Genomic DNA, 115,343 nt, shown 5'->3' with positions numbered 1-115,343 from the left:
GGCGGCGATCATTGCCGCTTCGACGAGGAACGTACCGACACCGCACATCGGGTCAGCCAGCGCGCCGCCATCGGCCGCAATGCGGGGCCAGCCGGAACGGATCAGAATGGCGGCTGCGAGGTTTTCCTTCAACGGTGCCGCGCCCTGCTGCAAGCGATAACCGCGCTGGTGCAGGCTGTGGCCGGAGAGGTCGAGGGACAGAATGGCTTCGCCACGGTCCAGACGCAGGTGAATGCGCAGGTCCGGGTTGAGTTTGTCGATGGACGGACGGTCGCCTTGCGGGGTGCGCAGTTTGTCGACGATGGCGTCTTTGACTTTCAGGGCGCCGAAGTGGGTGTTGTCGATGCCCGAGCCGTGGCCGCTGAACTCGACGGCCAGGGTGCCGTCGTTGAGCATGTGGTCTTGCCACTCAATGTCGAGCACGCCGTGGTACAGGTCTTCGGCGTCCTTCATCGGGAAGCGCTTGAGCACCAGCAACACCCGGTTCGCCAGACGCGACCACAGGCACAGGCGATAAGCGGTTTCCATGGTGGCCATGCCGCGCACAGCCGAGGTGTGCTCACGCGCTTCTTCAAGGCCAAGCCCGACGGCTTCCTCGATGAGCAGGCCTTCAAGGCCTTTTGGGCAAGTGAGGAAGATTTCGAATTGATCGGACATTGGAATTTCAGAGCCTTTCTAAGTGAACCGGCAACGCATTGCCGGCCCGGTTTTCAATCAGGCGCTTTTCTAAAAGAGCGCCCGCGTGGCACGAAGGTGTGCCGTCCCACCCGTGCTGCTCAGATTAGAAGAGCTTAGATGCACAGGCAGATAAAAAAGTTGATGCAACAAAATGTCATAAGCCGACCCTTCGTCGAATAGTGCTCCTGTTCAACAGGAGCCATTCTCACTAAAGGATTAACCCCGTCATCCTGCGGGGGGCCGATCATACAGGGCTTTGGCCAATAAACACGGGACAAACATCGAGTTACTTATGGCCTTAGCATCTTTCTGGTTACGTTCTTATGACAAAACGATCATTCCCTCGATGTGACGCATTGGTTAGAACTCAACACAGGTTGACGTCGCAACGGCGTCAACACCTTGGCTCGCGACGCCGGCAGCGAGCCCCAACGGCAGGAGTTTTTCTGCCAGACCTCAGTTGAGGTCGACGCGATAAATACAGTCAACAAGTGAGGGCAACACCCTATGAGAAGACTTAAGCGTGATCCGTTGGAAAGAGCATTTTTGCGCGGATATCAATATGGCGTTGGTGGCAAATCCCGTGAGCTTTGCCCATTTACTCTACCGTCGGTACGTCAAGCCTGGATTAACGGCTGGCGAGAAGGACGCGGCGACAACTGGGACGGTATGACCGGCACTGCGGGAATCCATAGACTCAACGAACTTCACGCCGTCGGCTAACACAGGGCACACACTCCGACACGACAATCTGATTACGTAACGACTTACCACGCACGCCCCATCCGGGCGGCGGGCTCCGGCCCAAGGGCACCTTCGAGGTGCCCTTTTTTATGCCTGCATTTTGCCGAAACACAATTTCCTTGTAGCAGCTGCCGAGCATCGCGAGGCTGCATTCGGCGGCGAAGCAGTCGTAAAATCAAGCACCGCGGTCTTGCTCATACACCGTGCATGCAGGGTTTACGACTGCTTCGCAGCCGATCGCAGCCTCGCGGTGCTCGGCAGCTGCTACAAGTCAGCGTAGGGCTGCGATAGCGTCGACGGACTCGCGAATCAGCGCCGGGCCTTTGTAGATAAAGCCGGAGTAGAGCTGCACCAGGCTCGCACCCGCAGCGATTTTCTCGGCCGCGTGTTTGCCTTCGGTGATGCCGCCCACGGCGATGATCGGCAAGCGGCCGGCCAGTTCGGCGGCCAGTACCTTCACGGTGTGGGTGCTCTTGTCGCGAACCGGTGCGCCGGACAGACCGCCCGCCTCGTCACCGTGCTCCATGCCTTCGACGCCCACGCGGCTCAGGGTGGTGTTGGTGGCAATCACCGCGTCCATCCCGGTTTCGATCAACGCTTGCGCGACCTGCGCGGTTTCTTCGTCAGTCATGTCCGGCGCGATCTTGATCGCCAGCGGGACATGTTTGCCGTGGCGCAACGCCAATTCTGCGCGACGGGTCGCCAGGTCGGCGAGCAATTGCTTGAGCGAATCGCCGAATTGCAGGCTGCGCAGGCCCGGGGTGTTCGGCGAACTGACGTTGACCGTCACGTAGCTGGCGTGGGCGTAGACCTTGTCCAGGCAGATCAGGTAATCGTCGACCGCGCGTTCAACCGGCGTATCGAAGTTCTTGCCGATGTTGATGCCCAGCACGCCCTTGTACTTGGCCGCCGCCACGCGGGCCAGCAGGTGATCGACCCCGAGGTTGTTGAAACCCATGCGGTTGATGATCGCCTCGGCATCCGGCAGACGGAAAATCCGTGGCTTCGGGTTACCCGGCTGTGGACGCGGGGTGATGGTGCCGATTTCGACAAAACCAAAACCCAGCTGGGCAAAACCGTCGATGGCCGCGCCGTTCTTGTCCAGACCGGCCGCCAAACCCACCGGGTTCGGAAATTCCAGCCCCATGACGTTCACCGGCATTTTCGCCGGCGCCTTGCACAGCAAACCGTTGAGGCCCAAACGTCCGCCCGCGCCGATCAGGTCCAGGGACAGATCGTGGGAGGTTTCCGGGGAAAGTTTGAACAACAGCTGACGGGCCAGGGTGTACATGGGCGGTTTTGACTCGAATGGCGGCGAAATGAGGCGGCGATTATAGCCGGGCATCGCGGTCGCAAGCGAGGCGCGCAACAAAATCAGCGGGCGATGGCATATGCCTTGCACCAGCATAGGCATCAGCACTCATGCCAACGGCGGGATGAGTCGAAAGACAAAGGCGTCGTCACTTGGCCTTGCCCTGGCAAGCAGCCCGGAACGGCGCTTTTTTTTGGAAGGTGTTTAGCCATGAATGAAACCACAGCGGGCCCGTTGGCCTGGGTCAATGGCAGCGATGCCCCGGAAAAGACTGAAATCAACCTCGGCTTCATGGCCCTGAGCGACTGCGCCTCGGTGGTGGTCGCTGCCACGCAGGGTTTCGCGCAGCCTTACGGCCTGACCCTGAACCTCAAGCGCCAGTCGTCCTGGGCCAACCTGCGGGACAAACTGGTCAGCGGCGAACTCGACGCCGCCCACAGCCTGTACGGTCTGATTTACGCCGTGCACCTGGGCATCGGCGGCGTCGCGTCCACCGACATGGCGGTGCTCATGGGCCTGAACCAGAACGGCCAGAGCATCAACCTTTCTCACGACTTGCAAGCGTTGGGGGTGACCAGTCCTGAAGCACTGGACCTGCACGTGCACCAAAGTCGCCCAAAACTGACCTTCGCCCAGACATTTCCCACCGGCACCCACGCCATGTGGCTGTATTACTGGCTCGCAAGCCAGGGCATTCATCCGTTGCAGGACGTTGACAGTGTGGTGGTGCCGCCGCCGCAAATGGTCGCGCACCTGCAAGCCGGGCGTATCGATGGCTTCTGCGTCGGCGAGCCGTGGTCCGCCAGCGCGGTGAAGCAGAATCTGGGTTTCACCATGGCGACGAGCCAGACCATCTGGCCCGATCACCCGGAAAAAGTCCTCGGCTGCACCCGCGCCTTTGTCGAGCAATACCCCAACACCGCCCGGGCGCTGGTGATGGCGATCCTCGAAGCCAGTCGCTTCATCGAAGACAGCAGCGAAAACCGCCGCAGCACCGCGAAGCTCTTGAGTGCGCCCGAATACCTCGATGCACCGCTCGATTGCATCGAACCGCGCTTGCTCGGCGACTACGCCGACGGCCTCGGTAATCGTTGGCAAGACCCGCATGCGCTGCGCTTCCATGGGGGCGGTGAGGTCAACCTGCCGTACTTGTCCGACGGCATGTGGTTCATGACCCAATTCCGCCGCTGGGGCTTGTTGCGCGACGACCCGGATTACCTCGGGGTAGCCCGTCAGGTCCAGCAACTAGACTTGTACCGTGAGGCCGCCAGCGCAGTCGGCGTTGTCGCCCAGGGCCAGGACATGCGCAGCAGCCAGTTGATCGACGGCAAAATCTGGGACGGCTCCGACCCGGCCGGTTATGCCCGCAATTTCAAGCTGCACGCCATGAGCGAAAGCTCGCCCCTTATCGCCAGCCGCTGACAGGAGACTGCGAATATGTTGCGTATCCTGCTGATCAACGACACCGCGAAGAAAGTCGGTCGCCTGAAAGCGGCATTGACCGAAGCCGGGTTCGAGGTAATCGACGAATCCGGCCTGACCATCGACCTGCCCGCGCGCGTCGAAACGGTGCGTCCGGATGTCATTTTGATCGATACCGAGTCACCGAGCCGCGATGTGATGGAGCAAGTGGTGCTCGTTAGCCGCGACCAACCGCGGCCGATTGTGATGTTTACCGACGAACACGACCCCGATGTGATGCGTCAGGCGATCAAGTCCGGGGTCAGTGCCTACATTGTCGAAGGCATTCACGCACAACGCTTGCAGCCGATTCTCGACGTGGCCATGGCACGCTTTGAAAGCGACCAGGCCCTGCGTGCCCAACTCAACGCTCGCGACCAGCAACTGGCCGAGCGCAAGCGCATCGAGCTGGCCAAGGGGCTGCTGATGAAAATGAAGGACTGCAACGAGGAAGAGGCCTACACCCTGATGCGCCGCCAGGCCATGAGCCGGCAGCAGAAGCTGATTCAGGTGGCGGAGCAGATTATTGCGATGAGCGAGTTGCTCGGCTGAAGCCTTGCGGAGCCTGTGAAGGAGCCTTCGCGGGCAAGTCGGATCGCCGCACCGCTCGCTCCTACAGGTTTTGTGGTGGGTTCAGATGGTGTGGGCGACACAAATCCTGTAGGAGCGAGGCTTGCCCGCGAATGGCCACAACTCGGTATCAAGGTGTTGGCACAGATCTGGCTATGTAATCCACACAGGTAACCAACGGCGGTTGCCCCACCTACGACAAAGACGTCGCTCACCTCATTTGCCCATGGCGAATCGGGTGGCGGCGTTTTTTCGTTTTGGCCCCAGAGATCGGGGCCGGTGGTGCGGCCGAGGCGGCGCCCCACCTGCAAGCTACTGACTCCTTCTCGAGACTCCCTACAGCTGAGGTGCGCGATGAATTCAAGCTTCTGGAAATCCGGTCACAAGCCGACGTTGTTCGCAGCGTTCCTCTATTTCGACCTGAGTTTCATGGTCTGGTACCTGCTCGGCCCCCTGGCGGTGCAGATCGCCGCCGACCTGCACCTGACCACCCAACAGCGCGGGCTGGTGGTGGCCACGCCGATTCTGGCCGGCGCCGTACTGCGCTTTGTCATGGGCTTGCTGGCTGATCGCCTGTCGCCGAAAACCGCCGGATTGATCGGCCAGGTGATCGTTATCTGTGCGCTGTTCGGTGCCTGGAAACTCGGCATCCACAGCTACGAGCAAGCGCTGGTGCTGGGCCTGTTCCTCGGCATGGCCGGTGCGTCGTTCGCCGTCGCGCTGCCGCTGGCCTCGCAATGGTATCCGCCGCAGCATCAAGGCAAAGCCCTGGGCATCGCCGGTGCCGGTAACTCGGGCACGGTGCTCGCCGCATTGATCGCCCCGGTGCTGGCGGCCGCAGTTGGCTGGAGCAACGTGTTCGGTTTCGCCCTGATCCCGCTGATCCTGACCATTATCGTTTTCGCCTGGCTGGCCAAAAACGCCCCTGAGCGGCCGAAAGCCAAGTCCATGTCCGACTACTTGAAGGCATTGGGCGACCGCGACAGCTGGTGGTTCATGTTTTTCTACAGCGTGACCTTCGGCGGCTTCATCGGTCTGGCCAGCGCCCTGCCCGGCTACTTCAACGACCAATACGGCCTGAGCCCGGTGACCGCCGGCTACTACACCGCGGCTTGCGTGTTCGGTGGCAGCCTGATGCGTCCATTGGGCGGCGCGCTGGCGGACCGTTTCGGCGGGATTCGCACGTTGCTGGGGATGTACACGGTCGCAGCGGTCTGCATCGCGGCGGTGGGTTTCAATCTGCCGAGTTCCTATGCGGCACTGGCGCTTTTCGTCTGCACCATGCTCGGTTTGGGTGCGGGTAACGGCGCAGTTTTCCAACTGGTCCCGCAGCGTTTTCGTCGGGAGATCGGCGTGATGACCGGTTTGATCGGCATGGCCGGCGGCATCGGCGGCTTCGCACTCGCAGCCGGCATGGGCGCGATCAAGCAAAGCACCGGCAGCTATCAACTGGCGTTGTGGTTGTTCGCCAGCCTCGGCGTGCTCGCCTGGTTCGGCCTGCACGGGGTGAAACGTCGCTGGAGAACCACCTGGGGTTCGGCCGCTGTGACTGCGGCCCGGGTCTGAGGCCTTAATGAGCCTGCAACTGAGTTTTGCCGAAGCGAGCGCCATCGGCCCTCGCGAGGAAAACCAGGACGCCCTGCGCCTGGTCACTCCGGCCCCGGCGCTGGCGGCGAGCAAGGGTTACCTGTTCGCCATCGCCGACGGGGTCAGCCAGTGCGCCGACGGCGGTCTTGCCGCCCGTTCGACCTTGCAGGCCCTGGCGCTGGACTATTACGCAACCCCGGAAACCTGGGGTGTCGCTCAAGCACTGGATCGCCTGCTGTTGGCGCAAAATCGCTGGCTGCAGGCCAATGGCGGGGGGCAACCGCTGCTCACCACGGTCAGCGCCTTGGTCATGCGCGGTAGGCGTTTCACTCTTGCTCATGTGGGCGATTGCCGGGTTTATCGCTGGCACGCCGACACCTTGCAACGGGTCAGTGAGGATCACGTCTGGGATCAACCGGGCATGCAGCATGTGCTCAAACGGGCGCTCGGGCTCGATCAGCATTTGGTCCTGGATTTTCTCGATGGCGAGTTGCGATTAAACGAAAGCTTCGTGCTGCTCAGCGACGGTATCTGGGCTGTGTTGGGTGACACCGCCATTGCGGCGATTCTGCGCGATCAACCGGACCTGCACAGCGCTGCGCAAACCCTGGTCAGCGCAGCGCATCTGGCCGGCAGCCAGGACAACGCCAGCGCTCTGCTGGTGCGGGTCGATGCCCTCGGTGAAACGAACATCGGCGATGCGCTGATTCATTTGCAGCAATGGCCCCTTCCACCCGCACTGAAACCGGGTCAGGTGTTCGAGGGTTGGCAGGTCGAAGGGATTCTTGGCCAGAGCCAGCAGTCGCTGCTCTATCGGGTTCGCGACAGCCAGCAACAACCCTGGCTGCTGAAAACCTTGCCCGGCGCGCTGCGCGACGACCACCTGGCCGGGCAGGCATTGCTGTCGGAGGAATGGTTTCTCAAACGTGTGGCTGGCCGGCATTTCCCTGAAGTCCATGCCGCCAGTCAGCGTCAGCATTTGTACTACGTGATGCGCGAATATTCCGGATCAACCCTGGCAGCGCTGCACGAACAGGTCGCAGCGATGCCGCTGGCGCAATGGCAGGATTTGGCCGAGCGCCTGTTAAAGGCCGTCGGCATGCTGCATCGCCGGCAGATTCTTCATCGTGACATCAAACCGGAAAACCTGTTGCTGGGCGACGACGGCGAGTTGCGCCTGCTGGATTTCGGCCTCGCCTATTGCCCCGGTCTGTCCGAAGATCAGCCCACGACCCTGCCCGGAACACCGAGCTATATCGCGCCGGAAGCCTTTCGCGGTGACGCACCGACGCCGCAGCAGGATTTGTATGCCGTTGGCGTGACCCTGTATTTCCTGCTGACCGGGCACTACCCCTACGGCGAAATCGAAGCCTTCCAGCGTCCACGGTTTGGTGTACCCGTCAGCGCCAGTCGTTATCGCCCCGACCTGCCGGACTGGATCGCCCAAAGCCTGGAGCGCGCGGTCGCGGCGGATCCGGGTCAGCGCTTTGAAACGGCGGAAGAATGGTTGCTGCTGTTGGAACAGGGGGAGCGGCGCAGTTTGAGCGTGCGGCCAAGGCCGTTGCTGGAGCGCGAGCCGTTGAAGGTATGGCGGACGTTGGCGCTGGTTTCGTTGGTGGTGAATCTGGTGCTATTGGTCTTGGTATTTCATGGCTGACCTTGAACCCCTGTAGCAGCTGACGAGCTGCGCGAGGCTGCGTTCGGCGACGCAGTCGTCGTAAACCCTGCGAATGCGGTTTTCCTGACGCACCGCAGGGGCTGATTCACGACGACTGCGTCGCCGAACGCAGCCTCGCGCAGCTCGGCAGCTGCTACAGAACCGCGCCAATTGCGGGCAACGTGCATTGAATCGGTGCAAAAGCGTTTCCATCAAATGCCGAGACCACGATAAAACCCTACAAATCCGGGAACCTGAAGCACTTGGCACAACCACTGCATTACCTCTCCCAACAGACATAAAGCCCAGCCTTCAACGACGAAGGATGCGCTTCCCGAGAGAACGGGACCAGGACAAAGGCGTCCTCGCTAGGCAACTAGCGGGACGCCTTTTTTTGTTTGCGCAAAATTTGTCGAGCACGACCTGAAAGCCCTGATGAGGCGGGTCCGAGCTCCCCGGAGAACCTGATGAAAAAACTAAAACTGGTGATGATCGGCAACGGCATGGCCGGGGTTCGTACCCTGGAAGAACTGCTCAAGCTGAGCAATGAGCTGTACGACATCACCGTCTTCGGTGCCGAACCCCATACCAACTACAACCGCATCCTGCTGTCGCCGGTCCTGGCCGGTGAGCAAACTTTCGAAGAGATCGTGCTCAACGAACTCGACTGGTACCTGGACAACAACATCAAGCTGCTGCTCAACCGCAAAGTGGTGGAGATCGACCGGATCAAACGCCGCGTGATCGCCGAAGACGGCACCGAGGCCGAATACGATCGCCTGCTGATTGCTACCGGCTCGACCCCGTTTATCCTGCCGATTCCTGGCAACACCTTGCAGGGCGTAATCGGCTATCGCGACATCGCCGACACCCAGGCCATGATCAATACCGCGAAAACCCACAAGCACGCCGTGGTGATCGGTGGCGGCCTGCTCGGACTAGAGGCGGCCAATGGTCTGATGCTGCGCGGCATGCACGTCACCGTGGTGCACATCGGTGAGTGGTTACTGGAGCGGCAACTGGATAAAATCAGCGGTCAACTGCTGCAAACCGCTCTGGAAGCCCGCGGCCTGCACTTTCGCCTGCGCGAACAGACTCAGGCCCTGCACGATGCCGGCAATGGCCGGGTCGGCTCGGTTGAATTCAAGAATGGCGACATCATCCCCGCCGACCTAGTGGTGATGGCCGCCGGTATTCGCCCTAGCACTGAACTGGCAGAAAAATCCGGCATTCCCTGCAATCGCGGGATTCTGGTCAATGACACGCTGCAAACCTACGACCCTCGGGTCTATGCCATCGGCGAATGCGCCAGCCACCGCGGAACCGCCTATGGCCTGGTCGCGCCGCTGTTCGAACAGGCCAAGGTCTGCGCCAACCACCTCGCTCAATTGGGCTTCGCTACTTACAAGGGCTCGGTGACGTCGACCAAACTGAAAGTCACCGGCATCGACCTGTTTTCCGCCGGCGACTTCATGGGCGGCGAAGGCACCGAGACGATCACCCTCTCCGACCCGATCGGCGGGGTCTACAAAAAACTGGTGATCAAGGATGACGTGCTGGTCGGTGCCTGTCTGTACGGCGATACGGCGGATGGCGGTTGGTATTTGCGGCAAATTCGTGAGAATCACGCCATCGGCGAAATCCGCGATCACCTGATGTTTGGCAGCTCTTCGTTTACGGAGCAGGCCTTCCGCGACGCAGGGCACCAAGGTCGGGAAGCAAGCTGATGAACCGCCAGATCACCGCTTCCACCTGCTGCTACTGCGGCGTCGGCTGCGGCGTGCTGATCGAGCATGACGGCGAGCGCATCCTCGGCGTCAGCGGCGATCCGAGCCACCCGGCCAACTTCGGCAAGTTGTGCAGCAAGGGCTCGACCCTGCACTTGACGGGCGACTTGACCGCGCGAGCGTTGTACCCCGAGTTGCGCCTTGGCAAAGGCCTGGCCCGCAACCGCACCGACTGGGACACCGCCCTTGACCATGCGACCCATGTCTTCGCCCAAACCATCGCCGAACACGGCCCGGACAGCGTGGCGTTCTACATTTCCGGGCAGTTGCTGACCGAGGACTATTACGCCTTCAACAAACTGGCGCGCGCGCTGGTAGGCACCAACAACATCGACAGCAATTCGCGGCTGTGCATGTCGTCTGCGGTGGTCGGCTACAAGCGCAGCCTGGGGGCGGATGCACCACCGTGCAGCTACGAAGACCTGGAGTTGAGCGACTGCGTGATGATCGTCGGCAGTAACATGGCCTACGCCCACCCGGTGCTGTTTCGTCGCCTGGAAGAAGCCAGATCCCGCCGCCCGCAGATGAAAGTCATCGTCATTGACCCGCGTCGTACCGACACGTGCGATTTAGCTGACCTGCACCTGGCGATTCTTCCCGGGACCGATGTCGCGCTGTTTCATGGAATTTTGCACCTGCTGCTGTGGGAAGACTGGATTGACCGCGATTTCATCCAGGCTCACACCGAAGGCTTGGCCGAGCTGAAAAACCTGGTGCGCGATTACACGCCGCCCATGGTGTCGCAGCTTTGCGGGATCAGCATCGAGCAATTGCAGGAGTGCGCTGAATGGGTCGGCACCTCCAAGAGTTTTCTGTCGCTGTGGTGCATGGGGCTGAACCAGTCCACTGCCGGCAGCGCTAAAAACAGCGCGCTGATCAATCTGCACCTGGCCACCGGGCAAATCGGCCGTCCCGGTGCAGGACCTTTCTCCCTGACGGGTCAGCCAAATGCCATGGGCGGACGGGAAACCGGCAGTCTGTCGAACCTGCTGCCGGGTCATCGCGAAGCGGCCAATGCCGAACATCGCGCGGAAGTGGCGACCTATTGGGGGGTTGATCAGCTGCCCGAACACACCGGGCTCACTGCTATCGAGCTGTTTGAGCAGGTTCGTAGCGGAAAAATCAAAGCCCTGTGGATCGCCTGCACCAACCCCGCGCAATCGCTACCGGACCAGACCGCGGTCCGCGCCGCGCTGGAAGCCTGCCCGTTCGTGGTGTTGCAGGAAGCCTTTCGCACCACCGAAACCGCCGCGTTTGCCGACCTGCTGTTGCCCGCCACCAGTTGGGGCGAAAAGGACGGCACGGTGACCAACTCCGAACGGCGCATTTCCCACGTTCGCCGGGCCATCGTCGCACCGGGTGAAGCGCGCGCCGACTGGGCAATCACGGTGGATTTCGCACAACGCCTGGAAAAACATCTGCGCCCTGGGCAAAACAGCCTGTTTGCCTTTGAAACGCCAGCGCAGGTCTTCGACGAATATAAACACCTGACCCGCGGACGTGATCTGGACCTGTCCGGTATCAGTCATGAGCTGATCGACCGCCTCGGCCCACAGCAATGGCCCTTCCCCATTGGCGCCAGCAAAGGCACCGCCCGCCTGTATCTGGACGGTATTTTCCCGACCGCCAGCGGACGCGCTCAGTTTGTGGCTGATCCGTATCGCGCGGCCAAGGAACAACGCGACGCACGCTTTCCTCTGACCTTGATCACCGGGCGTCTACGCGATCAATGGCACGGCATGAGCCGCACCGGCACCGCCGCGCAACTGTTCGGTCACGTCAGCGAAGCCGTGTTGAGCCTGCACCCGGACGAACTGCGTCGGCATCGTCTGCAACCCGGTGATTTGGTCAGCCTGAAAAGTCGTCGTGGCGCGGTGATCGTGCCGGTCGCCAGTGACGACAGCGTGCGGCCCGGCCAGGCCTTTCTGCCGATGCATTTTGGCGACCGCTTTCTCAAGGGCGGCGTGAATACCCTCACCCTGCCCGCCTTCGATCCGCTGTCGAAACAACCGGAACTCAAACACAGCGGCGTACGACTGGAGCCTGTGCAACTGCCTTGGCAGCTATTCGCCCTGATCGAGGGCAATGTTCAACAGCATTTTGAGACGCTACGACCGCTTTGTGAGGCGTTTTCCTACGCCAGCCTCAGCCTGATCGGCCGCGAGCGCCCTGCGCTGCTGATACGCGCCGCCAGCACCGTCGCGCCTGACACGCAACTGCTGCGTGACATCGATCAATGCCTGGGGCTCATCGACGGCCCGGTACTGGCCTACGACGACCCACGGCGTTCCATCGGCAAACGCGTGCGAATAGAGAACGGTCACATCACCGCGATTCGCCTGGCCGGCGAAACCCTCGCCCAACACTGGCTGCAAAACCTTTGGCTTGAGGGCCGCACCGACGAACAACTGCGGCGCTGGCTGCTGGCACCGCTAAGCGCGCCACCGGGCAACGCTGGAGCAGCGGCAGCGGGCACAAAAACCCTGTGCAACTGCAAGAACGTCAGCCAAAGCGCGGTCTGCGCCGGCATTAGCCGTGGGCTGGACTTGCAGGGCCTGAAACAAGAATTGGGCTGCGGCACGCAATGCGGCTCCTGCGTACCGGAAATCAAACGTCTGCTGGCGGCCACTGAGCAGCCGATCGCCGTCATCTCGTGAGGAAAACACTATGAGCGCAAAAGTCTGGCTGGTGGGTGCGGGTCCCGGCGACCCTGAATTACTGACCCTCAAGGCGGTCCGGGCGTTGAGAGAAGCGGATGTGGTGTTGATCGACGATCTGGTCAATGACGCGGTGCTCGAGCATTGCCCCGGCACGCGGATTATTCCCGTGGGCAAACGCGGCGGCTGTCGCTCCACGCCTCAAGCCTTCATTCATCGCCTGATGCTGCGTTATGTCCGCCACGGCAAATGCGTGGTGCGGCTCAAGGGTGGCGATCCGTGCATCTTTGGTCGTGGTGGTGAAGAAGCACAGTGGCTGCGCGAGCGCGGTGTTGAAGTTGAACTGGTCAACGGCATCACTGCCGGGCTGGCGGGTGCGACCCAATGCGATATTCCATTGACCCTTAGAGGCGTTGCCCGCGGCGTGACGCTGGTCACCGCCCACACTCAGGATGGCAGCAGCCTGAACTGGCAGGCCCTGGCACAAGGTGGCACGACGCTGGTGGTTTACATGGGCGTGGCGAAGCTGAGCAAGATTCGCGAGCAACTGCTGGCTGGGGGGATGGCGGCGGATACGCCGGTGGCAATGATTGAAAACGCTTCCTTGCCGCACCAACGGGAATGTCGGAGCGATCTGTCGGCCATGGAAGAAGCTGCCCACAGCTTTGAGTTGAAAAGCCCGGCGATCCTGGTGATTGGAACCGTAGCAGCCCGTGCAACACCGATCCTGTGGGAGCGCGACTTGCCCGCGATGGCGGCCGATCAATCAGCCTGAATCTGCCTGATTTCACCCTTCCTCACCAAATCGCAGACAAAGAAAAGCCCGGCCTAAGCCGGGCTTTTCTCAGAGCTGCGACTAATTACTTAGCGTTAGCTTCAACCTGCGCTTCTACGCGACGGTTTACAGCGCGACCAGCGTCAGTTTTGTTGTCAGCAACTGGGCGGGATTCGCCGTAGCCAACAGACTGAACGCGGGACGATTCAACACCGTACTGGTTGGTCAGAACTTGCTTAACGGCGTTTGCACGACGCTCGGACAGTTTCTGGTTGTAAGCGTCAGGACCGACGGAGTCAGTGTGACCTTCAACAGTGGTGCTGGTGGATGGGTACTGTTTCATGAAATCAGCGAGGTTTTTGATGTCGCCGTAGCTGTTAGGCTTGACTACCGACTTGTCGAAGTCGAATTTCACGTCCAGTTCAACACGAACAACTTCAGCAACTGCTGGGCAGCCATCAGCGTCAACAGTTACGTTGGCTGGGGTGTCCGGGCACTTGTCAACGTTGTCGCACACGCCGTCGTTGTCGCTGTCGGAGCAGACTTCAGCTGGTGCTGGAACTGGAGCAGCAGCAGGCTTGGAGCCGCCACCGAAGTTCACACCGATACCGACGCTTGGAGCCCACTCGGTGTCGCCTTGGTCGATGTTGTATTGAGCTTCAACACCAGCACGGGCGTAGAAGTTCTCGGTGAAGTACAACTTGGCACCGCCGCCAACGTTGGCGAAGGTGGAACGGTCACGACCGCCGGAGCCATTCTGACCGATGCTTTGATCGGAGAAGCCAGCCGATACGTACGGACGCAGCATGTCGCCCGGGTTGTTGAAGTGGTACAGAGCGTCCAGAGCGGTGTTAGCACCCTTGATGTTACGACCGTCGTCGGAACGCACGTTGTGCACTTCGTCGTAGGCCAGACGCAGTTCAACGTCGTCGGTCAGGAAGTAACCAACCGAACCACCGAACAGGTTGCCGTTGTTCTTGAAGTTACGAGCGCTGTCGAATTGTTCTTTCTTGGCGAAGCCTTCGATTTCAACTGCGCCTTGGCCTTGTGCCAGAGCGCCGAACGAAGTGGCGGCAATCAAAGAACCAATGGCCAAGCCCAAGGTGTTTTTCAGTTTCATCCGTTAAATCCCCATCTGGTGATTGTGAAGCAGTCCCGCAAACCGGGGGACAACTCGGCGGCAAGTCTATCAGAACTTGCCTACACGTAAGAGATATTTGCGCCGAACTAAGTTTCAGCAATGCCTGCAAATTTCTCACGCAATTTATCTAGAGCACGTTTGTACCGCATTTTTGTCGCACTCAAACCCATGTGCATGATGTCTGCGATCTCCTGAAATTCCAGCTCTGCGACAAATCGTAGCACCAGAATTTCACGGTCAATCGGGTTCACATACACCAGCCAGCGATCGAGTCCACCCTTGTCCTCGGGTTTCGGCATCTTTTCTTCAGATGCTTCCTCGAGGGGGTCCAGACTCAAAGCATCCATCAAGCGACGCTTTCGCCGTTCCTTCCGATACTGCGTGATGCATTCGTTGTACGTGATGCTGTAGAGCCACGTTTTGAACTTCGATTTACCCTCGAAGTTCTTCAGGCCATACAGCACCTTCAACATCACTTCCTGACAGACATCGTCTGCGTCGCGATCGTTCCCCAGATATCGTGCACAAACGTTAAATAATGTTCGTTGGTAACGCCGCATCAGTTCTTCATAGGCGCGTGTTACGTGAAACAGCTCGGTATGCGAGCGCGCGACCAACTCCTCATCAGAGAGCTCGCGGGGGTCGTAGCGCGTGGAGAGCGATTGAGCTTTATTCAAAACAAGTCGGGCCGACAGTCAGGTCAATGTCCGCCGCAGCCCTTACAGGGCACTTTGCGGCGGCATACATTAGCAGGGTTCGCCGGATTAGCGGCTACTCACATGCTGCTCCAGGAGGATCCGATTGGAGAGAGAGACTAGCTCACCCTCATCGGTCAGCAATGTGGTTTTAACCGTGCCGATCTCTTCGATCTGACCTTCGACCTCGCCAACACGCACTTGTTGCCCAACCTGATACAACTCACGCACATAGATTCCCGCAAGAATCTGACCGGCAATTTCCCGGCTTCCCAATCCCATTGCCAGCGCAACCGCCAGACCAACGGTAATCAATACGATCACAATCACGTGGTTGAGCAGGTCAGTCTTGACCTCCAACTGGCTGATTGCGACCGAAATACTGATGATAATCACCAGTCCCTGGGCAATTCGCCCCAGGCCCGCAGCGTAATCCAGCCCTACACCCTCTGCGGCACCACGCACCAGCCCATTGGCCAGTTGCGCCAGCAAAACACCCACCAGCAGCACCAGCGCGGCGCCAAATACTTTCGGCAAATACAGCGCAAGCATGTCCAGCGTAGCCGAAACTCGCTCAAGTCCAAGGGATTCTGCGGCAGAAACCAGAAAAATCAGCAGAACGAACCAGTAGACAATCTTGCCAATCAGGGTCGAGATCGGTACCTGCAGGCCAGCCCGGGACAGCAATTTAGTCAGACCGGTGCCACCCATCAGGCGATCAAGGCCCAGCTTGGCGAGCAACTTGGACAGCAAAGTATCCAAAAGTTTCGCAACGACGAAACCCAACAGCAGCACGACCAGTGCGCCGAACAGGTTCGGAATGAAATTTGCCACCTTTGTCCATAACGCAGTCATTGCAGTGACGAGGCTCTGAGTCCAGAGATCAAGTTCCATATTCAATCAGCCTTATCAGCAGTGCGAACGGTAGGTTTACGGTGGCGGGATACCGGCGAGACGTGGGCCGAGCCGTTATTGAGGGCGATCATCAGCGCGGGCAACCAGCGGCCCAGCAGGCTGAACAGATCGCCAGCGCCGACCTGACGGTTGGCGGTTTTCAGGACACGCCCAAGGCACGCATCGTCGTCACGGGTGGACGGCGAAGCGTTCAGCATGTCGCGCAAAGACTGTTCAAACGGATCGTGCATACGCACCTCTCGTGATGTCTGTGAAAGACGCGGTCAAATTTGCCCGGGTCACATGAGTCATCTTCACACCCAGCGCAAACGTCGAAATAACCACCACTGCCCGAGCGCCACGCAGACCATCATCAGGCAGGCAATCAGGAAGCCATAAGGGCTTTCCGAGAACGGAATGCCACCAACATTTATCCCCAGCAGACCGGCCAGAAAACTCATCGGCAAGAAGATCCCGGTGATGATCCCGAAGCGGTACATCGTGCGGTTCATGCGCACGCTCAAACGTCTGTCCTCGGCCTCGAGGACCAGCCCCACCCGCTCCCGGGTCAATTCCAGCTCTTCGAGATAACGGGTCAGGCTGTTGTTCAATTCGTTCCAGTAATCGCCGTCGTCATCGACGAACCAGGGCAATTTGATCCGCGTGAGTTGTCCGAAAATATCCCGCTGCGGAGCAAGGAAACGTTTCAGCGCGGCGGCCCTTCGACGGATCTGCAAAATGGCCCCGTGCTCGGGTGTATACCGTTCGTCGGCATCCAGCTTTTCTTCTTCCTCATCCACCACTTCCGAGAGGCAACTGACCAGATCCTGCACCTTATTGGTGAGGTACTGAGCCATATAAAGGATGAGTTCGGACGCGCTTTTCGGCCCTTTGCCATCGGCCAGTTGCACCAGCAACTCATCGGTGGCGCGCAATGGACGCAAACGCAGGGAAATCACCCGCTGGGCAGAGGCGAAGATCCGCACCGAGACCATGTCTTCCGGCTCCGCGCCCGGGTTCAGGTTGACCCCACGCAGAAACAGCAGCAGTTCGCAGTCCGGCAGCGGCAAAAGACGCGGTCGGGTGTTCTCTTCGAGCAGCAGGTCACAGCTGAATTCACTCAAACCGCTGGATGTGCGCAGCCAGGTCTGGGTTTGCGGGTGACTGCGATCCCAGTGCAGCCACAGGCTTTCATGGGCCTGCAGCTGCAAGTCATCGAGTTCAGTCCGGGCTATCGAACGCGCACCGCCTTTACCATCCAGCACCAGGGCATGCACCAGCCCCCACTGCGCGTTTTCTTCCTCGAACATCCTCACCCCTTGATTGGTACGGCGGCTTTATTCAGGCATCTTCAGCGGGCTTGGCGAGATGATCACGCCGTTGTTGTCCGCGTAAATGTAGTGGCCTGGATGGAAAGTCACGCCAGCAAAGGTCACAGGGACGTTGAGATCGCCGAGCCCGCGCCTGTCGGATTTTCTCGGGTGACTGGCGAGGGCCTGAACGCCCAGGTCGGTCTGCGCGATGATATCGACGTCACGGATGCAACCGTAGATCACCAGCCCTTCCCAACCGTTATTTGCGGCTTTCTCGGCCAGCATGTCACCCAGCAATGCATGACGCAGAGAACCGCCACCGTCGACCACCAGCACCTTGCCATTACCTTTGAGTTCGACCTGCTCTTTGACACGCGAGTTGTCTTCAAAGCACTTGATCGTCACGATTTCGCCGCCGAATGAGTCACGGCCACCGAAATTGTTGAACATCGGTTCCAGCACCTGCACCAGCTCCGGGTAGGTGTCGCACAGGTCAGGCGTAAGGTAATGGTTCATCGAGAAACTCCTGTAAAGAGGAAGACAATCGAGGATGTCGCAAAGTGACCGGAACAGCTCAATGCGTCATATCTTAGCCGCAAGCCGAACAGAGCGAAATGCCCTTGTCAGAGCATCAGGCTCAGACTGCCGCAGACAAATCCGGCTTTTGTCCCAGCAAAGGCGTTTGCTGATCGGCCAGCCAGCGCGCCACCAACGGCCAGACTTCGGCTTGAGCGGCTTTGCTGACGAGCATTTCCACGTGACCGAAATTATCGCCAAAGCCCTGCTCGCGGCCAAGGTTGATGAATTGCTTGTGCTCGGAACCCACTTGATCGAACAGCTTGCGGCACGCCCACGCCGGATCCTGGTGATCGCCGGCGGCGCTCACCGCCAGCACAGGCAATTGAACCTCGGCCAATCCCGCCCACCAGTCCTTGTCCGCATCGCCGAAGCGCCCGAACAGGCCGTACCAGCGCATGCTTTCCAGGGCCAGGCCAATCGGCTCGTCCTCCGGGCCGCGCTTGAGTCGTGAACCGGACAGCTGGGCGAAACGCTTGAGAATGAAGCGCCCGCCCCACTCCACCGGTGGAATCTTCAACGGCCAGTACGTGCGACTGACCTGCGTGCCGAAGAATGCCGCAGACGCGACGACAGGCTCGCCGATGTATTCGCCACCCAGCGCCGCCGCCAGCGTGATGCCGCCCAGCGAATGACCGATCCAGTGCGGGACCTGGCCGCTCTGCTCGCGCACAAAGGCGCCAATGGCCGGCAGATCGTAACGGGCGTAGTCGCTGACGCGGTTCTTGCGGTAATTCTGGTTGCGCTGGGACAGGCCGTGACCACGCATTTCAGGAATCCATACATCGAATCCCAGACGCGTCAGGTAGGCGCCCAGCCCAAGCCCTTTCGGCGAGAACCAGAACCGGCGATTGGAAAAACTGCCGTGCAACAGAATTACCGGCACGCCACCGTGCGCGGGCACGTCCGCCATGCCCAAACGGGTCACAGCCAACTCCACAGTGCCATCAGGACTGTTGCCGGGTTTCAAACGATAGACATCTTCGCTCAGATCGCCGCGCCGCTCGGCGCTGATCAGGGCGACAGGAAATAGGTTGCTGCTGCTTTGCATAATGCTCTTGCACAAAAAAGGGCGGCATCCAGAGGAGCCCGCCCTACTTGAATCTTAAAGCCCCAGCCACTAAGCCGGCCGGGGCTTCACTCACACCATCAAGCCGGCGCTTGACCTTCAGCCAGGAAGAACCAGGTTTCCAGTACGGAATCGGGGTTCAGCGAAACGCTTTCGATGCCCTGCTCCATCAGCCATTTGGCCAGATCAGGGTGGTCCGAAGGGCCCTGACCGCAAATGCCGATGTACTTGCCGGCCTTGTTACACGCGGCAATGGCGTTCGCCAGCAGCTTCTTGACCGCCGGATTACGCTCGTCGAACAGGTGAGCGATGATCCCGGAGTCACGGTCCAAACCCAGCGTCAGCTGAGTCAGGTCGTTGGAGCCGATGGAGAAACCGTCGAAGAATTCGAGGAATTCTTCAGCCAGGATCGCGTTGGACGGCAGTTCGCACATCATGATGATGCGCAGACCGTTCTCGCCGCGGGCCAGGCCATTTTCGGCCAACAGATCGATCACCTGGCTCGCTTCGCCCAAGGTACGGACGAACGGCACCATGATTTCGACGTTGGTCAGGCCCATCTCATTGCGCACGCGCTTGATGGCACGGCACTCGAGCTCGAAGCAGTCACGGAACGCTTCGCTGATGTAACGCGAGGCGCCACGGAAGCCCAGCATCGGGTTTTCTTCTTCCGGCTCGTAGAGTTTGCCGCCGATCAGGTTCGCGTATTCGTTGGACTTGAAGTCCGACAGACGCACGATGACCTTTTTCGGGGTGAACGCAGCGGCCAGGGTGCTGATGCCTTCGACCAGTTTTTCGACATAGAAGCCAACCGGATCGTCGTAGCCGGCGATGCGCTTGTCGACGCTGTCCTTGATTTCCTGCGGCAGACCGTCGTAGTTCAACAGCGCTTTGGGGTGAACACCGATCATGCGGTTGATGATGAATTCCAGACGGGCCAGGCCCACACCGGCGTTCGGCAGTTGCGCGAAGTCGAAGGCGCGGTCCGGGTTGCCGACGTTCATCATGATCTTGAACGGCAGATCAGGCATGGCGTCCACGGAGTTTTTCTTGATGTCGAAGCCCAGTTCGCCTTCGAAGATGTAACCGGTGTCGCCTTCAGCGCAGGACACAGTCACGCCCTGGCCGTCTTTCAACAGCTGGGTGGCGTTGCCGCAACCGACCACGGCCGGGATGCCCAGCTCGCGAGCGATGATCGCGGCGTGGCAGGTACGACCGCCACGGTTGGTGACGATGGCGCTGGCGCGCTTCATGACCGGCTCCCAGTCCGGGTCGGTCATGTCGGAGACCAGAACGTCGCCTGGCTGGACCTTGTCCATCTCGGACACGTCCTTGATGATGCGGACCTTGCCGGCGCCGATGCGCTGGCCGATGGCGCGACCTTCAACCAGCACGGTGCCGGTTTCTTTCAACAGGTAGCGTTCCATGACGTTGGCCGAGGTACGGCTCTTCACGGTTTCAGGACGAGCCTGAACGATGTAGAGCTTGCCGTCGTCGCCGTCTTTGGCCCATTCGATGTCCATCGGGCACTTGTAGTGCTTCTCGATGATCATCGCTTGCTTGGCCAGTTCGCTGACTTCGGCGTCGCTCAGGCAGAACCGTGCGCGATCAGCCTTGTCCACGTCGATGGTCTTGACCGATTTACCGGCCGTGGCCACTTCGCCGTAGATCATCTTGATGGCTTTGCTGCCCAGGTTGCGGCGCAGGATGGCCGGACGACCGGCTGCCAGCGTGCCCTTGTGGACGTAGAACTCATCCGGGTTCACCGCGCCTTGTACGACGGTTTCACCCAGGCCGTAGGCGCCGGTGATGAACACCACGTCACGGAAACCCGATTCGGTATCGAGGGTGAACATCACGCCGGCAGTGCCGGTTTCGGAGCGGACCATGCGCTGCACGCCAGCCGACAGAGCCACCAGCTTGTGGTCGAAGCCCTGGTGGACGCGGTAGGAAATCGCGCGGTCGTTGAAAAGGGAGGCGAACACCTCTTTGGCGGCGCGAATGACGTTTTCGACACCACGGATGTTCAGGAAAGTTTCCTGCTGACCGGCGAAGGAAGCGTCCGGCAGGTCTTCGGCGGTAGCGGAAGAGCGCACGGCCACGGCCATGTCAGGGTTGCCGGCCGACAGCGTGGCGAACGCGGTGCGGATCTCGGCGTTGAGCTTCTCGGGGAATTCGGCTTCCATGATCCATTGACGGATCTGGGCGCCGGTCTTGGCCAGGGCATTGACATCGTCGACGTCCAGGGCGTCGAGGGCGGCATGGATCTGATCGTTCAGGCCGCTCAGTTCCAGAAAATCACGATAAGCCTGAGCTGTCGTGGCGAAGCCACCGGGCACCGATACACCGGCACCTGCAAGGTTACTGATCATCTCGCCCAGGGATGCGTTCTTGCCCCCTACGTGCTCTACATCATGGACGCCGAGCTTATCGAGGGAAACTACGTACTCTACCAAGGTGATCTCTCCACTAACTGTGTTGGAAAAGCTCAGAAGCCGGCGGCTCGGGGGAGCGTTGGCCGGCTGTATGGCCTGGACCTGGAAAATAAGTGAGAATGCGGGCCACTGGCGGCCGGCAAATCGCGCCTATCATATCCAAGATTCGTCACTAGCTTAAGGCCCAAGGTGCAAATGAAACGATCTGCTTTCTTTATTTCCGACGGCACCGGCATTACAGCCGAAACCCTCGGCCAAAGCCTCCTGGCGCAGTTCGAAAACATTACCTTCAGCAAATTCACGCGTCCGTACATCGACAACGTGGATAAAGCGCGGGCCATGGTACAACAAATCAACAAAGCCGCCGAAACCGACGGCTTCCGGCCGATTATCTTTGACACCATCGTCAATCAGGACATCCGTGAGATCCTCGCAACGTCCAATGGTTTCATGATCGACATTTTCTCGACCTTCCTGGCGCCGCTTGAACAGGAACTGACCGAGCATTCTTCCTACACCGTCGGCAAGTCCCACTCCATTGGCACCAACTCCAATTACATGGAGCGTATCGAGGCGGTGAACTTCGCCCTCGACAACGATGACGGTGCACGCACGCATTATTACGACAAGGCCGACCTGATCCTGGTGGGCGTGTCGCGTTGCGGCAAGACACCGACGTGCCTGTACATGGCCATGCAATTCGGCATCCGCGCGGCCAACTACCCGTTGACCGAAGACGACATGGAACGCCTGCAACTGCCTGCCGCCCTGCGTGCCCACCAGCACAAACTGTTCGGCCTGACCATCGACCCGGACCGCCTCACCGCCATCCGCAACGAACGCAAGCCCAACAGCCGCTATTCGAGCTACGCCCAGTGTGAATTCGAAGTGCGCGAGGTGGAGAACCTGTTCCGCCGCGAGAACATCCCGAACATCAATTCCACGCATTTTTCCGTGGAAGAGATTTCGGCGAAGATTCTGGTGGAGAAAGGGGTTGAGCGGCGGTTCAAATAGATTTGTATCGCCTGCGAGGACGCCTTCGCGGGCAAGCCTCGCTCCTACAGGTTTCGCGCTGTCTTGTAGGAGCGAGGCTTGCCCGCGAAGAACGATTACACGGTCTCCCTCAACGCCCCCGCCAATGCTTCAAACCCTTGAAGCAACAACCGATCATCCCCCGCCGAATTGCACACACTCGCCCGAACAAACTGCGGCACCGCTGCATGCCCGACTGCAAACGCCTCAGCGGTCGCCACCAGATAATTGTTCTGCTTGAGCTCCGCCGCAATCTGCGAAGCCCGCCACGGCTCGGGCACTTCGATCCAGAAGTGTGGGCTATGGGGATGAGTCTTGTAACTGACGTCTTCTAACACTGCACTGACCAACCGCTTGCGGCGGCTGATTTCGACAATCTGCTGCTCCAGCAACCGCTCGGCTATCCCGTTTTCGATCCATGCAGTCGCCAGCTCCATCGACAGCGGACTGGCCATCCAGCACGTCCCGCGCAGCGCCGCACTCAGTCGCCCGATCAACGGCAGCGGCGCGTGCAAGTAGCCAACCCGCAAACCGGCCGAAACCGCCTTGCTCAAACTGCCGATCAGCACCGAGCGCTCCGGGGCAAAGTGACTCAAGGGCAATGGGCGCTGCTGCGCCAGCACGGCGTGGGCTTCGTCCTCGATGATCAGCAGATTGTGCTGGCGACAGACTTCGGCAATCGCCTCGCGCCGTGGGACCGACATCACCGCCGCCGTAGGGTTCTGGATTGTCGGCGTGCAGTAAACCGCGGATACCCGATGATTCTGGCAAATGTCCGACAGCGCATCCGGCCGCAATCCTTCGTCATCCATCCCGACACCGATCAGCTTTATGCCGAGCATGCGTGCGGCGCTGATCAACCCTGGGTAGGTCAAATGCTCGGTCACCACGGTATCGCCGGGCTTGAGCAGCGCCATCAATACGCACAACAAACCGTGCTGGCCACCGTTGACGCAAATGACCTGCTCGGCGCTCGGCACAAATGCCTGATGCCGCAGCCAGTGGGCACCTGCCGCTCGGTGACGGGGTAGTCCGCCATCGGCGGTATAACCGCTGATCATCTGCAAGGTACGCGGATCGCTGGCCAAGGCCTGCAGACTCTGACTCAGAAAGACAGCTTCCTGCCCCGGAATCGGCTGATTCCGACTCATATCGAAGTAAGGCTGTGGCTCGTCGCTGACATTGCGAAACCCAGAATCCCGCGGCCGCTCCATCCCGCGCTGACGCACATAAGTGCCATCTCCTACACGAGCCACGACCAACCCTACCCGCTCCAGCTCGCCATATGCCCGACTGATGGTGCCGATGGTCACGCCCAGGCTGTCCGCCAGCAAACGATGGGGCGGCAGTTTGCTGCCGGGCTCGATCAAGCCTTCACCGATGCTTTTTTCGAGGGCCTCGGCCAGGCGCTTGTACTTCACACCGCGCCCTTGAGCCAAGCCCTCGCGCAGGATTGACACCGTGGCAATACTTACTTTGACAGTCATTTCCATCCCGAATAGCGTGCTTAAAACAGGTTCAATCAGGGATAGACCTATTTGGTAACCGGGTCAATTCCGACGACGAAGGAGCACGCTCATGTCCATGGCCCTCAGCGCCACTTCAAGTACTCGAAAACCCTGGTTGGCCGGATTGGTCACCAGCGCGCTGTTCCTGATCGTTTGCCTGAGTTGGGGCACCACGTGGCTGGGCATCAAGATTGCCGTCGAAAGCGTACCGCCGCTGACCGCCGCCGGCCTGCGCTTTCTGATCGCCTTTCCGCTGTTTTTGAGCTTCGCCCTGCTGCGTCGCGAGCCGCTGCTGTTTCCACGGCAAAGTCGCTGGTTTTTCGTGTTCGTCACGCTGTCGTATTTCAGCCTGCCGTATTACTTGCTCAACTACGGCGAGATGCACGTGTCCTCCGGACTGACCGCGCTGCTGTTCAGCTGCATGCCGGTGTTCATCCTGATCTTTTCGGCGGTGTTGCTGCGGGAGAAGTTCTATCCCTCGCAAGTGATCGGCATCGCCATCGGGTTCGGCAGTCTGTTCATGATTATCCGCAGTCAGGGCCTGCACCTGGACCACGCCGAGTTCTTCGGGGTGCTGGCGATTCTGACCGCGGCGGTGATGCATGCGCTGTGTTACGTGGTCACCAAGCAGCAAGGCAGTGCGATCAGCGTGATTACGTACAACACGCTGCCCATCGGCCTGGCTGGCTTGATGCTGTTTGTGGCGGGATTGCGCTTTGAAGCTCCGGTGTTCGATGACATCACGGCGCGATCGTGGGGCGCCCTGCTCTATCTGGGCCTGGTGGCGTCGGTGGGCGGGTTTATCGTTTACTTTTTGCTACTGAAACGACTGAGCCCGATCATTTTGTCGTTCGTTTTTATTATTTTTCCGGTGTTTGCGGTGGTTATTGGTGCTTGGTACGAGGGGCAAGCCTTGTCCCGAGAAGTGATGATGTACTCGGCGATTTTGCTGACGGGTTTTGCCATCACCAAATTACCAGTCGAGAAATGGCTCAAGACCTGAACACATCCCCTGTAGGAGACAGCGGTGCGGCGATCCGACTTGCCGGCGAAGGCGCCCTCAAGTACGCCTTCGCCGGCAAGCCTGGCTCCTACTCGGATCGGCTTCAGATCACGAACAGGTCGACGAAGCGGTTGACTGGCGTCGCCTCAAGCGCAGCCTGATCCTTGCATAACGCAAAAATCTCGGCGCAGCGCTGACCGGTAAATCGCGTGGCCAGGTTGGCCTTGAATTTGTCCTCCAGCAGCGGAATACCGTCGGCACGGCGTCGACGATGGCCGATTGGATATTCCACCAACACATTCTCCGTGCTGGAGCCGTCTTTGAAAAACACCTGAATCGCGTTGGCAATGGAACGCTTATCGGCTTCCAGATATTCGCGAGTGAAGCGTGGGTCTTCAACGATGACCATTTTCTCGCGCAGCACGTCGATGATCGGATGCGCGGCATGGAAGTCATCTTCGTATTGCTCGGCGACCAGATTGCCGAAGGCCAGCGGCACGGCGGTCATGTACTGAATGCAGTGATCGCGGTCGGCAGCATTGGCCAACGGGCCGACCTTGGAAATGATGCGGATTGCCGATTCGTGGGTGGTGATGACGATTTTGTCGATTTCATGCAGACGATTTCTAACGTGTGGGTGCAGGGTCACTGCCGCTTCGCAAGCGGTTTGAGCGTGGAATTCAGCGGGAAAACTGATCTTGAACAACACGTTTTCCATCACGTAGGTCCCGTACTCGCGGGAGAAGCTGAACGCGCGTTTGCCTTCAGGCTTGAGCGCCAGATCGTTGTTGGTGTGGCTGAACAACACGTCGTAGAAACCCCATTGCCTGGCGGTCAGCACACCGGGAATGCCCATCTCGCCGCGCATCGCAATGTCTGCCAGCCGTACGCCCCGGCTGGACGCATCGCCCGCCGCCCAGGACTTGCGCGACCCGGCATTCGGCGCATGCCGATACGTGCGCAGCGCCTGGCCGTCGGCAAAAGCGTGGGATAACGCCGACAGCAGTTGCTCGCGATTGGCGCCCATGAGTTTGGCGGTGACGGCGGTCGAGGCGACTTTCACCAGGATGACGTGATCGAGCCCTACACGGTTGAAGGAGTTTTCCAGTGCGATCACGCCTTGAATCTCGTGGGCCATGATCATGGCTTCGAGCACCGCACGAATAGTCAGCGGAGCATCGCCATTGGCCAGGCGTTTTTGCGAAAGGTGGTCGGCCACCGCGAGAATGCCGCCGAGGTTATCGGACGGATGGCCCCATTCAGCGGCGAGCCAGGTGTCGTTGTAATCGAGCCATCGCACGATGCAGCCGATGTCCCACGCCGCTTTGACGGGGTCGAGCCGCAAACGGGTGCCGGGGACCCGGGCGCCAAACGGGACGACGGTGCCTTCGACGATCGGGCCGAGGTGTTTGGTGCATTCGGGAAAGCGCAGGGCCAGCAGACCGCAACCGAGGGTGTCGATCAGGCAGTTGCGAGCGGTGTTCAGCGCTTCTTGGGATTCGATTTTGAAGTGGAGGACGTAATCGGCGATGTCCTGCAGGACGGTGTCGTAGTCGGGGCGGTTGTTCTGGTCGACGTTGGTGCTCATGTTCGATTCACTCTTGAAGTGGTTCGTTGATGGGACCTCGGTTCAGGGGGCAATCTCAGCGGGTTACAGCTTTCTTATTTTGGAATGCAATCAACTGTAGGAGCGAGCCTGCTCGCGATGAGGCCATAACATTCAATATCTATGTTGGCTGGGACACCGCTTCGCGAGCAGGCTCACTCCTACAGGGGTTTTGCGTTTATGTCAGGATTCGGGTCAGAAGGAATCACCCGGCACGCGTACGAAGCCTTCCATCAACACCCGCGCGCTGCGGCTCATGATGGCTTTCTTGACGGTCCACTCGCCGTTCACCTGGCTCGCTTCGGCACCCACGCGCAACGTGCCGGACGGATGCCCAAAGCGCACAGCATTGCGCTCAATACCACCCGCCGCAAGATTCACCAGCGTGCCGGAAATCGCCGCCGCCGTACCAATCGCCACGGCCGCCGTGCCCATCATCGCGTGGTGCAATTTACCCATGGACAGCGCCCGCACCAACAGATCGATATCACCCCCCGCAATCGCTTTGCCACTCGAAGCAACGTAGTCCGCAGGCTTGGCCACGAAGGCAACCTTTGGCGTGTGCTGACGCTTGGCCGCTTCGTCCAGGTCCTTGATCAAGCCCATGCGCAACGCGCCATAAGCACGAATGGTCTCGAACATCAGCAACGCTTTCGGGTCGCCATTGATCGCGCCCTGCAACTCGGTGCCGGTGTAGCCGATGTCTTCAGCATTGACGAAAATCGTCGGGATGCCGGCATTGATCATGGTCGCCTTGAAGGTGCCGACACCGGGCACTTCGAGGTCATCCACCAGATTGCCGGTGGGGAACATCGAACCGCCGCCGCCCTCTTCTTCCGCTGCCGGATCCATGAATTCGACCTGCACTTCGGCGGCGGGAAAGGTCACGCCGTCGAGTTCGAAATCACCGGTTTCCTGCACGTCACCGTTGGTGATCGGCACGTGGGCGATGATGGTCTTGCCGATGTTGGCCTGCCACACGCGCACCACGGCCACGCCGTTGTGTGGAATGCGGCTGGCATCGACCAGACCGTTGCTGATGGCAAACGAACCGACGGCGGCCGACAGGTTGCCGCAGTTGCCGCTCCAGTCGACGAAAGGCTTGTCGATGGAGACCTGACCGAACAGGTAATCGACGTCGTGATCCGCCTTGATGCTTTTCGACAGGATCACGGTTTTGCTGGTGCTGGAGGTCGCGCCGCCCATGCCGTCGATTTGCTTGTCGTACGGGTCGGGGCTGCCGATCACGCGCAGCAATAATGCATCGCGAGCCGGACCAGGAATCTGCGCCGCTTCGGGCAGGTCTTTCAGGCTGAAAAACACGCCTTTGCTGGTGCCGCCGCGCATATAGGTGGCGGGGATTTTGATCTGAGGTACGTGAGCCATTGGTGCTCCTTCAAAGCGGGCAAGGGACATGGAATCCCCTGCCCGCACATCGTGTTTTAGACAGCGACTGCCGACTCTTCAAGGAAGTCCTGAGCGAAGCGCTGCAACACGCCACCGGCCTCGTAGATCGACACTTCTTCGGCGGTGTCGAGGCGGCAGGTCACCGGCACTTCGACGCGTTCGCCATTCTTGCGATTGATCACCAGCGTCAGTTCGGCGCGCGGCGTACGCTCACCGATCACGTCGTAGGTTTCGCTGCCGTCGATGGCCAGGGTGTGACGGTCGGTGCCCGGTTTGAACTCCAGCGGCAACACGCCCATGCCCACCAGGTTGGTGCGGTGAATGCGCTCGAAACCTTCGGCCGCAATCGCTTCCACACCCGCCAGACGCACGCCCTTGGCCGCCCAGTCGCGGGACGAACCCTGACCGTAGTCGGCGCCGGCGATGATGATCAGCGGCTGCTTGCGTTCCATGTAGGTTTCGATGGCTTCCCACATGCGCATGACCTGGCCTTCCGGCTCGACACGAGCCAGCGAGCCCTGCTTGACCTTGCCGTTTTCCTGAACCATTTCGTTGAACAGTTTCGGATTGGCGAAAGTCGCGCGCTGCGCGGTCAGGTGGTCACCGCGGTGGGTGGCGTAAGAGTTGAAGTCCTCTTCCGGCAAGCCCATTTTCGCCAGGTACTCGCCAGCGGCGCTGTCGAGCATGATCGCGTTCGACGGCGACAGGTGATCGGTGGTGATGTTGTCCGGCAGCACCGCCAGCGGGCGCATGCCCTTGAGCGGACGAGCGCCAGCCAACGCGCCTTCCCAGTACGGCGGACGGCGGATGTAGGTGCTCATCTCGCGCCAGTCGTACAGCGGCGTCACTTGCGGGCCGGTGTCTTCGTGGATGGCGAACATCGGGATGTAGACCTGACGGAACTGCTCAGGTTTGACCGATGCCTTGACCACTGCGTCGATTTCTTCGTCGCTCGGCCAGATGTCTTTCAGGCGGATTTCCTTGCCATCAACCACGCCCAGCACATCTTTTTCGATGTCGAAACGGATGGTCCCGGCGATGGCGTAGGCGACTACCAGCGGCGGCGAAGCCAGGAACGCATTCTTGGCGTACGGGTGAATCCGGCCGTCGAAGTTGCGGTTACCGGAGAGCACGGCGGTCGCGTACAAATCGCGGTCGATGATCTCTTGCTGGATCACCGGGTCCAGCGCGCCGGACATGCCGTTGCAGGTGGTGCAAGCGAAAGCGACGATGCCGAAACCGAGTTGCTCCAGCTCGCTGGTCAGGCCGGCTTCGTCGAGGTACAGCGCGACAGTTTTCGAACCCGGCGCCAGGGAAGATTTCACCCACGGTTTGCGGGTCAGCCCGAGCTTGTTGGCATTGCGCGCCAGCAGGCCGGCGGCGATGACGTTGCGCGGGTTGCTGGTGTTGGTGCAACTGGTGATGGCGGCGATGATCACCGCGCCGTCCGGCATCTGGCCGGGCACTTCGGTCCACTGACCGGAGATACCTTGGGCGGCGAGGTCCGAGGTGGCGACACGGGCGTGCGGGTTACTCGGACCGGCCATGTTGCGCACCACCGAGGACAGGTTGAAGCTCAACCCACGCTCGTATTGCGCGTTCTTCAAGCTGTCAGCCCACAGACCTGTGGTCTTGGCGTAGTTCTCGACCAACTGCACTTGCTCGTCCTCGCGGCCAGTGAGTTTAAGGTAGTCGATGGTTTGCTGATCGATGTAGAACATCGCTGCCGTGGCGCCGTATTCCGGAGCCATGTTGGAGATGGTTGCGCGGTCGCCGAGGGTCAGCGCCGAGGCGCCTTCGCCGAAGAATTCCAGCCACGCGCCGACGACTTTTTGCTTGCGCAGGAACTCGGTCAGCGCCAGCACCATGTCGGTGGCGGTGATGCCCGGTTGCAGCTTGCCGGTCAGTTCAACGCCGACGCTTTCCGGCAGACGCATCCAAGACGCGCGGCCGAGCATCACGCTTTCAGCTTCCAGGCCGCCGACACCGATGGCGATCACGCCCAGTGCATCGACATGAGGAGTGTGGCTGTCGGTGCCGACGCAAGTGTCGGGGAACGCCACGCCATCGCGCACCTGAATCACCGGAGACATTTTCTCCAGGTTGATCTGGTGCATGATCCCGTTGCCAGGCGGGATCACATCAACGTTCTTGAAGGCCTTTTTGGTCCAGTTGATGAAGTGGAAACGGTCTTCGTTGCGACGGTCTTCGATGGCGCGGTTCTTCTCGAACGCCTCCGGATCGAAGCCACCGCGCTCGACGGCCAGGGAGTGGTCGACGATCAATTGCGTCGGCACCACCGGGTTCACTTGCGCCGGATCGCCACCTTGCAGGGCGATGGCGTCACGCAGGCCGGCGAGGTCGACCAGAGCGGTCTGGCCGAGGATGTCGTGGCACACCACACGAGCCGGGAACCATGGGAAGTCGAGGTCGCGTTTGCGCTCGATGAATTGCTTCAGGGATTCGGTAAGCGTGGCCGGGTCGCAGCGACGCACCAGGTTTTCCGCCAGCACGCGGGAGGTGTACGGCAGAGTGTCGTAGGCGCCAGGCTGGATGGCTTCGACAGCCGCGCGGACGTCGAAGTAATCCAGATGGCTGCCGGGCAGCGGTTTGCGGAATTCAGTGTTCATCGTCAGGACTCGGTCACGGTGGTTACAAAAGGTGGGGCCTGGCACAGAACTGAATCCGATCCTGTAGGAGCGAAGCTTGCTCGCGAAAGCGGTCTACCCGTCGACATTGATGTTGAATGTCAGTCCGTCTTCGCGAGCAAGCTTCGCTCCTACAGGGTTCGCGGTTTCAGTGCCGGTCCTCACCATTCAGCGTTGTTCGATTGGCACGAACTTGCGCTGTTCGACGCCGGTGTACTCGGCGCTCGGGCGGATGATGCGGTTGTTGGCACGTTGTTCGAACACGTGGGCCGCCCAGCCGGTCAGGCGCGAGCAGACGAAGATCGGTGTGAACAACTTGGTCGGAATGCCCATGAAGTGGTACGTCGACGCATGGTAGAAGTCGGCGTTCGGAAACAGTTTTTTCTGCTCCCACATGGTCTTGTCGATGGCTTCGGAGACCGGGAACAACACGGTGTCGCCCACTTCTTCAGCGAGTTTTTTCGACCAGCCCTTGATCACTTCGTTGCGCGGATCGTTGTCCTTATAGATCGCGTGGCCGAAGCCCATGATCTTGTCCTTGCGCTCGAGCATGCCGAGGGTGCCTTTGATCGCCTCTTCCGGCGAGCTGAAGCGCTCGATCATTTCCATCGCCGCTTCGTTGGCGCCGCCGTGCAGCGGACCGCGCAGCGAGCCGATGGCCGCCGTGACGCAGGAATACATGTCCGACAGGGTCGAGGCGCATACCCGTGCGGTGAAGGTCGAGGCGTTGAACTCGTGTTCCGCGTAGAGGATCAGCGAAACGTTCATCACTTTGACGTGCAACTCGCTCGGCTTCTTGTCGTGCAGCAGGTGCAGGAAGTGGCCGCCGATGGATTGCTCGTCACTCACGCAGCTGATGCGTTTGCCGTCGTGGCTGAAGCGATACCAGTAGCACATGATCGCCGGGAACGCGGCCAGCAGGCGGTCGGTTACGTCGTGTTGTTCGGAGAAGTCTTTCTCCGGTTCGATGTTGCCCAGGAACGAGCAACCGGTGCGCATCACGTCCATCGGGTGGGCGTCGGCGGGGATGCGTTCCAGCACTTCTTTCAGCGCTTGCGGCAGGTCGCGCAGCTTGCTCAGTTTGCTCACGTAAGCGGCGAGTTGCGACTTGGTCGGCAGTTCGCCGTAAAGCAGCAAGTAAGCCACTTCTTCGAATTGCGCGTCAGCTGCCAGTTCGCGAACGTCGTAGCCGCGATAGGTCAGACCGGCGCCCGACTGGCCCACGGTGGACAGAGCGGTTTGCCCGGCAACCTGGCCACGGAGCCCGGCGCCACTGAGTACTTTTGCTTCGGCCATTGCTGTCTCCAGTTTTCTTGAATTTGTTAGGGAATCTGCAATTTCTTTAAAATTTGCATCGCACTCTGTAGCAGATGTCGAGCACCGTGAGGCAGCGTCCGGCTGCGCAGCAGTCGTAAAACCTGACGACGCGTTACACCTGGAAAATCGCGTCGCCTGACTGGCGAGTCCTTCGGCCTCGAACGCAGCCTCGCGGGCTCGGCAGCTGCTACAAAAACGTGTTCATTTGCAAAGTTGCTTGTCGTTACTTCTTCGCCGCAAACAACGCATCGAGCTTCTGCTCGAAGGTGTGGTAGTCGATGCGATCGTAAAGCTCCATGCGGGTTTGCATGGTGTCGATCACGTTCTGTTGCGTACCGTCGCGGCGGATCGCGGTGTAGACGTTTTCCGCCGCCTTGTTCATCGCGCGGAACGCGGACAATGGGTATAGCACCAGCGACACGTCGGCAGCGGCGAGTTGCTCGGTGGTGTACAGCGGCGTCGCGCCGAATTCGGTGATATTGGCCAGGATCGGCGCTTTCACGCGGTTGGCGAACAGCTTGTACATGTCCAGTTCGGTGATGGCTTCCGGGAAGATCATGTCGGCGCCCGCCTCGATGCACGCCGCGGCGCGATCCAGGGCGGATTCCAGGCCTTCCACCGCTAGGGCGTCGGTACGAGCCATGATCACGAAGCTGTCATCGGTGCGTGCATCGACGGCAGCCTTGATCCGGTCGACCATTTCCTGCAGCGACACGATCTCTTTATTAGGACGGTGACCGCAGCGCTTGGCGCCAACCTGGTCTTCGATATGAATCGCCGCCGCGCCGAACTTGATCATCGACTTGACGGTGCGCGCGACGTTGAACGCCGAGGAGCCGAAACCGGTGTCCACGTCCACCAGCAGCGGCAGGTCGCACACGTCGGTAATGCGACGAACGTCGGTCAGCACGTCATCCAGGCCGGTGATGCCCAGGTCCGGCACGCCGAGGGAGCCGGCAGCCACCCCGCCACCCGACAGGTAAATAGCCTTGAAACCGGCGCGCTTGGCCAGCAGCGCGTGGTTGGCGTTGATCGCGCCGACCACTTGCAGCGGATGTTCGCTGGCGACCGCATCGCGGAAACGCTGGCCTGGAGTGCTCTTGTTGGAACTCATGACTCACCTCGTTCAGTGGCTGTCTGGTTAGCGCCGTCCTGGTAATGACGGGCGATATTGCGTTTGGAGGCGCCGATGTGGCGGCGCATCAACAACTCGGCTAGCTCACCGTCACGGTCGGCGATGGCGTCGAGAATTCGGTGGTGCTCGGCAAAGGCCTGGTGCGGGCGATTGGGCGTGGTGGAAAACTGGATGCGGTACATGCGCACCAGCTGATACAGCTCGCCGCACAGCATTTGCGTCAGGGTGCGGTTGCCGCTGCCCTGGATGATCCGGTAGTGGAAGTCGAAATCGCCTTCCTGCTGGTAATAGCCTTTGCCTGCCTGAAACGCCTCATCGCGCTCGTGGGTTTCGAGAACCCGGCGCAGTTCATCGATTTCTTCGAGGGTCATGCGCTCGGCCGCCAGACGGCAGGCCATGCCTTCGAGGGATTCGCGAATCTCGTAGAGCTCCAGCAGCTCGGCATGGCTGAGCGAAACCACCCGCGCCCCGACGTGCGGTACACGAACCAGCAGGCGCTGGCCTTCCAGACGATGGATCGCCTCGCGCAGCGGTCCGCGGCTGATGCCATAGGTGCGGGCCAGTTCCGGCTCGGAGATCTTGCTGCCTGGGGCGATCTCGCCTTTGACGATGGCCGCCTGAATGCGGCGGAAGACGTTTTCGGACAGCGTCTCCGAATCGTCTTGCGCAACCACCGGGGGATCAAGTTGATCCAGCATATTGTCGACACCTTGAAAGCCAATGCGGCAAAAACTAGCGAAAACAGGCGCAACAGTCAAAGAATAAATAGAGAGTGTCGACAATCGTCTAATAACCGACTGCACCACAACGAAGCGGTCCCTCTGTTTATAGCCCCCTGCCAGCGCTGGCGCCATAAACCCACCGTGCTAGAATGCCGGCCGCATTTGTTTGTGACATCTGCACTGCTTGTCATAAATAGTTGATAGGCATACGAGGGAGCTTGCGCAGCGATGCCAGGGCCTAGAATCGAAGTACGGACCGCTGCGCACCAGGATTTATGAGACTCAAGCCCTTCCCCACATTCCTTTGCCTTCTTTGCCTGCCCGGTTTTGCCGCGGCGGGGGAAAAGACCGTGTATGGCCTCAACGAGTACGCTTCCCTGGACGGCATCGACCTGGAAGTCGCCGCCAAACTCGACACCGGGGCGAAAACAGCGTCCTTGAGTGCCCGCGATATCAAGCGCTTCAAACGCAATGGCGAGTCCTGGGTGCGCTTCTATCTGGCCATCGACACCGCGCATTCGCACCCCATCGAACGGCCACTGGCCCGCGTCAGCAAGATCAAGCGTCGTGCTGGCGACTACGACCCGGATGAAGGCAAAAAATACACCGCCCGTCCGGTGATTGAGCTGGATATCTGCATGGGTTCGGCTTTACGCAGCATCGAAGTGAACTTGACTGACCGAAGTGCTTTCCAATATCCGCTCTTGATCGGCTCCGAAGCGCTGAAACGCTTCGACGCGCTGGTCGACCCCAGTCTTAAATACGCTGCTGGCAAACCCGCCTGCGCCACCGACGCACATACCGCAGAGTAATTCCAATGCGCGCTCTTACCCTCCATCTGAAAATGCTGATCGCCATCCTGGTGGTCCTGGGCATTTCAGTTACGGCCTATCAGATTTTCGTGCTCGGCATTCCCGTGACCGAAGACGCCACCGACGACCTGTGGAACATCGACGCCAAGGTCGAGTTCGTCGCCAGTGCCAAAGACCCGGTCAAGATCCAGATGTTCGTGCCGCCGCTGAGCCGCGATTACGTGAGCCTCAACGAGAGTTTCATTTCCAATAACTACGGCGTGGCCGTGAACCGTGTCGACGGCAATCGCAAAGTCACCTGGTCGGCGCGCCGGGCCAAGGGCAATCAGACCCTTTATTACCGCCTGGTGCTGACCAAGCGCTACACCGGCGAAAAATCCAAGGTCAAGGGCCCGACCTTCCGCGACAGCATCGCCGTCGAAGGCGCAGAAAAAGTCGCCGCCGAAGCCCTGCTCGCGCCAATCCGCCAACACTCGGCCGACGTCGAAACCTTCATCGGCGAAGCCATCAAGCGTGTCAACAATCTCAACGACGACAACGTGAAGCTGTTGCTGGGCGGCGATCCGTCCCCCGGACACAAAGCGAAAATCGTCGAGCTGGTACTGTCCATCGCCCACGTACCGGTGGAAAAGGTCCACACCATCCGCTTGGTGGCCGACCAGCCGCAAACCCCGGAACTCTGGTTGCGCAGTTTCAACGGCACCGACTGGCTGTACTTCAACCCGGAAACCGGTGAGCAAGGCCTGCCGACCGACCGCCTGCTGTGGTGGACCGGCGACGAAAACCTGATCACCGTCGATGGCGGCAAGAAAGCCAACGTGACGTTCAGCCTGAACAACAGCGAAATGAACGCCATTCGCCTCGCCAAGCTGACCGACGAAAACACCGACGCCAACTTCCTCGAATACTCGCTGTACGGTTTGCCGCTGCAAACCCAGCAGACCTTCATGATCATGGTGATGATCCCGATCGGTGTGCTGGTGATCCTGATCCTGCGCAACCTGATCGGCTTGCAGACCCTCGGCACCTTTACCCCGGTGCTGATCGCCCTCGCCTTCCGCGAAACCCAGCTCGGCTTCGGCATCGTGCTGTTTACAGTCATCACTGCGCTGGGGCTTTCGCTGCGCTCCTACCTTGAACACTTGAAGTTGCAGATGCTGCCGAGGCTGTCGGTGGTGCTGACCTTTGTGGTGGTGCTGATCGCGGCGATCAGCCTGTTCAGCCATAAACTCGGGCTGGAACGCGGGTTGTCGGTGGCGCTGTTCCCGATGGTGATTCTGACCATGACCATCGAACGCCTGTCGATTACCTGGGAAGAACGCGGTTCCGGGCATGCCATGAAAGTGGCGATCGGTACGCTGTTCGCTGCCTCCCTGGCGCACCTGATCATGAGCGTTCCGGAGCTGGTGTACTTCGTGTTCACCTTCCCGGCGATTCTGCTGATCCTGGTGGGCTTCATGCTGGCGATGGGTCGCTATCGCGGTTACCGCCTGACCGAACTGGTGCGCTTCAAGGCTTTCCTGAAGAAGGCTGACGCCTGATGTTCGGCTTCTGGAAGACCTGGAAGGCCCTGGAAGCCCGGGGCATCATGGGGATCAATCGGCGTAACGCGGACTACGTGCTGAAGTACAACAAGCGCAGTCTGTACCCGATCGTCGATGACAAGATCATCACCAAGGAGCGTGCGATCAAGGCCGGCATTCACGTGCCGGAGCTGTACGGCGTGATCTCCACCGAGAAGGAAATCGATAACCTCGACAAGATCATCGGTGAGCGCAACGACTTCGTGATCAAACCGGCCCAGGGCGCGGGCGGCGACGGCATCATTGTGGTCGCCGACCGTTTCGAGGGCCGCTATCGCACGGTGTCCGGCAAGATCATCGGCCATGAGGAACTCGAGCACCATATCTCGAGCATCCTCACCGGCCTGTACTCCCTGGGCGGTCACCGCGACCGCGCACTGATCGAATACCGGGTGATCCCGGACCAGATCTTCAAAAGCATCAGCTACGAAGGCGTGCCGGACATCCGCATCATCGTGCTGATGGGCTACCCGGTGATGGCCATGCTGAGATTGCCGACCCGCCAGTCCGGCGGCAAGGCCAACCTGCACCAGGGCGCCATCGGCGTCGGCGTCGACCTCGCGACCGGGGAAACCCTGCGCGGTACCTGGCTGAACAACATCATCACCAAACACCCGGACACCACCAACGCCGTGGACGGCGTGCAACTGCCCTACTGGGACGGTTTCATGAATCTCGCTGCCGGCTGTTATGAGCTGTGCGGGCTGGGTTACATCGGTGTCGACATGGTGCTGGACCAGGAAAAGGGCCCGTTGATTCTTGAGCTTAACGCCCGGCCCGGGTTGAACATTCAGATTGCCAATGACTGCGGGCTGACGCTGCGCACGCATGCAGTTGAAGCGCGACTGGAAGAATTGAAAGCACGCGGGATCGCCGAGACGGTGCGCGAGCGAGTGGAGTTTGTTCAGGAGATGTTTGGGCATATTCCTGCCGTCGAAGGTTGATCCTGAACCTAGTCGCGGCCTTCGCGGGCAAGCCTCGCTCCTACAGGTTTGTGTCGTTCGCCGATAATGTGAACGACACAAACCTGTAGGAGCGAGGCTTGCCCGCGAAGACTGACTACCAGTTACCAGAGCACTCAACCCAGCCCCCAATCTACCAATCCCCGACATCCCCTCTAGGAGCAAATCCTGCAGAGGACTACAATCGCCCCCCCGCCTCGATGGCTGATCTGCCCCGCCCATGTTGACCTGTTCCGTACATCCGCTGCCCTATCGCGCCAACCCCGCCGAATACTTCGCGGCGATTCGTCATGCCCCCGGCGCCGTGCTGCTCGACAGCGGCCGGCCAACTGCTGATCGCGGGCGTTACGACCTGCTCAGCGCCTGGCCGCAGGAGCAGTTGGCGATGCTATCGGACGAGAGCGGCCTGCACTTCCTGCAACGCCTTCGCGACAATCTGACGCGACTCGGCGAAGCGGCCGTTCCTTATGAACTGCCCTTCGCCGGTGGCCTGATCGGTTACCTGAGTTATGACTTCGGCCGCCATTTGGAGCATCTGCCGAACCAGGCGCAGGACGACCTGCAACTGCCGGATGCGCGTTTCGGGCTGTACGACTGGGCACTGATCAGCGATCACCACCTGGCTACCAGTCAATTGGTGTTCCACCCGACACTGATCGACAGCGAGCGCCAACGGCTGATCGAGTTGTTCATTCAGGCGGCAGTTGAACCGATCGAGCCGTTCAAGCTGAAAGCGCCGATGAAAGCCGACCTGAGCGCTGATGAATATCGCCAGGCCCTGGAACGCATTCAGCACTACATCCAGGCCGGCGATTGCTATCAGGTCAACTTCGCCCAGCGCTTCCGGGCTGAATGCCAAGGTGATCCGTGGGCCGCGTATATCGCGCTGCGGGCCGCGTGCCCGACACCGTTTTCCGGTTTCCAGAGCCTGCCCGACGGCGGCGCGGTGTTGAGCCTGTCTCCTGAGCGATTCGTCAAAGTCAGCGAACGCCATGTGGAAACCCGCCCGATCAAAGGTACCCGCCCGCGGGGCCTGACCGCAGCCGAAGACGCCGCAAACGCCGCCGAACTGCTGGCCAGCCCCAAGGACCGCGCGGAAAACCTGATGATCGTCGACCTGCTGCGCAACGACCTCGGCCGCACCTGCCGCATCGGTTCGGTGCAGGTACCGGAGTTGTTCAGTCTGGAAAGCTATCCGAATGTGCATCACCTGGTGAGCAGCGTGACCGGTGAGCTGGCGGATGACCGGGACGCGCTGGACCTGATCGCCGGCAGTTTTCCGGGCGGATCGATTACCGGTGCACCGAAGATTCGTGCCATGCAGATTATTGATGAGCTGGAGCCGACCCGGCGCGGGTTGTACTGCGGTTCGTTGCTGTACCTGGACGTGCGCGGCGAGATGGACAGCTCCATCGCGATTCGCAGTTTGCTGGTCAAGGATGGGCAGGTGTGCTGCTGGGGCGGTGGCGGGATTGTCGCGGACTCGGAGTGGCAGGCGGAGTATCAGGAGTCGATTACCAAGGTGAAAGTACTCCTCGATACCCTGCAAAACCTTTAAAAGCTTCGCGGGCAAGCCTCGCTCCTACAGGACCGCGTAAGCCCTTGTAGGAGCGAGGCTGCCCGCGAAGGCGTCCTTGAAATCGACTACAAACTCAACGCCCGATTCGAAGCCCTGATGAACTCCTGCTTCAAATCCTCAAACCTGTGCACCGCCGGAAATTGCGGAAACTCGCGAATCACGTTATCCGGCGCATGAAACAGAATCCCTGCATCCGCCTCACCCAGCATCGTGGTGTCGTTGTAGGAATCCCCCGCCGCAATCACCCGATAGTAGAGGCTCTTGAACGCCAAGACCGACTGACGCTTCGGATCTTTCTGACGCAACTGATAGCTCGTCACCCGCCCCGAATCGTCGGTAATCAGACGATGGCACAGCAACGTCGGGAACCCCAGTTGACGCATCAGCGGCTGGGAAAACTCATAAAACGTGTCCGACAGAATCACCACCTGAAACCGCTCACGCAGCCAGTTGACGAACTCGATGGCGCCGTCCAGCGGCTTCAGCGTGGCGATCACTTCCTGAATGTCGGTGAGTTTCAGGCCGTGTTCGTCGAGAATCCGCAGGCGCTGTTTCATCAGCACGTCGTAGTCGGGAATGTCCCGGGTGGTCGCCCTCAGGGATTCAATACCGGTTTTTTCAGCGAACGCGATCCAGATTTCCGGGACCAGCACACCTTCGAGATCCAGACAGGCAATTTCCACAAGACACTCCCATTTGTATTGATTATTGAGTCGAGCGAGTAAAAGGACTGCCGAACTCTAGCGACTCAGGCAGCCCCGCGCAACGCAGAGGGCGCGCCAGCCGCTGCAGGATTTTGTTACCATCAGCCCTATATAGAGCGCCCAGCGCCACCGACCTGTAGGAAGCCGCCCTGATGAGCCCATCGTTCGATGTCGTGGAACTCGCCACGACCTATGCCAACAAATCCGCCCAGGACATCCTGAAACTCGCGTTCGCCGAGTTTGGCGATGACCTGTGGATATCTTTCAGCGGCGCCGAAGACGTGGTGCTGGTAGACATGGCCTGGAAGCTGAACAAGAACGTCAAAGTGTTCAGCCTCGACACCGGCCGCTTGCATCCGGAAACGTACCGCTTCATCGATCAGGTGCGCGAGCACTACAAGATCGACATCGAACTGGTGTCGCCGGACTACACGAAACTTGAACCGTTCGTGAAGGAAAAAGGCCTGTTCAGTTTCTACAAGGACGGCCACGGCGAGTGCTGCGGCATCCGTAAGATCGAGCCGCTGCGACGCAAGCTGTCGGGCGTGACCGCCTGGGCCACCGGCCAGCGTCGGGACCAGAGCCCGGGCACCCGCAGCGCCGTGGCGGTGATGGAAATCGACACCGCGTTTTCCACCCCGGAACGCACCCTCTACAAGTTCAACCCGCTGGCGCAGATGACCAGCGAAGAGATCTGGGGTTACATCCGCATGCTCGAGCTGCCGTACAACAGCCTGCATGAACGCGGCTTCATCAGCATTGGCTGCGAACCGTGCACCCGCCCGGTGCTGCCGAACCAGCATGAACGTGAAGGCCGCTGGTGGTGGGAAGAAGCGACGCAGAAAGAATGCGGGCTGCATGCGGGGAATATCATCAGTAAATCCAAGGCATAACCCCTGGCCTATGAATTCCCCCTGTAGGAGCGAGCCTGCTCGCGATGACGGACTGACATTCAATATTGATGTCGACTGCTACACCGCTATCGCGAGCAGGCTCACTCCCACAGGTTCTGTGACCGACTTCTACAAATGTGTACACATGAATGTCACCATAGGTGCCATTTTTGTGTGCACTTTTAGTTTCAGCGCCCCAAAAAGTTACATCCTCCTTTCCTGACTTCCGTAGTCGCGCTTTCCCACAACCTCGGCCGAAAAATAAATACCTGTTCAATCGGTCAACTTATATCGGATTTTTTTCAGTCACTTATCTCACACCGATAACAAAACGAAATTAGCCCTGACTTTCACAGGCCCGGAACTGGCATGGATCTGGCTTAAGTGCATGCATGTTTTGTATACAATCACACCAAAACATACACACACTTTAGATCCGCAAGCCTGAAGCGCCCTATCCCGTACAGACTGCAGATGCCCCGTAACCAATGATGCTTATTGCCCGCGACGAAGATTTGTCGAGCCCACGCTCATGCACAGTCATCGCGACGCCAAGCTCGGAGCCTGCCGGAATGCGTACTAGCCTCTCCAATAACAACATCGCGCTGGATCTGCCCTCCTTATCACCCACCTCCACCCCACACGATCAAACGTTTCAAGAACTCGTGGTGCTCAGCCCGCGCCTGCACAACAAGGACCTGGCGCCGACCAAAGCCGAAGGCCGACGCTGGGGCCGCTACAGCATCTTCGCCCTGTGGACCAATGACGTTCACAACATCGCCAATTATTCCTTTGCCATCGGGCTGTATGCGTTGGGTCTGGGCGGCTGGCAGATTCTGCTGTCCCTGGGGATCGGCGCGGCGTTGGTGTATTGCTTCATGAACCTCTCCGGCTACATGGGGCAAAAGACCGGTGTGCCGTTTCCTGTCATCAGCCGGATCAGTTTCGGCATCCACGGGGCACAGATTCCTGCATTGATCCGCGCCGTTATCGCCATCGCCTGGTTCGGTATTCAGACGTATCTGGCGTCGGTGGTGTTTCGTGTACTGCTGACCGCGGTTCATCCCGGATTCGCCGATTACGACCACAACTCCATACTCGGATTATCAAGCCTGGGCTGGGTGTGTTTCGTGGCGATCTGGCTGGTACAACTGGGCATCCTCGCCTATGGCATGGAAATGGTGCGGCGCTATGAAGCGTTCGCCGGCCCCGTGATTTTGCTGACCGTCGCCGCCCTCGCCGGGTGGATGTACACCCAGGCCAACGCGACCATCGCCTGGTCGATTCGCGAACCGCTGACGGGCGGTGAGATGTGGCGCAACATCTTTGCCGGCGGTGCGTTGTGGCTGGCGATCTACGGCACGTTGATCCTCAACTTCTGCGACTTCGCCCGCTCCTCGCCGTGCCGCAAAACCATCAAGGTGGGAAATTTCTGGGGCCTGCCGGTGAATATTCTGGTGTTCGCAGCCATCACGGTCCTGCTCTGCGGTGCGCAGTTCCAGATCAATGGCCGGATCATCGAAAGCCCGACTGAAATCATCGCGTCGATCCCCAACACCTTCTTTCTGGTGCTCGGCTGCCTGGCGTTCCTGATCGTCACCGTGGCGGTGAACATCATGGCCAACTTCGTCGCCCCGGCCTTCGTGCTCAGCAACCTGGCGCCCAAGTACCTGACCTTCCGCCGCGCCGGGCTGATCAGCGCGACCATTGCCGTACTGATCCTGCCGTGGAACCTCTACAACAGCCCGCTGGTGATCGTGTATTTCCTGTCCGGCCTCGGCGCCCTGCTCGGGCCGTTGTACGGCGTGATCATGGTCGACTACTGGCTTGTACGAAAAGGCCAGGTCAACGTGCCGCAGTTGTACAGCGAAGACCCCAACGGCGCTTATTACTACAGCCGCGGGGTCAATTTACGCGCCGTAGCGGCGTTCATTCCTGCAGCATTGATCGCCATCGTCCTGGCACTGGTGCCGGGATTCGACAGCGTGTCGCCCTTCTCCTGGCTGATTGGTGCCGGGATTGCCGGGATGCTCTACCTGATCATCGCCAAGCGGCAGCCTCATTACGCTGATGTCAGCGGTGAAAGCATCGCGGTCGACAACGTCAGCCACTAACCCACTGGCGGCCCAGCAGCGTCGGGCCGCAGAACCACCCTGCATTAAGGACTTTTCATGCGAATTCTCGTGGTCAACGTCAACACCACCGAATCCATCACCCAAGCCATCGCCCGTTCCGCCCAGGCGGTGGCCGCGCCGGGTACGGAAATCATCGGCCTGACGCCACATTTCGGCGCCGACTCCATCGAAGGCAATTTCGAAAGCTACCTGGCCGCCATCGCGGTGATGGACCGGGTGATGTCTTACGATCACCCCTTCGATGCCGTGATCCAGGCCGGTTATGGCGAGCATGGTCGCGAAGGCCTACAGGAATTGCTCAACGTACCGGTAGTGGACATCACCGATGCAGCGGCCAGCACCGCAATGTTCCTTGGCCATGCCTACTCGGTGGTTACCACGCTGGACCGCACCGTGCCGCTGATTGAGGATCGGCTGAAACTGTCCGGATTGTGGGACCGCTGCGCGTCGGTGCGGGCCAGTGGTCTGGCGGTGCTGGAGCTGGAATCCGATCCGCAACGGGCGCTGGAAGCGATTGTTCGTCAGGCGGAACTGGCGGTGCGGGAAGACAAGGCTGAAGTGATTTGCCTGGGCTGCGGCGGGATGGCCGGGCTGGATGAACAGATTCGCCAGCGCACCGGGGTTCCGGTGGTGGATGGCGTGACGGCGGCGGTTACGATTGCCGAGTCGCTGGTTAGGTTGGGGTTGTCGACTTCCAAGGTGCGGACTTATGCGACGCCGCGGCCGAAGAACATCATTGGATGGCCGGGGCGGTTTGGCAGGTAGACCGCGTTATCGTTCTTCGCGGGCAAGCCTCGCTCCTACAGGGATCTGTGGCGTCCACAAAAACCTGTAGGAGCGAGGCTTGCCCGCGAAGGCCGCGACTCGGTATTGAGTTTGGCTCAAACCGCACTGAACCGCAGCCCCAACCCCTGCTCCGCAAACTGCTCAATGATGAAATCCACAAATGCCCGGGTCTTGCCCGGCAGCAGTTTGTGTTCCGCGTAATAAATAGAAATGTTGCCGTCGTCGACATACCAGTCCGGCAACACCCGCTGTAACGTCCCCGCCTCCAGATACCCCACAGCAAACGGCATGCTCACCAATGCAATACCCAGCCCCTGGGCCGCCGTTGCGCACGCTGCCTCCGAATCGCTCATGGTCATCCGCGCCTTGAGCGTCAGCGGGTTGTGTTGCTGAGTGCGACTGGTCAATTGCCAGGAGCGCACTCGGCCGGTTTGAGGGGAGCGGATCAGAATGCCATCGTGGTCCTTGAGTTGATCGGGCTCGACGATCACAGCCCGCGCCGCCAGATACTCGGCTGACGCCACCAACACCCGATGCGCCGGGGTCAGCTTGCGCGCCACCACGCCCTGCGGCAGTTCGAATCCGCCACCAATCGCCGCATCGAAACCCTGGGCAATAAGATCGACCTGACGGTTATCGAAATGCCAGTCCGGGTTGATCGCCGGGAAACGCCGGAGAAATTCGCCAAGCAACGGCACGACATACAAACGCCCGAACACCGTGCCCATGCTGACCTTCAGGGTTCCCGCCGGCCGGCCCTCGGCGCTGGCAAGGTTGGCTACCGCATTTTGAATCGTGTGCAGGCTGGAACTGACTTCGCCGAGAAACAGATGACCGGCCTCAGTCAGCGTCAGGCTGCGCGTGCTGCGTTGAAACAGCCGCACACCGAGCCGGGCCTCAAGCTTTGCAACACTTTTACCGACCGCCGCCGGGGTCAGGCTCAAGCGTCGCGCGGCTTCGGCAAAGCTGCCAACCTCGGCGCTGCGCACGAAGCATTCGATACTGCTGAAGGTTTCCATAAGCGCCACTATAAACTTCTGGTTTACACAGACTATCGCAATTGCCGGCTACACAGCGTGCAATCCTGAATCGATACTAGGCTCCAACAACCGAGACATTCGCCTCGGGACTTCGGAGATCGATATGACTACTCAGAACCTCAGCGGTAAAGTGGCTTTGATTCAAGGCGGGTCCCGCGGCATCGGCGCAGCCATTGTCAAACGCCTGGCCGCTGAAGGCGCGACCGTTGCCTTCACCTACGTCAGCTCCACGGCCAAAGCCGAAGAGTTGCAAAACAGCATCACTGGCAACGGCGGCAAAGCCCTCGCCATCAAGGCCGACAGCGCCGACGCCGAGGCCATCCGCAACGCTGTGACCGCCACGGTAAAGGCCTTTGGTCGCCTGGACATCCTGGTCAACAACGCCGGTGTGCTGGCCGTTGCACCGCTGGAAGATTTCAAACTCGAAGATTTCGATCAGACCCTGGCCATCAACGTGCGCAGCGTGTTCATCGCCACCCAGGCCGCCGCCAAGCACATGACTGAAGGTGGTCGCATCATCAACATCGGCAGCACCAACGCCGACCGCATGCCCTTCGCCGGTGGCGGTCCGTACGCCATGAGCAAATCGGCGCTGGTCGGTCTGACCAAAGGCCTGGCCCGCGACCTAGGCCCACGCGGCATTACCATCAACAACGTACAGCCAGGCCCGGTCGACACCGACATGAACCCGGCCAGTGGTGACTTCGCCGAAAGCTTGATCCCGCTGATGGCGGTGGGCCGTTACGGCAAAGCCGAAGAAATCGCCAGCTTCGTTGCGTACCTGGTCGGGCCGGAAGCGGGTTACATCACCGGTGCAAGCCTGACCATCGACGGCGGTTTTGGCGCCTGATGCGGTCAGTCAACGCAAAATAACATGTGGGAGCGAGCTTGCTCGCGAAGGCGGAGTGTCAGGCAACATTGATGTTGTCTGACACTCTCTTTCGCGAGCAGGCTCGATCCTACAATTTCTATATCAAGCCCACTCGAGGGCTGGCAAACCACAAGCACTCGGTATGAACGCCTTCAACGTACGAAGAATCCCATCGGCGTGCGCATACTTTTCGTCAGCCATCGCCGCGTCGGGAATCGCAATCGCGGTCATCCCAGCCGCTTTCGCCGCAGTAACACCAAATGGCGAGTCTTCAAACACCAGGCAATCTTCCGGCGCAACACCCAGGCGCCGCGCCGCCGTCAGAAAGATATCCGGCGCCGGTTTCGCCGCGCCCACTTCAGGGTCATCGGCCGTCACAACAAAGTCGAACAGCGCGAACCAGTCGCGGTGCAACGTGGTTTTCTGGCCAAACGACTGACGTGAAGAACTGGTGCCGACCGCAATCGGGATGTTGTTGGCTTTCAAGTGCCGGACCAGCTCCTCGGCGCCGGGCATCGCCAAGGCTTGCGGAAAGCGCTCGCGCATCAGCGGTTCGCGGATCACCAGAAACTCTTCGGCAGTGATGGGCAGCTCCAGCGCCTCGACCACGTACCGCGCCAGATCACCCGCGCCACGGCCGATGATGTTCTGTTTGATGCTCCAGTCGAAGACTCGACCGTAGCGCGCAGCAATCATGGACGTAACCTCGGTATAGATGCCCTCGGTGTCCAGCAACAAGCCGTCCATATCGAAAATCACGGCCTTGATCGGGCCGAACTCATTCAGCGGTGCATTCATCGCATCTGATCCGTTTTCTAATGACATCCCAGAGGCGGCTCAGGTGCGGCCGGGTCCGTGATCGATTAAAGGATTCAGCAGCATAGCGAGCGCGGCTGCCATCGGGCAACGGGCAATCCCTCGCAGATACAAAAGTGCTCGCTGTCATTTAGCGATTTTCCCTACATAAAACGCCTCTTTTCCCGACTTCTTTACCCGTCGATCCCAAGCAAAGTCTCGCGCTCAACTTGATCTGCGCGAGGGACTGCGAATGTTCGTACCTGACAAGGTACTGGCCTTGAATAACGCCATCGGCCTGCTGGTGGTCGCCGCCATGGACCCCGAGCTGCCGAATTTCGAAGCGCTGCTCGATGACTTTCGGCTTTGCCTCAATGAGTATGACGCCTGGGCTGAAAGTTTCTGGACCGGCAAGGCGCTGGAAATCGAGCAGGTGTTCAAGGTCGGTCACGAAGTTCGCCTGGTTGCGCCGAAGAATTCCACCACGCCTGTCAGCTCGACCGTCGCCGCGTGCCCGGCAGCGGGTCACCTGACGCTGGTGCACATGTTCGATGCGGCGCGGTTCGTACCGATCGGCAATACCCCGGTGATGCTTGAGCCGATGATCTCCGAGGGCGTGTTTGGCGAGCCGGTCTACCACGAGATCGGCCCCAGCGGCATCCTCGAAATTCCCGAGTGCGCGCGCAGCCTGCGTTATCGCATTACCTTCTTTCCGAACGTTTCTGCGGCTCATGTCAAAGCGCTCTACGCCTCTTATCAAGGTGTCATCAGCGACCTGGAAGGCTGGCTGCGTAACGAGTGGAGCACCGAATTCGAACCCTTGTGGGCCGAGTTCGCCGAGGCCGGTTTCATCAAGCGCTACGGCCTGCTGCAACAGACCGACTGGCGCGGTTTCGAGAACTCGCTGAACGGGCTGTGGGATGACGTGAAGCAGATCTACGAGCTGATCGCGGACCTGCAAGCCAACAGTGAAAAGCTCCTTGAGTACCTGACTGAAACCGAACTTGAAACGCTGCTGAAGGCTTCGGCTGAATCTGTCGCCAATCTGTTGTTGGTGTTGAGTGATGAACCGTTGATGTTCATTCATCTGGCGGCGATCACCAGTTGGCTGCGAATGTTGCCTCCGCAGTTCATTGCCGAAGTCGTGGCTGAGATTCGTATCGGAATATTGATCGGCTTCCTGCTGGCGCGCTTCACAGGTCCTGCAGGACTGACGCTCGGTATCAGTGCCAAGGTGCTGGACAAGGTCAAATCCGACCGCGCGCGCACCTGGCTGGCCGCCGCGAGCCTGAGGCTGGCTAGTCTTGGCGCCAAGTCCGACCTGACGACTCACGCGGGCGTACTCAAGCCCCTCGCGGTCAATGTCCGAAATGCTCCGCTGAAACCCGCGCCCGCCGTGCCGTTGCAGATCAGCGCGGGCACTGCGCCGGTTTTGCTGGTGCAGAATCCGGTCGCCATCGCTCGCGACAAATCCGCAGCCATGACCCGATTGGGCCGGCAGGAACACCGTGACGACGTTCCCGATCAAGCGAAAAACCCCAACGGCGACAGCGCCGATTGCGGGCCGCTGACCTGCACGAACGGCTGCCCGGTGTCGATGGTCACCGGCGAAGAATTGCTGACCCTCGACGATGGTTCGCTGAACGGCCTGCTGCCTTTTGCATTTACACGGATGTACCGAACCAGCGCCGTGGAAACGGATTGCGGGCTGGGTTGGGGCTGGAGTCATTCGCTGGCGCATCGGCTGGAGCTGGACGCGGAACGCGTGGTCTGGACCGACCATGAAAACCGTCGCACGACGTTTCCCCTGCCCAGTCTTTCGCGTCCGGCGATTCATAACAGCCTGTCCCGCGCGGCCATTTATCTCGGTAATAAACCGGAGGAGCTGATTCTTGCGCTGGCCGGTGAAACGGCGCGGTTTTATCACTTTGTGAATGGTCGGCTGACGACCATCAGCGATGCCTACGACAACCGGCTGCATATCACCCGCGACCGCCAGGATCGCATTCAACGTATCGACAACGGTGCAGGACGTTCACTGCGGTTGCGTTACGAGCGCAGGCACATCGTGACGGTCGAGTATCAGTCGTTTCATCCCGCCGAGGGATTGGTGGACGCCTGGCGTACAGAGCAAACGCTGATTGCCTACCGCTACGACGCCCGTCATCGCCTGATCGAAGCGACCAATGCTGCCGGCGAAAGCGAGCGGTACGACTACGACGATCAACACGTGATTCTCCAGCGGCAGCTGGCCGGTGGGGCCAGTTTCTTTTGGGAGTGGGAAAGGTCCGGCAAAGCCGCCAGATGCGTCAGGCACTGGGCGACTTTTTCGCAGATGGATACGCGCTATGTCTGGGATGACGACGGCGGAGTATTGGTCAAGAACGTCGATGGCAGCGAAGAAGTTTATGTCCATGACGATAAGGCAAGGTTGGTGCGCCGGGTTGGGCCGGAGGGCGGCGAGCATCTCAAGGCGTACGACCAAAAAGGTCAGTTAATTGCCGAGCAAGGGCCGCTGGGGGCGATTACTCAATATCGCTACGACGAGATGGGTCGGCTGGTTGCCCTGATTCCTCCTGAAGAAGAGCCAACGTCCTACGAATACCGCAACGGTTACTTGCATGCGCGGTATCACGGCAAAGCGGTGTGGAAGTATCAGCGTAACGCGCAGGGCGATGTCACCGAGGCCATCGATCCCGACGGCCACATCACTCACTACCACTACGATGCTCAAGGACGGCTGCTGTCTATCCGTTACCCGGACACCAGCCGTCATGTGTTCGTGTGGGATGCAATCGGGCAACTGGTCGAAGAGACATTGCCGGACGGCCGTCAGCGGCGTTTTTCCTACGATGTATTGGGCCGGCGGATTACCCGTCAGGACGAACATGGCGCCGTCACTCACTACCAATGGGACGCCGTTGGCCGACTGACTCAGACGATTCTTCCTACAGGTGCCAGCCGCGCGTTCAGCTACAACGCCTACGGCAAGATCACCGCCGAACGCGATGAACTGGGGCGCGTCACCCGCTTTGAATACAACGATGACCTGCACCTGGTCAGCCGCCGGATCAATCCCGACGGCACGCAGCTGCGTTATCGCTACGACAACGCACGGCTGCTACTGACGGAAATCGAAAACGAATCCGGCGAACGCTATCGACTGGACTACACGCCCAGCGGATTGATCCGACAGGAAACCGGCTTCGATGGCCGGCGCACAGCGTATGCCTACGACCTCAACGGCCATCTACTGGAAAAAACCGAATTCGGCGATGACGGCTCGCAGCTGTTCACGAGTTACCAACGGGATACGGCCGGACGACTGCTGGTCAAAAACCTGCCGGATGGCGTCAACGTCGAGTATCGCTATGACAGCCTTGGCCGACTGGCCAGCGTCGATGACGGCCATGACCATCCGTTGGAGTTCGAGTACGACCAGCAGAATCGCCTGATCACCGAGCATCAGGGTTGGGGCACGTTGCGCTATGCCTATGACGCCTGCGGCAAGCTCAACCATCTGCGTCTGCCGGACAACAGCAAACTCGACTATCACCACGCCAAGGGCGGTGTGCTGACAGCCATCGATCTCAACGGCACGCGCCTTACAAGCCACACGTACAAGTCCGGCCGAGAGTTTCAACGCCAGCAGGGCATGTTGCTCAACCAATATGACTACGACGAACAGGGCCGCCTGAAAGCTCACGCGATCAGCCAGCACCATCAGCCCCTGTATCGCCGCGACTATGCCTACAGCGCCAACGGCAATCTTGAACACATCGCCGACACCCGTCATGGCCAACGCAGCTATCAATACGATCCGCTCGACCGACTGATCCGCGTTCGCCACTCCCGCGACCAGCAGCCCGAAAGCTTCGCCCATGATCCGGCGGGCAACCTGTTGATGCAGGATCGACCCGGTCCGACCACCATTAAAGGCAACCGCCTGCTGATGCAAGGCGATCGCCACTTCGACTACGACACCTTCGGCAACCTGATCCGCGAACGCCGCGGCACCGCACAAAAACTCGTCACCGAATACCGCTACGACTGCCAGCACCGTTTAGTCGGCGTCACTCTCCCGAACGGCAACACCGCCAGCTACCGCTACGACGCCTTCGGCCGTCGCATCAGCAAAACCGTTGATGGCAAAACCACCGAATTCTTCTGGCAAGGCGACCACCTCGTCGCCGAACACAGCCAGGATCACCATCGCAGTTACCTCTACGAACCCGGCACCTTCCGTCCGCTGGCCATGCTCGACGGCAAAGGCCCGCGCCAGGCGTGCCCGTTCTACTACCAACTCGACCACCTAGGGACACCGCAAGAACTCACCGACTACAGCGGCGACATCATTTGGGCCGCCCAGTACACGGCGTATGGCCGCCTGACCCGACTGAACCGCGACACCCATCAGGTTCTGGATCAGCCGTTGAGGTTTCAGGGGCAGTACTTCGATGCGGAGACGGGACTGCACTACAACCGGCATCGGTATTACAACCCGGATGTGGGACGGTATCTGACGCCGGATCCGAGTAAGTTGGCGGGTGGGGTTAACGGGTATCAGTACACGCGCAATCCGACGGGGTGGGTTGATCCGTTGGGGTTGAATGATTGCCCGGGGGCGGATGGGTGTAGGAAGCCGTCGTTTGGGGATGAGGATCCGGCGGGGAAGGCGAAGGTTGATGAGGGGGAAGCTACATCTCCAATACCTGGCGTCAAGACCGAATATCTCTATCGCGGTGACTCGAAGCACCCCGAGGAAATATTCAGAACGGGATTTAGGAGCAAAGGAGAAAGCCGCGACCTATTGCTTCATGCTATTGACAGTGATGATCCGCCAAGCAATTTCATTAGCACATCGCCATCCCGGCGTACCGCCATACAATTTGGTACAAAATTTGAAACAAGGAAAGGTTTCTTGTACACATTGAGAAAAATTAACGGAAGGGACGTCAACAAAGAGCTGAAAAATCTTGTTCCGTTTGCTGATGAAACCGAAATTGCGATCCCAGGTAGAATTGATACGGCCGATATATTAGGTGTAACACCGTTAAAGAAGGACGGGAGCTATGTCGGGTACTCCACGCCAAATCCAAGCAGGAGATAAAATGGAAAACACTAGAATATCCATAGTCGTTGATAATCATAAAGAGCAGGCACAGCTGCAATATGATGCTGCAAAAATATTTATAATCTTCACAATGAAAAATGGCTTCCGTAAAAAATATGAAAGCGAAGACCTTTACTTATGCCTGGCAAAAATCAGGCATGATCTTCCACATGTAAAATTCCTATGCAAAGGATCAAAACTTAATGTAACCCCATCCAGAATGTGCTCTCAAATGAGTGGTGGATTCGTAGCATACGAACTAACAATGGGAAAATCCGCAACATTCAATGACATAGTTCACATATTCGATTACGAGGAATACAACATTGCAAAAACATTGGAAGAACAGAAAGAATTTTATAAATCTTGGCTAGAATCGCTAAACACGAAGTAATCAAAAAAGTCAAAGCAGAAGTCAAAGGGACGGATCTCCCGGTGCATCGTTACCGGAGTACCGAGCAAACGCCGCCATTGAACTGATCGACAACACGCCGCTCACCGTCAGGGCCATCAATGTTGACCTGATCATGGTGCATTTCCTTTAAAAAGGGTGCGCACCTGATTTCTGGCAGCGTGCGCTTTTTAAAAGTGCCGCCCAATCGACGAATGGATTCAGCTCGGCTCACCGGACGCATCGTTACCCGCAATGTCCGGATCTTCGGGGGTAGCCTCGACATCGCCACGCTTCACATCATCAGCCGGCAGTTGCTCAACCGCAGTGTCGTCGTCAGGCGGACGTTGATCACGACTCAAGGAGTCGGTGGGCGAAGGCAGCGGGTATTCAGGGGTATCGTCGACATCGTCGACTTTCGGATCAGCGTTCATAAGCACCTCACAAAGGGCCTGAAAAGCAGGCCCTGAAATTTCGAGGGCTGGGTAATCCTTGCGTTCGATCAGAGAGACGATCGGTTGATGGCGTCACAACGCCGGTCAATCTTCGTCCTCTTCTTCATACTCAAGGTTTCCCACATCGCCTGCGTCATCGGAATCGTTGAGCGGCACCGTGGCGTCATCCATCAACGAGCCCGGATCTTCGTTACCAGGGTCATTAATGAACGGAAGCCCGCTCGGGCCTTTTTCTTCCTTGCCTTCGGTTTCAGGAGTCATGGCAGCTCTCACAACGTTTGGGGTGTATGACGTTCGAGGCGACCGGTGACCAAACGTTCCGGAGTCCTGCAGGCAGAAACGAAAAACCCGGCCTGGGCCGGGTTTCTGATCTCACTGATGCGGAATTAGTGATGTTTATTCTTGTGCTTGTTTTTGTGCTTATGCTTGTGACCGCCACCGGAATGAGAGTTACCGCTGTCGGTGCCCAGGTTGTTGCCTATCGCACCACCCGCTGCGCCGCCCAGGCCTGCGCCAATGGTCGAGCCGGTAGAACCGCCGAGGCTATTGCCGATCACCGAGCCGCCCGCCGAGCCTAACCCGCCGCCGATGGCCGCTTCTGTCCGGCTACCCTTGTTAGCGCCGACTGCGCTACCGGCGGCGCCGCCCACACCAGCGCCAATCGCTGCGCCTGTGCTGCCGCCCATTTGCTGACCCACTACGTTACCCAGTGCACCGCCAATACCACCGCCAACTGCCGCAGTGCCGTCACCGGCAGCCATTGCACCTTGAGCGACCAAAAGTCCCAGAACCAACGTGGACAATGTCAAACGCATGATATGAACCTCAAATTCCGCATCGGGGGTAAGATTTCTCGCTGCGGATGGGCGTGAGTCTAGCACCTGCACTCACTGAATCCGGCCAGCGATGAAGGTTGGACAGCAGCAAATTCAGAAGTAGATGAAAAAGAAACATCCAGATACGAAAAGCCCGGCATCTAGCCGGGCTTTTCGATCCGATCGATCAAGATCAGTGACGCTTGTGACCTTTGGCCAGATTGCTGCCCACGCCGCCGCCCAATGCGCCGCCCAAGCCTGCGCCGATGGTCGAACCGGTCTTGCCGCCCAGGCTGTTGCCGATCACCGAACCACCGGCCGCGCCGACACCACCACCAATGGCCGCTTTGGTGCGACTGCCTTTACGTGCTGCCACCGCACTGCCGGCTGCGCCCGCAACGCCAGCGCCGATTGCCGCGCCGGTGCTGCCGCCCATGCTCTGGCCGACCACGTTACCCAACGCGCCACCCAGACCACCACCGAGCGCAGCAGTGCCATCACCCGCAGCCATTGCACCTTGAGTCACCAGAAGTCCCAGAACCAGAGCAGGCAGTGTTAAACGCATGACGAAAAACCTCAAAAATAGGGGAAACCGAAAAGTCGGGGATTGAATGCTTTCGAGGAGGAAACGTCCACACAAAATCCGCTCCAACCTCGCAATCGGCGACGGTTGGACAGCTTTTATGGAAAAGGTTTTATGGCAGGCAAAAAAAAAGCCCGCTGGGGAACGGGCCAGGTACTGCTTTCTAACGGATGAGCTGAGCCTACGTAGGCAGGTGTGAAAAGTTTGTGAAAAAACCACCAGCATAAAAATTATCGTGAGTCTGTAGTCCATTTCCGAGGTGTCGAGTCTCTAAAAATGAAAAACCCCACTCATTGGCGGGGTTTGTCCGGTTGATCATTACTTCGTGGGCGTCACCACTTTGGGCCTGAATTTCGACTTGAACACTTTCTTCGCTGCGGACTTCGCTTTGCTGGTGTCGATCGGATCTTCACCGAAGCCCGCCACATACTCCGTCTGGCCACACTGCACGCAATTGTTGATTGGAAATTCTGCCCCGTCGTCTTCGATATACGGATCAGCCATAGCCCTTCCCCTCTCAAAGCGGGGTCGATACCGGCAAGCCCTATTGCCTGAGAAATATCGACCACCAAGGCTTTTGAGACTAGCCGGTCATTACCGGACTTGTAATTCAGATTTCCGCATGCCCGACGAATGGACCACGCCACCGCCTACAAAACCAACCGACGATTAAACAGGCTCACCGCCTTACTCACCTCAGCTTGACTGCCGTCCCGGTCACGAACACCACCACCATCCCGCCCTTGCCGGCCGGCATGCTGATCTCAAAATCGAGCCCGACCACCGCATCCGCCTGAAGCGCCCGCGCACGCTCCTTGATCTCGTCTGTCGCCTGAATCCGCGCTTCCTTCAACGCCCGCTCCAACGTCTGGGAACGCCCACCGAAAAAATCCCGCATACCGGCGAACAGGTCGCGGATGACGTTGACACCCTGCACCGACTCGGCGCTGACGATGTCCAGATAGGCGGTGATTTGGCGGCCTTCGATGGCGTGGGTTGTGGTGGTGATCATGGGAATTCCTTCTTCATTTAGGCGCGCATTATTCCTCGTCAGCCAATCCTTGAAAACAAAAAGCCCAGCAGCGGCTGGGCTTCGAAATTCGGGGATCGCTTCCTCTGCATGATTAAAAATCAGAACGCCTTGATTAGAGCCGGAACCTTAAAGAAGCTTGATCAACACCGTCGTAATAGTTGCCACCGTGCCAATCAGTCCAGTCGCAACAGCCACCGGATACCAGAAAGTCTCACGGGTCATCTTGCCGGCCTCGGCGTTCAGCTTGCGCTGCTCAGCCATCAGCTTGACGATTTCCACATGAACCTTTTCCAGTTCTGCCTGCTTCATGGTCATTTCCTGCATAACGTACGCGTGTCCATTCCGGATAGTGGGAGGGCGCCATACGCGCTGCCCTTTGATTCATTTTGTACTCTGGAGGCACGAAATGAATACCCCCTCTCGAGACGACTCGCGGGAGGTGCTTGAGCCTATGGAAGCACCTAAACGCCTGGCGTTCCTGCATGACTTCCCACACGCCTCTCACTATTCCTACATCATTTTCAGAAGCGACTTCGCTAATTCGCCTGAGCCAACAACGGCAGCATGACTGAAATACTAACCCCAGAAACCACAAAACCCCTGATTTCTCTCGAAATCAGGGGTTCTGGTTACATCGAATTTGGCGGTGAAGGAGAGATTCGAACTCTCGATACAATTTCTTGTATACACACTTTCCAGGCGTGCTCCTTAAGCCACTCGGACACTTCACCGTATCTCGTCAAACATGTTCTGTCTGTCGAGGCGCGCTAATGTAGTCGAAAGCTTTTCTTATGGCAAACTTTTTTTGCAGAATTTTCATGCGCTTAGCGTTTTAGTCGTTCCGGTGGGTTCCCGGCGATGGCAAACCTGCCAATCTCCGGCTTCGCACCTTCTTCTATAGAGAGGGGAATGCACGGCGGGTGTGGCGGGCTACGCTTGCCCGGGGGGAAAGGGTGACTGGCGGGTCAGTCACGGCGCTTTACCTGGCTTGCGGCGGTGGGTAACGTCTGCCCCAACTTTCATACAAGGAATAGCGTCATGAGTGAGTTGATTTCCTACCATCTCGAAGACGGTATCGCGACCCTGACCTTGAGCAATGGCAAGGTCAATGCCATCTCCCCGGACGTGATTGCTGCGTTTAATACTGCGCTGGATCAGGCGGTGACTGATCGTGCGGTGGTGATCATTACCGGTACGCCCGGGATTCTGTCCGGCGGTTATGACTTGAAGGTCATGACGTCCGGCCCTAAAGAAGCGGTCGCGCTGGTGACTGCCGGCTCGACGCTGGCCCGTCGTCTGTTGTCGCATCCGTTCCCGGTGATCGTGGCGTGCCCTGGGCATGCGGTGGCCAAGGGTGCCTTCTTGTTGTTGTCGGCGGATTACCGCATTGGTGTCGACGGCCCGTTCAGCATTGGTCTGAACGAAGTGCAGATCGGCATGACCATGCACCACGCCGGTATCGAGATTGCGCGTGATCGTCTGCGCAAATCGGCGTTCCACCGCTCCGTCATCAACGGTGAGATGTTTAATCCACAGAGCGCCGTGGATGCCGGCTTCCTCGACGTGGTGGTGTCGGCCGAGGAGTTGCAAGGTGCAGCATTGGCGGCGGCGCGTCAGTTGAAGAAGATCAACATGACCGCGCACAAGAACACCAAGCTGAAAGTGCGCAAGGCACTGCTCGATACGCTGGACAACGCGATCATCCTGGATCAGGAACACATGGGTTAAACCCAAACAGGATGCAACGAAAAGCCCGACCGTCGTGTCGGGCTTTTTCATACGCGCGCTGTTGAAAATCCAACAACCGCTCTAGAACGCGTCTGACCCACAAGTCGGAAACATGCGCACAAACATCGCCTATCTCCTACCTCTATAGCGGCAATTGCCGAAAACAGTGCACATCCGTACACTGCGCCACCTTTTGTCCCGGCGGGGCCTGTAAATGCTGTTTGTGTTTCGTATGTTATTGATGGGTCTGCACTTTATTCTGGCCGGTGTGCTTGGGGTGATTCTGGGCCTGTGCCGTCCGTTCAACCCGGACAACAGCCGTTTGTGCGCGCGCCTGTATGCGTGGCCGGCGATGTGTATTTTGCGTTTACGAGTCAAGGCCGATGTCGGGCCATTGATGTATAAACCCGATAGCTGTGTGATCATCGCCAACCACCAGTCCAACTACGATCTGTTTGTGTTCGGCAACGTGGTGCCCCGCCGCACCGTGTGCATTGGCAAGAAGAGCCTGAAGTGGGTGCCGCTGTTTGGGCAGTTGTTCTGGCTGGCTGGCAATGTGTTGATTGATCGCGGCAATGCGCACAAGGCGCGCCAGTCGATGTTGACCACCACGCACACCTTGCAGCATGAAGACACCTCAATCTGGGTCTTCCCTGAAGGCACACGCAACCTCGGTGAAGAGCTACTGCCGTTCAAGAAAGGCGCGTTTCAGATGGCAATCGCCGCGGGCGTACCGATCGTGCCGGTGTGTGTCAGCAGTTACGTTAAACACATGCGATTGAACCGTTGGCGCAGTGGGAAAATTCTGATTCGCTCGCTGCCGGCGATTCCTACGGCGGGATTGAGCCTGGACGACATGCCCCTGCTGATCGCCCAGTGCCGAGAGCAGATGCGCGAGTGCATTGAGTCGATGGACCGGCAACTGCAAGCCGCTTAACAACAAACCCGCCGAGTGCGGGTTTTTTTCGCCTCCAGACTTTTGCCGGCGAACTCAACAGATTTCACTGACTCTCAAGCAGCAGACAAGGCTAAAGTGAACACTGCCTGCCACTGCCACCTGCAAATAAGAAGTGAACCAGAATCATGGGTAGAGTTGTCGCTGCTGCTGTTTATAGCGCCGGTAAAAAAGTTTCCAATATTACGCTCGACGAAGGCGCTGCCTGGGCTGCCAAGCCTGACCACTTTGTCTGGATCGGCCTTGAAGAGCCGAACGCCCTGGAACTGACCAACCTGCAACGCCAGTTCAACCTGCACGAATTGGCCATCGAAGACGCATTGGAAAAACACAGCCGACCGAAGCTCGAAACCTTCGGCGACGCCCTTTTTATCGTCACGTATTCGCCGATCCGGCACGAAGGCAAACTGGAGTTCATCGAAACTCATATCTTTGCCGGCAACGGTTACATCATTACCGCACGTAATGGTCACTCGGCGTCCTACGCCCTGGTCCGACAGCGCTGTGAGGCGCGTCCGATCTTGCTGGAGCATGGGGAGGACTTCGTACTCTATGCCATCCTCGATTTTGTGATTGAAAACTACCAGCCGATGGGCGAAGCGATCCATGCGGAGATCGATGAACTGGAGCGCAACGTGCTGTGCAGCGCGCTGAATGAACATGACATCCAGAAGCTGCATGGCCTGCGCCGGGACGTGTTGCGCCTGCGCCGTTATGCGGCGCCGATGGTGGAGATTGGTGAGGAGCTGCAGAAGCTGAACTTTCCGTTTATCGACAAGAACATGCGCCCGTATTTCCGCGATGTGCAGATTCACGTCACGCGGCAGATGGAGGACCTGACGACTCTGGCGGATATTGCCAGCCAGACCATTGAGGTCGGGGTGTTGCTGGAGGCATCGCGGCAGAGCGTGGTGCAGCGCAAGTTTGCGGCGTGGGCGGCGATTCTGGCGTTCCCGACGGCGGTCGCGGGGATCTACGGGATGAACTTTCAGAACATGCCGGAGTTGACGTGGCATTACGGGTATTTCGCGGTGTTGGGGTTTATTGCGGTGGGGTGTGTGAGTTTGTGGGTGAGTTTCAAGAGGTCGGGGTGGTTGTAGCCATTACCGCGGCGTCCATAAAATTCGCGGGCAAGTCGGACCGCCGCACCGCTCGCTCCTACAGGGTTTCGGTGATCTGTAGGAGCGAGCGGTGCGGCGGTCCGACTTGCCCGCGAAGCTTTTAAAGGTTTAAACAGCTTCTGGCTTGTGCGCCACAAACCGCATCATCCACTCCGCGACCGTCGCACCGTGGTGCTCTTGCTCAAGGCTCGCTACGCCTTTCGTGTAAATCTGCTCACCCAAGGCTTGCTGACGAATCTCCAGCAGCGCACGCGAGTAATCGTGAATGAATTCCGGGTGCCCCTGGAAGCACAGCACCTGATCGTTGATGTGGTATGCGGCGAACGGGCAGAAATCGCTCGAGGCGATGACCGTGGCGTTTTCCGGTAGCGACGTGACCTGGTCCTGGTGGCTGATCAACAACGTCAGCTCTTCACGCACCGGACTCATCCACGGTGCCTTCGCCGCCATTTTGTAGCTGTGGGTGCCGACGCCCCAGCCTTGGCTCGCACGTTCGCTCTTGCCGCCCAACAGCAGCGCCAGCAGTTGGTGGCCGAAGCACACGCCCAGCAGTTTGTCGCCACGCTTGTAGCGGTCCAGCAGGTAAGTTCTAAGGGTTTCAATCCATGGGTCGGTGCCGAAGGAATCGGCCTTGCTGCCGGTGACGAGGTAGGCATCGAAGGTCAGATCATCGCTCGGGTACTCGCCGTGCATCACGTTGAACACGGTGAACTCGGCAGCGATGGGTTGCTGCGAAAACAGGTTCTGGAACATCTGCCCGTAACCCTGATATTGATCGACCAGTTCCGGACGCAGGATGTCGGTTTCCAGAATGCAGATGCGTAACGACATAAAAAATACCTGACACGTGATGGGAATAATGCACACCCCAGAGCCTGCCTCGAAACACCGTGACAAGGCAAGCCCCGGAAGGCGTCATACGTCCCTTAGAAGGCCTCCCCTTTGGCGGCTTTATCCAGCAGCAACGCCGGCGGCGCAAAACGCTCGCCATACTGCTGGGCCAGGTACTGGGCGCGGGCGACGAAGTCTTTCACCCCGTACTGATTGATGAACTGCAGCGCACCGCCGGTCCAGGCCGCGAAGCCGATGCCGAAGACTGAGCCAATGTTGGCGTCCGCCGTCGAGGTCAGCACGCCCTCCTCCACGCAACGCACGGTTTCGATGGCTTGCACGAACAGCAAGCGATCGCGCACGTCCTTCGGCGAAATCTGCCCGTCGGCTTTCTCGAAACGGCTTTTGAGCTCCGGCCACAAATGTTTCTGGCCACCGACCGGATATTCGTAGAAACCGCCTCCAGCGGCTTTGCCGGGCCGCTTGTATTCGTTAAGCAGCAAGTCAATCACGGCGAACGCCGGGTGCTCAATCAGCGGTTTCCCTTCTGCTTGCAGGTCTTTGGCGGTTTGCTGGCGGATATGGCTCATCAGGCTGAGGGAAACTTCGTCGGAGATCGCCAGAGGTCCGATCGGCATGCCGGCCTTGCGCGCCTCAGTCTCGATCATCGGCGCGCTCACGCCTTCGCCGAGCATGGCGATGCCTTCGTTGGTGAAGGTGCCGAACACCCGTGAGGTGAAGAAACCACGGCTGTCGTTGACCACAATCGGGGTTTTCTTGATTTGCAGGACGAAATCGAACCCGCGCGCCAGGGTTTCGTCGCTGGTGTTGGCGCCTTTGATGATTTCCACCAGTGGCATTTTTTCCACCGGGCTGAAGAAATGCAGACCGATGAACTTGGTTTGATCCGGCACGGCAGTGGCCAGGCCGCTGATCGGCAAGGTCGAGGTGTTGGAGGCGATCACTGCGGCGGGGCCGACGACTTTCTGCGCCGCCGAGGAGACTTTGGCTTTAAGCACACGGTCTTCGAAGACCGCTTCAATGATCAGGTCGCAGCCGGCCAGGTCCGCATCGCTTTCGGTGGTGTGGATCCGCGCCAGAATCGCCTCTCTCTGTTCCGGGATCATCTGGCCGCGAGCGACTTTCTTGTCCAGCAGCGCCGCTGAGTGAGCCTTGCCCTTCTCCGCTGCCGCGAGGTTGATGTCCTTGAGCACCACGTCAATGCCGGCCGAGGCGCTGACAAAAGCGATGCCGGCCCCCATCATCCCGGCACCGAGCACGCCGACTTTCTGCGTGACGTAAGGTGAAAAACCTTGAGGCCGCGAGCCGCCAGCGTTGATCTCGTTGAGCTGGAACCAGAACGTGCCGATCAGGTTTTTCGAGATCTGGCCGGTGGTCAATTCCGTGAAGTAGCGGGTTTCGATCAGGTGTGCGGTGTCGAAATCCACCTGGGCGCCTTCAACCGCCGCGCAAAGAATCTTCTCCGGCGCAGGCATGCAACCCTGGGTTTTGCTGCGCAGGATAGACGGTGCGATGGCGAGCATTTGCGCGACTTTCGGGTTCGAAGGCGTGCCCCCGGGAATCTGATAACCCTTCACATCCCAACGCTGTACGGCCGTCGGATTGGCGATAATCCAGGCGCGCGCCTTGCTCAGCAGTTCATCGCGATCCGCTGCCAGTTCATCGATCAAACCCGCTTGCAGCGCCTGCTGCGGCCGGACTTTTTTGCCTTCGAGCAGGTACGGCAAGGCTTTTTCAATCCCCAGCATCCGCACCATGCGCACCACCCCACCGCCACCCGGCAACAGGCCGAGGGTGACTTCCGGCAGGCCGAGCTGCACGGATGGGTTGTCCAGCGCCACGCGGTGATGACAGGCGAGGCAGATTTCCCATCCACCGCCCAACGCCGCGCCATTGATCGCGGCCACCACCGGTTTGCCGAGGGTTTCCAGGGTACGCAACTGGCCCTTGAGCGTCAGGACCATGTCGTAAAAGGCCTTGGCTTCGGGTTTGCCGACCTTGATCAGTTCATTGAGGTCGCCGCCGGCAAAGAAGGTTTTCTTGCCCGAGGTGATGATCACGCCGGCAATGCCGTCCTTTTCGGTCACCAGTCGGGCGACGCAGGCGGCCATCGCCTCGCGATAGACCGCGTTCATGGTGTTGGCGCTCTGGCCCGGCATGTCGATGGTCAGGACGACGATCTGGTCCTGACCTTTTTCGTAACGAATGGCTTCGGTCATGTCACTTGTTCCTTAAGGTCGGGGCTCAGAGGCGTTCGATGATGGTGGCAATGCCCATGCCGCCGCCGACACACAGGGTCGCTAGGCCATAGCGCAGGCGCCGTGTTTCCAGTTCATCGAGCAGCGTGCCGAGAATCGCGCAGCCAGTGGCGCCCAGCGGGTGGCCCATGGCGATGGAGCCGCCGTTGACGTTGACTTTGTCCGGGTCGATGGCCATATCCTTGATGAATTTCAGCACCACCGAAGCGAAGGCTTCGTTGACCTCGAACAGGTCAATGTCTTCGACCCGCAGCCCGGCCTTGGCCAGTGCTTTGCGGGTGGCCGGCGCCGGGCCGGTGAGCATGATGGTCGGGTCGGTGCTGGTAACCGCGGTGGCGACGATCCGCGCCCGTGGCTGCAAACCCAGCGCGCGGCCCTTGGCCTCGGAACCGATCAACATCAGGGCGGCGCCATCGACAATGCCGGAGCTGTTGCCTGGGGTGTGGACGTGATTGATCCGCTCCACTTGGCTGTAAACCCGCAGTGCGGTGGCGTCAAAACCCATCAGCCCCATCATCTCGAAGCTTGGCTTGAGCTTGCCCAGGCCTTCAAGGGTGGATTCGGCGCGAATGAACTCATCGTGATCGAGCAGGATGATGCCGTTCTGATCCTGCACCGCTACCAGCGACTTGTTGAACGAACCGTCCGCCCGCGCCCGTGCAGCCTTTTGCTGGGAGTGCAATGCGTAGGCATCGACGTCCTGGCGACTGAAGCCTTCAATCGTGGCGATCAGGTCGGCGCCGACGCCTTGCGGGGTGAAATGACTGTGCAGATTGGTTTCCGGGTCCAGCGCCCATGGGCCGCCATCGCTGCCCATGGGCACGCGGGACATGGACTCGACGCCGCCGACCACCACCAGGTCTTCGAAGCCGGAACGGACTTTCATCGCCCCGAGGTTCACGGCTTCGAGCCCCGAGGCGCAGAAACGATTGATCTGCACGCCAGACACGCTGACGTCCCAATCGGCGACTTGTGCTGCGGTCTTGGCGATATCGGAGCCTTGATCGCCGATGGGCGTGACGCACCCGAGCACCACGTCATCGACCTGACTGGTGTCCAGCGACGTGCGCTGCTGCAACGCCGTGAGTAACCCGGCCACCAGATTCACCGGTTTGACGCTGTGCAGGGCGCCATCGGCCTTGCCTTTGCCACGGGGCGTGCGTAACGCGTCGAAAATCAAAGCTTGGGTCATGACGTCCTCGAACCTGGGCGGTGAGTAAATACTGAGCTTCCACCTTAGGCCGAGCCGCCGTGGATTCAATGACCGCAGTGCTCACTGGCGTTGACGGACACGCTCAGACGGACGGTCGTTCGGGTGCGGATTAACAGATTCACGTCACCAAGCTGTCTAGCAAACGGGCGCCCAAGAAGCTGGCAATAGGCCTCATACCTTTTTTAAAGCTTTAAGTGATAACACCATACGAAATGGATCTAAACCAAGCGTGACGCGGGCTCTAAGGTGAACATGTACGAAGTTGTCGTCGGGTTTTGCCGAGGCACTTGTCTTACAGGACGTTCAGCGCTCTGCCGTCATGGAGATATGCAGGCAGGCATCAGGAAATAACAAAAAAGGCGGTCAAGCCATGTTCAAGCATTCGAAAGTACGTCAAGCCGGGCTCATTCTTTTCGCCACTACGCTGTTGTTGATCTTGCCGAACCTGACCAAGGTGATCGGCTAGTCGATATTCAAATATTACGGCGCCAGGTTTTTACATCGCCCTCTTAAAAATGTAACTGGCTCGCTACCCGGGCCAGCGTGGGTGTGCCAACCTTTGGGCACTTCCACGACATGGACGGCGATCATTTGAAAACGCTCATTCTGTTCGGGGCCTTGCTGCTCAGCACGCCCTTGTATGCCGCACAGCTGAACATCGAGCTGGGCGCGAGCAGTCGTAACTGGCAGACAGAGGAGCTGCTCAAGCACCCTCAAGTCCAGACCATCACCATCAGCGACGACGTTTCCTACAAGCGGGCCATGAGCTATCGCGCGGTTCCGTTGGCGGCGTTGTTGACCGGCATCAAGCCTGAAGATCATCTGCAAGCCGTGGCGCTCGACGGGTTTGCCGCCGAGTTGTCGGCGGCGCCGTTGCTGAACGCCAAGGGCGCGCGCGCGTGGTTGGCGATTGAAGACCCGGCCAAGCCGTGGCCTGCGCTATCTGAAGGCAAACCGGGTGCCGGGCCGTTTTATCTGGTGTGGGTCGATCCGCAAGCCGGCCACATCAGCCCTGAGCAATGGCCGTTTCAAGTGGCGAGTATCAAGCGCATGGCGCCAGTCGCCGAGCGCTTCCCTGCACTGCTGCCCGATCCTGCCTTGAAGGCCGACGATCCGGTTAATAAAGGCTTTGCCTTGTTTCAGAAGAATTGCCTGGCCTGTCACCGACTCAATGGTGCCGGAGATGCGCAGTTCGGGCCGGATTTGAACATTCCATTTAATCCGACCGAGTACTTTGGGGCGGATTTCCTGAAGCGCTACATTCGAGATCCGCAGAGCTTGCGGCAATGGCCTCAGGCGAAGATGCCGGGGTTTGCGGCGACGGTGTTGCCGGATGGGGATCTGGAAATGTTGGTGGGGTATTTGAAGCATATGGCTGGACGCAAGGTTAAGCCCTGACCCCATTTCTCCTTGTAGGAGCGAGGCTTGCCCGCGAAGAAGGCGATGCGGTCTAACGAAAGGACCGCGTTATCGTTATTTGCGGGCAAGCCTCGCTCCTACAGGGGGGTGGTGTTGCGGTTATTGTTGCTGGACGGAGATGACTGGCAGCGGCGTCGGCGACACAAACACTTTCGCATGCATCTGCTCACACCCGCCGCCCCGACGCATGCCTCGCACCGGGCAGGCATCCAGGTAATCCAGGCCTACCGCCAGTTTCAAATGCCGCTCCGGCCGGGCCAGTTCATTGGTCACATCGAAGCTGTACCACGCGTCATCGAGCCAGGCTTCGGCCCAGGCGTGACTGGCCAGGTGTTCGCTGTTCTCGCTGTACAAATACCCCGACACATAACGCGACGGAATGCCCAGGCTGCGGGCACAGGCCAAAAACGCATGGGTGTGGTCCTGACAGACGCCGGAACGCCCGGCGAAGGCCTGGGCGGCGCTGGTATCCACCTCGGTGGAGCCCGGCGTGTAGGTCATGTGCGAATTCAGGCCATGCATCAAGTCGATCAGCGCCGTGCGATCCCGGCGTTTTTTGCACTCCTTCTCGGCGAACGCACGCAACGCCTCGTCAGCTTCGGTCAGGCGCGTGAAGCGCAGGAACGGCAGCGCCGACTGGCTCTCATGCTCGGCTTCACGCAGTTCGTCGATGTCCACCTGGCCACGGGCGCCGATGATAATTGCCTCGTGCGGCTCGTCCATGGTCAGCACGTGCAGGATGTTGCCGAACGGATCGAGTTGCGCGCGCACCGGGCGCGGCAGGTCGAGTTGCCAGCTGAGCACATGCTGACGCTCGCTGTCGTGGGGTGTCAGTCGCAAGTACTGGATGCTCGCCCGCACCTGATCTTCGTAGTGATAGGTGGTTTCGTGGCTAATGGAAAGTCTCATGCAGCCTCCAGGTAAGAACTGTGAATGGCGTTACCCAACTGGCGCACCAGCGGGATGAATTCGGTCAGCCAGGCATGCAGGCCTTCGTCGAGAATTTCGTTGATGCCGGTGTAGCGCAGGCGCGCGTCCATCTCCGCCGCCAGACGTTGCGCGGGGCGGCCATTGGCCCCCGGCAGTTGGGCGAGGATCTGGTCGATTTCTTCGGTGCAGGCACGCAGGGAACGTGGCACATCGGCGCGCAGCAACAGCAACTCGGCCACATGCCGGGCGCCGGGTGCGTCGCGGTAGATCTCGGTGTAGGCCTCGAACGACGACAACGCCCTTAATAAAGCGCTCCACTGGTAATACGCGTGAGCGGTGCCATCGCTGACCGCTTCGGCCTGATCGCCGGCCATTTCGTAGCGGGCGTCGAGCAGGCGCAAGGTGTTGTCGGCCCGTTCGATAAACGTCCCCAGACGAATGAAGCGGAACGCATCGTTACGCATGATCGTGCCGTAGGACGCGCCACGGAACAGGTGGGAACGTTCCTTGATCCACTCGCAAAAACGGCTCATGCCGTAGCGACTCAAGCCCTGCTCGGCGATCCCGCGAATTTCCAGCCACGTGGCGTTGATGTTTTCCCACATGTCCGCGGTGATTCGCCCACGCACCGCATGAGCACTGGCCCGCGCCGAGCCGAGGCAGCTGTAGATGCTTGCCGGGTTGGCCGCGTCCAAGGCAAAGAAATGCAGCAGCCGTTCGGCGTGCAAGTCACCGTGGCGCTCCAGGTAATCGTCCAGGGTGCCGGTGATCAGCAGCGGCATGGCCAGTTCGTGCAGGCCGTCACCGCGACCATCCTGCGGCATCAGCGACAGCGAATAACTGATGTCGAGCATCCGTGCGAGGTTTTCCGCCCGCTCCAGGTAACGCGACATCCAATACAAATCCGAGGCAGTTCTACTTAACATGGCAAGCTTCCTTCAATCCTCGACCACCCAGGTGTCCTTGGTTCCGCCGCCCTGGGAGGAATTCACCACCAGGGAGCCTTCGCGCAGGGCGACACGGGTCAAACCGCCGGGCACAACCCGGGTTTCGCGGCCAGACAATACAAACGGACGCAGGTCGATATGGCGTGGGGCGATGCCGTTTTCGACAAAGGTCGGACAGGTCGACAGGGACAACGTCGGTTGCGCGATATACGCGTGAGGCTTGGCCTTGATCCGCGCGCGGAAAGACTCGATTTCCGCCGCCGTCGCCGCCGGCCCTACCAGCATTCCGTAACCGCCGGAGCCCTGGGTTTCCTTGACCACCAGGTCTGGAAGATTGGCCAGCACGTGGGACAGTTCCGAAGGGTTGCGACACTGAAACGTCGGCACATTCTTCAGAATCGGTTCTTCGTCCAGGTAAAAACGGATCATGTCCGTGACAAACGGATACACCGACTTGTCGTCCGCAACCCCGGTGCCGATGGCATTCGCCAGCACGACGTTGCCGGAGCGATAGGACGACAGCAGCCCTGGAACGCCGAGCATCGAGTCCGGGTTGAACGCCAGCGGATCGAGGAACGCATCGTCGAGGCGACGGTAAATGACGTCGACGGCTTTCGGCCCGTCCGTGGTGCGCATGAACACCTTGTCGTCACGCACGAACAGGTCCGCGCCTTCCACCAACTCGACGCCCATCTCCCGTGCCAGGAAGGCATGCTCGAAAAACGCGCTGTTGAAGCGACCCGGCGTCAGCACCACCACGCTCGGGTTATCGATCGGGCTGGAGCTTTTCAGGGTGTCGAGCAACAGGTTTGGATAATGGTCGATCGGTGCGATGCGCTGGGCCGAGAACAGCTCGGGGAACAGGCGCATCATCATCTTGCGGTCTTCGAGCATGTAGCTCACGCCGCTGGGTGTACGAAGGTTGTCTTCAAGCACGTAGTACGTGCCGTCGCCATCGCGCACCAGATCGACACCGGAGATGTGCGAATAGATATCGCGATGCAGATCCAGCCCTTGCATCGCCAACTGGTATTGCTCGTTGGCCAGCACTTGCTCGGCCGGGATGATCCCGGCCTTGATGATGCGCTGCTCGTGGTAGAGATCGGCGAGGAACATGTTCAACGCCTTGACCCGCTGGATACAGCCGCGCTCGACAATCCGCCATTCACTGGCAGGGATGCTGCGCGGGATGGTATCGAAGGGAATCAGGCGCTCTGTCCCCTGCTCATCCCCGTAGAGCGTGAAGGTAATCCCGGCGCGATGAAACAGCAGATCGGCCTCGCGTCGCCGTTGTGCCAAAAGCTCGTCAGGCGTCTCGGCCAGCCAACGGGCAAACTCCCGATAATGCGGGCGGACCTGGCCGCCGGCATCGTACATCTCATCAAAATAGGTGCGGATCATGCCGTACTCCTTGTCACCCGGACATCTAGGCTTCGCAAGGCCCGTGCCATCGGCAGAAACGCTTTGTTATCAATCAGTTGGATAATGACGCCGTTTGCACCGCACCAATCCTGTGCAGCAAACGCCCCACGCTGATCGCCCCCGCTTCATTGCAAGGCGACGCTGTCGCCTATCACCAGCATAGTCAGAGTTGATTTCACTGCCCGGGAGTCGATGCGGATAATCCACGCATTCGCTGCAAAACCTGAACGAACTTCCCTTTAGCCGCCTGCTCAGGCGGTTTTTTTTGATTTTTTGAAACGTTATGAATCAAAAACCACATAGAAAGATCGCAGCCTCGTTTCACTCTGTAGCAGCTGTCGAGTGAAACGAGGCTGCGATCTTCTTCAAACAAAAACGGCCAACCCTAAGGTCAGCCGTTGCTGAGCGTTGTCACTGTTCATAAGCTTATGCGAGTAGCCCTCGTACCTCCTGCTTGACGCCCCATCCTTCGATGATGCCGCCCAGAGGCTCGACCACCGCCTCGAAGTCCTGCTCAAAGTCGCCGATACCGTCATAGGTTGCGTACATCACATTGCTCAGTTCCAGGGCCCACGCGCCGTCATCACGCACGCTGATTTGTGCATTCAAGGATTCACCACAGTAATGCCCTGCTGCCCTGCGTGCCCGCTCCTCGTCCGGGAAAATGGCGTAGAACTCGATGGGATGGAATCGTGAAAAGTCGAAACCGCCTTCTTTCATGCGGCGCAACACGCTGCTGCTGATGTCTTCTTGATAGGCTGTGCTCATGAAACGTCCCCCTCAATCATGATGGATAGACTTTCCGTATTCCCGGCACTCGCAACCGATTGGTGCGAGCGATGCGGCAACAGCGTTGCCGGTGGGAAGCAAGCATGTAGCTGACAAGACCAGACCTTAGCGATCCGTTCGCTGATCTCGCTTGCAGAGTAGCCCCAAGACAGAGGCGCTGCCAAGGCCTGGTTGTGAATGTGACGAGGTGAATTTCAGACGGGAGTGATGCTGAGGATTTCAATGCTGTTCTGGGTCTTCAGGCTTTTGACAGTCGGATCATCGGTGCGCCCTTCCAGATCGTTGAGGTCCAGTTCGGCAGCCACAGGCAGACGTCGGGCGCGAATGAGTTTCGCGGCTTGCTCGTTGTTCGGGCATTCATCGCTTTCGAACACCTCGTCAACTTGTTCACCGTGATCATCCACGAAAGTGATTTTCCACTTTTGCATCAGTACCTCCTCGAACAAACCCGCAAATGGGCTTACAACCATCTGGACTTTTGGCCTGACTGATCGTTCCCACGGATTACCGCCCGCTGCTTGAAAAACACAGGACCTGTAGGAGCGAAGCTTGCTCGCGAAGGCGGTGTGTCAGTCGACATGTGTATTGACTGATACACCGCCTTCGCGAGCAAGCTTCGCTCCTACAGGGGTTATGCGTACATCATTAGTTTAGTCGTTGCTTGGCTTGTTCACCGCTTGCAGCACATATTGCGGCAAGGCGAAGGCGCCGATGTGGATTTCCGGGTTGTAGTAGCGGGTGATGATGCCGCTGCCGGCGAAGCGCTGTTGCAAGGTTTCACGGGACAACTTGCGATAGGCGGTGTTGGTCGCGCCCCAGGCGAAGGTCATCGAGCCACCGATGTAGGTTGGCACGGCAGCCTGATAGAAGTGCCAGTCCGGGAACAGGCTGCGCAGGCGACCTGCGGTGGTTTTGACTTCTTCGATCTGCATGAACGGGGTGCCGTTCTGGGTCACCAGGATGCCGCCTTCGTTCAGGCAGCGGCGGCAGGCCTGGTAGAAGTTTTCCGAGAACAGCACTTCACCCGGACCGATCGGGTCGGTGGAGTCGGAAATGATCACGTCGAATTTTTCGGTGGTGGTAGCGACGAAACGCATGCCGTCGTCGATCACCAGGTTCAGGCGTGGATCATCGAACGCACCCTTGGAGTGGTTCGGCAGGAATTCCTTGCACATCTCGACCACGGTGCCGTCGATCTCGACCATGGTGATGTGCTCGACGCTGCGGTGCTTGGCCACTTCACGCAGCATGCCGCCGTCGCCGCCACCGATGATCAGCACGCGCTTGGCGGTGCCGTGCGCCAGGATCGGCACGTGGGTGAGCATCTCGTGGTAGATGAATTCGTCGGCTTCGGTGGTCTGGATCACGCCGTCCAGCGCCATGACCCGGCCCATGCGCGGGTTTTCGAAAATCACCAGGTGCTGGTGTTCGGTGCGCACTTCGTGCAGCAGTTTTTCCATGCGAAAACGCTGGCCGTAGCCTTCGTAGAGGGTTTCCAGGTAGTCGCTGGTGGTGATGTTGCTCATGGGAAGTGCTCCGATGAATGCGGTGGCAACGGACGGTTACCCGCCCATGATGGCCAATCGAGCGGCTCGATTAACCGGGAAAGGCGCGCATTCTACGTTGCGGAAGATGACAGGTCGAACCTTCTGATTCCCACATACCTGTAGGAGCAAGGCTTGCCCGCGAAGAACGATAACGCGGTCTTCCTGTTAAACCGTGTAATCGTTCTTCGCGGGCAAGCCTCGCTCCTACAGAGGGCCTGTGATGGGGTCAGATCCGGACGTTGCCCCGTGGCCCGGCGATGGCCCAGATGATCAGGCCCAGGACCGGCAGCAGCAGGATCAGCAGCACCCAGATGATTTTCATCCCTGTACTGGCGCCACTTTTCAGCACGTTGATGATTGCCCAGATATCCAGGGCAAGAATGATCAGGCCAATCAGACCGTTGAACGTGGAACCCATGGTGTCGCTCCCTAAGAGTGGTATGCACTCTTAGGATAGCCGGGCCTTGCGAGGGTTCCGCTTTTTAAACGTGGACTGCAATTTTGAGGGCTTCGAGCGATGGCGCGGCGGTGATGCCCACCTCGGCGCACAACTCCAGCACACGCGGTACGTCGTTGCCGTAGACCAGCACCACTTGCAGCTCATCGTCGAGCAACTGGCTGAAGTTCATCAGCGTGTAACCACCGTTTTCCTTGTTCATGCTGCCCATCTGCACCTGAATGCGATTGAGCGCGGTCAGGGCTTCGGTTTTGGCCAGTTGCTTGGGTTTGATGTTGAAATCAACACCGGGGCCAAACGAGGCGACGATCTGGGCGAACAGGTCTACGTAAGTGTCGGCCTGGAACAGCACGGTTTCCGGCAGACTGCCGACCACGACCCACTCGCCCAGTGGAATCGGGAAGGAGTCGTCGTAGTTGATATCCGGATTGGCTGTCAGAAAAGCCTCGGGATCGGCGTAGGCCGCTGCCGCTTCATCAGCGACTTTCAGGATTTCGTCATCGCTCATGCACCCGGAGCTGATTTTACTGATGAGTTCGACGAGTGCGGCTTTCATGGGGCGGATCCTGTAGCGAGTGAATTTTGAGGGCGCGAAGGATAGCGCACTATGCCCAGGTTTTGCTTTTGTAGGAGCGAGGCTTGCCCGCGAAGAACGATTACTCGGTTTCCCATGTTAAACCGCGTTATCGTTCTTCGCGGGCAAGTCGGATCGCCGCACCGCTCGCTCCTACAGGGCGTTACGCCAGCAACTTCTCTAACTGCGCTGTGGTGTCGACGGCACCGAGGGTTTTCGCAGCATCCAGCGCGGTAACGCCATTGGCGTCCTTGGCTTTCGGATCGGCGCCTTTGCTGATCAGGTAATCGACGATTTCGACGCGGTTGAACATCGCCGCCATCATCAGCGCCGTACGACCATCGAAGGACGAACCTTCCACTTGCGCCCCACCTTCGACCAACGCCTGGACCACCGCCAGGTCGCCCTTGAACGCGGCGCCGGCAATCGGGCTCTGGCCGTTGTCGTTGCGGATTTCCGGGTCGGCCTTGTGTTCCAGCAGCACTTTTACCGTCTCCACGTGACCGTGGTAGGCGGCGAGCATCAGCAAGGTGTCGCCCTTGTGGTTACGCAGGTTCGGCGGCAGGCCTTTGGTCAGCAGCGCAGCCATCATGGCCGCATCGCCCTCGCGCGCTTTGTTGAATACCTGTTCGGCAAATTCAGCGGCTTCTTCGGGGGTCATCTGGCGGCTTTGGTCTGACATCGGGGACTCCACTTTCTGTCATTCGGGAAAGCCGACAGTTTCCCGAGCAGCCCCGAGGCTGTCACTTCTTTTTTCTCAAGAGCCGCCATAGCCACATTCAATAGCGCTGCTTTCAATAACGAAAAGCGCCGCCGTGAATATCCGCCAGCAACTGCGGAGTGACTTGCACGTAAGTCTGGGTGCCGGGGAGCCAGGCGTAAATCGGGTCATCGCCGGTTTTGCCGGGATCGAAAGCTTCGTCCTTGAGGCGGGTTTTCTGGTATTTGAAGGTGCCGGTAGTTTCCATTTTCACTTTCACCCGCAGGAAAAGTGGCACCGCATACGCAGGCATTTGCTGGCGGGCAAACTCCAGCAGTTCGCTGAAGTCCAGCGTCGCCAGGGATTCCGCCGGCGTGATCGCGGCCATGCCGGCACGCCCGTTGGTGTTCTGGATTTCGACGCCATACGCCACGGCTTCAGAAATATTCGGGTGTTGCAGCAGAATGTTCTCGACCTCGGTGGTCGAGACGTTTTCACCCTTCCAGCGGTAGGTGTCACCCAATCGATCAACGAACTGGGCATGACCAAATCCAATGTTGCGCAGCAGATCGCCCGTATTGAAGTAGCGGTCGCCCTTGGTGAACACGTCGTGGAGCACGACTTTTTCGGTCTTCTGCGGATCGGTGTAACCGTCCAGTGGCGCCTTGTCGTCGATTCTCGCCAACAGCAGGCCCTGCTCACCTTTGGCGACTTTGCGCGTGAAACCTTTGGCATCACGCATCGGCAGGCCGCTGTCGTGGTCGTAGGCCACCAGCTCCCAGGCCATCAGGGAAAAGCCGATGGTGTTGTCGAAGTTCAGGATGTTGGTAAAGCCGATATTGCCGTCGCTGGCGGCGTACAGCTCGCAGATGTGATCAACCGCAAAGCGCGTCTTGAACTCGCGCCATGCACCGGGACGCAGGCCATTGCCGATCATCTTGGTCACGCGGTGTTTGCTGTCGTCGGCAGTGGGCGGCTGATCCACCAGGTAACGGCATAATTCGCCCACATAGCCGAGGGTGGTCGCCTGGTATTTGCGCACGTCATTCCAGAACTGGCCGGCGCTGAACTTGCGGCGGATGGCAAATCCTGCGGCGCCGCTGATCGCCGAGCCCCAACACACGCAGAGCCCGGTGGCGTGGTAGAGCGGCAAGGTGCAATAGACGACATCCTGCGGCTGCATGTTCAGGGCGATCTGGCCGAAACTTGCCGAGCTGCGCATCCAGCGACCGTGTTTGAAAACGCCCGCTTTGGGCAATCCGGTGGTGCCCGAGGTGTAGATATAGAAACAAGGATCGTCGAAAAATACCTGCTGGCTGCTGGCCGGATTCTCACTGGGCGCCTGGGCGCTGACGCTCATCAGATTGATGAAACCGTCGGGCGCGTTGCCGGGACGAAGATAGGTGTTTTGATCGGCAACGAACCAGGTGCGCGTCGGCTCGATCGACACACGCTCGCGGACCGCGCTGAACGCCGGGACCAGTTCTTCGCCAACGATGATCGCCGCAGGCGCCACCAGGTTCAGGCTGTGGGCCAGGGTGTCGCGGGTTTGCGAGGTGTTGAGCAAGGCGCTGATAGCGCCGACCTTGGCCACGGCCAATATCGTCACCAGCAGTTCCGGACGGTTTTCTAGAAACACCGCCACCACGTCACCCTTTCGGATGCCTTCGGCGATCAGGTGATGAGCAATGCGATTGGCCCACTGGTTGGCCTGTGAATAACTCAGCGCGACGTCGCCCTGCAGCAACGCGGGGCCATCGGGATTACGCAAGGTCGCTTGTTCGAAGGTCCAGCCGAGGCCACACGCTTGAGTCGGGTCCTTGACATTGGCGACTTTCATGCCTTTCACCACGCGAGGAATGGCTTTGGCAATGGAAGGCAGTTTGCGGAGCATCATGCCCCAGGTAATCGTGTCGCTCATGCTTGCTCCCGTTCGATCTTTTTATTGTCGGGCGGCGGTCTATGGGTCCGAAAATACGTCAGCGGTTCTTGAGCTGTACACGCGGTTTTTGAAATGTTTTGTATCCGCGCCCCGAGCGTTCGAGATCGCGATCCTCAGCGGGTGTGATTGGTTCCATCGAATCGTGGCCAACCACGCAAAATGCAGGATGCACGATGGCCATTCATGCAGATTGCACGAAACCGAAAAATCAGTAGAAACATAACTTATTGATTTATAACAATTTTAAAAATATCAGGTGCTGGCACAATCACTGCAACTACCTCTCCATGCTTGCCAATCAAGTGCAAACGGAGCTGATAGACATGAGCCTGATCCAAGAAAAATTTACCTCCCTGTTCTCCAACTTCGATGTGACCACCCAGCCGCGTCCAGACGGTGGCATTCTGCTGACCCTGCGCAGCACCGAAGGCAAAGTGTTCAAGCGTTCGATTTCCTACCAGCAATTGCATGCCGGCGATCAACTGTCGTGGGTGATCAGTGCGATTCGCCGTGACCTGGCTGAACAGGCCAGCGAACTGCCGCAGATCTCCATGCTGCAAAGTCAGCAACGGTTTGCTCTGCCGACTTATCATTCGGCGTAAACCCTGCGGTTGTGTAAATAAACGCGTTGCAAACAAACAGGCCGTGAAAGCTTTCGCTTCACGGCATGTTTTGTTTATGACGGTACACCGATCCCGCCCTTGTAGGAGCGAAGCTTGCTCGCGAAGACGGCGTGTCAATCAGCATTAATATCGTCTGACACACCGCCTTCGTCGGAACGACGCCCGGAGCAAGCTTCGCTCCAGGTTATGTGCGTTGTGGCTTAGAACGTGGAAGGATCGATCCGCGCAAAGCTGTCGACGGTCACATGCCCCGCCAGCTCTCCGCCCTCTCGGGCCAGCCCGCACGTTTCCATGCCGGCCGCGCGCGCCGCGTCCAGTTCCTCGACGATGTCGGACAGGAACAGAATCTGCGCAGCTTCCACCCCAATGGCCTGGGTGATGCGCTCGTAAGACTGCGCTTCACGCTTGGGCCCCGACGTGGTGTCGAAGTAGCCGCTGAACAGAGGCGACAAATCCCCCGCCTCCGAGCAGCCGAAGATCAGCTTTTGCGCCTGGATCGAGCCCGAGGAATAAACAAACAGTTTGAACCCGTCCTGATGCCAGCGCTTCAGTGCTTCAACGGCGTCCGGGTAAACGTGGCCTTTTAACTGCCCGGCCTGATAGCCCTGCTCCCAGACCATGCCTTGCAACGCTTTCAACGGCGTGGCTTTGCGGTCTTCGGCGATCCAGCCCAGCAGGATCTCGATCACCCGCTCAACGTCAGCGTCCGGCTCGTCGCTGTCGCGGCGCACGGCGGCCAGTTGCTCGGCTACATCCGCGCGCTCGGCGTGTTGGCGAACAAAGTCCGGCAGGTGTTTGGCGGCGTAGGGGAACAGCACGTCGAACACAAAACTCACCGCGCTGGTGGTGCCTTCGATGTCGGTGAGAATCGCTTTGATCGGCATCGGCTCAGTCCTCAAGACGCGGGAAGCGGTTGGCGATGTCTTCGCCGGTGAACTTGGCCACCCAGCCATCAGGGTTGTTGAACAGACGGATCGCGACGAAATGCGGATGCTCGCCCATGTCGAACCAGTGCGGCGTGCCGGCCGGCACCGAGATCAGGTCGTTCTTCTCGCACAGCACGGCGTAGACGTAATCATCGATGTGCAGGGTAAACAGGCCACGGCCGGCGACGAAAAATCGTACTTCGTCTTCGCCATGACGGTGTTCGTCGAGAAACTTGGCGCGCAGTTCGGTTTTTTGCGGGTGATCGCTGTTGAGGCTGATCACGTCGACGGTGATGTAGCCGCGTTCGGTCATCAGCTTGTCGATCTGCTCCTGGTACGCGGCGATCACTTCTTCCTGGCTGGCGCCGGGCTGGATTTTCGCCGTGGCTTGCCAGCGGTCGAAACGCACACCCTGCTCGGCCAAGGTCGAGGCGATGTCTTCGAAATGGGTCAGCACCTTGTTCGGGATTTCAGGGCTTGAGACGTGGTAAACGGACAGGCTGCTCATCAGGGCAACTCCTTAACGGTTCATGCTTTATGGTTCAAGAGTGAGCGCATCTTCAACTCGCACTCGAACAAAAATTCAAACGCCTCGATCTGCCGCAGTGCGTCGCTCATCCGCGCGCCCCAGGTGTACAGGCCGTGGCCGCGAATCAGGTAGCCGACGCAATCGGGGTGGGCTTCAAGCCAAGGCTGCACCTTGGCGGCGAGACGCGCAATGTCCTGATCGTTGTCGAAAATCGGCACGCGCACCCGGGATTCGTGGGTCGAGACGCCGCTGAAGGCTTTTTGCAGTTCGTAGTCTTCGAACTCGATGAAATCTTCGGGCGTCAGACGCGACAGCACCGTGGCGTTCACCGAATGGGTGTGCAGCACTGCGCCGATCTCCGGGCACCAACTGTAGAGCTGGGTGTGCAGCAGGGTTTCGGCGGACGGTTTTTTGCCCGGTTCCAGGCTGTTGCCCGACAAGTCGGTGGCCAGAACATCATCAAGACCCAACTGGCCTTTGTGCTTGCCGGATACGGTCAGCAGCGCTTCAGTCGGCGACAGGCGGGTCGAGTAATTGCTGCTGGTGGCCGGCGACCAGCCACGGCCATACAAAAAACGCCCGGCGTCGATGATTTCCTGGGCGAGGTGTTCACGGGTGAGGCTCATGGCCTGTCCTCTTGCATACGTGTGGCAATGATAATGGCAGCCGCCAGGGCTGCGAGGCTTGCAATACTAAAGGTGAACGTGGCCCCGAGGGCGTTCCAGCTATAGCCGGAATACAACGCGCCCAATGCGCCGCCAGTACCGGCCAGCGCGGCGTAAAGCGCCTGCCCCTGACCTTGCTGACGCGCACCGAAGCTACGTTGCACGAACTGGATGGCAGCGGCGTGAAAGCTGCCGAATGTTGCGGCGTGCAGCACCTGAGCAAACAGCAGCACCCAAAGGAACTCGGCCAACGAACCCAGCAGCAACCAGCGCACGGCCGCCAGCAGGAAACTCGCCAGCAGCACCCGACGCACCGAAAAACGCGCGAGGATTTTGCTCATGGCCAGGAACATCAGGACTTCGGCGACCACGCCGACCGCCCAGAGCAGGCCGATCACGCCCCGACTGTAACCGAGCCGTTCAAGGTGCAACGTCAAAAAGGTGTAATAAGGTCCGTGGCTCACTTGCATCAGCGCCACGCAGCCGTAAAACGCCAACACACCGGGATTGCGCAATTGCCTGAGAAATCCGTATCCGGCAATTCGCTCGCCCTGAACCGGTTGCGCGTTAGGCACCCACAGGCTGCTGACGACAATGCCGGCCATGATCAGCACCAGCGCCACCGGGTAAATGTCGAGGCTCAGCCATTCGAACACCCGCCCGAGCGCGACCACGGTGATGATGAAACCGATGGAGCCCCAGAGACGGATCTGACTGTAGCGCGACGTCTGCCCTTTCAAGTGCGCCAGGGTGATGACTTCGAACTGCGGCAACACCGCGTGCCAGAAAAACGCATGCAAGGCCATGACCATCGCCAGCCAGGCGTACGTCTTGCTGACGAAAATCAGCGAAAACGTCAGCAGCGTGCAGACGGTGCCGAAGCGCACGATGGCCAGGCGTCGGCCGGTGTAGTCACCGAGCCAGCCCCAGATGTTCGGCGCCACGCAGCGCATCAACATCGGGATCGCCACCAATTCGCCGATGCGCGCGCTGGAAAAGCCCAGGTGATCGAAGTACAGCGCCAGAAACGGCGCTGTCGAACCGAGCAAGGCGAAATAGAACAGATAGAAACTGGAAAGCCGCCAGTACGGGAGCGCCGCCAACGTCGTCAGACCTTAGCGGCTGTGAGATCAGCCATTAAAGCTGACCCAGCACCGGCGTGCTCACGCGCACATCGGCATTCTGCCCGCGATGACGCAACAGGTGATCCATCAGCACAATGGCCATCATCGCTTCGGCGATCGGCGTGGCACGGATGCCGACGCATGGGTCGTGACGGCCCTTGGTGATGACTTCCGCCGGGTTGCCATGAATGTCGATGGAACGGCCCGGCGTGGTGATGCTCGACGTTGGCTTGAGGGCCAGGTGCGCAACGATCGGCTGACCAGACGAGATGCCGCCCAAAATGCCACCGGCGTTGTTACTGAGGAAGCCTTCCGGGGTCATTTCGTCGCGGTGTTCGGTGCCGCGCTGGGCGACGCTGGCGAAACCGGCGCCGATTTCCACGCCTTTGACCGCGTTGATGCTCATCAGCGCATGGGCCAGTTCGGCGTCGAGGCGGTCGAAGATCGGCTCGCCGAGGCCTGGCATCACGCCTTCGGCGACGACGGTGATCTTCGCGCCGACCGAATCCTGATCACGGCGCAACTGGTCCATATAGGCTTCCAGCTCCGGCACCTTTTCCGGGTCAGGGCTGAAGAACGCATTCTCTTCCACCGAATCCCAGGTCTTGAACGGGATTTCGATCGGGCCGAGTTGGCTCATGTAGCCGCGAATGACGATGCCCTGGGTGGCCAGGTATTTCTTGGCAATCGCACCGGCGGCCACGCGCATGGCGGTTTCACGGGCGGAGCTGCGTCCGCCGCCACGGTAATCGCGTTCGCCGTATTTGTGGTGATAGGTGTAGTCGGCGTGGGCCGGGCGGAACAGGTCCTTGATCGCCGAGTAGTCCTTGGACTTCTGGTCGGTGTTGCGGATCAACAGGCCGATGGAGCAACCGGTGGTGCGACCTTCGAACACGCCGGAGAGGATTTCGACTTCGTCGGCTTCCTGACGTTGCGTGGTGTGGCGGCTGGTGCCGGGCTTGCGGCGGTCCAGATCGCGCTGCAGATCGTCGATGGAAATCTCCAGCCCCGGCGGGCAGCCGTCGACAATGGCGACCAACGCCGGACCATGGCTTTCGCCCGCGGTGGTGACAGTGAACAGCTTGCCATAGGTATTGCCGGACATGCAGGACGCTCCGTGAAATGAACCTGAATACGTAATGCGCGCCAGTATACGCAGGCAACCCAAGTAGTTCATCCTCGAACCTTATGGGTGCCCGCGAGTCCAACCGGCACCTTTGTGAATGATGGCGTGATGATGCTGCGAGTTATAGCCTTGAGCCTTACCCTGTTTACCGGCTTTGTACAGGCCACCGTCCTGCAACGCCCGATCACGTTGGATACCGGCACCGGGGAGCTTTTCGGCTCGCTGCTGCTGCCGAAATCCGAGACCCCTGTGCCAGTTGTCCTGATCATTTCCGGCTCCGGCCCTACGGATCGCGACGGAAATAACCCCGACGGCGGACGCAACGACAGCCTCAAGCGACTGGCGTGGGTGCTGGCCAAACACAACATCGCCAGCGTGCGTTATGACAAGCGCGGCGTGGCGGCGAGCCTCGCGGCCACGCCGGACGAGCGCAATCTGTCGGTAGAAGCCTATGTGTCCGACGCCGAAGCCTGGGGCCGCAAGCTCAAAAACGATCCGCGTTTTGGCCAGCTGATTTTGCTGGGACACAGCGAAGGCGCCTTGATCGCCAGCCTCGCGGCGCCCAGCGTCGATGCCGCAGCGGTCATCTCCATGTCCGGCAGCGCACGGCCAATCGATGAGGTGTTGCGCCAGCAATTGAGCAATCGCCTGCCGCCGCCGCTGATGCTGCGCAGCAATGAACTGCTCGACAGCCTCAAGGCCGGCCACACCGACGACAACGTGCCGCCGCAGTTGCAGGTGATTTTCCGCCCTAGCGTGCAGCCTTACCTGATCTCGCTGTTCCGCCAGGACCCGGCGGCGGCGTTCGCCAAGTTGAAGATGCCGGCGCTGATCATCCAGGGCAGCAACGATATCCAGGTCGGCGTCGGTGACGCCAGGATGCTCAAGGCGGCCAAACCGGACGCCGAGCTGGCGCTGATCGAAGGCATGAACCACGTCATGCGCATCGTGCCCAACGACGTAAAACGGCAAATGGCCTCTTATAAAGATCCGCAATTGCCGCTGGCCGCCGAACTCGGCGCGCGAATCCTCGGGTTTATTGACGGACTTCGCACCAGTTAAGAGAGGGTTTGCCCTCCAGTCCTGAAAAAAACGGCCGATAAGCCTTTGTCGCCAGCGCTAAGACTGGCGACAAGCAGAGCTTGGACAGGATCTCGCCGTTATGACTGATACCCAGACTTCACCCGACACGACCGCTGAAAAAGACGCACCGCCAGCGGTCGAGCTGCCGTGGGCGGACGTCCACGTCGAGCACCACAAGATGCTCCGTCTGGCGCCGCTGCAAACCGACCGCAACACCGGTGGGCGGCCACTGCGCTTTGTCGAATTCGGTTACGCCGACCGCAACAGCAAGGAACACAGCCTGATGCGCATGAGCATCAAGCTGCCCGGCCAGCGCGTGCGCAAAGAGCAGAATCATCTGGACGTGTGGGTCAATCACACCACCAAACGTGTGCATTTCGAGCCCGAAAGCGGCTTGCAGATTGAGCCGATGAACCGTGGCATCGGCCGGTTCATGGCCGCTCAAGGGATCACTTGGGCGAAAAAACGCTGGCCCGGCTACACCGTCGACGGCACCGATCTGAATAATAAAGATGCGTTGAACGAAGACACGCGCCTTCGCCGCGATCACTTTCTGAAGGCGCATGGTTTTGAGGTGGTCTACGCCGACGCCCAGCATTTGAAAGGCAGCGTCAAAGAAGTAAAGGTCGAAGACCTGGTGGGTGACTGGAACACCGAAAAGCTGCAACTGGTGGAAATCCTCGAAGCGGCGCAGATGCTTCAGCAGGCCGAGCAGAATCTGGCCGAGCAGGAAGTGAAGCTGAAGAAGCACGAAGAGAAGGTCAGCAAGTACAAGCGTGAAGACGCCGGGCTGCGTTTCACCATTACGTGCCTGGTGGCGTTTGCGGTGTTTCAGGCGGGGTTGTTGATCTGGATTGCTACGCACCGTTGATGGCTTGAGACCGCGGCGCGGCCTTCGCGGGCAAGCCTCGCTCCTACAGGGTTTTGTGTCGTGCCCAAATGATGTGGCATACATAGAACCTGTAGGAGCGAGCGGTGCGGCGACCCGACTTGCCCGCGAAGGCGTCCTGAAGTCAGACGCGGGAAGCGAACAGCGCCTGATGATCGCGGCACTGCTCCGCGGTCAGCATGAACACACCATGCCCGCCGCGCTCGAAATCGAGCCAGGCGAAGTCGACCTCCGGGTACAACGCCTCGACGTGGACCTGGCTGTTGCCCACCTCAACAATCAGCAAGCCCTTCTCGGTCAAATGATCCGCTGCTTCGGCGAGCATCCGGCGCACCAGGTTCAAACCATCATCACCGCAGGCCAGGCCCAGCTCAGGTTCGTGCTGATACTCGTCCGGCATGTCGGCGAAATCTTCCGCGTCGACGTAAGGCGGGTTCGACACGATCAGGTCGAAACGCTGACCCGGCAGACCATCAAACCCATCACCCTGAACGGTGTAGACCCGCTCATCGACGCCATGGCGTTCGATGTTCTGGTTGGCCACTTCCAGCGCTTCGAACGACAGATCCGCCAGCACCACTTCAGCGTTCTGGAACTCGTAGGCACAGGCGATACCGATACAACCGGAACCGGTGCACAGGTCGAGAATCCGCGCAGGCTCGGCGCCCAACCATGGCTCGAAACGTTTTTCGATCAACTCGCCAATCGGTGAACGCGGGATCAGCACGCGCTCGTCGACGATGAACGACATGCCGCAAAACCACGCTTCGCCCAGCAGGTAAGCGGTCGGAATGCGTTCTTCGATGCGACGCTTGAGCATGCGTTGCAAATTCACAAGCTCGTCTTCTTCCAGATTACAGTCGAGGTAGCTGTCGGCGATTTCCCACGGCAAGTGCAAGGCACCCAACACCAGTTGACGGGCTTCGTCCCAGGCGTTGTCGGTCCCATGGCCGAAAAACAGATCCTCCCCATGGAAGCGGCTGACGGCCCAACGGATATGGTCACGCAGGGTACGAAGGCGGGAAGTGATCACGGGGGCAGACTCCAGAAAAAACGACTGGCGATTCTAACAGCCAAAACGCGCCACGACGACGCGGGAAAACACCGTATCAGATGTAGGACACATCCATTTTTACCGTTGGCTATTGAACAAAACCTGCATCTTGACAACGCTGCACGCCAACAACGACGGCGCCTACGATAGTAGCGATTCACAGAACCGCTCAGCCAGAGGACAATGTCGCAAAAGCCCCACTCCAAGGAGCCCCAGAATGTCCGTTCCAAAAACGATGTTTCAACTCAGCGGCCGCGGTTACGCAGCAGCCAATCTGGGTCATGCGACCCTTGTCATCATCGATGCCCAGAAAGAATACCTCAGCGGCCCGCTGGCCCTGAGCGGCATGGATGCTGCCGTCGCGAACATCAAGCAACTGGTCGCTGCTGCCCGTGCAGCCGGCCGTCCGATCGTGCATGTGCGTCATCTCGGCACCGTCGGCGGGCTGTTCGATCCACAGGGCGAACGCGGTGAGTTCATCACGGGCCTGGAGCCACAGACGGACGAAACCATCATCGGCAAACTGCTGCCGAGTGCGTTTCACGGCACCCAATTGTACGACCGGCTGCAAGAACTCGGTTCCCTGGACCTGATCGTGTGCGGTTTCATGAGTCACTCCAGCGTCAGCACCACCGTGCGTGCGGCGAAGAACCTGGGCTTTCGCTGCACCCTGGTCGAAGACGCCTGCGCGACTCGCGATTTGCCCTACAAAGGTGGCGTACTCACTGCCGAGCACGTTCAACAGACCGAAATGGCGATCATGGCGGACAACTTCGCCACCCTCGCGCTCACTCATGAACTGATCTAACAGGCTCGAAGAGCGGTCAAAACCGCCGCTCATCCGCAAAAGCCTCTCATTTGCTGCAATTGACTTAGCCTCAGGAACATCCCGGACAAGTCCCGGTCGAAGGGCCGATACCCATTGAGGAAGGTCGGAATGAAGTTATCCGATGGTTTTGACGCTCGCCGCTTGCGGCCCAAGGGCCAACGCAATTGGCGTTTTCGATTCGGCGCAGCCTTTGCTGCCTTGCTGGCGACGTGCGGTGTGTTGCTGGCAATGGCCGGTGCCGCCAGCCTGCTGGGCCGTCCCCCGGCCCTGGGCGAGTTGAATGCCAGCCCGCTGGGCTCGGCGATCATTCTGGCGGTTGGCCTGTTCGTGCTCTATATCGGTGTGTGGTTGTGGCGTCGCTGCCGTCGCCGCTCGCGCCAGTCGCGAGAGCTGAACATGTCCCCGCACCTGATGAAAAAACACGATTGAATCGAAGGCCCGGCATTTTGGCGGGCCTCAATTGTTATGGATAGCGCCTCGACTTGGGTAAACTGGCCGCCCTTCGCGGAGGCTGACATGCAAGACGACGATTTTTCCCTGTTCAAAAGTGCGATCCAAGGCGTCAAGCCGATCAAGCACGATCGCGCCGAAACCGGCAAACCCAAGGCCGACCGCGCGCAAATCGCCAAGCTGCGCCAGGCCGCGACCGTTCGCACCGATGCCACCACCGTTGATGGTCTGTCCGATCAGTTCGTCATCGACGTCGGCCCGGAAGACGAGTTGATGTGGGCACGTGACGGGGTTCAGGAAAGCCAGATGCGCAAGCTCAAGATCGGACAGATTCCGTTCGAAGGCAGCCTCGACCTGCATGGCATGACCGTGGAAAAAGCCCGGGAAACCCTCTGGGCGTTTCTGGCCGAAGCGACCAAATTCGAAATCCGCTGCGTGCGCGTCACCCACGGTAAAGCCGTGCGTCTGGACGGCAAGCGGCCGATGATCAAAAGCCACGTCAACACGTGGTTGCGTCAGCATTCACAGGTGCTCGGTTTCACGTCATGCCAACCGAAACATGGCGGTGCCGGCGCGGTTTATGTGATGCTCAAACGCACCATGATGGAAGGTCGCGACGAGTAAAGCTGTCGCTTCACGCTTGCAGCGCCGTGTTTGCCACCGTACCCTTGCCCTTTGCGAAAATCCCCACAGGTAGTTTCATGTCCCTGGAACAGAATTACACGGCCATCCTTGGTCAACTTGGCGAGGACGTCTCCCGCGAGGGCCTGCTCGACACGCCAAAGCGTGCCGCCAAAGCCATGCAGTACCTTTGCCGCGGCTATGAACAGACACTGGAAGAAGTCACCAACGGTGCCTTGTTCAGCTCCGACAACAGCGAAATGGTGCTGGTCAAGGACATCGAGCTCTACTCGTTGTGCGAACACCACCTGCTGCCGTTCATCGGCAAGGCGCACGTCGCCTACATCCCGAGCGGCAAAGTGCTGGGCCTGTCGAAAGTCGCGCGGATCGTCGATATGTACGCTCGCCGCCTGCAGATCCAGGAAAATCTCAGCCGCCAGATCGCCGATGCGGTCCAGCAAGTCACTGGCGCCCTGGGCGTTGCGGTGGTGATCGAGGCCAAGCACATGTGCATGATGATGCGCGGTGTGGAGAAACAGAATTCGTCGATGATCACATCGGTGATGCTGGGTGAGTTCCGCGAAAACGCGGCGACCCGCAGCGAGTTTCTCAGCCTGATCAAGTAATTCGTTACACGAAGAAAACCGGCATTCATCGCCGGTTTTTTTTCGCCTGTGAAAAATCAGGTAAGCTGCGCGCCTTCCGTTCGCCCTGTGAGGCTTATTCCGTGTTCGTAAAAGCGCTTCGTGTCGGCCTTGGCCAACTGATCATCTTCATCGACTTCATCACCCGCCCTGGCAAGAAGCAGCGCCCCGCCGCCGCCCAGGCTCAGGTTGAAACGGCCGCCAGGGACCTGACGCTGTATCAGTTCCACGCCTGCCCGTTCTGCGTGAAAACCCGCCGTACCCTGCGTCGCCTGAATGTGCCGGTGGCGTTGCGCGATGCGAAGAACAACGAACAGGATCGCCAGACCCTTCTGGAGCAAGGCGGCAAGATCAAGGTTCCGTGCCTGCGCATTGAAGAGAATGGGCAGACCACCTGGATGTATGAGTCCAAGGTGATTATTGATTATCTGGATAAGCGGTTTGCTACTGCCTGATGTTTTTGTGGTGTAGCTGAAGCCGTCATCGCGAGCAGGCTCACTCCCACAGTGATTTGTGGTGCTCACAAAACCTGTGGGAGCGACGGTGCGGCGATCCGACTTTCTCGCGATGAGGCCAGCGCCAACACTGCAAATCCCGAACAGAAAACCAACCGGCCGATCGCCGGTTTTTTTTCGCCCGCACACCGGCGATAACGCCCTCGCAAAAGCATCCCTCCCGGCGATATATCCCTATTGCCAAACTTTTCGTCTACAAAAACAAAAACATTATTTGCATTATTTGTATACAAAAGCATAATCCACTTCGTGCGAGTTTCTGACCACTCGGTCAACAAATTCGCAAGTGCCTCAAAGGGCCGCTGCCACCCTCATGGGTCCGGCCCTGGAAATAACAATAAAACTCTTGAGGAGTATTCGCTGTGGAAAGCCGCAAATCCGAAGCCCCGACGCTGGAACTCTCGCCGCCGTTACGCAATGGCTTGCTTGAGCGCATCTTCAAACTCAGCTTGCACGGCACCACGGTGAAGACCGAGCTGATTGCCGGTCTGACAACCTTCATCACCATGGCCTACATCATCTTCGTCAACCCCAACATCATGGCCGACGCCGGGATCGATCACGGTGCCGCGTTCGTCGCGACCTGCATCGCTGCCGCCCTGGGCTGTCTGTTGATGGGCCTTTACGCGAACTGGCCGGTCGGCCTGGCGCCGGGCATGGGATTGAACGCATTCTTCACCTACACCGTGGTCGGCACCATGGGCTACAACTGGGAAACCGCCCTTGGCGCGGTGTTTGTGTCCGGTGTGTTGTTCATGTTCCTGACCTTTTCGCGGATTCGCGAATGGTTGCTCAACAGCATTCCTGTCAGTTTGCGTTATGCCATGGGCGCCGGTGTGGGTCTGTTTCTAGGGTTGATCGGCCTCAAAACCGCAGGCATCGTCGTCGATAGCCCGGCCACCCTGATCAAGCTCGGCTCCCTGCGCGAGCCCGGCCCGCTGCTGGCGGCCATCTGCTTTTTGATGATCGCCGTACTCAGCTACCACAAAGTGTTCGGTGCGATTCTCATCAGCATCATCACCGTGACCCTCGCGGGCTGGGGCCTGGGCCTTGTCCACTACGAAGGCATCATGTCCGCCCCGCCAAGCCTGGCGCCGACCTGGATGGCCATGAACGTCGCCGGCGTGTTCAACGTCAGTATGATCAGCGTGGTGCTGGCCTTCCTCTTTGTGCACATGTTCGACACCGCCGGCACCTTGATGGGGGTGGCCCAGCGAGCCAATCTGGTGGGCGCTGATGGCCGGATCGAAAACCTCTCCCGCGCCATGAAAGCCGACAGTGCTTCCAGCGTGTTTGGTGCGGTGGTCGGTGTTCCGCCAGTCACCAGCTACGTGGAAAGTGCCGCTGGCGTAGCAGCGGGTGGTCGGACTGGTCTTACCGCTGTGACCGTAGGTGTGCTATTTATTGCCGCAATGTTTTTCGCACCGCTGGCGGGCATGATTCCGGCTTATGCCACCGCCGGTGCACTGATATATGTGGCAATGTTGATGATGGGCGGCATGGCGCACATCGAGTGGGACGAAGCCACCGACAGCATTCCGGCGATCGTCACCGCGATCATGATGCCGCTGACCTTCTCGGTCGCTGATGGCATCGCGCTGGGCTTTATCACTTACGTGGTGCTGAAGGCCTTCACCGGTAAGCACAAGGAAATTTCCGTCAGCCTGTGGGTGCTGTGCGCGATCTTCATCGCCAAGTTCATTTTCTTGTAAGCCGTCTACGTTTCAAAAACAGTGTTTCAAAAACAGCCTCACCCCGTCGGGTGGGGCTTTTGCACAAAGGGAGGAAAGTGATGAGTCTGGAAACCTGGCTGCTGTTCAGCGGCGCTGCGCTGGTGGTGATTTTGATCCCGGGGCCCCTGTCTTTGCTGATGATCAGCAACAGTCTGAATTACGGTTTGCGCCGTTCTTACCCGGCGTTCCTGGGTGGCGTGATTGCCTCGATCTGTTTGCTCAGTGCCTCGGCGCTGGGCCTCGGCGCCCTGCTGCTGGCATCGGAACAGTTGTTCAGCGCGCTGAAAATCGTCGGCGCGCTGTACCTGTTCTACCTCGCCTGGCAGAGCTGGCAGCAATCGCGACTGCCATCGGTAGGTGCTGAAGTGCCCCAGGCGGCACCGGTACCGCGCTTTCGCGCCCTGTTCGGGCGCGCATTCGTGCTGGGCGCGAGCAATCCGAAGGACATTTTGTTTTTTGCTGCTTTCCTGCCGCAGTTTTTGAGTGCCGAGCACCCGTTCCTGCCGCAGTTGCTGGTAATGATTGCGACCTGGACCGTGCTGGATCTACTGTGCAAGTTGGCTTATGGGCTGGGCGCTCATGGTGCGGCCAAGTATTTGCGCAGTGGCAAGGGACAAAGTTGGTTTAACCGGGTGAGCGCAGGGCTCTTCAGTGGAGCAGGTGCTGCCTCTCTATTAAGCAATCACTAGTCGGATAATATCTAACCACCACACTAAGGATTGTTTGCCAAGGACGGCAACAATTCAACCCTGCCTCGTAACAACCCGCAACACGCGATATAAATATATATATTTATCGCCTCAGAACTCCCCCTAACATGGCGCTGCGACTTCGCACACAACGCCTGGACAAGGAAGCTCTTATGGCAATCGTTTTCCAACCGCCCAACACCGATCAATATAATGCCGTCGAAGTTACAGACATCGACCTGCACGCCAATGAATATTCACCGTCCACCATCGATTTCGAAAAGGAAAGCGTCACCTCACCCCCTCAAGATACAAACGCCAATAAAAGTCAGCTCAATGTTGTAGATGAGCTCTTCGGCCCGATCAAGATTGGCTACCATTCAATTACCCGATGTGCACTGGATGCACTGGGTGCAACATCAAACGGTCAACGACTGAATGGTAAAAATACGTTCTTCCGACATCCCAGGCGGTCTTTTGTCAATTCCTTGCAGTTTGATCCTTCGTATATTGAAGCCTGTATGCGCTCTACCGGCACAAAAGACGATTACACACTGCCTTCACTACTTTTTGAGATGGCGACCCAGCGTCCGCTAACGGCTCCACCCCTGCTAAGCGACATTGCCGACACGCTTGTCGATCCGGAACAGCACCGACATAAACTGGACAAACTTCTGAAATCGGCACAGAAGCTTGATATACGCCACGCACACTTGTCTAAAAGTACACCCCACTGGGTGAACCGGATCAAGAGTAGCAGCATGGTCAGCATGGGAGCCGGGCTTCAGGCCTTTGGGATCTATAGCGGCCTGCGTGGACTTCAAGACGCCATTGCACGAAAAGATCAAGGTGAAGTTGTATTCAATAGCCTCAGTATTTCAGCGGAAATCACATCGTTGGCCGTCGAAGTTGCGGTTACGAAACAAGCAAAATACATGATCGTGGCAGGGCAGAACGCCTACAAGGATTTCGCCAAAACCAGCTTCGGCGTTCGGTTAGGCCGTGGTGCGGGTCTGATCGCCAGCGCACTGACATTACCCTTCGATGTTATCTCCGCCGTTAAATCCTTTAATAACGCAGCGGCAGCAACAGGCAAAGAAGTCATGGATCACTACGTCAGCGCAGGCTTGAGCGTGACCAGCGCGGCAATGACATTAATTTTGGGGGCCGCTGCGTTGGCTGGCTTCTCCTTTATCGGGCCGGTCGGGTTGGCAGCAGGACTTCTTCTGGTCGCAGGTTCCCAGGTCTATGCGGCGGTACGCGTTGTCGACGATATCGATGATTACATCGAACTCACTACCCATGAACGCCTGCGTACAGGCTGGTTCGCCTTCTGGGGAATAAGTCCCGACGACAATATACAAACTCGACACGCGATTGCCAAATCAACCGTTGAGCATTCGAGGATGTTACAAACGACCGCCAAAAAATTACTGGAAGGTAAGTTAAAGGACAGCACAGAGGTCATTGTCAACGGTAAGTTTGAGGTAGAGTTAAAGCCGACCGGCGTGCCTAGCTTCGATTGGGATGCGCAACAATACACTTATAAAACCGTCCCTAAACCATATGTTATTGACAGTAACGACACCCTGGATGCCCGGGACGGAGTGACCGCGGATATGCCCGGTGCGGAATTTGGAACACCCGGAGAGAGCAAAGGAGCAGTGTGGTTTATTGGCGGGGGAAACGACACCATAATTGGCATTGAAAAAAAGCCAAACAGATTCTATTACGGCGCGGGTATCAAGCATCTGACCGGGGGCGAAGAAAATGATGAATTCGTCTTTGAGGGCGCCGCAGACCTCCTGAAAAACGGCCCAAAAGACCTTCTACCCACTACATTGAAAGGTGGTTTTGGCAACGACACATTAGTAGTCACCGGTAGTTACCCCGAGCACAACCGGCAACGATTTGGATATTCCATTGATTTAAACGATGGGCGCCTTTCTATCATCACCCGCGACCAGACCAACGACAGCCGTTTTAACTATCGACACACGCTTTTAGAGAGCATTGAGAACGTAGAAACTCTGGCTGGCGCTGAAAACAAGGTCGTCGGTACAGACGGCCCGAACATTATCAAGTCTCGCGGGCGCGACTCCATAGAAGCCGGTGCCGGAGATGACAAAATCTATCTCTTGAACAATGAAGGTTCGGCCTCCGGTGGCCCGGGAAAGGACCATTATGCTGTTGCCCATAAGTCCGGCAACATATTTATCACCGAAGATGGTGCAGACGAGAGCGTCATCGCGCTTGAATGGAGAATGGATCTGATTAAAAGCTGGAAGGTTGAAGAACAGACGCTGGTCATCACCTCAGGATTTGATCTCAACGACCTCAGCGAAAGGGATGTTTACATCAAGGGGGTCTACAAAACAATCAACAACCAACGACAACTACAAAATAGGAAACTGACCTTCGTTACAAAGGATGGATTTCATTTAATGCCTGAACTCCCTGAAACTATTAATACCGATGACCCGCTTGACATTGAAACCGTGATCACTCAACAAGGCACAATCAAAAACCCGATCATTCTCTACAACGGGGAATCCGCAATCCCGCACGGTAAAGACACGAGCTACTGTATTTCGCGAATCAATGAGCATACAACGCTTGGAGTGAAACAACGCAGCCCAGGAACTTTGACTACCCTTTATATTGATTACACCAGTCATGAGTTGACACGCGTCGAGGCTTACTACAACGTAGACTTGATGCGCCAACGTGATTTCGACCGCATCATGTATAAGGAATGCGGCCTGACCTTTCACTTTGACAGTAAGCGGTTAACTATCAAGAACTTGGCCAGCTCTATCTGGAGCGGAGAACAAAGAATCACAAGCCGACTAACGCGCCCCGACAAGACGTTGAACCAACATTTCATTCTGATCATGAATGATGGTGTTTCTTATCGGGTCAACCAACCCTCCTTACCCGATACAGTATTTTCAAACGATCAGTTCGAGATAAACGGCCCGATGGAGCGGACCTGCGAGGTGCCATTGCCACTCGAGGCCAGAGATGGAAAGCATTTCTACCGTCAACCGCTCGATAATGACGCTCATAAGCTAGGCAACCAAGAGAAATGCGTCAAACTTATCTCTTACCCTGAACAAACAGCCATCGAAAACCTGGTCGGCGCCGGCTCGACGTACCTTGTTCACCTCAGTTCCGAAATGACATTAAGCATTTCAACGCCAGGCGCACGTGCGAACGCCTCTATCAAGTCGCAGCAAGCGTCGACCTGGGAATTCGACGCAACGGGACTCGACTACACCAGGATCAAGCTGGAGGACAATTACCTGCTGATTGGACACAACGTTATTCATCTTCCAATTTACAACGACCCGCAAGATCTGACTGATCAAATACGTGTTATCACTCCCAACGGCGTTGTTTACAAAATCGATCTTGATTTTGACGAGGTGTACATTGATTCACTGGACGGCAGATACTTTAAAAACCACCTTCCAAACGAAGCAGCAATAGCCGCAGAAATGACATCATTAGAAATGGAAGACATTGCTGTTCGACATATTGTAATGAAAGACAGCACGGCCGGCACTTTGTCTTACAAACTGTCGGGACGTCGCTGGGTATTGGATACAGACACATCCCGCGCCGTCCATTACACCGACTTGATGCCTTTAAACCGTTGCGCACACCAACTGGAACATTGCTATGCGCTGATGGAGTCTGGCGTCACTTCCTCCCCTCCTGTAAGCGCCGCCAACCTGCGAATTCTTTTAGACGCCTGCAAAACCTTGTAGAACATACTCAAAAAATCATCACCATTAGTCTAACTTTCGACCAGAAGTCTTTTGTTGCAAATACCGTTTCAACCTATACATATTTATTGCACTTCAAAATCAAAATTAAATAAAACTTGAGACTGTGATGTCTGGGGCCGTGCACGTTCACGCGCCCTAATTACAGCCAGCCACTGCCTCGTCATTTTCAGGTGCACTTCCTGATTAGGACATTCACCAGATTATTTATCGGAACCATTATCATGGCCAGACCGCCAAAAAGAACCTCAACCTCCAATACACCTGACACTTCAGCGACACCTCCAAGATCTTCGTCAGGAGATAGTCGGGTACGGGGTGATCACGCTGGAACAGTCGGCAGACCTCTGGGAGACGGAACGGCTGTTTCCGACACGAATGTGTCAAGTACGTCTCCGGATATCGTCCCTCGTCAGCCAATCGTCATCACCGACATGCCAATTAACGCTACAAGCGCCGCCGAGACCGCTACCAATATGATTTCCTGGCCTCGAAGCGAGGTGGATCAACTATTCAGGATCGACGAAACCGGGCTTTTCATGAGTAGCCGGCAACAGCTTTACGCTGATCTTGGAGTGGAAGGCATTTTTCTGATCAGAGCAAACGCGAAAGGTGATTACCAAGTCCCCTTCCCTTTTGCGCCTGGCCAGGCAGGGCCGATCCTCAGGAAAATTCCTGGCCAGCCACAGTGGAGAATAGTCAGGGAGGGCCGGGTTGCGACGGCAATTGCACCGACGCGGGCGGAAACGCTGGAGATCATTCCCCGACATTTAGCCGACAAGCTGTCAACCCCGGACGCAGACGGGATCCGTTACGACAAGCTGAAGAGAACTTATGTCGATCTTGCGGACGGAGGCACCGTCATGGTCCGCAAAAATGCAGACAGGGATTATCAGGCGACCTCAGCGATCGAATTGATCCCTTCGGGCCCGGTACTTGAAAGCTTTGAAGGGATGACGCTTTGGCAACGGAAGGCCCTCATCAATACAGCAGCAGGCGAAAGCCCCCAAATGGCGGGCCATCAGCCGTTACCAGACGCTGAAGATGCCGGTCCCGGCCCGAGCAAGCGCCCTCGCCGGGATGAGAATGTCGATGCGTCCGACGCAGTTACTCCCCCCAATGCTGCCAACTTGAATAGAAACCCCTATTTGTGGGCATCCTGGGGAAAAATAACCAAACCTGACTCGGTGGAATCCGTACAGATTGGTCAGCTCCATTACCACATCGTGCCAAAGGGGCCGCTGGCCAATCGGCTACCCATCGTTTTCCTTCAACACCCGGAATTTGCGCCATCCCGATTCGAGGTATTCGAACGCATGTTGCACGAAGCACCTTCATTGCAGCCTGTAGCCACTAGCCACCACGCCGGCACAAATACTCGAAAAGTTGACGGCGCTGTTCGTCTCTTCGAGAAAACACTCACACGCCATGTCGCGGATGCATTCAATGGTTTCACCGAGCCCACATCGCGCGCCGTTGCAAAGCGATTATTTGAGCTTTCCAGTGGGTCAGAGGAAATCAACGGCGGCGGGTTGGCCTCCATGATGCAAACATTTCGCTACTGGAAGGGACAAACGACCATCGGCGTCAAAGGACTCGGCGATCCGCTGGATACATTGCCCGTCGCTTCCGGCAGTGACGGACCTCGAAGGATAGTGCCTTTACACTCTCCGGAATCCGTGGTGCCCTTGCAGCAGTTGAACTTCAAACCCGAAAGCGCCCCTGCCTGGCGAGATTACACTGAGCGGCCCACCGAACCGGGCCAACTGCCGTTATTGCTCGCCTCGATACTGGAACGCAGCAATTACAAGGTCTTCCTTCCGGCAAACGTAAACAACGTCAAGCTCCCCCCGCCAACGCTGGTCTTCAACAGACCCAACCACAACAAGGTCTATTTTCTGAAACTTGGACGTGTGGACACTGACGCGATTGTCATCACACCACCGCACGCGCCAGAGCTCGCAGACCCTATGCTGAGCGCGCGAATTGGCGCCGAAGCCCACCAGTTGCTGCTTGCCGCTGATGCGCGCGGCGATGTGGTATGGCTGATGGGCGGCGTCCAGCACCTGCCCGGTGGAAGTCCTGCTGTTTTCATCATCAAGGAACGCTGATATTGAAACGCGTGCACCTCGCAGTTGGCTCACGAGGTGCAACCCAATGTACTTGCTCAAACAACAAGCAAAAAAAAGCCCGCAGTGTGAGCGGGCGAAAGACCAAAGAAGCTATATGCGCAGTCGCTTCCAGGTTGAGGCAGTTGCTTGGGGGATCAACTGCCGCGGTACGTGGAATAGCTATACGGCGAAATCAGCAACGGCACGTGATAGTGATCCTGTTCCGCAGAGATGCCGAATCGCAGCACCACCACATCCAGGAACGCCGGCTCCGGCAGCTGAACGCCACGGGCGCGATAGTAATCGCCCGCATGAAACTGAACCTGATAGACCCCGGAACGGTAGTCATCGCCTTGCAGCAGCGGTGCATCGACACGGCCGTCGCTGTTGGTGATCGCGCTGGCGACCAATTCCAGCTGCGAGCCTTCAACGCGGTACAACTCGACTTTGATCGAGCTGCCCGGGCAACCGTGTGCAGCGTCCAAAACGTGTGTAGTCAAACGTCCCATTGATTCTGCGCGCCTGCCTGCGTTGAGCAGTCAGGCCTCGCGCCCCCCGAAGTCAGTTGAAAAGGAGACCGCACCGATTCGGAGCACGAAACGTTGCGGCGAGCGACTGATTAAGACACTTTTCAAAAAAATTGTACACAATAAAAACGACATTTTTCCAACAAGCACTGCCACTCTAGGATTCCCGGCGAATCTGACGTCAAACCATACTATCAGCGGACCTTCTATCCATTAGCTGACCAATCGGGCAGGTTTCTTGCAATAACATGTGAAGATGACAGTTCATCAAAAATGCAAAAATTCAGGCTTACAAAGTGGATATAAAGTTGTATACAATCAGCCCATCGCTGTGACGCCAGCCTGTCTTCCCACCTCCAGGCACGCCACACAATCTGTCAACGAATAAGAAGGAAGACTGCAGTGAGCGCTGACTACCCACGCGACCTGATCGGTTACGGCAGTAACCCTCCTCACCCACACTGGCCGGGCAATGCCCGCATCGCCCTGTCCTTCGTGCTCAATTACGAAGAAGGCGGCGAGCGCAATATCCTGCACGGCGATAAAGAATCCGAAGCCTTTCTCTCGGAAATGGTCTCGGCGCAGCCGCTGCAGGGCGCGCGCAACATGAGCATGGAATCCCTTTACGAGTATGGCAGCCGTGCCGGCGTCTGGCGGATTCTGAAACTGTTCAAGGAATTCGACATCCCGCTGACCATCTTCGCCGTGGCCATGGCCGCCCAGCGCCACCCGGATGTGATCCGCGCGATGGTCGATGCCGGCCACGAAATCTGCAGCCACGGCTACCGCTGGATCGACTACCAGTACATGGATGAAGCACAGGAACGCGAGCACATGCTCGAAGCGATCCGCGTGCTGACCGAAATCACCGGTGAACGCCCGCTGGGCTGGTACACCGGCCGCACCGGCCCGAACACCCGCCGCCTGGTGATGGAGGAAGGCGGTTTCCTCTACGACTGCGACACCTACGACGACGACCTGCCCTACTGGGAACCGAACAACCCGACCGGCAAGCCGCACCTGGTGATCCCGTACACCCTGGACACCAATGACATGCGCTTCACCCAGGTCCAGGGTTTCAACAAGGGCGACGATTTCTTTGAATACCTGAAAGACGCGTTCGACGTGCTGTATGCCGAAGGTGCCGAAGCGCCGAAAATGCTGTCGATCGGCCTGCACTGCCGCCTGATCGGCCGTCCGGCGCGACTGGCTTCGCTCAAACGCTTTATCGAATACGCTAAAAGTCATGAACAGGTGTGGTTCAGCCGTCGCGTCGACATCGCTCGGCACTGGCATGAAACCCACCCGTACCAAGGGGCTGCCCAATGAGCACCTTTCAAACCATCAAACCATCGACCCTGAGCCGCGACGCCTTCGTCCAGGCCTTCGCCGACATCTACGAACATTCGCCATGGATGGCCGAGAAGGCCTTCGACCTGGGCCAGGACGCGTCGATCGACGAGATCGAAACCCTGCACCAGCGCATGAGCGACATCCTGTTGAGCGCCGATCACGCCAGTCAACTGGCACTGGTCAACGCTCACCCGGACCTGGCCGGCAAAGCCGCCGTCCAGGGCCAGCTTACCGCGGCCAGTACTGAAGAACAGTCTGGCGCGGGGATTCACCAATGCACGGCCGAAGAGTTTTCTCGCTTCACCGAGCTGAACGACGCCTATAAAGCCAAGTTCAAGTTTCCCTTCATCATGGCGGTAAAAGGCAGCAACCGGCATCAGATCCTCGCGGCGTTCGAAACGCGTATTCACAATTCGGCGGATACCGAATTCAAATGCGCGCTGGCAGAGATCAACAAGATCGCCCTGTTCCGATTACTGACCCTATAGCGAGCCTTGCCCGAGTGTTCTTAAACGCGAAAAGCACCCAGGGCACTGCAAGCATCCCAAGCCAACTTATTAAAGGCAGACAAGAAGAATGAAAGCTTACGCCGTACCTTTCGAGAAGTTCGTCAACCTGGCCGACGCCCGCCTGGGCACCAAAATCATCTCGGTCACCGATGACTGGTTCGCTGATGCCAACCGCCTGTTCCAGCCGACCCCGGCTGTGTGGAAGGAGGGCGTGTTCGATGACAACGGCAAGTGGATGGACGGCTGGGAGTCGCGCCGCAAGCGCTTCGAAGGCTACGACAGCGCCGTGATCCGCCTGGGCGTACCGGGTTCGATCAAAGGCGTGGACATCGACACTTCATTCTTCACCGGCAACTTCCCGCCGTCGGCGTCCCTCGAAGCCTGCTTCCTCGCTTCGGGCGAGCCAGACGACAACACCCAGTGGACTGAAGTGCTGTCGGCCGTCGAGCTGCAAGGCAACAGCCACCACTACCACGAAATCAGCAACGAGCAGTCGTTCAGCCACTTGCGCTTCAACATCTATCCGGATGGTGGCGTGGCCCGTCTGCGTGTCTACGGTATTCCGTTCCGCGACTGGTCCGCTGTCGGCGACAACGAGCAGGTTGACCTGGCCGCAGCCCTCAACGGTGGCCGCGCCCTCGCCTGCTCCGACGAACACTTCGGCCGCATGAGCAACATCCTCAACCCGGGCCGTGGCATCAACATGGGCGACGGCTGGGAAACTGCACGTCGTCGCACGCCGGGCAATGACTGGGTCATCGTCGCGCTGGGTCATGCCGGCGAGATCGAGAAAGTCATCGTCGACACCCTGCACTTCAAGGGCAACTACCCGGACACTTGCTCGATCCAGGGCGCGTTCGTGAAGGGCGGCACCGACAGCCAGATCGAAACCCAATCGCTGTTCTGGCGCGAATTGCTGCCGGCGCAGAAACTGGAAATGCACGCCGAACACACCTTCGCCGAGCAGATCAAGGCCCTGGGCCCGATCACTCACATCCGCCTGAACGTGTTCCCGGATGGTGGTGTGAGTCGCCTGCGCGTATTGGGCAAGGTCGCTAAATAAGCGCCGAACCCTTCGCGGGCAAGCCTCGCTCCTACAAGGATTACGCTAACCCTGTAGGAGCGAGGCTTGCCCGCGAAGGCGTCAGATCTAACAACACAAATTTTGGATAAGAAGACCAGCATGCGCACACTGACGATTGAACCGCTGACCAAAGAAGCCTTCGCCCCTTTCGGTGACGTGATCGAAACCGACGGCAGCGATCACTTCATGATCAACAACGGTTCGACCATGCGCTTTCACAAACTGGCGACGGTGCAAACCGCCACGCCAGAGGACAACGCGATCATCAGCATTTTCCGCGCCGACGCGCAGGACATGCCGCTGACCGTTTGCATGCTGGAGCGTCACCCGCTGGGCAGCCAGGCTTTCATTCCGCTGCTCGGCAACCCTTTTCTGATCGTGGTCGCGCCACTTGGCGATGAACCTGTATCAGGCTTGGTCCGCGCCTTCGTCACCAACGGCAGGCAGGGCATTAATTACCATCGCGGCGTTTGGCACCACCCGGTGCTGACGATCGAAAAGCGGGATGACTTCCTGGTGGTTGATCGCAGTGGCACAGGCAATAACTGCGATGAGCATTTTTTCAAAGAGGATGAGCGTTTGATCCTTGCCCCCCACCAATAAGAGAAGGTCTGATCACTCGACGACAGAGTGACAGGCGAGAGGTAAAGACTGTGGAAGCACATCTGTTGGAATGGCTGAACCTGAGCGTGCGCTGGGTTCACATGATCACTGGCGTGGCCTGGATCGGCGCGTCGTTCTATTTCGTCTGGCTGGAAAACAACCTCAATCGGGTCAACCCGAAAAGTGGCTTGGCGGGCGATTTGTGGGCGATCCACGGCGGCGGTATCTATCACCTGGAAAAATACAAACTGGCCCCACCGACCATGCCGGACAACCTGCACTGGTTCAAATGGGAAGCCTATTTCACCTGGCTGTCGGGGATCGCGCTGCTGTGCGTGGTGTTCTACTCCAACCCGACGCTCTACCTGCTGGCACCGGGCAGCAGCCTGACCGGCCCTGAAGGGGTCGCACTGGGCATTGCCTCGCTGTTCGTCGGCTGGTTCGTCTACTCCTTCCTCTGCGACTCGGCCCTGGGCAAACGCCCTGCCCTGCTCGGCTTCATCCTGTTCGTGCTGATCATTGGCGCCGCCTACGGCTTCAGCAAAGTGTTCAGCGGTCGTGGTGCGTACCTGCACGTCGGCGCGATCATCGGCACCATCATGGTCGGCAACGTGTTCCGCATCATCATGCCGGCGCAGCGCGCACTGGTTGCCGCGATTGCCGAAAACCGCACGCCCGACCCGGCACTCCCGGCCAAAGGCTTGCTGCGTTCGCGTCACAACAACTACTTCACCTTGCCAGTGCTGTTCATCATGATCAGCAACCACTTCCCGAGCACTTACGGCAGCCAATACAACTGGCTGATCCTGGCCGGGATCGCGGTGCTGGCGGTGTTGGTGCGTCACTACTTCAACACCCGTCACGACAGCCACAAATTTGCCTGGACCTTGCCCGTTGCGGCAGTGGGCATGATCTGCCTGGCTTACGTGACCGGTCCGGCGCAAATGCCGAGCGCACCTGAAGTGGCCAAGGCGCCTGGCACCATCGAATACCAGCCGCTGCCGGAAACCGCCGTCGGTGGTGGTGCCAAACCTGCCGCTGCGAAACCTGCTGAAGCACCGGTTCAGGCGTCGAACGCCGGTCCGAGTTTCGACAAGGTGCACAGCGTGATCCAGGAACGTTGCTCGGTCTGCCATTCGGCCAAACCGACCAGCCCGCTGTTCAGCGCGGCACCGGCCGGTGTGATGTTCGACACCCCCGAGCAGATCCGCCAGAACGCGGCGCGCATCCAGGCTCAAGCCGTCACCACCCAGATCATGCCACTGGGCAACATCACCCAGATGACCCAGCAGGAACGTGACCTTATCGGTGCTTGGATTGTGCAGGGAGCTCCCACCAACTAACCGTTGAAAAGCTTCGCGGGCAAGCCTCGCTCCTACAGATATGCAGTGTCCTGTAGGAGCGAGCGGGCGGCGTTCCGACTTGCCCGCGAACGGCCGCGCCGCGGTCAACCCTGATGCAAAAATCACAAGAATAAAAAAGATCCGAGGTGTTGCATGTCCGAGCTATCCGAAGCGCGCATCCCCGACGCACCCGCTATTCAGCGTTTGCCCCTTTTGCAACTGATCCTGGTGGGTCTGCAACACGTTCTGCTGATGTACGGCGGAGCCATCGCGGTGCCGCTGATCATCGGACAGGCCGCCGGCCTGAGTCGTGAAGAAATCGCCTTCCTGATCAACGCCGACCTGCTGGTCGCCGGGATCGCCACCATCGTGCAATCGCTCGGTATCGGCCCGATGGGTATCCGTATGCCGGTAATGATGGGCGCCAGTTTCGCCGCCGTCGGCAGCATGGTCGCCATGGCCGGCATGCCGGGCATCGGTCTGCAAGGGATCTTCGGTGCAACCATCGCCGCCGGTTTTTTCGGCATGATCATCGCCCCGTTCATGTCCAAAGTCGTACGTTTCTTCCCGCCGCTGGTAACCGGCACGGTCATCACCTCGATCGGTTTGTCGCTGTTCCCCGTGGCCGTCAACTGGGCAGGCGGCGGTGCTGGCGCCACTCAATTCGGTTCGCCGATTTACCTGGCCATCGCCGCGCTGGTGTTGGCTACCATTCTGCTGGTCCACCGCTTCATGCGCGGGTTCTGGGTCAATATTTCAGTGCTGATCGGCATGTGCCTGGGCTACGTCATCTGCGGGCTCATCGGCATGGTCGACCTCAGCGGCATGGCTCAGGCGCCCTGGGTGCAGATCGTCACCCCGCTGCATTTTGGCATGCCAACATTTGAACTCGCACCGATCCTTTCCATGTGCCTGGTGGTCGTGATTATCTTCGTCGAGTCCACCGGGATGTTCCTCGCACTCGGCAAAATCACCGGCCAGGAAGTCTGCCCACGGATGCTGCGCCGCGGACTGCTGTGTGATGCCGGCGCCTCGTTCTTCGCCGGTTTCTTCAACACCTTCACCCACTCTTCGTTCGCGCAGAACATCGGCCTGGTGCAGATGACCGGCGTGCGTTGCCGCTCGGTGACCATCGTCGCCGGTGGTTTGCTGGTGGTGCTCAGCCTGCTGCCGAAAGCGGCGTTCCTGGTGGCGTCGATTCCGCCAGCGGTACTGGGCGGTGCGGCGATTGCGATGTTCGGCATGGTGGCCGCGACCGGGATCAAGATTCTTCAGGAAGCCGACATCGGTGACCGTCGCAATCAGTTGCTGGTGGCGGTGAGCATCGGCGTGGGCCTGATCCCCGTGGTGCGTCCGGAGTTCTTCGCGCACTTGCCGCTGTGGATGAGTCCGATCACCCACAGCGGCATTGCGATGGCGACGTTGAGTGCGCTGTCGCTGAATGTGCTGTTCAACATTCTTGGCGGCCGCGAACGCGCGGCGATCAACGACTGCCACGCTCACTAAGACAGAAACGCACAACCCCCTGTAGGAGCGAGCCGGCTCCGGGCGGCGTTCCGACGATAGCGGTATCACATTCAACATCAGTGTTGACTGAACTGACGCCATCGTCGGAACGCCGCCCGGAGCCGGCTCGCTCCTACAGGGGCAGGGGTTTCCTGCGCCTTGAAAAATAAAAACAAAAGGGAGCAACAGATGATCCGGACACAGACAAACATGCTGTTGGGCGGTGGCCTGTTGGCCGCGAGCCAAGCCATGGCCGGCGATTTATTGCTGTGGCAGACCAACAGCCTGAGCTATTTGTATGGCAAGGATTTCGCGGTCAATCCGTCGATCCAGCAAACGGTGACGTTCGAGCACGCCGACCGCTGGAAGTATGGTGACAATTTCCTGTTCGTCGACAGTACCTACTACAACGGCGAGAAGGATCGGAATAAAGGCGTTCACGCCTATTACGGCGAGTTCAGCCCGCGCCTCTCCTTCGGCAAGATCCTCGACCGCCGTTTCGAATTCGGCCCGATCAAGGATGTGTTGCTGGCCATGACCTACGAGAATGGCGAAGACGACACCGAGGCCTATCTGATCGGCCCCGGTTTCGACCTCAAAGTTCCGGGCTTCAACTTTTTCACCTTGAACTTCTACTATCGCCAGACCGAAGGCTCGCGCCCCGGCGATGATGTCTGGCAGATCACGCCGGCCTGGTCGTATTCCCTGCCATTGGGCAACTCGAGCCTGTTGATCGACGGCTACATCGACTGGGTCGTGGATAACGACCAGAACTCACAGGGCACCTACCACGCCAACCTGCATATCAACCCGCAGATAAAGTACGACCTGGGCAAGGCCCTGGGCTGGCGGGAGAAACAGATGTACGTAGGTGTCGAGTACAGCTACTGGAAAGACAAGTACGGCATTGAAAACAACGGCAACTTCGACACCAATGAAAACACCACCAGCCTGCTGGTGAAGGTGCACTTTTAAGATGGCCCGCAACCGTGCTCCACACCTGTCGTCGGTGCGCTGTTGCGGGGCACTTGAGACCTGGCCTTGGAGTCAGTATTCTCCGCGGCCGCCTGAATCCGCTTTAAAAAAAAGCCCGGATTTAATTCCTGACCAGAAAGCCAACTTATCCCGGCTCTGGACGGTACCAAGGCACTCCAAAACCCCTCTCAATCGACTGTTCTTGAGCAGCCGAGCGGGAGTTTTTTGGCTTTTCGAAAGCCTTGGCCCAGCTCTTGCTAACAGCACTAAAGCTGACCGGATGGATGAATTTTTACAGCTAAAGAAAAAGGCGCCACACCAGAGCGTCGACCTTAGAAAAATAACGTGGAACACCTACTTTTTGGGAGCAACCGAATGAAACGTACGTGCACTAGCCTGATGCTGGCGGGATCGTTACTGGCCGGGGGCCAGGCAATGGCCGGCGACTTGCTGCAATGGCAGAACAACAGCCTGACTTACTTGTATGGCAAGGACTTCCAGGTCAACCCGCGCATTCAGCAGACGGTGACCTTCGAACACGCCGATGGCTGGAAATACGGTGACAACTTCTTCTTCATCGACAAGATCTTCTACAACGGCAAGGAAGACGCCTTCGCCGGTGAGAACACCTACTACGGCGAATTCAGCCCGCGCCTGTCGTTCGGCAAGATCTTCGACCAGAAACTCGAATTCGGCCCGGTCAAAGACGTGCTGCTGGCCATGACGTATGAGTTCGGTGAAGACGATACCGAGTCCTACCTGATCGGTCCTGGTTTCGACCTGGCCATTCCAGGTTTCGACTACTTCCAGCTGAACTTCTACAACCGTCACACCGAAGGCGACCGTCCGGGTGATGATATCTGGCAGATCACGCCGGTATGGTCCTACACCATTCCCGTTGGCGATTCGAACATCCTGATCGACGGTTTCATGGACTGGGTGGTCGACAACGACGTCAACAAAAAAGGCGAATATCACGCCAACCTGCACTTCAATCCGCAGGTCAAATATGACTTGGGCAAGGCGCTGAACCTGGGCGAAAAGCAGTTGTACGTCGGCGTCGAGTACGATTACTGGAAAAACAAGTACGGCATCGAAGACAGCCAGGGTTTCAAGACTGATCAGAGCGTGACCAGCTTCCTGGTCAAGGTTCACTTCTGATCCGGCGGCGTCTGTAAGGACGCCATCGCGGGCAAGCCTCGTTCCTACAGGGGATCTTCAGCACAACAAAGATCAACTGTAGGAGCGAGGCTTGCCCGCGAAGGCCGCACCGCCGGTCTCAAGCCGAAACCACAGGCTCCACCAACCCAAGAAACCGGCACAACTCTCCGCGCTTGGCCAACGCATCCCGCCGCCCCAGATCAATCAACTCGCTGCAATACCCCGCCTCGAACAGCAGGTAACTCAACACCCCCGCCCCGCTCGTCTTGGTCGCTCCTGGCCCGCGCAGGAACAGGCGCAACGCCGCCGGCAATTCCTGCCGATGCCGCGCTGCAATCTCATCGATCGGCTGACTCGGCGAAATCACCAACACGTCCACCGGCGCCACGCCCAATGCGCGCGCCGACGTGCCATCGGGCAGCAGGTGACTGAACTGATTCAGACGCTGCAACAACTCGATGTCACTTTCCAGGCTGTCAATGAACGTACTGTTGAGCATGTGCCCGCCGATCTGCGCCAGGGTCGGCTGCTGACCGGTGTAGGCGCGTTGCAGCGGCTGCTCCGGGTCGACCCCGCGCGGGTTGCCGCTGACGCCCACCACCAGCACTCGGCTGGCGCCCAGGTGCAGGGCCGGGCTGATCGGTGCTGATTGGCGCACCGCGCCGTCGCCGAAATACTCTTCGCCGATTTTCACCGGTGCGAACAACAGTGGAATCGCTGAACTGGCCAGCAAGTGATCGACGGTCAATTGCGTAGGGACGCCGATCCGCCGATGGCGCAACCAGGCATCGATGGTGCCGCCACCCTGGTAGAACGTGACCGCTTGCCCGGACTCGTAACCGAACGCCGTGACCGCCACCGCCTGCAACTGCTTCTGGGCGATGGCTTCGGCGATGCCGTTCATGTGCAGTTTGTCGTTGAGCAAACCGCGCAGCGGCGAACTGTTGAGCAAGGCCACCGGCACCTGCGCCCCGATACCCAGCAAACTGTGGCTGACAAAACGACTGGCCTGGCTGATCACGCCGGGCCAGTCGCTGCGCAACACCAGATGACTGCGAAAGCCCTGCCAGAACGTGGTCAGGCGCTCGATCGCGCCACGAAAATCCATCGCCCCACTGGCGAGACTGACCGCGTTGATCGCCCCGGCCGAGGTGCCGACGATCACCGGAAACGGATTCGCCGCGCCCAGCGGCAGCAACTCGGCAATCGCCGCCAACACGCCCACCTGATACGCCGCCCGAGCCCCGCCGCCGGAAAGAATCAACCCTGTAACCGGTTCAGCAGGACTCATCGCAACACTCCATGGTGCTTAAAAGGGATCAGGGGCTCAGCCGCGTTTCTTGTACAACTTCGGCTCGCCCGATGGACGGCTCTTGAAGCGTCGGTGGGCCCAGAGGTATTGCTCCGGACACTCGCGCAGGGCGCCTTCGACCCACTGATTGATCCGCAGGCAATCTGCCTCTTCGGTCTCGCCGGGGAAACCTTCGAGCGGCGGGTGGATCATCAACCGATAGCCGCTGCCGTCAGCCAGGCGCTCCTGGGTGAACGGCACCACCAGCGCCTTGCCCAGCCGGGCAAACTTGCTGGTGGCCGTGACCGTCGCAGCTTGAATCCCGAACAACGGCACAAAAATGCTTTGCTTGGCGCCGTAGTCCTGATCCGGTGCGTACCAGATCGCCCGGCCCGCCCGCAGCAGTTTGAGCATGCCGCGCACGTCATCGCGCTCCACCGCCAGCGAATCGAGGTTGTGCCGTTCGCGGCCCCGGCGCTGGATGTAGTCGAATAAAGGATTCTTGTGTTCGCGGTACATGCCGTCGATGGTGTGCTGCTGCCCCAACAGCGCCGCGCCGATTTCCAGCGTGGTGAAATGCACCGCCATCAGGATCACGCCCTTGCCTTCGCGCTGGGCTTTTTTCAGATGCTCCAGGCCTTCGACATGGGCCAGCTTCGCCAGACGCTGACGCGACCACCACCAGCTCATGGCCATTTCAAAGAATGCGATGCCGGTAGACGCGAAGTTTTCCTTGAGCAGGTGCTTGCGCTCGGCAGCGGTTTTTTCAGGGAAACACAGCTCAAGATTGCGTTTGGCAATGCGCCGTCGGTCGCCGGCCAGCCGATACATCAGTGAACCGAGCAGGCGGCCGATAAACAGCAACGCCGGATACGGCAACTGAACAATCAGCCACAACAGCCCCAAGCCACACCACAGCGGCCAGAAACGCGGCATAAGAAATGTTTTTCGAAAACGCGGGCGATCCATTAAAGGTTCCGGAAAGACAATGGCCGCGCATTCTACATCGTTCGACCCGGCTTGCGGCTTGCGGGCGTTCTCGTTATAAGTCTCGGCACTTTTAGTGACAAGCCGTTGTATGCCGACCATGAGCCAAACCGAACCGCAAGACCAGGATCCCGTGTTCCAGTTGAAGGGCAGCATGCTCGCCATTACCGTGCTGGAGCTGGCCCGCAACGACCTCGAGAGCCTTGATCGGCAACTGGCCGCCAAGGTTGCCCAGGCGCCTAATTTTTTCAGCAATGCGCCGCTGGTGCTGGCCCTGGACAAGCTCCCGGCCAGCGAAGGCGCCGTCGATCTGCCGGGTTTGATGCGCGTGTGCCGCCAGCATGGCCTGCGCACCCTGGCGATCCGTGCCAGTCGCATCGAAGACATCGCGGCCGCCATTGCGGTCGATTTGCCGGTGCTGCCGCCGTCCGGGGCCCGTGAGCGCCCTCTGGACCCGCTCGAAGGCGTGGTCAAGAAAAAGCCGGAAAAACCGCCCGAGCCGACCATCAAGCCGACAAAAATCATCACGTCGCCAGTACGGGGTGGCCAGCAGATTTATGCCCAGGGCTGCGATCTGGTGGTGATCTCCTCGGTCAGCCCGGGTGCGGAACTTCTCGCCGATGGGAACATCCATGTATACGGCCCGATGCGTGGTCGCGTGTTGGCCGGGGTCAAAGGCGACACGAAAGCCAGGATTTTCTGTCAGCAAATGAGCGCTGAACTGGTCTCCATCGCCGGTCATTACAAGGTTTCCGAGGATTTGCGTCGCGACCCTTTGTGGGGCGCGGGCGTACAAGTCAGCCTGTCAGGCGACGTGTTGAACATCATTCGGCTTTAACGGATACTGCCGCATTTTCCAAGCATCTCTAAAACGTAGCGAAAACGGCTCAAACGAAGTAGGAAAAAGGCCAAACGCAGTGTTTACCGCTGTTCTGGACCGGATTCCAGCCAAGGCTGTCCGACTGCAGTAGTTTTTCAAGAGATGTTTTTCAGGGGCTAAATGTCCTTTTTCCTTAGGGGTGAAACACCTTGGCCAAGATTCTAGTGGTTACATCCGGCAAGGGTGGTGTGGGTAAGACCACCACCAGCGCCGCTATCGGTACCGGCCTCGCTCTGCGCGGTCACAAAACAGTTATCGTCGACTTCGACGTCGGTTTGCGTAACCTCGACCTGATCATGGGTTGCGAGCGCCGCGTGGTGTATGACTTCGTCAACGTGGTCAACGGCGAAGCCAACCTGCAACAAGCCCTGATCAAAGACAAACGCCTGGAAAACCTCTACGTCCTGGCCGCCAGTCAGACCCGCGATAAAGACGCGCTGACCGTGGAAGGCGTTGAAAAAGTCCTGATGGCGCTCAAGGAAGACTTCGAGTACGTGGTCTGCGACTCCCCGGCCGGCATCGAGAAAGGCGCCCACCTGGCCATGTACTTCGCTGATGAAGCGATTATCGTGACCAACCCGGAAGTGTCCTCGGTACGTGACTCGGACCGCATGCTGGGCCTGTTGGCCAGCAAATCGCGTCGTGCCGAAAAAGGCGAAGATCCGATCAAGGAACACTTGCTGCTGACCCGCTACAACCCGCAACGCGTCAGCGATGGCGAGATGCTGGGCGTCGAAGACGTCAAGGAAATCCTGGCTGTCGCCCTGTTGGGCGTCATTCCGGAATCCCAAGCGGTACTCAAGGCTTCCAACTCGGGCGTGCCCGTGATTCTCGACGACCAGAGCGACGCCGGTCAGGCGTACAGCGATGCGGTCGATCGTCTGCTGGGCAAAACCGTGGAGCATCGTTTTCTCGATGTGACGAAGAAAGGCTTCTTCGAGCGCCTGTTTGGAGGTAGATAATGAATCTTTTTGACTTCTTTCGTGCCAGCAAAAAGGTCAGCACCGCGTCGGTAGCGAAAGAGCGTCTACAGATCATCGTGGCGCATGAACGCGGCCAGCGCAGTACGCCGGACTACTTGCCAGCCTTGCAGAAGGAACTGGTGGAAGTGATCCGCAAGTACGTCAATATCGGGTCCGACGACGTGCACGTCGCGCTGGAAAACCAGGGCAGTTGCTCGATTCTGGAACTCAATATCACCCTGCCGGATCGCTAGTCGATCCAGCGGGAGCCACGGCGGCTCAGGCTCTTACGCTTCTGTAGGAGCGAAGCTTGCTCGCGAAGCAGGCAACCCGGTTTATCTCATAAACCGAGGTGATGCGTTCGCGAGCAAGCTTCGCTCCTACGGGTGCAGGGGCCTGAGTCGCCGTTGGCGTTTGTTACGAGGCTGTTTTAATGCCGTTGTCCAACATCCGCATCATCCATCAGGACGCCGCCGTACTGGTGGTGGATAAACCGACCCTGCTGCTCTCTGTCCCTGGCCGGGCCGATGACAACAAGGATTGCCTGATCACCCGCCTGCAAGAAAACGGCTACCCGGAAGCGCGAATCGTCCATCGCCTGGATTGGGAAACGTCCGGGATCATCCTGCTGGCCCGTGACCCGGACACTCATCGCGAGTTGTCTCGGCAATTTCACGACCGTGAAACCGAAAAAGCCTACACCGCCCTGTGCTGGGGACAACCGGAACTGGACAGCGGCAGCATCGACTTGCCCTTGCGCTACGATCCGCCGACCAAGCCACGCCATGTGGTGGACCACGAGTTCGGCAAACACGCCCTGACCTTCTGGCGAGTGCTGGAACGTTGCGGCGACTGGTGCCGCGTCGAACTGACGCCGATCACCGGCCGCTCCCACCAGTTGCGCGTGCACATGCTTTCCATCGGCCACCCGCTGTTGGGTGACGGGCTCTACGCCCACGAACAGGCCCTGGCCGCCTGGCCGCGCTTGTGCCTGCACGCCAGCATGCTCAGCTTCACCCATCCGCAAACCGGTGAACGCTTGCGCTTCGAATGCCCCGCACCGTTTTAAGCACTGCCAGACACACAGTCGCCTGCTTTAGCAAAAGGATACCCATCCCGATGAGTTGCACCGAATTCCTGGCAACACCCGTCAAAAAAACCCGACACCAATTGCTTTATCTGATCTATGGCAATCAGGACGTTTACCGGCGCGAAGCCAAGTTCAGTATTTTGACCGCGCTGTCCCACGCGAAGAACGGCAAGCTCCCGAGCATCAGAATCCTCACGGATCGTCCTCAGGACTACGCCGGCTGGCCGGTCGAAACGGTCACGCTGACCCAGGAAACCCTGACCTTGTGGCAAGGCGAAAACGGCTATCACCACCGCCGCAAGGCCTGCGCGATGGCCGCCGGTCTCACGCTTGCGGAAAAAACCCTGTTCGTCGATACCGACACGCTGTTCACCAGCGACCCGAACCTGATCTTCAAACAGATTCAGCCGCAGCATTACTTGATGGATCGCTTTGAGTACGACTGGCAGGACGTGTGTGAACGCCCCGACTATGTGAAGCTCGGCGGTTGCCTGCACGCTCACGGCATCACTGCGGACAACGGTTTCAAGCTGTACAACAGCGGATTGTGTGGCTTGACCGACCGCGACACCGCCCTGCTCGAAGAGTCGATCAAATTCATCGACGAATGGACCCGCGACGGCTTCGATATCCACACCATCGAGCAGATCGCCCTGTCGTTCGCGATGCGTGACAAACCGGTTTATGAAGCTAAAAAATACATCTATCACTACTTCGCGGAAAAACGCTTTTTCCATGCGATGCAGGCGTATTTCTTCTCTCAGCATGGCGAGCAGTTCAGCCACGCGTTAGTGGAACTGTGTCGGGACGTGCCGCGCGTCAAACCCGTCCCTTCGGCCTGGCAGCGGCTGAAAATCAAATGGAAGCTGCGCAACCAGCGTGGCGCCATGCGAAAGGTCGGCCGCGATCTGCTTTACGGCAGCGCAGCGCCTGATCATCCGTACTACACGGCCTGCCGACACGAATGGTGGGAATGTGCCTCGCGGGAGATTCTTCGTTGGGACCAGTCTCGTCAGAAAAAGCTGCTGGAGACTCATCAGAACGCCTGGCCCCGGCAGCTGCCCAAGCCTGAAAAGCCTGAAGATGAGCAGATCATCATGAAGTACCTGAAAAAGCGGGTAGCGGCTGCCAGATGACGTGACCGGTTCACGTCATGCCCAAAGGCTCCAGCCAATACGTTAAACTTCCGCCCATTGCTGTCTGGAGCTTCTTATGCGCGAAGAGTTGAACCAAGGCCTGATCGACTTCCTCAAGGCCTCCCCTACCCCGTTCCATGCCACTGCCAGCCTTGTTCAGCGCCTGGAAGCGGCGGGTTTTGTGCGCCTCGACGAGCGCGAGCCCTGGACCACCGAAGCCAACGGTCGTTACTACGTCACCCGTAACGACTCGTCCATCGTCGCGATCAAGATGGGACGTCATTCGCCGCTGCATGGCGGTATTCGCCTGGTCGGCGCCCACACCGACAGCCCGTGCCTGCGGGTCAAACCCCAGCCGGAACTGCAACGCCAGGGTTTCTGGCAACTGGGCGTCGAAGTCTACGGCGGTGCGTTGCTGGCGCCGTGGTTTGACCGCGACTTGTCCCTGGCCGGCCGCGTGACATTCCGTCGCGACGGCAAGGTCGAGAGCCAGCTGATCGACTTCAAGGCACCGATCGCCACCATCCCGAACCTGGCGATCCACCTCAATCGTGAAGCCAACATGGGCTGGGCCATCAACGCCCAGACCGAACTGCCGCCGATCCTCGCGCAATTTGCCGGCGACGAGCGCGTGGACTTCCGCGCCGTGCTCACCAATCAGCTTGCGCTCGAGCATGGCTTGAATGCCGACGTGGTGCTCGACTATGAGCTGAGCTTCTACGACACCCAAAGCGCTGCCGTTATCGGCCTGCATGGCGACTTCATCGCCGGCGCGCGCCTGGACAACTTGCTGTCATGCTATGCCGGCCTGCAAGCCTTGCTGACCGCTGAAACCGACGAAACCTGCGTGCTGGTGTGCAACGACCACGAAGAAGTCGGTTCCTGCTCGGCCTGCGGGGCCGATGGCCCGATGCTTGAGCAGACTTTGCGTCGCCTGCTGCCTGAAGGTGACGAGTTCGTGCGCACCATTCAGAAATCCTTGCTGGTCTCGGCCGACAACGCCCACGGCGTGCATCCCAACTATGCGGACAAGCACGACGCCAACCACGGCCCGAAACTCAACGCCGGCCCGGTGATCAAGGTCAACAGCAACCAGCGCTACGCCACCAACAGCGAAACCGCCGGGTTCTTCCGCCATCTGTGCATGGCCGAAGAAGTACCGGTGCAAAGCTTCGTGGTGCGCAGCGACATGGGCTGCGGCTCGACCATCGGCCCGATCACCGCCAGCCACTTGGGCGTGCGCACCGTGGACATCGGCCTGCCGACGTTCGCCATGCACTCGATCCGTGAACTGTGCGGCAGCCATGACCTGGCCCACCTGGTCAAAGTGCTGAGCGCGTTCTATGCCTGCCAGGAGCTCCCATAACCCCATGTAGGAGCCAGGCTTGCCGGCGAAGGCGCCCTCGAAATCGCCTTCGCCGGCAAGCCGTGCTCCTACAGGTGTTCTATGCTCGAAACCCAAAAGCCACCTAGACTTTAAATACCCTTCCGACAAGGCAGTCGCCCATGATCTCGATGTCTGCATTCCACGCCATGCTGATCCCCATTCTTGCCGGGATGATCCTGCTGGCAATCGGCTTCAATTTTCGCGACAAAAACGCCGGCGTGTTCGCCATGTGGATCGGCATGCTGACGATCCTCGCCACCGTGGTGTTCAAGATCCTCGCCAAACTCAACGAATAAATCCTCCCCTTGGCTCGCATTGATTTTGACGGGCTCTTACACTCGGCCGATCTGTTCATCCCAAGGTTGACCGCCTAGTGTTCGCTCGTCTTTTCGCCCTGCCGTGTTTTTTCCTTGTCTGCCTGATGGCGCTGCTGCCGATGGCGCCAGCCCAGGCGGTCGGTTTGCCGGGCTTGCTCAACAGCTCGGCAAAACAGCCCGAGGCGCAAGAACCGCTGGGGCAGTCGCTGGACGAAGTCATCAAGTCGCTGGAGAACGATCAGCAGCGCACCAAATTGCTGGCGGATCTGAAGAAGCTGCGCGATGTCACCAAAAAGGCCCAGCCGACCGCGGAACAAGGCGTACTTGGCCTAATCGGCGGCACGCTGGCCAACTTCGAAAAACAGTTCTCCGGCGCAGGCAGTCCGCTCACACGCTGGTCCGAAGAGTTTGGGCTGGCTCAGGACGAACTCGTGGCGCTGATGCTGCCGGCCAACGAGTGGCTGCCGATCATCTTTGCCTTCGCCATGATTCTGATGGTTTGGAGTCTGTTGGCCGCTGCGCTGATCTGGGTCGGACACCGGGTGCGCATGCGTTTCGGCCTGACCGAAGAACTGCCGCAACACCCCAAGGCTCTCGACATGTTGCGCTTCGCCCTGCGCAAACTCGGGCCGTGGCTGATTGCCTTGGTCATCACGGTCTACATGAGCTACGCCCTGCCCTCGTCACTGGGTAAAAGCCTGGCCATGGTGCTGGCCTATGCGCTGGTGGTTGGCACCTGTTTCTCGGCGATCTGCGTGATCGCGTTTTCCCTGCTCGATGGCCCGCACCGTCACCGCGCCTTGTACATCCTGCGCCATCAAGCCTTCCGGCCGTTGTGGCTGATCGGCAGTTTCGCCGCGTTCGGTGAAGCATTGAGTGATCCGCGCCTGGTCACCAGCCTTGGCAGTCATCTGGCCCACACCGCCGCCACCGTCGCCAACGTGCTGGCCGCGCTGTCCACCGGGTTGTTTATCCTGCGCTTCCGCCGACCGATCGCTCACCTGATCCGCAACCAGCCGCTGTCCCGACGCCTGACGCGCCGCGCACTCAGCGACACCCTCTCGATTCTTGGCACCTTCTGGTACGTACCGGCCCTGGTGCTGGTGGCCATCTCGCTGTTCGCCACGTTTGTCTCGGCCGGCGACACCAGCACCGCGCTGCGCCAGGCGCTGATCTGCACCGTGTTGCTGGTGTTGTGCATGGTCATCAACGGTCTGGTGCGCCGACATGCGCTCAAACCTCAACGCGGCGTGAAGCGTCATGCGCTGTATTCGGAACGACTGAAAAGTTTCTTCTACACCCTCGCCCATCTTGTGGTGTGGCTGGTCTTTATCGAACTGGGCCTGCGTGTCTGGGGCATGTCGCTGATCTCGTTCACCGAAGGCGAAGGCCACGAAGTCAGCGTCAAACTGTTCAGCCTCGCCGGCACGCTGATTTTTGCCTGGCTGATCTGGATCCTCAGCGACACCGCCGTGCACCACGCCCTCACCCGTTCGCGCAAAGGCCTGGCCAACGCCCGCGCACAGACCATGATGCCGTTGATCCGCAACGTGCTGTTCGTGGCGATTTTCATCATCGCGCTGATTGTCGCGCTGGCGAACATGGGCATGAACGTCACGCCACTGCTGGCCGGTGCCGGTGTGATCGGCCTGGCCATCGGTTTCGGTGCGCAGTCGCTGGTCGCGGACTTGATCACCGGCCTGTTCATCATCATCGAAGACTCCCTGGCCATCGACGACTACGTGGACGTCGGCGGCCACTTGGGCACTGTTGAAGGCCTGACCATCCGCACCGTTCGCCTGCGGGACATCGACGGCATCGTGCATACCATTCCGTTCAGCGAAATCAAAAGCATCAAGAACTACTCCCGGGAGTTCGGCTACGCGATCTTCCGGGTGGCAGTGCCCGCCAGCATGGACATCGACGAGGCGATCAAACTGATGCGCGAAGTCGGCCAGAAAATGCGCACCGATCCGCTGCAACGGCGCAATATCTGGTCGCCGCTGGAGATCCAGGGTGTCGAAAGTTTCGAGTCCGGCAATGCGATTCTGCGTGCCCGGTTCAAGACTGCGCCGATCAAACAGTGGGAGGTTTCACGGGCGTTCAATTTGTCGCTGAAACGGCATCTGGATGAGGCCGGGATGGATCTGGCGACACCGCGGATGAGTGTGCAGGTGATTACTGCGGGTGGTGGCCCTCAGAAGGATGTACCTGCTTGACGCATGGGATGGCTGTCCGGGCCCCATCGCGAGCAGGCTCACTCCTACATTTGAAGTGCATTCCAATGTGGGAGTGAGCCTGCTCGCGATGGCGGCGACGCGGTCTCCCTGGCTAAACCACATCCACCCCGACATGAATCGCATCATGCCGCCAAAACTCAAGATCACAATCGATCAGCCGCTCATGCTGATCGTAATTGACCCGGGCAATCCGCAACCCCGGGCTCCCCACCGATACCCGTAATGCCGCCGCCGCGTCCACCGACAAGGCCGTCGGCACGATCTCGAAACGCACCCGACCGTAATGCAAGTCGTAATGCCGCGCATAGAGCTCGGTGATCGACTGATTCAGATCGAACTCCAGAATCCCCGGGAAATACTGCGGATTCAGGTAGTGCTCCACGTACAACACCAGCCGCTCGTCAATGCGCCGCGCCCGGCAAATCTGGATCACGCTGGACAACGCCGGCAACTGCAACCACGCGCATACCGCTGCCGACGCCGGTTGCAACCGCGCCGAGATCACCTCGGTCGACGGCACTCGCCCCTGAGCGCTGACCATGGCGTGAAAGTGACTGCGTTGCATCAGGTTGTAAGCCAGACGCGGTGGCGACACGAACCAGCCACGACGCTCCTCCCGATAAATCTGCCCTTGGGCTTCCAGTTGCAACAATGCTTCACGCACGGTGATCCGAGTGGTACCGAACAATTCACTGAGCTTGCGCTCGGCTGGCAGTTTGCTCCCGGGCGCCAACAGGCCATGGTCGAGCTGTTCTTGCAGAACCTGCCCGATGGCTGTCACCGCTTTGGTGGTCTCGATGCGCATCAACGTTACCTATCTGGACTAGACCAGCACTGTTTCGGGGCAGAACCGTGATTCAAACCGGCTCCATCAACTCCCTGCAAGCCTAGGCACTGCTTGTGACTGGCAGATGACAAAGTTGCTGAACGGTTGCGCCTGACACCTGCAAAATCACAGCCAAGTCCTTTCGTATCAGCCTTTTAGCCATGGTCTACGCTTACCCGGAAGCCTGAGCATTACCGTGTAAAAAATGTAGGCCGACCGATCGTCGACATCAAAATGTCATCAGCGGCGCCTAAATTGGCTCAGGTATTGCTGACCTAGACCAACACAACCGCAATCGCAGCGTTGAAAACGCCCAAAGGAGCTTCGGATGAAAAAGCTTTTCCTGGCATCACTGTTAGGCTCGACCATTGCCATGTGCACCGCCGCCATGGCCGCTGATGATTTGAAAACCCTGGAAGCCGCTGCGAAAGCGGAAGGCGCGGTCAATAGCGTCGGCATGCCCGATGACTGGGCCAACTGGAAAGGCACCTGGGAAGACCTGGCCAAGACGTACGGCCTGAAACACATCGACACCGACATGAGCTCGGCGCAGGAAATCGCCAAGTTCGCCGCCGAGAAAGACAACGCCAGCGCCGACATCGGCGACGTCGGCGCAGCCTTCGGCCCGATCGCGGTCAAGCAAGGCGTGGTGCAACCCTACAAGCCAAGCACCTGGGACCAGATCCCGGACTGGGCGAAAGACAAGGACGGCAACTGGGCGCTGGCGTACACCGGCACCATCGCGTTCATCGTCAACAAAAAGCTGCTGCACGGCTCCGAAGCCCCTACCAAATGGGCTGATCTGAAAACCGGTAAATACAAGGTTTCCATCGGTGACGTCAGCACCGCCGCCCAGGCCGCCAACGGTGTACTGGCCGCGGCACTGGCCAACGGTGGCGACGAGAAGAACCTGCAACCAGCGCTGTTGCTGTTCGCAGATATCGCCAAGCAGGGTCGCCTGTCCATGGCCAACCCGACCATCGCCACGATGGAAAAGGGTGAAATCGAAGTCGGCGTGGTCTGGGACTTCAACGGCCTGAGCTACAAAGCCAAGATGGCCAACCCGGATGACTACGTTGTGCTGATCCCCTCCGATGGTTCGGTGATTTCCGGTTACACCACCATCATCAACAAGTACGCGAAGAACCCGAACGCCGCCAAGCTGACCCGCGAATACATCTTCAGCGATGCCGGTCAGATCAACCTGGCGAAAGGCAATGCCCGTCCGATCCGTGCCGAACACATCAAGCTGCCGGCTGACGTCCAGGCCAAGCTGCTGCCGAACGAGCAGTACAAAAAGGTCACGCCGATCAAAGACGCGGATGCGTGGGAAAAGACTTCCAAGGCTTTGCCGCAGAAGTGGAACGAAGAAGTCCTCGTCGAAATGAAGTAATGCTTCATCTGTAGGAGCGAAGCTTGCTCGCGAAGGCGGACAGTCAGCCAACATCATTGTTGGATGTAAATCCCTCTTCGGAGCAAGCTTCGCTCCTACAGGTTTCGCTGAAATCCAATGTTTCGCGGAGTTTTGCCCCTATGAAGCACAACGTCATCCTTGTCGTGCTCGACGGCCTCAACTTTGAGGTCGCGCGCCACGCCATGGGGCACCTGCAGGCTTACGTTGGCGCAGGACGCGCGGCGCTCTACAAACTGGAGTGCGAACTGCCGGCCCTGTCCCGACCGCTTTACGAATGCATCCTCACCGGCGTTCCGCCGATCGAGAGCGGCATCGTCCACAACAACGTTTCGCGCCTGTCCAACCAGCGCAGCATTTATCACTACGCCACGGATGCCGGCCTGACGACCGCCGCCGCGGCCTATCACTGGGTCAGCGAGTTGAATAACCGCTCGCCGTTCGTGGCCGCCCGGGATCGTCATACCGACGACCGCAACCTGCCGATCCAGCATGGTCACTTCTACTGGAACGATCACTACCCGGATTCGCACCTGTTCGCCGACGCCGAAAACCTGCGCTTGCGCCACGCACCAAACTTTTTATTGATCCACCCCATGAACATCGACGACGCCGGGCACAAGCACGGCCTCGACACCCCGCAATACCGCAACAGCGCCCGCTCGGCGGACATTATCCTGGCCGACTACCTGCAAGCCTGGCTCGATTCCGGCTATCAGGTGCTGGTGACCGCCGACCACGGCATGAACAACGACCGCTCCCACAACGGCCTGCTGCCGGAAGAACGCGAAGTGCCGCTGTTTGTCCTCGGTGATGCTTTCAGCCTCAACACCAGTGCGGCGCCAAAACAGACTGAAATCTGCGGCACTGTCTGCGAACTGCTGGGCGTGGCCCACGACAAACCTGTCTGCCGGGAGCTGCTCAAGTGAACGCCATGACCCGTGGTAAATGGCTGGCAGCGTTGTGCCTGGTGCCTTTTGCATTGTTCTTTATCGTGTTCGAGATCGCGCCATTGGTGTGGGTGATGATCAACAGCCTGCAATCGGAAGAGTTCGGCTGGGGCGTGGCCAACTTCACCAAAATCTTCAATTCGAAGTTCTATTTGCAGGCGATCCAGTACAGCCTGGAGATCAGTTTCTGGTCCAGCGTATTCGGCATCATTATCGCGGTGCTCGGCGCCTATTCCCTGCGCCGGGTCGACTCGAAACTGCGCAACTTCG

The 115,343-nt window shown here is 58.8% G+C and carries 105 protein-coding genes, 1 tRNA gene and 1 pseudogene (2 of these 107 only partly in view); 56 read left to right on the top strand and 51 right to left on the bottom strand.

Annotated elements, in window-relative coordinates:
* Positions 1–657 carry the 5' portion of a bifunctional 23S rRNA (guanine(2069)-N(7))-methyltransferase RlmK/23S rRNA (guanine(2445)-N(2))-methyltransferase RlmL gene (rlmKL, locus tag ACYZTY_RS07850; protein WP_461957972.1) on the bottom strand. It extends 1,614 nt beyond the left edge of the window, so only the first 657 of its 2,271 coding nucleotides appear in the window; the start codon lies at positions 655–657; its stop codon lies off the left edge, out of view.
* Positions 658–1,185: 528 nt separating this feature from the next.
* Here rlmKL and rmf point away from each other — a divergent pair.
* Positions 1,186–1,401, top strand: a complete 216-nt coding sequence (gene rmf / locus ACYZTY_RS07845) for a ribosome modulation factor (RefSeq protein WP_003223300.1) — start codon at positions 1,186–1,188, stop codon at positions 1,399–1,401.
* A 292-nt stretch (positions 1,402–1,693) separates the two neighbouring features.
* On the opposite strand, the gene ACYZTY_RS07840 is transcribed toward rmf, so the two are convergent.
* Positions 1,694–2,713, bottom strand: a complete 1,020-nt coding sequence (locus ACYZTY_RS07840) for a quinone-dependent dihydroorotate dehydrogenase (RefSeq protein ID WP_131060000.1) — start codon at positions 2,711–2,713, stop codon at positions 1,694–1,696.
* Between the two features lie 231 nt (positions 2,714–2,944).
* Here ACYZTY_RS07840 and ACYZTY_RS07835 point away from each other — a divergent pair, with 231 nt between their 5' ends.
* The 7 genes and pseudogenes from ACYZTY_RS07835 to cobA all read left to right on the top strand — a co-directional run bounded on the left by ACYZTY_RS07835 (position 2,945) and on the right by cobA (position 13,228).
* A complete protein-coding gene (locus ACYZTY_RS07835) occupies positions 2,945–4,156 on the top strand; it encodes a CmpA/NrtA family ABC transporter substrate-binding protein (protein ID WP_461957971.1) in 1,212 nt (403 codons plus the stop codon).
* A 15-nt stretch (positions 4,157–4,171) separates the two neighbouring features.
* Positions 4,172–4,747 carry an ANTAR domain-containing response regulator gene (locus tag ACYZTY_RS07830; protein ID WP_008146285.1) on the top strand — a complete coding sequence of 192 codons (576 nt, stop codon included), beginning with the start codon at positions 4,172–4,174 and terminating at the stop codon, positions 4,745–4,747.
* Between the two features lie 372 nt (positions 4,748–5,119).
* Positions 5,120–6,331 carry a nitrate/nitrite transporter gene (locus tag ACYZTY_RS07825; RefSeq protein WP_131060002.1) on the top strand — a complete coding sequence of 404 codons (1,212 nt, stop codon included), beginning with the start codon at positions 5,120–5,122 and terminating at the stop codon, positions 6,329–6,331.
* A 7-nt stretch (positions 6,332–6,338) separates the two neighbouring features.
* A complete protein-coding gene (locus ACYZTY_RS07820) occupies positions 6,339–8,009 on the top strand; it encodes a protein kinase domain-containing protein (protein WP_461957970.1) in 1,671 nt (556 codons plus the stop codon).
* Positions 8,010–8,476: 467 nt separating this feature from the next.
* Positions 8,477–9,733, top strand: a pseudogene (locus tag ACYZTY_RS07815) (NAD(P)/FAD-dependent oxidoreductase); the annotation flags it as partial.
* A 2-nt stretch (positions 9,734–9,735) separates the two neighbouring features.
* Positions 9,736–12,453 (top strand): nitrate reductase, encoded by a 2,718-nt coding sequence (locus ACYZTY_RS07810; RefSeq protein WP_461957969.1) that lies wholly within the window; start codon positions 9,736–9,738, stop codon positions 12,451–12,453.
* A gap of 10 nt (positions 12,454–12,463) precedes the next feature.
* Entirely contained in the window at positions 12,464–13,228 is a 765-nt protein-coding gene (gene cobA, locus ACYZTY_RS07805) for a uroporphyrinogen-III C-methyltransferase (protein ID WP_461957968.1), read from the top strand.
* Between the two features lie 85 nt (positions 13,229–13,313).
* Here cobA and ACYZTY_RS07800 read toward each other — a convergent pair whose 3' ends face one another.
* The 8 genes from ACYZTY_RS07800 to ppsA form a co-directional block, all read right to left on the bottom strand.
* A complete protein-coding gene (locus ACYZTY_RS07800) occupies positions 13,314–14,348 on the bottom strand; it encodes an OmpA family protein (RefSeq protein WP_461957967.1) in 1,035 nt (344 codons plus the stop codon).
* 107 nt (positions 14,349–14,455) lie between these two features.
* Positions 14,456–15,046: an RNA polymerase sigma factor SigX gene (gene sigX / locus ACYZTY_RS07795; protein ID WP_131062998.1), complete on the bottom strand. Its 591-nt coding sequence runs from the start codon at positions 15,044–15,046 to the stop codon at positions 14,456–14,458.
* An 87-nt stretch (positions 15,047–15,133) separates the two neighbouring features.
* Positions 15,134–15,958: a mechanosensitive ion channel family protein gene (locus tag ACYZTY_RS07790; RefSeq protein WP_008027407.1), complete on the bottom strand. Its 825-nt coding sequence runs from the start codon at positions 15,956–15,958 to the stop codon at positions 15,134–15,136.
* A 2-nt stretch (positions 15,959–15,960) separates the two neighbouring features.
* The gene (locus ACYZTY_RS07785; protein WP_007944521.1) at positions 15,961–16,209 is read right to left on the bottom strand and encodes a hypothetical protein; all 249 of its coding nucleotides are present in this window, start codon (positions 16,207–16,209) and stop codon (positions 15,961–15,963) included.
* 63 nt (positions 16,210–16,272) lie between these two features.
* Positions 16,273–17,268, bottom strand: coding sequence for a zinc transporter ZntB (locus ACYZTY_RS07780; RefSeq protein ID WP_461957966.1), 996 nt, complete (start codon positions 17,266–17,268; stop codon positions 16,273–16,275).
* A gap of 27 nt (positions 17,269–17,295) precedes the next feature.
* Positions 17,296–17,787 carry a ribonuclease E activity regulator RraA gene (gene rraA / locus ACYZTY_RS07775; protein ID WP_461957965.1) on the bottom strand — a complete coding sequence of 164 codons (492 nt, stop codon included), beginning with the start codon at positions 17,785–17,787 and terminating at the stop codon, positions 17,296–17,298.
* A 121-nt stretch (positions 17,788–17,908) separates the two neighbouring features.
* Positions 17,909–18,898 carry an alpha/beta fold hydrolase gene (locus ACYZTY_RS07770; protein WP_461957964.1) on the bottom strand — a complete coding sequence of 330 codons (990 nt, stop codon included), beginning with the start codon at positions 18,896–18,898 and terminating at the stop codon, positions 17,909–17,911.
* A 98-nt stretch (positions 18,899–18,996) separates the two neighbouring features.
* Positions 18,997–21,372 carry a phosphoenolpyruvate synthase gene (gene ppsA, locus ACYZTY_RS07765; protein ID WP_461957963.1) on the bottom strand — a complete coding sequence of 792 codons (2,376 nt, stop codon included), beginning with the start codon at positions 21,370–21,372 and terminating at the stop codon, positions 18,997–18,999.
* Between the two features lie 174 nt (positions 21,373–21,546).
* Between ppsA and ppsR the strand changes: the two genes are divergently transcribed.
* The gene (gene ppsR / locus ACYZTY_RS07760) at positions 21,547–22,365 is read left to right on the top strand and encodes a posphoenolpyruvate synthetase regulatory kinase/phosphorylase PpsR (protein WP_090181892.1); all 819 of its coding nucleotides are present in this window, start codon (positions 21,547–21,549) and stop codon (positions 22,363–22,365) included.
* A gap of 95 nt (positions 22,366–22,460) precedes the next feature.
* Here the strand turns inward: ppsR and ACYZTY_RS07755 are convergent, their stop codons facing one another.
* Complete coding sequence (locus ACYZTY_RS07755; RefSeq protein WP_461957962.1) at positions 22,461–23,870, bottom strand: aminotransferase-like domain-containing protein; 1,410 nt, start codon at positions 23,868–23,870, stop codon at positions 22,461–22,463.
* 136 nt (positions 23,871–24,006) lie between these two features.
* On the opposite strand from ACYZTY_RS07755, the gene ACYZTY_RS07750 reads away from it, so the two are divergent.
* Positions 24,007–24,894 (top strand): DMT family transporter, encoded by an 888-nt coding sequence (locus ACYZTY_RS07750; protein ID WP_461959269.1) that lies wholly within the window; start codon positions 24,007–24,009, stop codon positions 24,892–24,894.
* Between the two features lie 103 nt (positions 24,895–24,997).
* Here the strand turns inward: ACYZTY_RS07750 and prpD are convergent, their stop codons facing one another.
* The 6 genes from prpD to ACYZTY_RS07720 form a co-directional block, all read right to left on the bottom strand.
* On the bottom strand, positions 24,998–26,482 hold the full coding sequence (gene prpD, locus ACYZTY_RS07745; protein WP_461957961.1) for a 2-methylcitrate dehydratase: 1,485 nt from the start codon (positions 26,480–26,482) through the stop codon (positions 24,998–25,000).
* Between the two features lie 213 nt (positions 26,483–26,695).
* A complete protein-coding gene (prpF, locus tag ACYZTY_RS07740) occupies positions 26,696–27,886 on the bottom strand; it encodes a 2-methylaconitate cis-trans isomerase PrpF (protein ID WP_461957960.1) in 1,191 nt (396 codons plus the stop codon).
* 56 nt (positions 27,887–27,942) lie between these two features.
* Complete coding sequence (acnD, locus tag ACYZTY_RS07735) at positions 27,943–30,537, bottom strand: Fe/S-dependent 2-methylisocitrate dehydratase AcnD (RefSeq protein ID WP_461957959.1); 2,595 nt, start codon at positions 30,535–30,537, stop codon at positions 27,943–27,945.
* 186 nt (positions 30,538–30,723) lie between these two features.
* Positions 30,724–31,851 (bottom strand): bifunctional 2-methylcitrate synthase/citrate synthase, encoded by a 1,128-nt coding sequence (gene prpC / locus ACYZTY_RS07730; RefSeq protein WP_461957958.1) that lies wholly within the window; start codon positions 31,849–31,851, stop codon positions 30,724–30,726.
* A 244-nt stretch (positions 31,852–32,095) separates the two neighbouring features.
* On the bottom strand, positions 32,096–32,986 hold the full coding sequence (gene prpB / locus ACYZTY_RS07725) for a methylisocitrate lyase (RefSeq protein WP_010456549.1): 891 nt from the start codon (positions 32,984–32,986) through the stop codon (positions 32,096–32,098).
* Entirely contained in the window at positions 32,983–33,705 is a 723-nt protein-coding gene (locus ACYZTY_RS07720) for a GntR family transcriptional regulator (protein WP_461957957.1), read from the bottom strand. The genes prpB and ACYZTY_RS07720 overlap by 4 nt, the downstream gene beginning before the upstream one ends.
* Before the next feature lie 299 nt (positions 33,706–34,004).
* On the opposite strand from ACYZTY_RS07720, the gene rloA reads away from it, so the two are divergent.
* The 4 genes from rloA to pabB all read left to right on the top strand — a co-directional run bounded on the left by rloA (position 34,005) and on the right by pabB (position 38,644).
* The gene (gene rloA, locus ACYZTY_RS07715; RefSeq protein WP_461957956.1) at positions 34,005–34,541 is read left to right on the top strand and encodes a retropepsin-like aspartic peptidase RloA; all 537 of its coding nucleotides are present in this window, start codon (positions 34,005–34,007) and stop codon (positions 34,539–34,541) included.
* A 5-nt stretch (positions 34,542–34,546) separates the two neighbouring features.
* A complete protein-coding gene (gene rloB / locus ACYZTY_RS07710; RefSeq protein ID WP_461957955.1) occupies positions 34,547–36,082 on the top strand; it encodes an osmotic stress tolerance membrane protein RloB in 1,536 nt (511 codons plus the stop codon).
* Entirely contained in the window at positions 36,082–37,068 is a 987-nt protein-coding gene (locus ACYZTY_RS07705) for an alpha-L-glutamate ligase-like protein (RefSeq protein WP_461957954.1), read from the top strand. The genes rloB and ACYZTY_RS07705 overlap by 1 nt, the downstream gene beginning before the upstream one ends.
* A 238-nt stretch (positions 37,069–37,306) precedes the next feature.
* The gene (pabB, locus tag ACYZTY_RS07700; protein ID WP_461957953.1) at positions 37,307–38,644 is read left to right on the top strand and encodes an aminodeoxychorismate synthase component I; all 1,338 of its coding nucleotides are present in this window, start codon (positions 37,307–37,309) and stop codon (positions 38,642–38,644) included.
* Positions 38,645–38,730: 86 nt separating this feature from the next.
* Here the strand turns inward: pabB and thrH are convergent, their stop codons facing one another.
* Positions 38,731–39,348 carry a bifunctional phosphoserine phosphatase/homoserine phosphotransferase ThrH gene (gene thrH / locus ACYZTY_RS07695; RefSeq protein ID WP_461957952.1) on the bottom strand — a complete coding sequence of 206 codons (618 nt, stop codon included), beginning with the start codon at positions 39,346–39,348 and terminating at the stop codon, positions 38,731–38,733.
* A gap of 173 nt (positions 39,349–39,521) precedes the next feature.
* Here thrH and ACYZTY_RS07690 point away from each other — a divergent pair, with 173 nt between their 5' ends.
* The 3 genes from ACYZTY_RS07690 (at position 39,522) to ACYZTY_RS07680 (ending at position 43,162) form a co-directional block, all read left to right on the top strand.
* Positions 39,522–40,262: a phosphoadenylyl-sulfate reductase gene (locus tag ACYZTY_RS07690; RefSeq protein WP_150800675.1), complete on the top strand. Its 741-nt coding sequence runs from the start codon at positions 39,522–39,524 to the stop codon at positions 40,260–40,262.
* A gap of 572 nt (positions 40,263–40,834) precedes the next feature.
* Positions 40,835–42,376, top strand: a complete 1,542-nt coding sequence (locus ACYZTY_RS07685) for an NCS1 family nucleobase:cation symporter-1 (RefSeq protein ID WP_461957951.1) — start codon at positions 40,835–40,837, stop codon at positions 42,374–42,376.
* Positions 42,377–42,433: 57 nt separating this feature from the next.
* Positions 42,434–43,162 carry an aspartate/glutamate racemase family protein gene (locus tag ACYZTY_RS07680; protein ID WP_461957950.1) on the top strand — a complete coding sequence of 243 codons (729 nt, stop codon included), beginning with the start codon at positions 42,434–42,436 and terminating at the stop codon, positions 43,160–43,162.
* 116 nt (positions 43,163–43,278) lie between these two features.
* Here the strand turns inward: ACYZTY_RS07680 and ACYZTY_RS07675 are convergent, their stop codons facing one another.
* The gene (locus tag ACYZTY_RS07675; RefSeq protein ID WP_461957949.1) at positions 43,279–44,202 is read right to left on the bottom strand and encodes a LysR family transcriptional regulator; all 924 of its coding nucleotides are present in this window, start codon (positions 44,200–44,202) and stop codon (positions 43,279–43,281) included.
* A 124-nt stretch (positions 44,203–44,326) separates the two neighbouring features.
* Between ACYZTY_RS07675 and ACYZTY_RS07670 the strand changes: the two genes are divergently transcribed.
* Positions 44,327–45,073 carry a 3-oxoacyl-ACP reductase family protein gene (locus ACYZTY_RS07670; RefSeq protein WP_008146002.1) on the top strand — a complete coding sequence of 249 codons (747 nt, stop codon included), beginning with the start codon at positions 44,327–44,329 and terminating at the stop codon, positions 45,071–45,073.
* Positions 45,074–45,196: 123 nt separating this feature from the next.
* On the opposite strand, the gene ACYZTY_RS07665 is transcribed toward ACYZTY_RS07670, so the two are convergent.
* On the bottom strand, positions 45,197–45,892 hold the full coding sequence (locus ACYZTY_RS07665; protein ID WP_461957948.1) for an HAD-IA family hydrolase: 696 nt from the start codon (positions 45,890–45,892) through the stop codon (positions 45,197–45,199).
* A gap of 250 nt (positions 45,893–46,142) precedes the next feature.
* Between ACYZTY_RS07665 and ACYZTY_RS07660 the strand changes: the two genes are divergently transcribed.
* Positions 46,143–50,999, top strand: coding sequence for an RHS repeat-associated core domain-containing protein (locus ACYZTY_RS07660; protein ID WP_461957947.1), 4,857 nt, complete (start codon positions 46,143–46,145; stop codon positions 50,997–50,999).
* 1 nt (position 51,000) lies between these two features.
* Positions 51,001–51,396, top strand: a complete 396-nt coding sequence (locus tag ACYZTY_RS07655; protein ID WP_461957946.1) for a hypothetical protein — start codon at positions 51,001–51,003, stop codon at positions 51,394–51,396.
* A gap of 218 nt (positions 51,397–51,614) precedes the next feature.
* Here ACYZTY_RS07655 and ACYZTY_RS07650 read toward each other — a convergent pair whose 3' ends face one another.
* The 8 genes from ACYZTY_RS07650 to ACYZTY_RS07615 form a co-directional block, all read right to left on the bottom strand.
* The gene (locus tag ACYZTY_RS07650; protein ID WP_461957945.1) at positions 51,615–51,827 is read right to left on the bottom strand and encodes a hypothetical protein; all 213 of its coding nucleotides are present in this window, start codon (positions 51,825–51,827) and stop codon (positions 51,615–51,617) included.
* 105 nt (positions 51,828–51,932) lie between these two features.
* The gene (locus tag ACYZTY_RS07645; protein WP_461957944.1) at positions 51,933–52,109 is read right to left on the bottom strand and encodes a hypothetical protein; all 177 of its coding nucleotides are present in this window, start codon (positions 52,107–52,109) and stop codon (positions 51,933–51,935) included.
* Positions 52,110–52,234: 125 nt separating this feature from the next.
* Positions 52,235–52,663, bottom strand: a complete 429-nt coding sequence (locus ACYZTY_RS07640) for a glycine zipper domain-containing protein (protein ID WP_461957943.1) — start codon at positions 52,661–52,663, stop codon at positions 52,235–52,237.
* Positions 52,664–52,856: 193 nt separating this feature from the next.
* Complete coding sequence (locus ACYZTY_RS07635; RefSeq protein ID WP_461957942.1) at positions 52,857–53,228, bottom strand: bacteriocin; 372 nt, start codon at positions 53,226–53,228, stop codon at positions 52,857–52,859.
* A 336-nt stretch (positions 53,229–53,564) separates the two neighbouring features.
* On the bottom strand, positions 53,565–53,750 hold the full coding sequence (locus ACYZTY_RS07630) for a hypothetical protein (protein WP_461957941.1): 186 nt from the start codon (positions 53,748–53,750) through the stop codon (positions 53,565–53,567).
* Between the two features lie 187 nt (positions 53,751–53,937).
* Positions 53,938–54,258: a YbjQ family protein gene (locus ACYZTY_RS07625; RefSeq protein WP_461957940.1), complete on the bottom strand. Its 321-nt coding sequence runs from the start codon at positions 54,256–54,258 to the stop codon at positions 53,938–53,940.
* A gap of 147 nt (positions 54,259–54,405) precedes the next feature.
* Complete coding sequence (locus ACYZTY_RS07620; RefSeq protein WP_109635988.1) at positions 54,406–54,588, bottom strand: hypothetical protein; 183 nt, start codon at positions 54,586–54,588, stop codon at positions 54,406–54,408.
* Positions 54,589–54,920: 332 nt separating this feature from the next.
* Positions 54,921–55,010: transfer RNA gene (locus ACYZTY_RS07615), tRNA-Ser, on the bottom strand.
* A 307-nt stretch (positions 55,011–55,317) separates the two neighbouring features.
* Between ACYZTY_RS07615 and ACYZTY_RS07610 the strand changes: the two genes are divergently transcribed.
* The 3 genes from ACYZTY_RS07610 to ACYZTY_RS07600 all read left to right on the top strand — a co-directional run bounded on the left by ACYZTY_RS07610 (position 55,318) and on the right by ACYZTY_RS07600 (position 58,062).
* Complete coding sequence (locus ACYZTY_RS07610; protein WP_461957939.1) at positions 55,318–56,007, top strand: crotonase/enoyl-CoA hydratase family protein; 690 nt, start codon at positions 55,318–55,320, stop codon at positions 56,005–56,007.
* A gap of 214 nt (positions 56,008–56,221) precedes the next feature.
* Positions 56,222–56,944, top strand: coding sequence for a 1-acylglycerol-3-phosphate O-acyltransferase (locus ACYZTY_RS07605; protein ID WP_461957938.1), 723 nt, complete (start codon positions 56,222–56,224; stop codon positions 56,942–56,944).
* 146 nt (positions 56,945–57,090) lie between these two features.
* Positions 57,091–58,062 (top strand): magnesium and cobalt transport protein CorA, encoded by a 972-nt coding sequence (locus ACYZTY_RS07600; protein WP_131062463.1) that lies wholly within the window; start codon positions 57,091–57,093, stop codon positions 58,060–58,062.
* 129 nt (positions 58,063–58,191) lie between these two features.
* Here ACYZTY_RS07600 and ACYZTY_RS07595 read toward each other — a convergent pair whose 3' ends face one another.
* The 3 genes from ACYZTY_RS07595 to ACYZTY_RS07585 form a co-directional block, all read right to left on the bottom strand.
* Complete coding sequence (locus ACYZTY_RS07595; protein ID WP_461957937.1) at positions 58,192–58,914, bottom strand: amidotransferase; 723 nt, start codon at positions 58,912–58,914, stop codon at positions 58,192–58,194.
* Between the two features lie 95 nt (positions 58,915–59,009).
* The gene (locus tag ACYZTY_RS07590) at positions 59,010–61,154 is read right to left on the bottom strand and encodes a 3-hydroxyacyl-CoA dehydrogenase NAD-binding domain-containing protein (protein ID WP_461957936.1); all 2,145 of its coding nucleotides are present in this window, start codon (positions 61,152–61,154) and stop codon (positions 59,010–59,012) included.
* A 25-nt stretch (positions 61,155–61,179) separates the two neighbouring features.
* A complete protein-coding gene (locus ACYZTY_RS07585) occupies positions 61,180–62,385 on the bottom strand; it encodes an acetyl-CoA C-acetyltransferase (protein WP_461957935.1) in 1,206 nt (401 codons plus the stop codon).
* A gap of 597 nt (positions 62,386–62,982) precedes the next feature.
* Between ACYZTY_RS07585 and ACYZTY_RS07580 the strand changes: the two genes are divergently transcribed.
* Entirely contained in the window at positions 62,983–63,804 is an 822-nt protein-coding gene (locus ACYZTY_RS07580) for a c-type cytochrome (RefSeq protein WP_461959268.1), read from the top strand.
* Positions 63,805–63,924: 120 nt separating this feature from the next.
* On the opposite strand, the gene ACYZTY_RS07575 is transcribed toward ACYZTY_RS07580, so the two are convergent.
* The 10 genes from ACYZTY_RS07575 to ACYZTY_RS07530 form a co-directional block, all read right to left on the bottom strand.
* Positions 63,925–64,734 carry a transglutaminase family protein gene (locus tag ACYZTY_RS07575; RefSeq protein WP_461957934.1) on the bottom strand — a complete coding sequence of 270 codons (810 nt, stop codon included), beginning with the start codon at positions 64,732–64,734 and terminating at the stop codon, positions 63,925–63,927.
* On the bottom strand, positions 64,731–65,681 hold the full coding sequence (locus ACYZTY_RS07570; protein ID WP_131062458.1) for an alpha-E domain-containing protein: 951 nt from the start codon (positions 65,679–65,681) through the stop codon (positions 64,731–64,733). Before ACYZTY_RS07570 ends, ACYZTY_RS07575 begins: the two co-directional genes overlap by 4 nt.
* 12 nt (positions 65,682–65,693) lie before the next feature.
* Complete coding sequence (locus ACYZTY_RS07565; RefSeq protein ID WP_017337349.1) at positions 65,694–67,103, bottom strand: circularly permuted type 2 ATP-grasp protein; 1,410 nt, start codon at positions 67,101–67,103, stop codon at positions 65,694–65,696.
* 447 nt (positions 67,104–67,550) lie between these two features.
* Positions 67,551–67,892, bottom strand: coding sequence for a ribonuclease E inhibitor RraB (locus tag ACYZTY_RS07560; protein WP_461957933.1), 342 nt, complete (start codon positions 67,890–67,892; stop codon positions 67,551–67,553).
* Between the two features lie 215 nt (positions 67,893–68,107).
* Positions 68,108–68,341 (bottom strand): hypothetical protein, encoded by a 234-nt coding sequence (locus ACYZTY_RS07555; protein WP_461957932.1) that lies wholly within the window; start codon positions 68,339–68,341, stop codon positions 68,108–68,110.
* Positions 68,342–68,563: 222 nt separating this feature from the next.
* Positions 68,564–69,439: a polyamine aminopropyltransferase gene (gene speE / locus ACYZTY_RS07550; protein ID WP_461957931.1), complete on the bottom strand. Its 876-nt coding sequence runs from the start codon at positions 69,437–69,439 to the stop codon at positions 68,564–68,566.
* A gap of 247 nt (positions 69,440–69,686) precedes the next feature.
* On the bottom strand, positions 69,687–69,878 hold the full coding sequence (locus ACYZTY_RS07545; RefSeq protein ID WP_131062453.1) for a PLDc N-terminal domain-containing protein: 192 nt from the start codon (positions 69,876–69,878) through the stop codon (positions 69,687–69,689).
* Between the two features lie 64 nt (positions 69,879–69,942).
* Positions 69,943–70,473, bottom strand: a complete 531-nt coding sequence (locus tag ACYZTY_RS07540; RefSeq protein ID WP_461957930.1) for a hypothetical protein — start codon at positions 70,471–70,473, stop codon at positions 69,943–69,945.
* 181 nt (positions 70,474–70,654) lie between these two features.
* Positions 70,655–71,173, bottom strand: a complete 519-nt coding sequence (locus tag ACYZTY_RS07535) for an ankyrin repeat domain-containing protein (RefSeq protein WP_131062451.1) — start codon at positions 71,171–71,173, stop codon at positions 70,655–70,657.
* A gap of 112 nt (positions 71,174–71,285) precedes the next feature.
* Positions 71,286–73,112, bottom strand: coding sequence for a long-chain-acyl-CoA synthetase (locus ACYZTY_RS07530; RefSeq protein ID WP_461957929.1), 1,827 nt, complete (start codon positions 73,110–73,112; stop codon positions 71,286–71,288).
* A gap of 344 nt (positions 73,113–73,456) precedes the next feature.
* Between ACYZTY_RS07530 and ACYZTY_RS07525 the strand changes: the two genes are divergently transcribed.
* The gene (locus ACYZTY_RS07525; RefSeq protein ID WP_090181818.1) at positions 73,457–73,735 is read left to right on the top strand and encodes a DUF3509 domain-containing protein; all 279 of its coding nucleotides are present in this window, start codon (positions 73,457–73,459) and stop codon (positions 73,733–73,735) included.
* A 221-nt stretch (positions 73,736–73,956) separates the two neighbouring features.
* On the opposite strand, the gene mtnC is transcribed toward ACYZTY_RS07525, so the two are convergent.
* The 5 genes from mtnC to aroC are packed head-to-tail and all read right to left on the bottom strand — an operon-like array spanning position 73,957 to position 78,105.
* Positions 73,957–74,640: an acireductone synthase gene (gene mtnC, locus ACYZTY_RS07520; protein ID WP_461957928.1), complete on the bottom strand. Its 684-nt coding sequence runs from the start codon at positions 74,638–74,640 to the stop codon at positions 73,957–73,959.
* A gap of 4 nt (positions 74,641–74,644) precedes the next feature.
* Entirely contained in the window at positions 74,645–75,190 is a 546-nt protein-coding gene (locus ACYZTY_RS07515) for a 1,2-dihydroxy-3-keto-5-methylthiopentene dioxygenase (RefSeq protein ID WP_461957927.1), read from the bottom strand.
* 20 nt (positions 75,191–75,210) lie between these two features.
* Positions 75,211–75,837, bottom strand: a complete 627-nt coding sequence (locus ACYZTY_RS07510) for a methylthioribulose 1-phosphate dehydratase (protein ID WP_461957926.1) — start codon at positions 75,835–75,837, stop codon at positions 75,211–75,213.
* Positions 75,834–76,979, bottom strand: coding sequence for an MFS transporter (locus ACYZTY_RS07505; protein ID WP_461957925.1), 1,146 nt, complete (start codon positions 76,977–76,979; stop codon positions 75,834–75,836). The genes ACYZTY_RS07510 and ACYZTY_RS07505 overlap by 4 nt, the downstream gene beginning before the upstream one ends.
* Positions 76,980–77,013: 34 nt before the next feature.
* The gene (gene aroC / locus ACYZTY_RS07500; protein WP_461957924.1) at positions 77,014–78,105 is read right to left on the bottom strand and encodes a chorismate synthase; all 1,092 of its coding nucleotides are present in this window, start codon (positions 78,103–78,105) and stop codon (positions 77,014–77,016) included.
* A 129-nt stretch (positions 78,106–78,234) separates the two neighbouring features.
* Between aroC and ACYZTY_RS07495 the strand changes: the two genes are divergently transcribed.
* Both ACYZTY_RS07495 and ACYZTY_RS07490 read left to right on the top strand, forming a co-directional pair.
* A complete protein-coding gene (locus ACYZTY_RS07495) occupies positions 78,235–79,188 on the top strand; it encodes an alpha/beta hydrolase (RefSeq protein WP_461959267.1) in 954 nt (317 codons plus the stop codon).
* A gap of 100 nt (positions 79,189–79,288) precedes the next feature.
* A complete protein-coding gene (locus ACYZTY_RS07490; protein WP_461957923.1) occupies positions 79,289–80,080 on the top strand; it encodes a hypothetical protein in 792 nt (263 codons plus the stop codon).
* Positions 80,081–80,222: 142 nt separating this feature from the next.
* Here the strand turns inward: ACYZTY_RS07490 and prmB are convergent, their stop codons facing one another.
* Entirely contained in the window at positions 80,223–81,131 is a 909-nt protein-coding gene (prmB, locus tag ACYZTY_RS07485; protein ID WP_461957922.1) for a 50S ribosomal protein L3 N(5)-glutamine methyltransferase, read from the bottom strand.
* A gap of 238 nt (positions 81,132–81,369) precedes the next feature.
* Between prmB and ACYZTY_RS07480 the strand changes: the two genes are divergently transcribed.
* The 9 genes from ACYZTY_RS07480 (at position 81,370) to ACYZTY_RS07440 (ending at position 92,535) form a co-directional block, all read left to right on the top strand.
* On the top strand, positions 81,370–81,960 hold the full coding sequence (locus ACYZTY_RS07480; RefSeq protein WP_461957921.1) for a cysteine hydrolase family protein: 591 nt from the start codon (positions 81,370–81,372) through the stop codon (positions 81,958–81,960).
* Positions 81,961–82,089: 129 nt separating this feature from the next.
* Entirely contained in the window at positions 82,090–82,410 is a 321-nt protein-coding gene (locus ACYZTY_RS07475) for a hypothetical protein (RefSeq protein WP_010456650.1), read from the top strand.
* Positions 82,411–82,497: 87 nt separating this feature from the next.
* Entirely contained in the window at positions 82,498–83,055 is a 558-nt protein-coding gene (locus ACYZTY_RS07470) for a Smr/MutS family protein (RefSeq protein WP_131062440.1), read from the top strand.
* Between the two features lie 77 nt (positions 83,056–83,132).
* On the top strand, positions 83,133–83,678 hold the full coding sequence (gene folE, locus ACYZTY_RS07465) for a GTP cyclohydrolase I FolE (protein ID WP_003204506.1): 546 nt from the start codon (positions 83,133–83,135) through the stop codon (positions 83,676–83,678).
* Positions 83,679–83,779: 101 nt separating this feature from the next.
* Positions 83,780–84,151: a glutathione S-transferase N-terminal domain-containing protein gene (locus tag ACYZTY_RS07460; protein ID WP_461957920.1), complete on the top strand. Its 372-nt coding sequence runs from the start codon at positions 83,780–83,782 to the stop codon at positions 84,149–84,151.
* Between the two features lie 422 nt (positions 84,152–84,573).
* Positions 84,574–85,923: an NCS2 family permease gene (locus ACYZTY_RS07455; RefSeq protein ID WP_461957919.1), complete on the top strand. Its 1,350-nt coding sequence runs from the start codon at positions 84,574–84,576 to the stop codon at positions 85,921–85,923.
* Positions 85,924–86,003: 80 nt separating this feature from the next.
* Positions 86,004–86,633, top strand: coding sequence for a LysE family translocator (locus ACYZTY_RS07450; RefSeq protein WP_461957918.1), 630 nt, complete (start codon positions 86,004–86,006; stop codon positions 86,631–86,633).
* A gap of 173 nt (positions 86,634–86,806) precedes the next feature.
* The gene (locus ACYZTY_RS07445) at positions 86,807–90,406 is read left to right on the top strand and encodes a calcium-binding protein (protein WP_461957917.1); all 3,600 of its coding nucleotides are present in this window, start codon (positions 86,807–86,809) and stop codon (positions 90,404–90,406) included.
* Between the two features lie 452 nt (positions 90,407–90,858).
* Entirely contained in the window at positions 90,859–92,535 is a 1,677-nt protein-coding gene (locus tag ACYZTY_RS07440) for a hypothetical protein (RefSeq protein ID WP_461957916.1), read from the top strand.
* 155 nt (positions 92,536–92,690) lie between these two features.
* On the opposite strand, the gene uraH is transcribed toward ACYZTY_RS07440, so the two are convergent.
* Complete coding sequence (gene uraH, locus ACYZTY_RS07435) at positions 92,691–93,044, bottom strand: hydroxyisourate hydrolase (protein ID WP_010456673.1); 354 nt, start codon at positions 93,042–93,044, stop codon at positions 92,691–92,693.
* A gap of 420 nt (positions 93,045–93,464) precedes the next feature.
* On the opposite strand from uraH, the gene puuE reads away from it, so the two are divergent.
* The 9 genes from puuE (at position 93,465) to ACYZTY_RS07390 (ending at position 101,596) form a co-directional block, all read left to right on the top strand.
* On the top strand, positions 93,465–94,391 hold the full coding sequence (gene puuE / locus ACYZTY_RS07430; RefSeq protein ID WP_008031461.1) for an allantoinase PuuE: 927 nt from the start codon (positions 93,465–93,467) through the stop codon (positions 94,389–94,391).
* Positions 94,388–94,903 carry a 2-oxo-4-hydroxy-4-carboxy-5-ureidoimidazoline decarboxylase gene (gene uraD / locus ACYZTY_RS07425; RefSeq protein ID WP_461957915.1) on the top strand — a complete coding sequence of 172 codons (516 nt, stop codon included), beginning with the start codon at positions 94,388–94,390 and terminating at the stop codon, positions 94,901–94,903. The genes puuE and uraD overlap by 4 nt, the downstream gene beginning before the upstream one ends.
* Before the next feature lie 88 nt (positions 94,904–94,991).
* Positions 94,992–95,987, top strand: coding sequence for an allantoicase (gene alc / locus ACYZTY_RS07420; RefSeq protein ID WP_461957914.1), 996 nt, complete (start codon positions 94,992–94,994; stop codon positions 95,985–95,987).
* Positions 95,988–96,107: 120 nt separating this feature from the next.
* On the top strand, positions 96,108–96,611 hold the full coding sequence (locus tag ACYZTY_RS07415) for an ureidoglycolate lyase (protein WP_109628737.1): 504 nt from the start codon (positions 96,108–96,110) through the stop codon (positions 96,609–96,611).
* Between the two features lie 50 nt (positions 96,612–96,661).
* Positions 96,662–97,954, top strand: coding sequence for a urate hydroxylase PuuD (locus ACYZTY_RS07410; protein ID WP_461957913.1), 1,293 nt, complete (start codon positions 96,662–96,664; stop codon positions 97,952–97,954).
* 153 nt (positions 97,955–98,107) lie between these two features.
* Entirely contained in the window at positions 98,108–99,460 is a 1,353-nt protein-coding gene (locus ACYZTY_RS07405; protein WP_461957912.1) for a nucleobase:cation symporter-2 family protein, read from the top strand.
* A gap of 189 nt (positions 99,461–99,649) precedes the next feature.
* The gene (locus ACYZTY_RS07400; RefSeq protein ID WP_461957911.1) at positions 99,650–100,435 is read left to right on the top strand and encodes an outer membrane protein OmpK; all 786 of its coding nucleotides are present in this window, start codon (positions 99,650–99,652) and stop codon (positions 100,433–100,435) included.
* 1 nt (position 100,436) lies between these two features.
* On the top strand, positions 100,437–100,814 hold the full coding sequence (locus tag ACYZTY_RS07395; protein WP_461957910.1) for a hypothetical protein: 378 nt from the start codon (positions 100,437–100,439) through the stop codon (positions 100,812–100,814).
* A complete protein-coding gene (locus ACYZTY_RS07390; protein ID WP_461957909.1) occupies positions 100,811–101,596 on the top strand; it encodes an outer membrane protein OmpK in 786 nt (261 codons plus the stop codon). Before ACYZTY_RS07395 ends, ACYZTY_RS07390 begins: the two co-directional genes overlap by 4 nt.
* Before the next feature lie 118 nt (positions 101,597–101,714).
* Here the strand turns inward: ACYZTY_RS07390 and ACYZTY_RS07385 are convergent, their stop codons facing one another.
* Positions 101,715–102,887: a patatin-like phospholipase family protein gene (locus ACYZTY_RS07385; protein WP_461957908.1), complete on the bottom strand. Its 1,173-nt coding sequence runs from the start codon at positions 102,885–102,887 to the stop codon at positions 101,715–101,717.
* A 36-nt stretch (positions 102,888–102,923) separates the two neighbouring features.
* The gene (locus tag ACYZTY_RS07380) at positions 102,924–103,856 is read right to left on the bottom strand and encodes a lipid A biosynthesis lauroyl acyltransferase (protein ID WP_461957907.1); all 933 of its coding nucleotides are present in this window, start codon (positions 103,854–103,856) and stop codon (positions 102,924–102,926) included.
* 118 nt (positions 103,857–103,974) lie between these two features.
* On the opposite strand from ACYZTY_RS07380, the gene minC reads away from it, so the two are divergent.
* From minC to ACYZTY_RS07340, 8 genes are all read left to right on the top strand, one after another.
* A complete protein-coding gene (minC, locus tag ACYZTY_RS07375) occupies positions 103,975–104,712 on the top strand; it encodes a septum site-determining protein MinC (protein ID WP_461957906.1) in 738 nt (245 codons plus the stop codon).
* A gap of 191 nt (positions 104,713–104,903) precedes the next feature.
* Positions 104,904–105,716, top strand: a complete 813-nt coding sequence (gene minD, locus ACYZTY_RS07370) for a septum site-determining protein MinD (protein ID WP_129436963.1) — start codon at positions 104,904–104,906, stop codon at positions 105,714–105,716.
* On the top strand, positions 105,716–105,970 hold the full coding sequence (gene minE / locus ACYZTY_RS07365) for a cell division topological specificity factor MinE (protein WP_007898843.1): 255 nt from the start codon (positions 105,716–105,718) through the stop codon (positions 105,968–105,970). Before minD ends, minE begins: the two co-directional genes overlap by 1 nt.
* A gap of 179 nt (positions 105,971–106,149) precedes the next feature.
* Positions 106,150–106,785 carry an RluA family pseudouridine synthase gene (locus tag ACYZTY_RS07360; RefSeq protein ID WP_030131660.1) on the top strand — a complete coding sequence of 212 codons (636 nt, stop codon included), beginning with the start codon at positions 106,150–106,152 and terminating at the stop codon, positions 106,783–106,785.
* A gap of 50 nt (positions 106,786–106,835) precedes the next feature.
* Entirely contained in the window at positions 106,836–107,942 is a 1,107-nt protein-coding gene (locus ACYZTY_RS07355; protein WP_461957905.1) for a hypothetical protein, read from the top strand.
* 76 nt (positions 107,943–108,018) lie between these two features.
* The gene (locus ACYZTY_RS07350; RefSeq protein ID WP_310352172.1) at positions 108,019–109,308 is read left to right on the top strand and encodes a M18 family aminopeptidase; all 1,290 of its coding nucleotides are present in this window, start codon (positions 108,019–108,021) and stop codon (positions 109,306–109,308) included.
* Positions 109,309–109,448: 140 nt separating this feature from the next.
* The gene (locus tag ACYZTY_RS07345) at positions 109,449–109,625 is read left to right on the top strand and encodes a hypothetical protein (RefSeq protein WP_165557498.1); all 177 of its coding nucleotides are present in this window, start codon (positions 109,449–109,451) and stop codon (positions 109,623–109,625) included.
* A 77-nt stretch (positions 109,626–109,702) separates the two neighbouring features.
* Positions 109,703–111,865, top strand: coding sequence for a mechanosensitive ion channel family protein (locus ACYZTY_RS07340; RefSeq protein WP_461957904.1), 2,163 nt, complete (start codon positions 109,703–109,705; stop codon positions 111,863–111,865).
* Between the two features lie 112 nt (positions 111,866–111,977).
* On the opposite strand, the gene ACYZTY_RS07335 is transcribed toward ACYZTY_RS07340, so the two are convergent.
* Positions 111,978–112,691, bottom strand: coding sequence for a UTRA domain-containing protein (locus ACYZTY_RS07335; protein WP_008030372.1), 714 nt, complete (start codon positions 112,689–112,691; stop codon positions 111,978–111,980).
* A 349-nt stretch (positions 112,692–113,040) separates the two neighbouring features.
* On the opposite strand from ACYZTY_RS07335, the gene ACYZTY_RS07330 reads away from it, so the two are divergent.
* The 3 genes from ACYZTY_RS07330 to ACYZTY_RS07320 form a co-directional block, all read left to right on the top strand.
* A complete protein-coding gene (locus ACYZTY_RS07330) occupies positions 113,041–114,105 on the top strand; it encodes an ABC transporter substrate-binding protein (RefSeq protein WP_461957903.1) in 1,065 nt (354 codons plus the stop codon).
* A gap of 140 nt (positions 114,106–114,245) precedes the next feature.
* Entirely contained in the window at positions 114,246–115,052 is an 807-nt protein-coding gene (locus ACYZTY_RS07325; RefSeq protein ID WP_461957902.1) for an alkaline phosphatase family protein, read from the top strand.
* A 5-nt stretch (positions 115,053–115,057) separates the two neighbouring features.
* Positions 115,058–115,343: the start of an ABC transporter permease gene (locus ACYZTY_RS07320; protein ID WP_461959266.1), read on the top strand. Its footprint extends 551 nt past the window's final position; 286 of the gene's 837 nt are visible here — the first part of the coding sequence; it begins with the start codon at positions 115,058–115,060; its stop codon lies off the right edge, out of view.

Source organism: Pseudomonas sp. LB1P83 (assembly GCF_054897885.1).
The sequence above is the reverse complement of the archived record's forward strand: the minus strand, read 5'-3'. Positions and strand labels throughout refer to the sequence as shown.

What these genes read in the sequence shown, in the direction of transcription:
- ACYZTY_RS07490 (WP_461957923.1), top strand. Translation starts at nt 79,289, where the DNA reads ATGACTGATACCCAGACTTCACCCGACACGACCGCTGAAAAAGACGCA.
- ACYZTY_RS07350 (WP_310352172.1), top strand. Translation starts at nt 108,019, where the DNA reads ATGCGCGAAGAGTTGAACCAAGGCCTGATCGACTTCCTCAAGGCCTCC.
- uraD (WP_461957915.1), top strand. Translation starts at nt 94,388, where the DNA reads ATGAGCACCTTTCAAACCATCAAACCATCGACCCTGAGCCGCGACGCC.
- ACYZTY_RS07675 (WP_461957949.1), bottom strand. Translation starts at nt 44,202, where the DNA reads ATGGAAACCTTCAGCAGTATCGAATGCTTCGTGCGCAGCGCCGAGGTT.
- ACYZTY_RS07415 (WP_109628737.1), top strand. Translation starts at nt 96,108, where the DNA reads ATGCGCACACTGACGATTGAACCGCTGACCAAAGAAGCCTTCGCCCCT.
- ACYZTY_RS07395 (WP_461957910.1), top strand. Translation starts at nt 100,437, where the DNA reads ATGGCCCGCAACCGTGCTCCACACCTGTCGTCGGTGCGCTGTTGCGGG.
- ACYZTY_RS07600 (WP_131062463.1), top strand. Translation starts at nt 57,091, where the DNA reads ATGGGTAGAGTTGTCGCTGCTGCTGTTTATAGCGCCGGTAAAAAAGTT.
- ACYZTY_RS07540 (WP_461957930.1), bottom strand. Translation starts at nt 70,473, where the DNA reads ATGAAAGCCGCACTCGTCGAACTCATCAGTAAAATCAGCTCCGGGTGC.
- ACYZTY_RS07560 (WP_461957933.1), bottom strand. Translation starts at nt 67,892, where the DNA reads ATGAGCACAGCCTATCAAGAAGACATCAGCAGCAGCGTGTTGCGCCGC.
- ACYZTY_RS07380 (WP_461957907.1), bottom strand. Translation starts at nt 103,856, where the DNA reads ATGGATCGCCCGCGTTTTCGAAAAACATTTCTTATGCCGCGTTTCTGG.
- ACYZTY_RS07325 (WP_461957902.1), top strand. Translation starts at nt 114,246, where the DNA reads ATGAAGCACAACGTCATCCTTGTCGTGCTCGACGGCCTCAACTTTGAG.
- ACYZTY_RS07785 (WP_007944521.1), bottom strand. Translation starts at nt 16,209, where the DNA reads ATGCACGATCCGTTTGAACAGTCTTTGCGCGACATGCTGAACGCTTCG.
- ACYZTY_RS07620 (WP_109635988.1), bottom strand. Translation starts at nt 54,588, where the DNA reads ATGAAGCAGGCAGAACTGGAAAAGGTTCATGTGGAAATCGTCAAGCTG.
- ACYZTY_RS07480 (WP_461957921.1), top strand. Translation starts at nt 81,370, where the DNA reads ATGTCCGTTCCAAAAACGATGTTTCAACTCAGCGGCCGCGGTTACGCA.
- ACYZTY_RS07345 (WP_165557498.1), top strand. Translation starts at nt 109,449, where the DNA reads ATGATCTCGATGTCTGCATTCCACGCCATGCTGATCCCCATTCTTGCC.
- ACYZTY_RS07525 (WP_090181818.1), top strand. Translation starts at nt 73,457, where the DNA reads ATGAGCCTGATCCAAGAAAAATTTACCTCCCTGTTCTCCAACTTCGAT.
- ACYZTY_RS07755 (WP_461957962.1), bottom strand. Translation starts at nt 23,870, where the DNA reads ATGACTGTCAAAGTAAGTATTGCCACGGTGTCAATCCTGCGCGAGGGC.
- rloA (WP_461957956.1), top strand. Translation starts at nt 34,005, where the DNA reads ATGAGACTCAAGCCCTTCCCCACATTCCTTTGCCTTCTTTGCCTGCCC.
- ppsR (WP_090181892.1), top strand. Translation starts at nt 21,547, where the DNA reads ATGAAACGATCTGCTTTCTTTATTTCCGACGGCACCGGCATTACAGCC.
- ACYZTY_RS07830 (WP_008146285.1), top strand. Translation starts at nt 4,172, where the DNA reads ATGTTGCGTATCCTGCTGATCAACGACACCGCGAAGAAAGTCGGTCGC.
- prpD (WP_461957961.1), bottom strand. Translation starts at nt 26,482, where the DNA reads ATGAGCACCAACGTCGACCAGAACAACCGCCCCGACTACGACACCGTC.
- ACYZTY_RS07495 (WP_461959267.1), top strand. Translation starts at nt 78,235, where the DNA reads ATGATGCTGCGAGTTATAGCCTTGAGCCTTACCCTGTTTACCGGCTTT.
- ACYZTY_RS07810 (WP_461957969.1), top strand. Translation starts at nt 9,736, where the DNA reads ATGAACCGCCAGATCACCGCTTCCACCTGCTGCTACTGCGGCGTCGGC.
- folE (WP_003204506.1), top strand. Translation starts at nt 83,133, where the DNA reads ATGTCCCTGGAACAGAATTACACGGCCATCCTTGGTCAACTTGGCGAG.
- alc (WP_461957914.1), top strand. Translation starts at nt 94,992, where the DNA reads ATGAAAGCTTACGCCGTACCTTTCGAGAAGTTCGTCAACCTGGCCGAC.
- ACYZTY_RS07475 (WP_010456650.1), top strand. Translation starts at nt 82,090, where the DNA reads ATGAAGTTATCCGATGGTTTTGACGCTCGCCGCTTGCGGCCCAAGGGC.
- ACYZTY_RS07780 (WP_461957966.1), bottom strand. Translation starts at nt 17,268, where the DNA reads ATGTTCGAGGAAGAAAACGCGCAGTGGGGGCTGGTGCATGCCCTGGTG.
- uraH (WP_010456673.1), bottom strand. Translation starts at nt 93,044, where the DNA reads ATGGGACGTTTGACTACACACGTTTTGGACGCTGCACACGGTTGCCCG.
- ACYZTY_RS07840 (WP_131060000.1), bottom strand. Translation starts at nt 2,713, where the DNA reads ATGTACACCCTGGCCCGTCAGCTGTTGTTCAAACTTTCCCCGGAAACC.
- ACYZTY_RS07580 (WP_461959268.1), top strand. Translation starts at nt 62,983, where the DNA reads ATGGACGGCGATCATTTGAAAACGCTCATTCTGTTCGGGGCCTTGCTG.
- ACYZTY_RS07565 (WP_017337349.1), bottom strand. Translation starts at nt 67,103, where the DNA reads ATGATCCGCACCTATTTTGATGAGATGTACGATGCCGGCGGCCAGGTC.
- minE (WP_007898843.1), top strand. Translation starts at nt 105,716, where the DNA reads ATGAATCTTTTTGACTTCTTTCGTGCCAGCAAAAAGGTCAGCACCGCG.
- ACYZTY_RS07720 (WP_461957957.1), bottom strand. Translation starts at nt 33,705, where the DNA reads ATGCTGGATCAACTTGATCCCCCGGTGGTTGCGCAAGACGATTCGGAG.
- ACYZTY_RS07800 (WP_461957967.1), bottom strand. Translation starts at nt 14,348, where the DNA reads ATGAAACTGAAAAACACCTTGGGCTTGGCCATTGGTTCTTTGATTGCC.
- ACYZTY_RS07355 (WP_461957905.1), top strand. Translation starts at nt 106,836, where the DNA reads ATGAGTTGCACCGAATTCCTGGCAACACCCGTCAAAAAAACCCGACAC.
- ACYZTY_RS07705 (WP_461957954.1), top strand. Translation starts at nt 36,082, where the DNA reads ATGTTCGGCTTCTGGAAGACCTGGAAGGCCCTGGAAGCCCGGGGCATC.
- ACYZTY_RS07825 (WP_131060002.1), top strand. Translation starts at nt 5,120, where the DNA reads ATGAATTCAAGCTTCTGGAAATCCGGTCACAAGCCGACGTTGTTCGCA.
- ACYZTY_RS07440 (WP_461957916.1), top strand. Translation starts at nt 90,859, where the DNA reads ATGCCAATTAACGCTACAAGCGCCGCCGAGACCGCTACCAATATGATT.
- minC (WP_461957906.1), top strand. Translation starts at nt 103,975, where the DNA reads ATGAGCCAAACCGAACCGCAAGACCAGGATCCCGTGTTCCAGTTGAAG.
- ACYZTY_RS07360 (WP_030131660.1), top strand. Translation starts at nt 106,150, where the DNA reads ATGCCGTTGTCCAACATCCGCATCATCCATCAGGACGCCGCCGTACTG.
- ACYZTY_RS07685 (WP_461957951.1), top strand. Translation starts at nt 40,835, where the DNA reads ATGCGTACTAGCCTCTCCAATAACAACATCGCGCTGGATCTGCCCTCC.
- ACYZTY_RS07690 (WP_150800675.1), top strand. Translation starts at nt 39,522, where the DNA reads ATGAGCCCATCGTTCGATGTCGTGGAACTCGCCACGACCTATGCCAAC.
- ACYZTY_RS07605 (WP_461957938.1), top strand. Translation starts at nt 56,222, where the DNA reads ATGCTGTTTGTGTTTCGTATGTTATTGATGGGTCTGCACTTTATTCTG.
- ACYZTY_RS07400 (WP_461957911.1), top strand. Translation starts at nt 99,650, where the DNA reads ATGATCCGGACACAGACAAACATGCTGTTGGGCGGTGGCCTGTTGGCC.
- ACYZTY_RS07635 (WP_461957942.1), bottom strand. Translation starts at nt 53,228, where the DNA reads ATGCGTTTAACACTGCCTGCTCTGGTTCTGGGACTTCTGGTGACTCAA.
- ACYZTY_RS07590 (WP_461957936.1), bottom strand. Translation starts at nt 61,154, where the DNA reads ATGACCGAAGCCATTCGTTACGAAAAAGGTCAGGACCAGATCGTCGTC.
- mtnC (WP_461957928.1), bottom strand. Translation starts at nt 74,640, where the DNA reads ATGCCGATCAAAGCGATTCTCACCGACATCGAAGGCACCACCAGCGCG.
- ACYZTY_RS07595 (WP_461957937.1), bottom strand. Translation starts at nt 58,914, where the DNA reads ATGTCGTTACGCATCTGCATTCTGGAAACCGACATCCTGCGTCCGGAA.
- ACYZTY_RS07385 (WP_461957908.1), bottom strand. Translation starts at nt 102,887, where the DNA reads ATGAGTCCTGCTGAACCGGTTACAGGGTTGATTCTTTCCGGCGGCGGG.
- speE (WP_461957931.1), bottom strand. Translation starts at nt 69,439, where the DNA reads ATGAGCAACATCACCACCAGCGACTACCTGGAAACCCTCTACGAAGGC.
- ACYZTY_RS07335 (WP_008030372.1), bottom strand. Translation starts at nt 112,691, where the DNA reads ATGCGCATCGAGACCACCAAAGCGGTGACAGCCATCGGGCAGGTTCTG.
- ACYZTY_RS07445 (WP_461957917.1), top strand. Translation starts at nt 86,807, where the DNA reads ATGGCAATCGTTTTCCAACCGCCCAACACCGATCAATATAATGCCGTC.
- ACYZTY_RS07390 (WP_461957909.1), top strand. Translation starts at nt 100,811, where the DNA reads ATGAAACGTACGTGCACTAGCCTGATGCTGGCGGGATCGTTACTGGCC.
- ACYZTY_RS07680 (WP_461957950.1), top strand. Translation starts at nt 42,434, where the DNA reads ATGCGAATTCTCGTGGTCAACGTCAACACCACCGAATCCATCACCCAA.
- ACYZTY_RS07405 (WP_461957912.1), top strand. Translation starts at nt 98,108, where the DNA reads ATGTCCGAGCTATCCGAAGCGCGCATCCCCGACGCACCCGCTATTCAG.
- ACYZTY_RS07640 (WP_461957943.1), bottom strand. Translation starts at nt 52,663, where the DNA reads ATGCGTTTGACATTGTCCACGTTGGTTCTGGGACTTTTGGTCGCTCAA.
- ACYZTY_RS07630 (WP_461957941.1), bottom strand. Translation starts at nt 53,750, where the DNA reads ATGGCTGATCCGTATATCGAAGACGACGGGGCAGAATTTCCAATCAAC.
- rloB (WP_461957955.1), top strand. Translation starts at nt 34,547, where the DNA reads ATGCGCGCTCTTACCCTCCATCTGAAAATGCTGATCGCCATCCTGGTG.
- ACYZTY_RS07770 (WP_461957964.1), bottom strand. Translation starts at nt 18,898, where the DNA reads ATGCAAAGCAGCAGCAACCTATTTCCTGTCGCCCTGATCAGCGCCGAG.
- acnD (WP_461957959.1), bottom strand. Translation starts at nt 30,537, where the DNA reads ATGAACACTGAATTCCGCAAACCGCTGCCCGGCAGCCATCTGGATTAC.
- ACYZTY_RS07585 (WP_461957935.1), bottom strand. Translation starts at nt 62,385, where the DNA reads ATGACCCAAGCTTTGATTTTCGACGCGTTACGCACGCCCCGTGGCAAA.
- ACYZTY_RS07790 (WP_008027407.1), bottom strand. Translation starts at nt 15,958, where the DNA reads ATGGAACTTGATCTCTGGACTCAGAGCCTCGTCACTGCAATGACTGCG.
- ACYZTY_RS07515 (WP_461957927.1), bottom strand. Translation starts at nt 75,190, where the DNA reads ATGAGCAGCCTGTCCGTTTACCACGTCTCAAGCCCTGAAATCCCGAAC.
- aroC (WP_461957924.1), bottom strand. Translation starts at nt 78,105, where the DNA reads ATGTCCGGCAATACCTATGGCAAGCTGTTCACTGTCACCACCGCGGGC.
- ACYZTY_RS07545 (WP_131062453.1), bottom strand. Translation starts at nt 69,878, where the DNA reads ATGGGTTCCACGTTCAACGGTCTGATTGGCCTGATCATTCTTGCCCTG.
- ACYZTY_RS07670 (WP_008146002.1), top strand. Translation starts at nt 44,327, where the DNA reads ATGACTACTCAGAACCTCAGCGGTAAAGTGGCTTTGATTCAAGGCGGG.
- ACYZTY_RS07655 (WP_461957946.1), top strand. Translation starts at nt 51,001, where the DNA reads ATGGAAAACACTAGAATATCCATAGTCGTTGATAATCATAAAGAGCAG.
- ACYZTY_RS07570 (WP_131062458.1), bottom strand. Translation starts at nt 65,681, where the DNA reads ATGTTAAGTAGAACTGCCTCGGATTTGTATTGGATGTCGCGTTACCTG.
- ACYZTY_RS07535 (WP_131062451.1), bottom strand. Translation starts at nt 71,173, where the DNA reads ATGTCAGACCAAAGCCGCCAGATGACCCCCGAAGAAGCCGCTGAATTT.
- ACYZTY_RS07610 (WP_461957939.1), top strand. Translation starts at nt 55,318, where the DNA reads ATGAGTGAGTTGATTTCCTACCATCTCGAAGACGGTATCGCGACCCTG.
- ACYZTY_RS07660 (WP_461957947.1), top strand. Translation starts at nt 46,143, where the DNA reads ATGTTCGTACCTGACAAGGTACTGGCCTTGAATAACGCCATCGGCCTG.
- ACYZTY_RS07530 (WP_461957929.1), bottom strand. Translation starts at nt 73,112, where the DNA reads ATGAGCGACACGATTACCTGGGGCATGATGCTCCGCAAACTGCCTTCC.
- pabB (WP_461957953.1), top strand. Translation starts at nt 37,307, where the DNA reads ATGTTGACCTGTTCCGTACATCCGCTGCCCTATCGCGCCAACCCCGCC.
- ACYZTY_RS07835 (WP_461957971.1), top strand. Translation starts at nt 2,945, where the DNA reads ATGAATGAAACCACAGCGGGCCCGTTGGCCTGGGTCAATGGCAGCGAT.
- ACYZTY_RS07820 (WP_461957970.1), top strand. Translation starts at nt 6,339, where the DNA reads ATGAGCCTGCAACTGAGTTTTGCCGAAGCGAGCGCCATCGGCCCTCGC.
- prpC (WP_461957958.1), bottom strand. Translation starts at nt 31,851, where the DNA reads ATGGCCGAAGCAAAAGTACTCAGTGGCGCCGGGCTCCGTGGCCAGGTT.
- ACYZTY_RS07470 (WP_131062440.1), top strand. Translation starts at nt 82,498, where the DNA reads ATGCAAGACGACGATTTTTCCCTGTTCAAAAGTGCGATCCAAGGCGTC.
- ACYZTY_RS07665 (WP_461957948.1), bottom strand. Translation starts at nt 45,892, where the DNA reads ATGAATGCACCGCTGAATGAGTTCGGCCCGATCAAGGCCGTGATTTTC.
- ACYZTY_RS07650 (WP_461957945.1), bottom strand. Translation starts at nt 51,827, where the DNA reads ATGAACGCTGATCCGAAAGTCGACGATGTCGACGATACCCCTGAATAC.
- rmf (WP_003223300.1), top strand. Translation starts at nt 1,186, where the DNA reads ATGAGAAGACTTAAGCGTGATCCGTTGGAAAGAGCATTTTTGCGCGGA.
- prpB (WP_010456549.1), bottom strand. Translation starts at nt 32,986, where the DNA reads ATGAGTTCCAACAAGAGCACTCCAGGCCAGCGTTTCCGCGATGCGGTC.
- ACYZTY_RS07330 (WP_461957903.1), top strand. Translation starts at nt 113,041, where the DNA reads ATGAAAAAGCTTTTCCTGGCATCACTGTTAGGCTCGACCATTGCCATG.
- ACYZTY_RS07645 (WP_461957944.1), bottom strand. Translation starts at nt 52,109, where the DNA reads ATGACTCCTGAAACCGAAGGCAAGGAAGAAAAAGGCCCGAGCGGGCTT.
- ACYZTY_RS07625 (WP_461957940.1), bottom strand. Translation starts at nt 54,258, where the DNA reads ATGATCACCACCACAACCCACGCCATCGAAGGCCGCCAAATCACCGCC.
- ACYZTY_RS07450 (WP_461957918.1), top strand. Translation starts at nt 86,004, where the DNA reads ATGAGTCTGGAAACCTGGCTGCTGTTCAGCGGCGCTGCGCTGGTGGTG.
- rraA (WP_461957965.1), bottom strand. Translation starts at nt 17,787, where the DNA reads ATGAACCATTACCTTACGCCTGACCTGTGCGACACCTACCCGGAGCTG.
- prpF (WP_461957960.1), bottom strand. Translation starts at nt 27,886, where the DNA reads ATGGCTCACGTACCTCAGATCAAAATCCCCGCCACCTATATGCGCGGC.
- ACYZTY_RS07575 (WP_461957934.1), bottom strand. Translation starts at nt 64,734, where the DNA reads ATGAGACTTTCCATTAGCCACGAAACCACCTATCACTACGAAGATCAG.
- ACYZTY_RS07555 (WP_461957932.1), bottom strand. Translation starts at nt 68,341, where the DNA reads ATGCAAAAGTGGAAAATCACTTTCGTGGATGATCACGGTGAACAAGTT.
- cobA (WP_461957968.1), top strand. Translation starts at nt 12,464, where the DNA reads ATGAGCGCAAAAGTCTGGCTGGTGGGTGCGGGTCCCGGCGACCCTGAA.
- ACYZTY_RS07510 (WP_461957926.1), bottom strand. Translation starts at nt 75,837, where the DNA reads ATGAGCCTCACCCGTGAACACCTCGCCCAGGAAATCATCGACGCCGGG.